The following is a 115343-nucleotide window of genomic DNA, read 5'->3' on the forward strand; positions in this document are numbered from 1 at the left end:
TTTTATGGTGATTCCTTCAATTGCTCCATTTTTATCGAGCAATTTCTGCTGAGCCATATCTTCCAGGGACTCTTCCCCGCTTGAACTGTCTGTCATTTCATTGGTCAGGAGCCCTAAATCATCTTTGTTTTCAGCAAGCCTGCTTGATTCCTTAGAAAGATCCGATTCAATGCGTTCCATCTTCTCTTTTTGGTTTTGCAGCTGGCCACGCTTGGAAGCCAGCATTACCCTCAGTTCATTCGTTTCTTCAGCAAGGCTCTCTTTTGAAGATTGTTGTGATTGCTTTTGTTCGGTCATTTCGGAAATCAGTCGGTCCAGACCTTCAATTTCCGATTTACATGATTCCAAAAGTTCTTCAAGCTCTTCAAGTCTTGCCGTTTTTTGCTGTTGTTCTTCTAAATATGAATTTTTATCCAAATCATAAAGGTGCAGCCGTTCATTCACATTTCTTTCCTGAAGCTCCACTTCACGGAGTTCCCCTTTAAGGGTTTGTTCTTGTAACCGAAGTCTCTCTCCAGTTTTTCTGGTTTGTTCAAGCGTTTGCTCTTGAACACCCACATCCACTTTGAGCTGTTTGACTTGCTTTTCAAGCTGATTCGTTTTGACTTCCATGGCAGCAAGTTTTTGTTGGAGCTCCTCCAATTCCGTTTTCCTTGAAAGCAGGGAGGTCGTTTTTTGCTTTAAGGCTCCACCAGTCATTGAACCACCTGGATTGACGATATCCCCTTCAAGTGTTACGAAGCGGAAACGGTGCTGCATCATTTTCGCCAGGTCATTTGCCCCTTTTAAATCTGTGGTGATAATCACTGTTCCTAATAGGTTTTCAGCAATCGCTGCATGCCTATCATCATATTGGATCAATGAGGAACCAGTCCCTACAAAAGCTGAATGGCTCTTCAGCATCGATAATTGGTTAGCTGATATCTCTCTTGCCTTTATGACTGATAAAGGCAAGAAAGTCGCACGCCCGTACCTATTTTTCTTCAAGAAGGAAATGGCTTCACGTGCATGCTCTTCGCGTTCCACGACAACATGCTGCATCGCTCCGCCCAAAGCCGTTTCAATGGCCGTTTCATACTCCTTTGGAACCTTTATCAATTCCGCAACTGCCCCTTCAATGCCTCGAAGGGTTTCTTTCGCTTTCAAAACCTCTTTTACACCCTGAAAGAAGCCAGCATAATCATCTTCCATTTCTTCAAGCAGTTCCTTACGCGATTTAGCCTGTTGAAGGAATTGATAGGCCTTATAAAGGGTGGTTTCTTGTTTTTGATACGTATCTTTTGCCGCATTCAATTTATTCTGCTGATTTCGGAAATAAGTGACATGCTCTTCAAGCTGCTTGGTCATATTATCCATCAGCTGTGAATATTCCATTTTTTTAGCAGTGATATCCATTCTTTCAGTTAAGAACTTTTCATTTTCCATATCAAGTTTTGCATTTTTATGTTCCTGCTGCGCAAGCTGCTGAAGCAGGTATTGTTTTTCGTTTTTGGCCGAGGCCTGCTTGTTCAACCACTCGATATAGTCACTTTTTTTCGCTTCAATCACCGCTTCGATATCACTATTGAATAGGCCTAGGCTTTTTTGTTTTTCATGTAAGGTTTCAGAAATCCCTTTCACTTCCAAGTTCAATGCATGCAGGATTTCCGTTTCCCTTTCCTTTTGCAAAGACAAACGCTCGACTGCAGCCTCACCTTCCACAATCGCTTTTTCCAGCTGTGACTTGTTTTGGGCGGCATTTTTTTTCCGTTCTTTCAAAACTTCTTTACGGCCTTCAAGCTTTTCAAGTTCTTCGCTGGCATTCAGGAGAATCTCCTGAAGGCCATTGATCGATGTCTCAAGCGTCGCAAGACTATCCCTTAGCTTTTTGAGATGCGCTTCCCTGTCCTGAAGCTGTCCTGCCATTTGCTGTTCCATTTCATTATGTTTTTCTAGTTCCTGTGATAGTTTTTCCCACTTTTCATAAAGCTCTTCAATTTCATAAACGGTTAAAGCCACTTCTATTTGCTCTAGCTCGTCTTTCTTCGCCAAAAATTCCTTGGCGAGGGAAGACTGAATTTTTAACGGCTCCACCTGCCCCTCCAATTCATGGAGGATATCATGGACACGGTTTAAGTTATCCTGTGTTTCCGTCAGCTTCGATTCCGCTTTTCGTTTTCTCGTTTTATACTTCAGGACACCGGCCGCTTCTTCAAAAATCACTCGTCTTTCTTCAGCCTTACTGCTAAGGATTTCTTCCACTTTCCCTTGGCTGATGATGGAAAACGCTTCTCTCCCAAGACCGGAATCCATGAAAAGGTCTATGATGTCTTTCAGACGGCACCCTTGATTATTAATGAAAAATTCACTTTCTCCCGATCGATATACACGTCTTGTCACACTGACTTCATGAAAGTCGATCGGCAGGGAATTGGTCTCGTTATCAAGGGTCAATGATACTTCCGCAAAATTCAACGCTTTCCTCGTGTCACTTCCCGAAAAGATGATATCTTCCATTTTTGCTCCACGCAGTGATTTCGCAGACTGCTCTCCAAGGACCCACCGGACTGCATCGGTCACATTACTTTTACCGCTTCCGTTTGGTCCAACCACTGCCGTGACACCAGGTACAAAATCTATCGAAATTTTCTCTGCGAAAGATTTAAATCCTACAACGTCCAAACGTTTGAGGAACATGACCTTTCCCCCTCTACTGTTCAACTATCTTGTTGATTTTTTTCTTTTAAAACGATCAATGCATGCTCGGCTGCATGCTGCTCCGCTTCTTTTTTGGACTTTCCTATTCCAGAGCCAAGTTCTTCCCCATTCAGTGAGACCGTCGAAACAAACTCCCGATTATGGGCCGGTCCTTTTTCCTGCAAGATCTTATATTGCAGGACACCGATGGCATCGCGCTGGATCAGCTCCTGAAGCTGGCTCTTATAATCCATCACATGAGAAAAAGCACCCTCGTCTATCTTCGGAAACACGACATTCGTCAAAAACTGCACAACTGGCTCTAATCCTTGATCAAGGTACAAAGCACCAATATAGGCTTCGAATACATCCGCAAGCATGGCAGGGCGTTCCCTTCCACCTGTCATTTCTTCCCCTTTTCCGAGTAATACATATTCCCCGTAAGAAAGGCTATTGGCAAAAGCAACAAGTGAAGGCTCACACACAATCGCTGCCCTTAGTTTGGTAAGTTCACCTTCGCTCATCATCGGATATTTTTGATATAAGTATTTAGAGATGGTCAGTTCAAGTACAGCGTCCCCCAAGAATTCAAGCCTTTCATTATCTTCATAAGGCTTACGGCGATGCTCATTCACATAAGATGAATGTGTAAAAGCTTGTTTCAATAAATTTTCATCTTTAAAATGAAAACCCAGATTTTCTTGCAACTGTTTGAATTTATTTTCCTTGATTGATGGTTTACGATTATTTCCGTTCCTACGCATCACACAAAACCCTCCACGGTTCAAAAAGCATATTTTTCCAATATATAAAAAGAAACCTGGCAGGAATTCCTGTCAAGCTTTCCTATGTAACATCATACATGATTATCCGCTTAAAGAAAACTAAAGGCAAAAGACACTGCATGCAGTCGGAGCATACCCGTGAACATGATCATTCCGTTATCTGCCGCTGAATCAAACTTCTTTAAGCAATAAGAGAAAGCCCCGTTAAAAAACGGAGCTTTTAGTCAAATGACAATTCATTACATAGTGCTTTGTATGTAATTCACAGCATCACCTACTGTGGCGATTTTTTCAGCGTCATCGTCCGAAATTTCCATATCAAACTCGTCTTCGAATTCCATGACTAGTTCAACTACATCAAGGGAATCGGCACCAAGATCTTCTTTGAAAGAAGCTTCAAGTTTTACCTCTGATTCTTCTACGTTCAAACGATCTACAACGATTTTAGTTACTCTTTCTAATACATCTGCCAATGTGTTCACCTCCCCTCAAGACATTATAAATTAATTTCGAAAAAAATCAAAGAAAACTTACATGACCATGCCGCCATCTACATGAAGAGTTTGCCCAGTCATATATTTGCTTGCATCGGAAGCAAGGAAAGACGCCACTGCAGCAATATCTTTAGGGTCACCGAAACGTGCAAGCGGAATTTGGTCCAGCATGGCTTTTTGGACATCCTCAGGCAATTCCCCAGTCATATCCGTTGAGATGAAACCTGGGGCAATCGCATTGACCGTAATGCCTCTTGATGCAAGTTCCTTTGCCGTCGTCTTAGTCAAACCGATGACACCTGCTTTAGCCGCTACATAATTAGCCTGCCCTGCATTTCCGCTTACGCCGACGATCGATGCCATATTGATGATTCTGCCGCTGCGCTGCTTCATCATTTGCCTTGTAACAGCTTTGGTGCATAGGAACACGCCTTTAAGATTCGTATTGATAACAGAATCCCATTCATCTTCTTTCATGCGCATCAATAGGTTATCACGTGTGATGCCGGCATTATTAACCAGGATATCCACTCTTTCAAATTGTTCGACGACCTCTTTGATCATGCTTGTCACCGATTCACTATTTGCAACATCGCATTGGATGGCGAATGCTTTTCGGCCCAATGCCTTGATTTCATCAACCACTTCATTCGCTTTAGCTTCACTGCCGGAATAGTTAATGGCAACGTCTGCCCCCTGCCGGGCAAGTTCCAATGCAACTTCCCTGCCAATACCTCGTGATGCTCCCGTTACAAGCGCTTTTTTACCTTCGAGGATCATGCTTGTACCCCCTTCAATGTTTCAATTGTTTTAGTTAGAGTGTCTATATCGGATACCGAATGAATTTGAACGGAACGATCAATTTTCTTTATCAATCCGCCCAACACTTTCCCTGGGCCAACCTCGATGAACGTATCCACGCCCAATTCAAGTAGATTTTTCACACTGTCCTCCCAAAGGACCGGTGAATACAGCTGTTCGATTAATTTTTCTTTTATTTCGGCAGGTGCTGTAATGGGCTTAGCCGTTACGTTTGAAATGACAGGAATTTCTGCCTGTTTGAAGCTTACTTCATCAAGGACACCCTGTAACTTTTCTGCTGCCGGTTTCATTAATTCAGAATGGAACGGTCCACTCACTTCAAGAGGAAGAGCCCGTTTAGCCCCATTTTCCTTGGCTTTTGCACTTGCAAGTTTAACCCCTTCGGAGGTGCCTGAAATGACGATTTGCCCTGGACAATTAATATTGGCCAATTGAACGGATTCACCTGTGGCCGTAATTTCAGAAGTGACTTCAGATAGAGCTTCACGGTCCATTCCCAAAATCGCAGCCATTGAGCCTTGACCATTCGGTACCGCAGCTTCCATGAATTCACCGCGTTTACGCACTGTATATACGGCATCTTCGAAAGAAATTGCACCAGATGCCACTAATGCCGTATATTCACCTAAACTGTGCCCGGCAGTATAATCGGGTTTGATTCCCGCTTCTTCCAACTCCTTGACAAAAGCATAACTCGTAGTCAATAAGGCTGGCTGTGCATTATAAGTCACAGTTAATTCTTGTTGTGTGCCATTAAAGATCAATTCCGTAAGCGGAAAATCAAGTTTTTCATCTGCTGATCGAAAAATTTGCTGAGCACGCTCTTTTTCCTGAAATAAGCCATGTCCCATTCCTATTGATTGTGATCCTTGTCCTGGAAAGACAAAAGCAATTTTACCCATCTGTTACTCCCCTGCCTCTATGATTTATTATTGTTTTTCTATTGTCTCCGCAATTGTCGATATGACGTCATTTCCAACCATATCGCGAGTCTGGCGTATAGCATTATAGACCGCATTCGCATCTGAAGAACCATGCGCCTTAATGACAGGGGCCTTCAAACCGAAGAGGCCAGCACCGCCATACTCCGAGTAATCCATTTTATTTTTTATGACTTTTAGTTCTGGCTTTACCATTGCTGCAGCCAACTTACTTTTGAGGTTGCTCATCAAGGCAGCTTTCACCATTTTGAATACGCCCATAGCAGTACCTTCAAGAGTCTTTAACACCATATTTCCCGTGAAGCCGTCCGTCACGACAACGTCCGCCGGCCCGTTTAGGAGGTCCCTTGCCTCTACGTTACCTATAAAGGATATCTCCGATGATTGCTGCAGTAATGTAAAGGCATGCTTAGTCAGTTCATTCCCTTTTTTTTCTTCTGTTCCGATATTAAGTAATCCGACACGGGGCTTTTCGATTCCCCGCACTTTTTGGGCATAAACAGACCCCATTATGGCGAATTGAAGGAGATGCTCCGGTTTCGCATCGGAGTTCGCGCCTACATCCAGTAATACAAAACCCTTGCCATCGATCGTCGGAAGGGTGGGAGCCAATGCCGGACGTTCAATGCCTTCTATCCTTCCGACCACAAACAAACCTGCAGCCATCAGCGCCCCCGTATTGCCTGAAGAAATGCATGCGTCCGCTTCTCCGTCAGCCACTTGCTGTGCAGCCAATACCATCGAAGCGCTTTTCTTGCGGCGAACCGCACGAACAGGTTCATCGGTACTTAATATTTTTTCATCAGTATGTATAACCCTTATTCGGCCATGCTTCGCTAAGTATTGGTTAATTTCGGATTCATTGCCTATCAAGGTAATTTCCACATCGGAAAAAGCCTCGACAGCTTTCATCGCTCCCAAAACCTGTGCCTTGGGAGCATTATCGCCACCCATTGCATCTATCGTTATCTTCATTTTTTTCATCCTTTACTAGCAAGTTAAGAGCGATACATTTCGAACTCGCCTTTAAAAACCAGTTCATTACCTACGTAGCTTCTAACCTCCACCACGGAACGATCGTTGGTGTGGTCCACGTTTTTAACCCTCGCTTTAGCCACCACTCTTTCATTTTCCTTTACAGAACGAGTGAATAAAATGGATGCTTTCGCAGTTAATGCCAATTCATCATTTATGACTGCCACAGCCAATGAGTTTGCTTGGGCAAAAAGGTGATGTCCCCTTGCGATTCCATTCCGCTTAAAGACATGCTCTTTATTTATATCCAAAATCGAAATTGCATTATCATCTAAATTAAGATCAATTACTTCCCCGATGATTTCATCCAAAGGCAATGCCCTGATTTCGTCACTGAATTTTTTCTCGGCCACGCTTTTAATCCGTTCACGCAGTTCCGGTATCGATAATTCAAGACGGTCAAGCCTAATGGTCTGGACGCTCACCGAATATTTTTCAGCCAGCTCCTCATCCGTTACAAAAGGATTCTGTTTAATCGTTTCGATTAATAATTGCTGGCGTTCCTTCTTATTTCTTCGCATTTGAAGGTCACCATCCGTAGTATTATGACTAGGTACTAATAGTAGTATATATATTTTAAAAACAGATTGCAAGATATTGCGTAAAATCTCACAATCTGCTATTGGTTTTTTATTCAGTTCAGTCCAGCTTTTCTCCTGTAAATACTCCCGTTCCCTCTAAATAGTCCCGCAAAGGTGCATACTCCGGGGAATGCCAAAAGCTTTGGGAGGCAATCAATTTTGCTGCATCCACCCTTGCCACTTCAAGGGTCCTGTAATCATGGACCATGTCGGCTACCTTGAATTCGGGAAGGCCGCTTTGTTTTTTACCGAAGAAGTCCCCAGGTCCACGGAGTTCCAAATCTTTTTCGGAAAGGGCAAAACCATCGTTTGTCTCAGTCATGATTTTCATCCGCTCTTTGCCGACTTCCGTTTTCGGATCAGCCAGCAGGATGCAAAAGGACTGATCGCTCCCCCGCCCAACCCTTCCGCGTAGCTGGTGCAACTGTGAAAGTCCAAAGCGCTCCGCATCATAAATGACCATTACCGTTGCATTTGGAACATTCACCCCAACCTCGACGACCGTCGTGGAAACAAGGATCTGCGCTTCATTGGCACTGAACTGCTGCATCACTTCTTCCTTTTCATCCGCAGGCAGCCGTCCATGCATAAGACCCACTTTGTACCTGTTCGCAAAGTATTGTGTCAGCATTGCATGAACATCAAGAACATTCTGTAAAGAATCGAGTTTCTCCGACTCCTCAATCAATGGACAGATGACGTAAGCCTGTCTCCCTTTCTTTAGTTCCTTTTCGACAAAGGATAAGATCCGATCAAGCATTTGGTGTTTCGCCCAATAGGTCTCTATCGCTTTACGCCCGGCAGGCATTTCATCGATCGTCGAGACGTCCATTTCCCCAAACACTGTAATTGCGAGAGTTCGCGGAATTGGTGTAGCCGTCATGAAAAGTACATCTGGATTGGTACCTTTTTCACGAAGGATGCGGCGCTGCTCCACTCCGAAACGATGTTGTTCATCCGTTATGACAAGACCTAAGTTCCGGAAATTCACTTCATCTTGAATTAATGCATGAGTTCCTATCAAAAGATCCAGCTCCCCGGATTCCAGCATTTTCAATAGTTCCTTGCGCTTTTTGCCTTTTACCGAACTTGTCAACAATGCGACCTTTACTCCACTCGGTTCCAACATGGCTTTCAGCGATTGTGTATGCTGCTCAGCCAAGATTTCCGTCGGGACCATAAGTGCACCTTGGAAACCTGCTGTAATCGTCGCCTTCAGGCATATGGCGGCAACCACCGTTTTCCCAGACCCGACATCTCCTTGAAGCAGACGGTTCATCCTGTAGGGAGACTTCATGTCATTCATTATTTCCTCGACGACCCTATTCTGAGCGTTCGTCAAAGGAAAAGGGAGGGTTTCAACAAAGGCTTCCAGCCGCTCCATGTCAAACTCCTGGCCTATTCCTTTTGACTGCTCCCGCTGTACTTTACGAAGTGCCTGCATTTTAAGTTGAAACAATAAAAATTCTTCATACACAAAACGGCGTCGGGCCTTCTTCACCTCATTGGCCGATTGAGGGAAATGCATGGTACGAAGAGCATCATTACGCGGCATCAGTTTGTATGCCGCCAATAATTGCGGGGGCAGATTTTCTTCTATCATTGTCCCATATTCAGAAAATGCATTGGAGATGAAGCGGCGGAGCCCTTTGACGGTAATGCTGCCCTTCACTGAGTACACCGGTTCGAACTCTTTCTCCCTGCTCTGATCACCAACATGGCATTCCGAGCCTGTAATGGTTTGACGATGACGATCCCACTTTCCCGTTACCGTTACGGTTTCGCCTATCGCAAGCTTCGGCTTCAGATAAGGCTGGTTAAAAAAAATGACATTTATTAAATATCTCCCAGTCAAAACTTTAATCGTGAGCCTGGACTTTTTCTTTCCGAAGTACCCTAACGTGGGTACCGTATGAACTTTGCCTTCTACAGTAACCCGTTCATCATGCTCGACCGTTTCTAAATCCCTCAACCGGTAATCTTCATAGCGATATGGGAGGTGCTCAAGGAGATCCGCGACGGTATGGATCTCCATTTCCCCCAAAGCTGCTGCCGTTTCGGCCCCAATGCCTTTTACTGCGGTAATGGGTTCGCGTAAAGTCGAGTTCACTTCTTATTTAGCGGTAAGCCAAAGATTTTCGCTTCCAACTCCCGCCCAGTCGGTGTAGCCGCTAAACCTCCTTGTGCAGTTTCCCTAAGAGCAGATGGCATCGTTTGCCCGATTTTATACATCGCATCAATTACTTCATCACACGGTATGCGGCTTGTGATGCCCGCTAAAGCCATATCTGCTGCAACCATGGCATTGGCTGCACCCATGGCATTACGCTTCACACAAGGCACCTCCACAAGCCCAGCAACAGGATCACACACAAGACCAAGCATGTTCTTTAATGTGATTGCCATCGCTTCTGCACTTTGTGCCGGTGTCCCTCCTGCCATTTCAACGATGGCTGCCGCTGCCATACCCGAAGCAGAACCGACCTCCGCCTGACAGCCCCCTGCGGCTCCAGAGATAGAAGCATTATTCGCTACTACAAAACCAAACGCCCCTGCTGTAAATAGGAACTCTATTTTCTGTTCGCGATTCGGTTTTAATTTATTTTGCAAAGCGAAAAGCGCACCAGGCACAACACCAGCAGATCCGGCAGTGGGTGTCGCACAAATCGTCCCCATGGCTGCGTTCACTTCGTTTGTTGCCACGGCTTTGCTTACCGCATCCAACAGCAGTTCACCGGATAAGGAGTTTCCGGATTTAATGTAATTCTGAAGAAGGACTGCATCCCCTCCCGTCAGGCCGGAAACGGACCGTACACCTTGAAGTCCTTTTTCAACTGCCTGTTCCATTACATCCAGGTTGACTCCCATCTGGCGGATGATTTCTTCACGGCTTTTTCCCGTTACTTCCATTTCCTGCTCTATCATCAGCGTTGAAATTTTTTTCTGCTTTGATTCAGCTAATTCTACTAATTCCGCTACATTTCGAAACATGATTTCTTCTCCTTCCTAAGTGGAAACGATTGCTCTATCAATCCACAATCCTTGCTACTTGAGTGATATTGGGGAGTGCTGTAATTTCAGCTATGACGTGATCCTCCAGGTTTTGGTCCACTTCAATCGTCATCAAGGCCATCTGCCCTTTCTCTTTTCGGGAGACTTCCATTTGGCCAATATTGATTTGATGCTTGGCTAATATGTTTGAAACATTGGCAATGGCACCAAATCGATCATCATGAACGACGAGTATGGCAGGGTTGTGCCCGGACAGCCTCAATTTAAATCCGTTCAATTCGACGATTTCGATCTTTCCCCCGCCTATCGATATTCCGACAAGTTCCAGTTCACCATCATCATCACCAACTGTTATTTTTGCTGTATTGGGATGTTCCGGTACTGCCTCTTCTTCTCGAAATGTAATTTTCATTTTCTTTTTGCGTGCTATTTCCAGCGATTCTTTGATTCTCTCATCAAATGTATCAAAATCAAGCAAGCCACCTACAATGGCTACATCCGTTCCATGGCCTTTATAGGTTTTGGCAAACGATCCGTAAAAAGAAATATGGGCCCATTTTGGTTCCCGGTCGAATAAATTCCTGGCAACCCTACCGATCCTTGCAGCTCCTGCTGTATGGGAGCTGGAGGGGCCGATCATAACAGGACCAATTATATCGAATACACTTCTAAATTTCATGATTAGCTCCTCCTTCTATTCACTTGGAGTCAGTTTAATAATAAAGCCTGATATATTGTAATTACAATTATGCTGTCCGTAATCCTTCTTTTCATAAAAATAAAGGCTCTTTTCGTAAAGATTGTTGTTTTTAAACGAAACTATTTAAGGTTGATTGGAGCGAAAGTGCGAGACTCCTGCGGGGAGCAGCGGGACAGGTGAGACCACACAGTCGTTTACGCCGAGGAGGTTCACCGCCCGCCCCGCGGAAAGCGAGCATCTGGAGGGGAAATCAACCACCCCTCACTACCTGGTAAATAGCAACAAAGTATGTGAAAACAGCCAAAATAAAACTGCATAGCCTAATGACATATGCAGTTTATTGCCTTTTATTTTTTTCGGGATCGTCCAAACATTATGACGGATAGGTTTCCCTTATTTTCATGTTCTCTACTTATTCAATTGAAAAAATGAAAGAATATAAAGGTTGTTTCCCATTATGGACTTCAACTTCAACGTCTTCGAAATTCTCATTACAAAACGCAACAAGACTTTCGACATCTTCAGCAGTGGCATCTTCACCATATAAAATGGTAAGGATTTCTGAATCTTCGTCAATCATATCGGAAAGAAGATCTTTTGCCGCTTGAGTCATGTCTTTATCCTTCACCTTGATGGTGCCTTCAGCAATTCCCATGAAGTCCCCGGTCTCGATTGCAAGACCGTCAATGTTGGTATCCCGGACAGCATAAGTAATCTGGCCCGTTTTCACATGCGAAAGGGCTTCGATCATCGCTTTTTTATTCTCTTCGGCATCAAGTGAAGGGTTGAAAGCCAACAATGCAGCCATTCCCTGTGGTACTGTTTTCGTTGGAATGACAGTCACATGATCCCCAAGTACATCTGCAGCCTGATTGGCGGCCATGATGATATTTTTATTGTTAGGCAAGATGATCACATGATCTGCATATGCCCCTTCGACAGCTTTAACGATATCTTCCGTACTAGGATTCATCGTTTGCCCGCCTTCGATGACGGACTTAGCGCCGATGCTTTTGAATAATTCGCTGATGCCAGCGCCCATCGCCACTGACACTACAGCGTACTTCTCTTTGGTGGGCGGTTTAGTTTGAAGCGGTGTATTCGTCTCACCTACAATCGCAGTATGCTGTTCACGCATATTATCGATTTTCATTTTTATTAAACTACCATATTGCTGTCCATAATTCAGACAGGTGCCAGGCTGTTCAGAGTGAATATGTACTTTGACGACTTCATCATCTGAGATGACTAGTAAAGAATCTCCGTATTCACTTAAATCATTTCTGAATTTTTCTTCATCAAATGATTGATTGGCAAGTTTTTCACTTTCCAATCGGACCATGAATTCCGTACAGTAGCCAAACACGATATCTTCCGTGTTCATATGTCCTTGTACATTCATGTGATGTTCGGCACTGATCATGTCATCCATGCTTGGACCATTAGCGGATCGGACTGGAAGGGCTTCACCTTTCAGCTCAGCAAGGAAACCTTCATATACGAACACCAACCCTTGCCCCCCGCTATCAACGACACCCACTTCTTTTAAGACTGGAAGAAGATCAGGTGTGCGTTTTAATGAAGCATTGGCCTCCGTAACGATTTCTTCCATTACCTGAATTAGGTCTATATGCTTTGCTGCTGATGAAACCGCTTGCTTGGCTGCATCTTTTGCAACCGTTAAAATGGTTCCTTCAACAGGTTTCATAACGGCTTTATAAGCTGTCTGAACCCCTGCTTCAAAAGCTTGTGCAAATTCTTCACTATTGATTTCCGATTTATGTTCAATCGCTTTAGCAAAACCGCGGAACAGTTGCGAAAGGATAACTCCCGAATTGCCGCGTGCGCCCATAAGCAAACCTCTTGAAAGCGACGCACCCACTTTTCCGATGTGTTCCTGGACGTTATTTTGCACTTCCTTCGCTCCCGAAGTCATCGATAAATTCATATTCGTTCCTGTATCTCCATCAGGAACAGGGAAAACATTCAACGCATCAACCATTTGGGCATTAGCCGCTAAATGGTTGGCACCTTGAATGATCATTTCTGCAAAGCGCTTTCCGTTCAAACTTGTAATTGACACAAAACTTTCCTCCTATACTTAAGGGTTCGTCACACGAACTCCCTGTACAAAAATGTTAACGGAATCAACAGCTAATCCTACAGTTTTGTCCAGAGTGTACTTTACCTTTGATTGCACATTATGTGCAACTTCCGAGATTTTCGTTCCATAACTTACGATAATATACATATCGATATGAACTTCTTCCTCTTCTTGACGGACAATTACACCTTTAGTAAAGTTTTCTTTTCTTAAAATTTCGGCAATGCCGTCTTTAAATTGTTTTTTGGAAGACATTCCTATAATTCCGTAGCAATCCACGGCTGCGCCGCCTGCTACAGTAGCGATAACCTCATTAGAGATATCAATTTGTCCATACTTCGTTTGTAATTCGATAGACATTTTCTTTTCCCTCCCAAAAATCAAATCAACTAAAGACATTTTACTATAATGTCTATGGTTTTAAAAGTAAATGTCTTACGGTACTCTATATAATTCAATTTTGAAGTATGTATGTCAAGGTTTTTTTCTTGAAAGTAATTAACTGAAGTATTGCATTCTAGCGGTAGGTATGATAAATTATTAAAGTATTTTACAAAGACTTAAGACGACTGCGAAAAACTTAAGCTTGTTGTAGTTAGGAGGGAATTTGACATGGCACGTAAATGTGTAATCACTGGAAGAAGAACTCGTTCTGGTAACAGCCGCTCTCACGCAATGAACGCTAGCAAGCGTACATGGGGCGCTAACCTTCAAAAAGTACGTATTTTAGTTGACGGTAAACCTAAACGTGTATACGTTTCTGCAAGAGCTCTTAAATCGGGCAAAGTAGAACGCGTATAATGTTACGGCATCCTCTTAGGATGCCTTTTTACTTGTAATGGCCGGTATTTAATGGGGATGGTTTCAAATCCTTGACCAGGTCCAGTCTGCATCAAGAAGGATGCCTTCACCCATTAATGGATGGCCGCCCTATTTTACTAAAAAATAACACCTCCCTTAATTTGAGAGGTGTCATGGAGATAAGTATCAGCCTTTTTTAAACGCTCCGAGCATAGCCCTTACCAAACTGCCCAGAACTTTTGGCAATTTAATCGTATAAAATTTCATCATGCCCCTCCTCTTTGCATCCCACAATTAAAGATGAAGTGGAATTTTTCTATTACAACATAAGCTTTTAAGCGGATATAGGATGATCGTAATTATATCCGAATCTGCTCTAAGCATGAATTTTAATCACTGCTTCTTATCACCATTAATATGCCTTTCTCAAATGAAACATTCCCAGATTCGGAAATTAGTTCATTGCTGATGCAAAGCGTCGAACCCATTTCCAAGCTTGCATCGTCCAGCGGATATTTGAAACCCGAAAGAGTAATGCCGGTGACTTCTGCGTTTACTGGGAGCAAGGACAAGTATTTCTTATCTTTCAAAGCGGTGACCTTATATGAACCTGCTGTCTTTACTGTGATTATATTTTGCCGATCGACTATGTATATATCCATATCACCATGATGAGGGAGGACACTTTCTTTTTGGAGCAGCTGGATATTCCCGAGAAAATGGTCCATTCTTCCCCCTGTTGCGCCCAGAATGTGAATTTCTCTTGGCTTTTGCCCCATTGCCCATTTAAATGCGATTTCTAAATCCGTTTCATCCTTTTCCGAGGAATATAGATTGATTTCTTCCAGCATTTGCTCAATCTTTTCGTATTCACCCTCCGAAACCGAATCAAAATCCCCAAAACCGTACTTAGGTTCGATACCTTTTTCAAGCAGAGACCATACTCCCCTGTCAACCCCGACCCAAAGATCTGTCTTCTCCTTATACCATGTCAAATCCGGCCAAAAACATTCCGGACCTCCAGCCATTATACTGATAATCATCGAAATCATCCTTTTCCATATAAAAATCATATCCAAGGTGCCTTAGTTTAATTGATAAAAAAAGCCGATCACCATCATATGAATATGATAGTGTCGGCTTATATCACTTTCCCCGAATCTTTTGAATCGCTGCGCGTCGATCTTCCTGATCATATATTGCCGAGCCGGCCACCAGGATTGTCGCCCCTTGTTCAATACATAGTTTAGCCGTTTCTTCATTTACTCCACCATCAATCTCTATCTCGAGATTTTGATTATACTTTCCTGCCATCGCCTTCACTTCGGCAATTTTCGGAAGAACGGATTTAATGAACTTTTGCCCCCCAAAACCCGGATTAACCGTCATCAACAATACCATGTCAATATCTTCGATTATAGGTTGTATCAAGGAAGCCGGAGTAGCTGGATTAAGCACCACGCCTGCCTTTACACCAAAAGATTTGATCAATTGAACCGTTCGATGCAAATGTGCGCAGGCCTCTACATGTACAGTTATATAATCAGCTCCCGCTTTCGCAAAGGACTCGATATAACGATCAGGTTGTTCGATCATTAAATGAACATCAAGCGGAAGCTTCGTTACTGGGCGGATAGCATCAACAATTAGTGAGCCTATCGTTATATTCGGCACGAAATGCCCATCCATGACATCCACATGGATCAAATCCGCTCCGCCCCTTTCCACATCAAGAATTTCTTCTCCCAATTTTGCAAAGTCAGCTGATAAAATGGATGGTGCGATTTTAACCATTTTAATACCTCGGCTTTCTATCTCTTATTTCTTCTAAGAATTGCATATAATGCTCGTATCGATAACGGGGAATTTCCCCGGAATCAACCGCTTCCTTCACTGCACATTTCGGTTCTTTATCGTGGAGACAGGCCCTGAATTTACAGTCTTCCCCATGCTTATGCATTTCCGGGAAGCAATAGGATAGCCGTTCAGCTTCCATTTCCATGAATTCAAGTGAACTGAACCCTGGAGTATCCGCGACAAGTCCAGAGCCGATATGGATCAATTCAACGTGCCGGGTCGTATGCTTCCCGCGTCCCAGGTGTGAAGAAATATCATCCGTCTTTAAAGCCAATTCCGGATTGATCGCATTCAGCAAAGACGATTTCCCAACACCGGACTGACCCGCAAATACACTGGTTTTTCCTTCTAAATACGGCACTAGTCCTTCAATCCCTCCGGCGGTAACGGAAGATGTCTCCAGTACAGTATAGCCAAGTTTCTGATAGTCCTTGATATACTGAGACAATTTCTTTTGATTTTCAGCTGTAACCAAGTCAAGTTTCGTCACGACGATAATCGGTTCGATTTCGTTATCTTCGATCAATACGAGAAATCGATCAAGCAAGGCTGGACTGAAATCAGGTTCCACTGCCGAAAAGACAAGGATTGCCTGGTCTACATTCGAGATTTGCGGACGTATCAATTCATTCTTTCGCGGTTTTATTTCGGTCACGGTCCCGTCCGTTTTATTTTCCGCTTCAAAAACAACATAATCACCAACGAGCGGGGTTACCTTATTCTTCCTGAACAGGCCCCTTCCACGGCATTGATAGACCTCTTCACCATCAAGGACATAATAAAATCCACTTAATGCTTTGATAATTTTTCCTTCGGGCATAACCACACTCCTAATTATTATATTTATTCTGGATATGAGACGGATTCGTCAATGATGACCTGATTGTCCCTCATGATTTTATATCCTGCTTTTTTATCCGGGGAAACCATTAATTCGATCGTTCTATTCGCATCTTGCAATATATAGAATGTTTCTTGAGGCTCCGTCATGCTATTGTCGATATCCTCGATGAAAATTTGTATTTTTTGTGTTTTGCCTGGCTCAACCGGATCATACTCGATTTTGACTTCCTCCGTTACACTCTTGGGCGGAATCTCTTCCTTCCCTTTTGAAATGACCACTTTCACAGTACTGCCCTTTTCCACCTTCGTAGCAGGTTCCGGTGATTGGGAAATGACAAGCCCCTCAGCTACGGAATCATCATAGATTTCTTCTTCGACATCGATCTTAATTCCGCTTTCACTGGAATAATCATCAAGGGCAGCTTTATTGAACCCCGTTAAGTTCTTCAAGCTCAACAGATCTGCCCCTTTACTGACCGTCAGCTCAAGCTCCGTTTCGGATGGTACGACCTCAGTGGCACCCGAGGGAGATTGAACTATGATCGTGCCGGGAGCACTGTCATCATATTTTTCAGTAACGCTTATGTTTTTGAATCCCATTTTTTCAAGCAGGGATTTAACATCAGAGTAATCTCGACCTTCATAGCTGGACAATGAAATCGTCTCTTTACCAACGCTTTGATAAATATCGATCACTGCACCTTCCTTGACCGTCTTACCTTCCTTAGGATTGGTTTTGATCACAAGACCAGCTTCAACCTCTTCATCTTCAATCTCGATCGTCTCTCCAATTTCCAAATCCATTTCAAGCAATTCAGTAATGGCGTCATCCAATTCTTCCCCTTTAAGGTCAGGGATCGTCACTTCCTTCGAGACAAGGAGGGGAGGTAAAACTGTGACAGATAAAACAGCAAGCAGTGCGAGAACTAAAAAGGTGGTCACCAAGATCGCAGGCATGTTCTTTAGCTTTTTACCTTTGTGTTCCGACTTGTTTTTTTGTTTTTTCTGTTTCTTTTGTTTCTTCTGTTTCTTTTTTGAATTACTCTCTGCTTCTGATTCACTTTCCTCATCGTCCGCATAAACTAACGTATTTTTTTCAGGACCCCTTATGATTGTCTCATCGATGCTTGAAAGCTGATCATCCGTTATGACGGGGATGGCTTTTGTTGCATCATGATCTTCGGGAATCGCAAAAGGAAGTTCATTTGAACGCTCCGGATTAAGCGACGTCCGTATATCATCCTCCATCGAGTCCACGCTCTCATAGCGGTAATATGAATCTTTGGCTGTTGCTTTCAAGATAATATTTTCCACACTCTGGGGTATTTCAGAATTCCAGCGTTTTGGTGAAGGAGTTTCCGATTGTAAATGTTTAAGAGCTATTGACACGGCTGATTCACCCGAAAAAGGCAATCTCCCCGTCAACAATTCAAACATGACGATGCCAAGTGAATAAATGTCCGATTTCTTATTGGCCATACCGCCTCTGGCCTGTTCCGGAGATAAATAATGAACCGAACCCAAGACTGCATTGGTCTGCGTTATGTTTGTTGCACTTAGGGCCAATGCAATGCCAAAGTCCGTAATCTTGACGGTTCCTTCTTTATCAATCAAAATGTTCTGTGGCTTGATGTCACGATGGATGATCCCATTATGATGGGCATGGGAAATCGCTGCCGTGATTTGCCTCATGATATCCAAGGCTTCATCAACTGGAATTGGATAATATTTTTGTATGTATTGCTTAAGTGTAAAACCGTCAACGTATTCCATTACAATATAATAGATGGAATCTTCTTCACCAACATCATAAATACTTACGATATTGGGATGGGCCAAACTGGTTGCCGATTGGGCTTCCCGATTGAAGCGCTTGATGAACTCTTCGTCATTATTAAAATCCATGCGAAGGATTTTCAATGCAACATCCCTATCTAAGATCATATCCCTAGCAAGGTAAACATTAGCCATACCGCCGCCGCCGACCATCTGGATCAGTTTATAACGGCCGTTGATCCTTCTGCCAATCAACATTCAATTCACCTGCTTTCACTTTCTTCAGTAAATTGAACAAGCACAAGGGTGATATTATCTTCCCCACCGTAGTGATTGGCCTTATCTATTAATGAATTCGCCTTTTCTTCAAGTGACTGTGCATTGGTTACCGTTTCTTCCAGTTCCAGTTCACTCACTTTATTCGTCAATCCGTCCGAACAAAGCAATAGTAAATCATTTTCTTCGAAGATGACCGTCATAATGTCCATTTCCACTTGCATTTCTGTCCCCAAGGCTCGTAATAAAACATTTTTCCGTGGATGGTTTTCGGCATCTTCTTTCGAAATCTGACCGGAACGGACCAATTCATTAACGAGTGAATGATCTTCCGTGACCTGCTTAAAACCACTCTCATTATACAAATAACACCGGCTGTCCCCGATGTTGGCAATGGTAGCAAACTTGTCGGTGCAAATGGCTGCAACAATGGTGGTCCCCATGCCCTTACATTCCGTATTCGCTTCTGCATGTTCAAAAAGCAACTGATTGACCGTGAAGATTTGCTGCTTAAGCCAATCTTCGGCATCATTTGCCGTTTCGATTCCGGTGGATACTTCCCAGCCCTTTTTCAGAAGGTCTATCGTCATTGCACTGGCTACATCCCCGGCACGGTGGCCGCCCATGCCATCTGCAACGATGGCAAGGCGAACGCCTTCCGAGTTCTTAAAGATTCCGCCATTATCTTCATTATGCTGGCGGACTTTTCCACGGTCTGTCTTAAATATTGCCCTCATAGGGTCACCTCGTCTCTTCTTTGCGCTCCTTGGCCCGAAGCTGGCCGCAGGCTGCGTCAATATCACTGCCTTGTTCCCTTCGGATCGTTACATTAATGCCGCGCTTCTTCAATGTTTTTTCAAACTCAAAAATCTGGTCCCGAGGTGTTCGTACATAGTTGCGTTCCGGTACATAGTTTACCGGTATTAAGTTAACATGGCATTTTATCCCTTTTATTAAAGCTGCTAATTCTTCAGCGTGCTCCACTGAATCATTTTCGCCACCGAATAGACCATATTCAAAACTTACACGGCGGCCTGTTTTTTCTGTATAGTATTTGATGGCCTCAATCAGGTCTGGAAGTTTGTAGGCCTTATTGATCGGCATCAATTTACTTCTTAATTCCGTATTCGGTGCATGAAGGGAAACAGCAAAGTTTATTTGCATGCTTTCTTCGGCAAACTTATAGATTTTAGGAATGATCCCACTTGTGGAAACGGTAATATGACGCGCCCCGATGTTCAAGCCCTTTTCATGGTTTATATTCTTCAAGAATGACATCATATTATCGTAGTTATCAAACGGTTCACCGATTCCCATGATAACGACGGAGCTAACACGCTCTTCCGACTCATCAAGTGCTTGCTGAACTTTAACGACCTGGGCAACAATTTCCCCTGATTCAAGATTCCGCTTTAAACCGCCTAGTGTCGAAGCACAGAATGTACAGCCAATTCTGCATCCTACCTGCGTTGTCACGCAAATGGAGTTTCCGTATTCATGACGCATCAGCACCGTTTCAATCGAATATCCATCTTGGAGTTCAAATAAAAACTTCATCGTTCCGTCATTGGACGTTTGCTGAATCAAAGTCTTCAAAGTTGTGAAGGTGAATTGCGACTCCAACTTATCCCGTAATGATTTCGAAAGGTTGGACATATCTTCAAAACTGGAGACACGCTTTTTATAAAGCCAGTCATATACTTGCTCGGCCCGGAATGCCTTCTCTCCATTTTGAAGAAGCCATTCTTTAATTTGGTGAAGCTCCAATGAGTAGATCGATGGTTTTTCTGGTGTCGTGTCTTTTCTTACTCTAGATGATTTAGTGATTTCTGCCATTACAGCACCTTCTTTCTAAAACTCGCAATAAAGAATCCGTCACTGCTAAAATATTGCGGAAAAACTTGCAGCGTATGACCCTCGATATATGGCTGAACGCTTTCAGGCATTCTTGTGGACAAGGTTGCATCGCTTTCAAAATCCGGATGGCTTTCCAAAAATGCTGCAGCGACTTTGTCATTTTCTTCTTTATCCACCGTACAGGTACTATATACTAACCGTCCTCCTTGCTTAACAAGCGGGGCAGCCGATTCCAATAATTGTTGTTGTATACTTGAGAGTTTCATTATATCATCTTTTGTTTTAGTATACTTTACATCAGGTTTCCGGCGCATGACTCCCAACCCGGAACATGGTGCATCGATCAGGACCCTGTCAAACCCTTCCTTATTAAAGTGCTCTTGCACTTTTCTGCTATCAAGGGCCATTGTCTTAATATTGTTTCTGAGTTTTAGGCGCTCCGCCTGCTCTTTAATTAGCTTGACCTTATGTTCATGAAGGTCTAGTGCATATACTTGTCCTGTGGTCAAGCCTTCTGCGATATGGGTCGTTTTCCCTCCAGGTGCAGCACAGCAATCGAGCACAGCATCATTTTCATTCGCACCCAATGCATGGGCAACTAGCATTGAACTCTCGTCCTGAATCGATAAATACCCCATTTTATAGCTTTCTGAATGAGCAAGATTCCCTTTATAGCTGACGATTGCTTCGGGAACGACTTCACTCGCTTCAACATCATATCCTTCTTCCGTTAATATGCTGATCAGTTCACGGCGTGAGATCTTTTTTAAATTAACACGTCCTGTCTGTAATGGCGCAGTTAAGTTGATTTCACACATTTCCTTGGTTTTTTCATAGCCAAATTGCTCTACCCAACGCTGGACCAGCCAAATAGGATGACTCACTTCTATGGAAAGCCGTTCCAGATCATTTTTAATTTCCTCTAAAGAAGGAACACCATTTCTTTGAATATTACGAAGCACACCATTGACCATCGAAGAGGTGCCCTTGTGTCCGCGCTTTTTGGAAATTTCTACGGCCTCGAAAATGATTGCATGATCGGGAACTTTATCTAAATAGACCATTTGGTAAACGGAAAGTCTAAGTAAATTGATGACCCAGCTTTGCGTTTTTTTAGGTTGTTTAATAAACGGGTTCAAAAAATAATCCAAAGTCATTTTCCTCTGGATGGTACCGTAGCTTATCTCTGTAAGCAAACCGCTGTCCACGGCGGATAACTGGTGCTTTTTAATCAAGTTGTTCAATAATAGGTTACTGTAGGATTGGTTTTTCTCTACAGATTCCAAAATATCGAGAGCGATTTCACGTACTCCCTTTTTAGTTTGCTTCATTCTGTTCTCCTAACTTCATGCCTGCTTTAATGAACGATCCGGCTCCGCGCAAGTAATCTTTCGCCGGCATTTTTTTCTTTCCTGAAGGCTGCAGTTCTGTTACTAGTATTGCCGTCTCATTGCCTGTCGAAACGATGAAACCATCATTTTGTACCTCAACGATCATGCCCGGCAAGGCTTGCTTGCCAGCTTTTAATTTCTTTACTTGCCATATTTTCATAATGGAACCGTCTAAGGTTGTATAAGCAACAGGCCAAGGATTCAAGCCGCGTACATGGTTATAGATGTCTTCCCCTGATTTCGACCAGTCGATTTTTTCCTCCGACCGTTTGATGTTAGGCGCAAAAGATGCTTTAGCATCATCTTGCTTGATTGCCTGTAACTCTTCATTTATAAGTTTTGGAAGTGTATCCGCAAGTAAATCCGACCCTACCTTGCTTAATTTATCATGCAGTGTACCAACATTGTCTTCTTCCTCTATAGTAACTTCCGCCTGAGTCAATATATCACCGGCATCCAATTTTTCTGCCATATACATGATGGTTATCCCTGTCTTTTCTTTCCCCTGTAAAATGGAATAATGAATTGGCGCCCCTCCACGCAGTTCAGGAAGCAGGGAGGCATGTACATTAATACAACCGTACTTAGGGGCATCCAACAATTCATTCGGAAGAATTTGACCGAATGCCGCCGTCACCACTAAATCAGCATTCAATGCAATGATTTTTTCAAGTTCTTCTTTTTCCCGGATTTTTTCAGGCTGATAAACGGGTATCCCATGCTTTTCGGCTTCGACTTTAACTGGCGGCGGCGTAAGCACCTTTTTGCGGCCCACTGGACGATCTGGCTGTGTGACAACAGCGATCACATCATACCCTTCATCAATGATTCTTTTCAATACCGGCACCGAAAAGTCCGGTGTACCCATAAAAATTATTTTTGTCATTCTTCTCCATACCTTTCTAACTCTTCTTCCGAAATATACCGGGAAACCTTACTTGTAAATAAGACTCCTTGCAGATGATCGATTTCGTGTAGAAGGGCCCTTGCAAGGAAATCCTCCGCTTCTATCTCGAAATAAGATCCTTTTCGGTCTTGTGCCCGGACTTTGACACGGTAAGGACGCACTACTTCACCATATAAACTCGGGAAGCTCAAGCATCCTTCAACACCTGTCTGTTCTCCTTCCAATTCCAGCACTTCCGGATTAATCAGTTCGATTGCACCTGATCCTTCCTCTATTTCAACGACGGCCACTTGCTTTTTCACGCCAACTTGAGGTGCTGCAAGTCCAACGCCATCCGCCTCCACCATCGTTTCATACATGTTATTTAACAGCTTTGCCAACTTTTTATCAAAACTTGTTACTTTATCGCATTTTTGTTGTAAAATTTTTTCAGGAAACAAAACAATCGGTAAAATAGCCAAAATTAAAGGTACCCTCCTAGATATGAAAAACAACACTTCATTATATAAAAACGCAAGCTGTTACAGCTCGCGGTAATCATCCATCTCTAAAATAATTACATCATGATCTGTGGATTTAAATCTATTGAAATCTGCAGATGATTCTGAGCGGTTTCTTTTTGGTAATGCTCTAAAAGTGTGCGTAAATGCTGATTCAGGTCCGGCTCTCGTTTGTATTTTATCAGACATTGATAGCGATATCTATTGTTGATTCGACTAATGGGCGAAGCAACCGGACCTAGCACGACAGAATCCCGATTCAATCGCGAGCCTAAATAATTGGTGATTTTCTCAGTAACACTTACCGTCTTCATTAAATCTTCATGTGAAACGGTTATAAGGACGACATAATAATATGGAGGGTAATGACTTTGCCTCCTTAGATACATCTCCCGTTCATAAAAAGCATCATAATCCTGCAGGGCAGAAAGCTCGATGCTGTAGTGCTCAGGCGTATAGGTTTGGATGACCACTTCTCCCGGAAGCTGATGACGTCCCGCCCTTCCGCTGACCTGCGTCAGCAGCTGAAATGTCTTTTCCGAAGAACGGAAATCAGGCAGATGTAGCATCGTATCGGCTGAAAGGACTCCAACAAGAGTGATATTAGGAAAATCAAGGCCCTTGGCTATCATTTGGGTGCCTAGCAATATATCCGCTTTTCCTTCACCAAAGGCATTCAGCAATCGCTCATGTGAACCCTTCTTACTCGTCGTGTCAACATCCATTCGTATGACCCTTGCTTCAGGCAGGATTTTTGCAAGCTCTTCTTCAACCTTTTGAGTTCCTGTACCAAAGAACCTTATATGTTCACTTTCACATTCAGGGCAAACAGAAGGCATTCCCTCTTCAAACCCACAATAATGGCATTTCATTATATCATTAAAGCGATGATATGTAAGTGAAATGTCACAATTAGGGCAGTTGATGACCAATCCGCAGCTTCGACACATCACAAAGGAAGAATGCCCCCTTTTATTTAGCATCAGGACAGTTTGCTCCCCCTTCTCAAGCCGGTCTTTCAGCTTGGTAAAGAGCAGCTCCGAAAACATGGAACGATTTCCCGTTCTTAGTTCTTCCCTCATATCTACAATATCCACTGCTGGCAAAGCATTTTTATTCATCCTCTGGCTAAGGGTCAATAATTTATAGACATTTTTCTTGGCTCGCGCAAAAGATTCAAGTGTAGGTGTGGCGCTGCCAAGAATAACCGGGCAACCATATGATTTTGCTCTTTCAATGGCAACATCCCTAGCATGGTACCTTGGCGTTTCTTCTTGCTTATAACTGGATTCATGCTCTTCGTCAATGATGACCAGCCCCAGGCTTTCAAAAGGAGCAAACACGGCAGAACGCGCCCCGACCACCACTTTTACTTCTTTGCGGTGAATTTTCCGCCATTCATCATATTTTTCACCTACGGATAAACCGCTATGCATGACAGCTACCTGCTCCCCAAATCGTTCCTTAAACCTCTTCACCGTCTGTGGCGTCAAGGAGATTTCAGGTACAAGCATGATGGCTTCCTTCCCTTTTTCAATGACAGAGGCAATTGCCTGTAGATACACTTCCGTCTTCCCGCTGCCGGTTACACCATATAAAAGGAAGACATCATGTTCATCATGATGTATTTTCTCTTGGATCGGCTTCAATGCAGCGGTTTGTTCAGCTGTCAGTGTAAAGGGAATGGATTTTTCGAACACACGGTTTTCATAAGGATCACGGTATACCTCTTGATCCATTTCAGCCAAGGCCCCTTTTGACACTAGGGATTTGACGGTACCGCTTGATGTGTTCATCAATTCAAGCAATTCCTTTAACGGGATGGGTTCTTGATGTTCAATAAAGTATTGAAGGAGTTCCTGTTGTTTTTTTGCATGGCTGGATATGGCTGATGCCATTTCTTTCAGTTCCATAGGGGAAAGCAAAGATTTAATGACTCGGACCGTCTTCTTGTTAAGTCGGTTTTTCACATTGTATTCGAGCTCAAGATTGCCATTTTGCATTTCCTTTTGGACCAGGGAGGCATTCTCCCCTTCAATCACGTCTTTCCAAGATAGTGAATCATTTTTCCCGAAAAGGTTTTGAATGGAGGGAGGGAGCTGGTCCTTTTTATCTTCAACGACTTTAATAACTTTTTCATACTTTGCTTTCATCGCTGCCGGAAGCATGGCCTGTAGCGCTGAAATTTTAAAACACATCGCCTCCTTGGTCAACCAGTCACCGAGCTGAAGCAATTCATCATTGATTATGGGCTCCAAATCCATTGGTTCCTTTATAAAGCGTAATTTCGCAAAGTCGCTTTTAGCTTTTAAGCCTGTGACGAACCCCTGCACCATTCTTGGACCGAATGGGACGATGACTCTCATTCCGGGCTTGATGACTTGGTTCCACTTTTCAGGGATGCGATAGTCGAATTCTCGATCCGTTTGTTTAGCAGGTACATCCACGATGACGGATGCTATATCCATAAGACATCATTCCTTTTGCTTGCGAGATACTTCTGCCAGGATGCTTTTAGCTATATCCGCTTTACTCATTTTTGGAAGTTCGGTCGCACTTCCATCTTTATCGTAAATGGTCACGATGTTCGTATCCGTTCCAAATCCTGCCCCTGCGACGGTAACATTATTGGCAACGATCATATCTGCATTCTTTTTGACCAATTTTCCTCTTGCGTATTCTTCAACGTTGTTCGTTTCAGCCGCAAAGCCCACCAAAATCTGATGCGTTTTATTTTCACCGAGTTCCTTTAGAATATCCTTTGTCCGTTCAAATTCAATCACATTTTCCCCTGGCTGCTTTTTCATCTTTCGAGCATGATAGACCTTCGGTTTATAATCCGCCACTGCAGCCGTCATGATTACGACATCACTGGCAGCGAACTGATCGAATACCGCATCATACATATCTGCTGCTGATTCCACTGGTATTACTCTGGCCTTGGGAGGTGGCGTCAAGTTCACTGGGCCGGTAATCAATGTCACCTCAGCGCCCATTTCAATTGCCGCTTCGGCTAGGGCATAGCCCATTTTGCCGCTGGAATGGTTCGTCACAAAACGAACCGGATCAATCGCTTCACGTGTCGGCCCTGCCGTAATTAAATATTTCTTTCCTTTAAGAGGCTGTTGCTGTAATTTGCGTTCATTGAAATATCGATTAAGATGTTCTACGATTGTTTCCGGTTCCTCCAATCGCCCTTTCCCTACATATCCGCAGGCCAAATACCCTTCACCCGGTTCAATGAATTGATATCCAAACGACCGAAGTGTCTCCATATTTTTCTGAACCGCTGGATGTGCGTACATGTGCACGTTCATTGCCGGCGCAACCCAAACAGGTGCTTCCGTTGCCAATAGGGTGGTCGTGATCATATCATCCGCGATTCCATTGGCTACTTTGCCAATGACATTGGCTGTAGCTGGAGCCAACAGGATGATATCAGCCCAATCAGCCAAGTCGATGTGGGCAATGACTGAAGAATCCTTCTCATCAAAAGTATCTGTGTACACATCATTTCTCGAAAGTGCTTGAAAGGTGAGCGGCGTCACGAACTTACGTGCCGATTCACTCATGATCACTTTAACATGCGCACCTTCCTGAGTTAATTTACTTGTCAGGGCAGCAGCCTTATATACAGCAATCCCGCCGGTGACACAAAGAAGTACTTTTTTATCGATAAGCATGCAAATTTCCCCTAACTATACATTCTATTCTTTCTAATTATGACGGAAAACCGAAGAAATTTCATTTGAAATGCGCAATAACCTATGGATTCCCCCAAACATTACTTTTAAAAAAATCAAAACAAACAGGCCTGACACCTTGGCCGCAGGAAGGAAGCACTTTCAAAATGTAACGCTCCTGTTTGCTTTAGGGTGTCAGGCCCGATAGGTCAAGCTCTGTGTTCTCTTAGTTTTCCTCGTAAGAATTATCGTAAGTCAATTTACCGGAATGAATTTCTTCAAGGGCACGGCCTACCGATTTATGGGAAACCGGTTTAATAAGGCAATTATCTTTAATTTGCATTTCCCTGGCGCGTTTAGCTGCCACCGATACAAGTGAGTATTTAGAATCAATTTTAAGTAATAGAGAATCAATTGATGGATATAACATGGTTTATTCCGCCTCCAACATTTTTTTATATAAAACTGCAACTCTTTCCCGACGGCAATGCTCGGCAATTACAATTGCATTAATTCTAGCACATGCTGCATCCACATGATCATTTTCAACAACATAATCGTACAGATCCATAAGTTCTATTTCTTCCTTGGCCACTTTCATCCGGCCTTTTATCGCTTCCTCCGTCTCGGTTCCGCGAGTAACGATGCGGCTTTCGAGTTCAGTCAAACTCGGAGGAGCAAGGAAAATGAAAAGTCCTTCAGGGAATTTCTCCCGGACCTGTTTAGCTCCTTGAACTTCTATTTCCAGAAATACATCTTTTCCGGAATCGATTGTTTCACGGACATAATCCACGGGCGTTCCATAATAATTACCGACGAACTCAGCATATTCCAGCAATTTGCCTTCTTCAATCAGTGCTTCGAATTCCTCGCGTTTTTTGAAGAAATAGTCCACTCCGTCCACTTCACCATGGCGAGGCAGCCTTGTCGTCATCGAAATTGAATATTCGAATGCCGTTCCTGGCTGAGAAAAAATCGCCTTCCTAACAGTTCCTTTACCAACACCGGATGGTCCGGACAAAACGATTAATAAACCTTTTTCTCTCATATTGTTTCAGTTACCCCTCTTCTACGCTGTCATCTCTATCTTGTAGCCGTGCAGCAACCGTTTCCGGTTGAACGGCAGATAAGATAACATGGTCGCTGTCTGTAATTATAACGGCCCTGGTTCTTCTGCCATATGTTGCATCTATTAAGGATCCGCGATCTCGGGCGTCTTGGATGATCCTTTTTATCGGAGCCGATTCAGGGCTCACGATGGATACGATCCGGTTCGCGGAAACGATATTCCCAAAACCAATATTAATGAGCTTAATTGACATTTTTGTCCCCCATTCATATCTATTGTCGCCTTGTTAGGTTCATCATAAACCGACTACTCGATATTTTGAACCTGTTCCTTTAATTTTTCAAGCAAACTTTTCATTTCCACCACTTCTTTCGTAATGGCCGAATCATTTGCCTTTGATCCAATCGTATTGACTTCCCTATTCATTTCCTGGACAAGGAAGTCAAGTTTCCTTCCAATTGGTTCACTATGGGTAAGGGTCCATGAAAATTGCTGTAAATGGCTATCGAGTCTGGTCAGTTCTTCATTTATATCACATTTATCAGCAAAAATGGCCGCTTCTGTCACAATACGGCTATCTTCAATCAATCCATCAGTCAACTCGGCCAGTTTGATTTCCAATCGGGCTTTATATTTTTCGACGACTGAAGGTGCATGCATTTTGACTCCTGCTACAATCTCACCAAACTTTTCAAGCTGGCGTTTCATGTCCGAGGCAAGTTCCTGACCTTCGAGATCCCGCATTTTTTTCAGATTTTCCAATGCCCCCGTGACGGCCTTCATTAAAAGGGATTCCAAATCGGCAGGAACCGCAGGTACTTCTTCCGTCATGAAAATCGATTCAAGTTGCAGCATATCCTGTAATGTAATTGAACTTTCCAGATTGTATTTTCCCTTGACTTCATCCATCAATCCCACATATTGATCAGCAAGATCCCAATCGATCTTCACCTTTTTGGAAACCAGGCTCTCACCTTCCACTGTAATGAAGAGTTCCACCCGTCCCCTTCTTATGTATTGATTCGCCTTCTTTTTCACCTTTTCTTCCAAAACCAAAAGCTGGCGCGGCATTCGAATCGTATATTCACAAAAACGATGGTTAACGGTCTTGATTTCAGCAAAAACCCTGACCTGTTCGTTTTCCGCTTCTTCTCTTCCATAGCCCGTCATACTGGTAACCATGGTTCCACATCCTATCAAAACATAATGTAGTAATTTGGCCTTTTGACATTCATTATATATTAGCTAAAGTACGGAAACATTAGCTTACAAATAAAATACCACAAAAATAAAAAGGCAATAGAGCAAGACTCTACCACCTTAAAGATTATACCATATATCACTGTGCTTTTCTTGCTAAAAAGGTTCCAGCCAGTAAAAAAGTTGGTATGGATGCCATTCCTATTACTAATAGCCAATCCCTTCCCGAAATCGGTACCGTATGAAAGATGGTTTGTAAAGGCTGCACATACATGACGGCTACCATCAATAATAGGGAGGATAGTACCGCCCCCACTAGATAAAGGTTACCGAATGGATTTCTCGAGAAGATCGAACGTTCACTTCGGCAATCGAATACATGTATAAGCTGAGCCAAGACCAAGGTAGCGAAAGCAATCGTTTGTGCATAAGCAAGATTATCCGGATTTGCACGATATACAACATAAAATGCAATCAATGTGGAAACCCCTATCAGAAAACCGCGTGAGATGATCTTCCAGCCAAGCCCCCTTCCAAACACACCTTCATTGGCATTTCTTGGATTTCTTTTCATTACATCTTCTTCTGCGGCATCCAGGCCCAATGCCATCGCGGGCAATCCGTCGGTTACAAGGTTCACGAATAAGATCTGGATTGGTATCAATGGTAAAGGCAAGGCACATAGCATCGCAAAAAACATGACCAAAATCTCCCCAACATTGGATGCAAGCAGGTAACGGATGAACTTCCTGATGTTTTCGTAAATATTCCTGCCTTCTTTAATGGCCGATTTTATTGTGGCAAAGTTATCGTCAACCAATATCAAGGAAGAAGCTTCTTTAGCAACATCAGTCCCCGTGATGCCCATGGAGATACCAATATCCGCTGATTTTATCGCAGGGGCATCATTGACACCATCCCCTGTCATCGCAACGACATGTCCTTTATTTTGCAAGGCTTTTACGATTTTCAACTTATGTTCCGGGGAAACTCGGGCAAATACCGAAACAGTTTCAACAACTTCCTCAAGTTCCCCGACTTCCATGTCCGCCAATTGCCGTCCTTCAAGTACACGGTCTTTTCCTTTTAAAATTCCAAGCTCTTTAGCAATTGCCTTTGCAGTTATCACATGGTCGCCTGTAATCATGACAGTTTTGATCCCGGCGTCCCTGCATTCCTTAACTGCCTGTTTCACCTCCGGACGCGGGGGATCGATCATGCCCTGAAGTCCCATAAAGGTCAAATTACGCTCAGCTTCGGTTTCATGCAGCAAAATCGTTCCTTTTGAAAGAGGTTTATAACCTACCGCAATCATTCTAAGTGCCTGCGAAGCAAGCCCATTCATGTCCTGTTGCACCCTTTCCTTGCTCTCCCGATTTAATATTTCCGACCTTCCTTCCCAAAGAATCGTGTCGGACTGGGCAATCAATACGTCCGGGGCACCTTTTACGATAACAAAATGATTATCTTTATCATCCTTCACTATGACACTCATCATTTTGCGGCTAGAGTCAAATGGAAACTCCTTTACTATCGTAAACCTCTTATTTAGGTGTTCCCTCGTCAATCCAGCTTTCATTGCCGCGACCAACATCGCCCCTTCTGTCGGATCACCGTCTAGAATATATTGTTTACCATTCTCCTTTAACTCAGCTTTATTACAGAGCATGCCGAATGTAATTATTTGAAGCAAGGCATTATGATTTTTCGGTGCAACTGAAACTCCATCTAAAGAAAATTCTCCGACCGGATTGTAACCAGTACCGCCGACATCCCAAGTTTTTCCTCCACTCCAAACCTTCGTCACCGTCATTTTGTTTTGTGTCAGTGTACCTGTTTTATCTGAGCAAATCACTGTTGCACAGCCAAGCGTTTCTACGGCAGGAAGCTTACGGACAATCGCTTTTTGTTTGATCATACGCTGAACACCTAAAGACAAGGCTACGGTCACAATGGCCGGCAAGCCTTCGGGAATCGCCGCAACAGCCAGAGATACCCCGGCCAAAAACATCGTATAGAGGTCATGTCCTTGAATGACACCAGTCAGGACTACGATTACAGTTAATATTAAGGCCGTGACGATCAAAATTTTGCCTAGCTGCTCCAACCTCCGTTGAAGCGGTGTTTCTTTTGTTTCCGCAGTCTGCAGGAGATCCGCAATCTTTCCCATCGCCGTATTCATTCCAGTGGCGATTACGATTCCGACTCCATTCCCTCTTGTCACCATCGTTCCCATAAACGCCATATTTTCCTGATCACCGATACCTTCAACCTCATTCATCAATGGATCAGAACATTTAACGGCCGGGAGTGACTCGCCGGTAAGTGCCGACTCTTCTATTTCAAGGCTTGAATGGTCGATGATCCGTAAATCGGCACCAATACGGTCACCGCTCGAAAACTTCAGGATATCCCCAACAACCACTTCTCTCGATGGGATTTTCATCCACTGGCCATCTCGAAGCACGTTAACTTGCGGTGCAGCCATTTCCTTTAAGGCATCCAAGGATTTTTCTGCCTTCCGTTCTTGGAAAAAACCAAGTAATCCATTCAAAAAAACAATCGCCATGATGGCAATCGCATCGATATATTCACCCAATATCCCGGAAACCAATGTCGCGGCAAGTAAAACTATGACCATGAAATCTTTGAATTGGGCGAAAAATAAAAGAATGGCTGACTGTTTTTCTCCTTCCTTCAATTCGTTAAAACCATTCTTTCGCAGCCTGTCCTTTACTACATCATCGTCCAAACCGTGTGTAACGTTTGTTTGAAGCGCTTTCTCCATTTCTTGATTATTCATTTCCCTGAACTCCATCAAGTATCACACATCCCTTTGAATAGAATGAAATAGGCTCCTGTATACATCTCAACAGGCGCTTTTTGCTTTACTCTTCCAACACCTGCCTGCTTACCGATACATAAAACAACCTGCTCTTCTTCCATGATTATTCAGACTCGTCCAAAATAATGCTATAATTAAACAGAATTGCGGAAAGAAGAACGATCCGGATAATTTTTTGAATGAACGAACTGTAATCATGATGAATGGACCAATTTTGTATTCACTATCAGGAAATAAAAATGCATCCATTCACTGTACCTGAACTGCTGCTTTCACCCAGTTGGCTAAAAAAATTGTGATTAACTAAAATGGGCAGCCATGATGCATTTATAACGCCCGGCAAAAATGAGTTCTTAGAAAATCTTATGTAAAGGAAGTAAAAATAGAATGTCATTTGATGGATTATTTACGAAAGCGATGACGGAAGAAATCGCTTCTTTATTAGAAGGTGGACGAATCAATAAGGTACATCAGCCTTATAAAAATGAAGTAATACTGGTTGTTCGTGCTGGAGGTAAGAACCATAAGCTCTTATTATCAGCCCATCCAAGCTATTCGAGGGTGCAATTGACCGAAGAAAGTTATGAAAATCCCAAAGAGGCACCCATGTTCTGCATGCTTCTTAGGAAGTACCTCGAAGGCTATACGATAGAAAACATTTATCAATATGAACTTGATAGGATGATCATTTTTGAAGTGAAGGGCCGTAATGAGCTTGGCGATGTCTCTCAAAAGCAGTTAATCATCGAAATCATGGGGCGACACAGCAACATTGTTTTAGTAGATAAAGAACGAAATATGATTTTGGACAGCATTAAGCATGTTTCACATGCCGTCAACAGTTATCGGGCGATATTGCCCGGCCAGGAATATAAGGCTCCACCCGCACAGGAAAAGAATGATCCCTTCAAGGCTACCGAGGACGATATCAGGAAGAATATTGACTTCAATGCAGGAAAGCTGGATCGACAGCTTGTTGCCCATTTTTCAGGAGTTTCACCATTAGTTGCAAAGGAAGCCGTCTACCGGGCCGGACTTGCCAACAGCACGACCCTTCCAACAGCCTTTTTAAAGATTATCCAGGAAATCTCGGAACAGAAATATGCTGCCACGATCAAACAAGATGGAAATAAAGAAGTTTTTTATATGCTTTCACTAGAGCATCTGTCTGGGAATCAACGTACGTTTTCTTCATTGAGCGAGATGCTCGACCGCTATTACTTCGGAAAGGCAGAAAGAGATCGGGTTAAGCAAAAGAGCCAGGATGTAGAACGTTTCATTACTAATGAAATCGAAAAGAACTCAAAAAAAATCGGCAAGCTCGAACGTACATTGAAAGATACGGAACGCGGTGAACAGTATCAGTTGTTCGGTGAGCTGCTTACAGCTAATCTATATCAAATGAAAAAAGGCATGAAGGAAATAGAAGTCGTCAATTATTATGATGAAGAACAAAGTATGGTCACCATCCCGCTTGACCCATTAAAAAATCCGTCAGATAATGCACAAAAGTACTTCTCAAGATACCAAAAGTCCAAAAATGCAGTCGGAGTCGTCCAAGAACAAATCGAAAAGACAAAATTGGAATTGGCCTACTTCGAAGCCTTGCATCAGCAGCTCCAATCAGCGTCACCCAGGGATATAGAGGAGATTCGGGAAGAACTTCAGGAAGAAGGTTACATTAGGCAAAAAAAGAAAAAAGGCATGAAAAAGCCTGCAAATGCAAAACCGCAGCTTGAAACATATTATGCTACGGATGGTGATCTCATTTTTGTCGGAAAGAATAATAAACAAAATGATTATTTAACGAATAAGTTTGCACGCCGTGATGAAATATGGCTTCATACCAAAGATATACCCGGCTCACATGTTGTGATTCGAAATGAATCGCCAAGTGAAAAAACGATAAAAGAGGCCGCCGTATTAGCAGCTTTCTTCAGTAAAGCAAAGCAATCGAGTTCAGTGCCCGTTGATTTCACACAGGTTCGCCATGTTAAGAAACCCAATGGTTCCAAGCCCGGGTTCGTAATCTATGACCAGCAGCAGACCGTTTATATTACACCGGATGCCGATACTGTCATACGCTTAAAGGAAGCGGTAAAGGAGTAAAAAAATAGAGGGGGCCCAGTCCTGAGTGATTGGGCCCCCTCTATTTTCATGCCGAAATCCAAGCTGTATCAGCCGGATTCTCCCGCCATTTTTTTAGCTTTTCCAATTCTTCTGCCGTGATGTACCCTTTATCATTAGCGACTTTTATCAAAGTAGAGTAGTCACTCAACGAATGGTTAATAATGCCCTCAGCTTCGAATTTTTCTTTTCCCTTTTCCAATTCGTAAGTAAAGATCGAAACGACTCCTAGAACATCACATCCAGCCTCTTTCAGCGCGTTAACAGCAGTAATCACACTTCCGCCGGTTGAAATCAAGTCTTCTACAACGACCACTTTTTGTCCTGGAACTGCGCGGCCTTCGATCTGATTGCCCTTACCGTGCTCCTTGGCTTTGGATCGAACATAGCACATCGGTGCATTTAATTTTTCACTCACCCAAGCTGCATGCGGAATGCCGGCAGTTGCTGTGCCTGCAATCAGTTCAGCATCAGGGAAATGCTGTTCAATCAAACCTTTCAATCCTTCCGCTATTTCATTGCGAACCTCTGGGTATGAAAGGGTCAAGCGATTATCACAATAAATGGGTGATTTAATTCCAGATGCCCAAGTAAAGGGGTCATTCGGCTGTAGGTACACTGCTTTTATTTCCAATAGATGTTCAGCTATCTTATTATTTAACATGATATTCCCTCCCAAGCTGCTTTCATATCCAAATACGCCCTTAATGGATCTGCCGCCCCCGTTATGGCTCTCCCTACAACGATGGCATCCGCTCCAAAATCCCTAGCTTGTTCAGGCGTGGCAATTCTCTTTTGATCATGCGTCGGTCCACCTGCACTTCGGATTCCAGGTGTGACGGTCAAGAATTCATGACCGATGCGTTCATGTATGTTCTTTACTTCATGGGTAGAACAGACGACGCCATCCAATCCTGCCTGTCTAGTAAGTTTTGCATAATGGAGGACCGAATCTTCCAGAGACCCGGCAATGTTTTGCTCAGCATTCATTTGTTCTTGTGACGTACTCGTCAGTTGGGTAACCCCAATGCATAATGGACGTTTTTTACCAGCGGACGTACCCTTATCCAGACCTTCCATGGCTGCTTCCATCATCTTTTGTCCACCTGCCGCATGTACATTGACCATGTCAGCGCCTAAAGCTGCCAATCCGGTCATGGCCATTTTAACGGTATTTGGAATATCATGAAGCTTCAAGTCCAAAAACACATCGTGGCCTTGCTCCTTTACGAAAGAAACGATTGATGGACCATTCTGATAAAATAATTCCATCCCCACTTTTACAGCCAGTTTTTCCGAATGGAACTGTTTTAGGAATGTCTCCGTTTGAAGGAGGTCAGGGAAATCAAGAGCGATTATTAGTGACTGTTTCATTTTGCTTCCAGCTCCTTCCGGTACATTCTGAAATATGGTCAAATCCCAGCTCATCCAACAATTTCGGTAATTCTTCGATGATGGTCGGGCATACAAAGGGATCCACGAAGTTCGCGGTTCCCACTGCAACAGCACTGGCACCCGCATAGAAAAATTCAATGACGTCTTCCGCCGTAGCGATGCCGCCCATTCCGATTATTGGAATAGAAACTTGCTGGCTAACCTCATAAATCATCCGGAGCGCTACAGGTTTTATTGCAGGACCAGATAATCCACCCGTTCTGTTAGAAAGGATCGGTTTGCCCGTTTTTAAATCCAATCGCATGCCGACTAATGTATTTATCATTGTCAACCCGTCGGCCCCGCCATCTTCAACTGCTTTGGCCATATCCACAATATTACTGACATTCGGTGAAAGCTTCACATAGACTGGGACGGAAGATACTTCCTTTACCGCCTTGGTTACCTCTTTGGCAACTTCCGGTACCGTACCGAAAGCTATGCCTCCTTCTTTTACATTCGGACAAGAGATATTCAATTCAAGTGCTTTCACATTCCCCGCCTTGCTTATTTCACTGGCAACTTTTACATAGTCATCTATTTGCGAACCTGCAACGTTGGCAATGATGGGAACATCATACCTACTTAGCCAGGCCAGCTCTTCACTGATGACCTTTTCCAAGCCTGGATTCTGAAGACCGATGGCGTTCAGCATTCCCGAAGAGGTTTCCGCAACACGCGGAGTCGGGTTGCCGAACCTCGGCTCAGGAGTGGTCGCTTTGATCATGATCGCCCCAAGAATATCCAAGTCGAAAAATTGACTGTATTCACGGCCGAATCCAAAGCACCCAGATGCTGGCATGACCGGGTTTTTCAAGTGTAATCCTGGTAATTCAACTGAAAGCCTGCTCATAATACCACCTCTCCTGCCCGGAATACGGGTCCATCGCTGCAAACCTTTTTATAACTGAAACCAGTTGGGTCATCCCCTGTATGACACACGCAAGCAAAGCATGCACCGATGCCGCATCCCATTCTTTCCTCAAGGGACAGGAAAAGCTTTTTCTCACGATAGCCCGATTCCAAAGCTCTTAACATTGGTGTAGGCCCGCATGAAAAGATCGTTGCAAACTCTTGCTCCAGATTGTCTATTACCGTCGTAACAAATCCTTTTGTCCCGTATGAACCATCCACCGTTGCAATATAGGTATCACCTAATTCACTGAATTCTTTTTCGTAAAAGATGGCTGACTTGGTCTGGAAGCCCAATACATGGATTACCGTAACACCTTTCGCAACCAACATTTGTGATAGTTGATACAGGGGCGGGACACCAATCCCGCCGCCAACCAATAATGCCGTTTCACCCTGTTTAGCCTCATGAACGGGAAATCCGTTGCCAAGGGGTCCAAGGATATCGACCGCTTCCGCCTCTTTACGCTGCGATAACAGTGTCGTTCCTTTACCTTCAGCCCGGTATATCATCGTGAACTGATTTTCACTCCTGTTGTAAGAAGAAATCGAAATCGGGCGTCTTAACAATGGCTCAGTGCCTTCTGTTGTCTTGACTTGGACAAACTGGCCTGGTTGATTCATCTCTGAAACCAATTCACCTTGCAGGGTAAGTTCAAAGATGGATGGTGCCAGTTCCTTATGATTTAACACCTTCATTCTTTCCTTCTTGATCATATATAGCTCACCTCACGACTTTTTTCCGTTTTTCCCATTGCTTCTGCCGAGAAGGTCATGGATTCTATCACTCTTAAAATGGCTTCTGCCGTATCAAGTGATGTTAGGCATGTCACTCCATTTTCAACCGATTCACGTCGGATTCTGAAACCATCCCGTGCCGGCTGCTTACCTTTTGTCAAAGTATTTATGACAAATTGCGCTTCCCCGTTCCGGATGACATCCAGCAGGTTTGTACCTTCTTCACCAATTTTTCCAACAATCGCAGTCGGGATTCCTGATTGCTCCAATAGGGCAGCAGTTCCGCTGGTGGCTATCAGCTTGAAGCCGATATTATGGAAACGCCTTGCTAAAAGCAGCGCTTCCTGCTTATCTTTATCCGATATCGTCAATAACACCGAACCATGCCCCTTGATCTTGAAACCGGAAGCGACCAGCCCTTTATATAAAGCTTTTTCAAGGGTGGTATCTTTCCCCATTACTTCACCAGTCGATTTCATTTCAGGTCCGAGTGAGATGTCCACACCTCTTAATTTCGCAAATGAGAAGACCGGCACTTTCACATAGACCCCCGTTTGTTCTGGCACTAACCCCGATTTGTAACCTTGGCTTTCAAGTGTGTGGCCCAAGATGACCTTCGTGGCTAAGTTAGCCATCGGCACATTCGTAATTTTACTTAAGAATGGAACGGTTCGGCTGGAACGTGGATTTACTTCAATCACATACACTTCTTCATTGCTGATGACATATTGAATGTTCAAGAGACCGATTATATTCAAGCCTTTTGCCAACCGGGTCGTATAATCAATGATTACTTCTTTTTGTTTTTCCGTTAAGTTTTGTGGCGGATAGACTGCAATCGAGTCACCTGAATGGACGCCGGCGCGCTCAATATGCTCCATGATCCCAGGGATAACGACCGTTTCGCCATCGGAAATACCATCCACTTCGATTTCCTTACCCGTTAAGTAGCGGTCTATCAGGACAGGATGATCCGGATTTATTTTCACGGCATTTTTCATGTAATGCAGCAATTCTTCTTGTTTATAGACGATTTCCATCGCTCTTCCTCCGAGGACATACGATGGCCTTACTAAAACCGGGTACCCGATATCTTCAGCGATGACGATCGCTTCATCAACCGATGTTGCAGTTTTACCCTTTGGCTGAGGAATGCCTAAATCCTGAAGTGCTTTTTCGAATTTATTGCGATTTTCCGCCCTATCCAGGTCTTCGAGTGAAGTACCTAGGATTTTCACTCCTCTTTCAACCAGACCATCTGCAAGGTTGATCGCTGTCTGTCCGCCAAACTGGACGATGACCCCTTCCGGTTTTTCCAAATCGATGACATGCATGACATCTTCAATAGTCAATGGTTCGAAATAAAGTTTGTCGGAGATACTGAAATCCGTCGAAACTGTTTCGGGATTGTTGTTGATGATGATCGCTTCATATCCCGCTTCCTTAATGGCCCATACCGAGTGTACGGTCGCATAATCAAACTCTACTCCTTGCCCGATCCGAATTGGGCCTGATCCCAGAACAATGACACTTTTCTTGTCAGTGACGATGGATTCATTCTCATCTTCGTATGTCCCATAAAAATACGGAGTTTCCGATTCGAATTCGGCAGCACATGTATCAACCATTTTGTAAACAGGGATGATTCCTTGCTGTTTCCGGTATTCATAGACATCAATTTCGGGAACTCCCCATATTTCCGCAATCGTTTTGTCAGAAAACCCTAGTTCTTTAGCCTTTTGCAATACTTCACAATCAAAAGAATGTTCTTTAAGCTGCTTTTCAAAGTCGATTATCTTTTTCAACTTATGCAAGAAGAATAAATCGATCTGGCTCCATTCGTGGATGGTTTCGATCGTTTTTCCCCTTCTTAACGCTTCGCCGATATAGAATAACCGTTCATCTCCGGCTTTTCTGATCCGTTTCTCTATCTTTCCATCCTCAAACTCGTCATTCAAATTAAGATGGAATATACCCGCTTCAAGGGAACGCACAGCTTTTAAGATCGATTCCTCGAATGTACGGCCGATTGCCATGACTTCTCCGGTCGCTTTCATTTGGGTACCGAGCCTACGGTTGGCGCTTTCGAACTTATCGAAAGGCCAGCGCGGAATTTTCGTAACGACATAGTCCAGTGCCGGTTCAAAGCTGGCATAGGTTTTGCCAGTGACAGGGTTCATCATTTCATCGAGCGTCAAACCAACGGCTATCTTTGCTGCTAGCTTTGCAATTGGATAACCAGTCGCTTTTGAAGCAAGTGCCGAAGAACGGCTGACCCTTGGGTTCACTTCAATGACATAATATTGATAGCTGTTTGGATCTAGCGCAAGCTGAACATTACATCCACCTTCAATTTTCAAGGCGCGGATAATCTTCAAAGACGTATTTCGAAGCATTTGATACTCTCTGTCACTTAATGTTTGGCTTGGTGCCGCAACGATTGAATCGCCTGTATGGACACCGACAGGATCGAAGTTTTCCATATTACAAACGACTATTGCATTATCATTGGAATCACGCATCACTTCATATTCCACTTCTTTGAAACCGGCAATGCTCTTCTCAAGCAGACATTGGTGAACCGGGCTGCTTTTCAGGCCACCTTCAACGATCTCGATAAGCTGCTCTTCGTTATCACAAATCCCACCGCCTGTTCCGCCAAGCGTGAAGGCAGGACGAACAATGACCGGGTAGCCGACTCGTTCAACGAATGTATAAGCTTCTTCCAGGTTATGAATAATGTCGCTGTCAGGCACTGGTTCCCCCAGATCGTTCATTAGCGTACGGAAAAGGTCACGGTCTTCCGCTTGTTGTATAGCCGAAAGTTTGGTCCCAAGAATTTGGACATTGCATTCTTCCAGAATTCCTGATTCGGCAAGCTCAACTGCCATGTTCAAGCCAGTCTGTCCGCCCAAGGTAGGTAACAGTGCATCCGGGCGCTCTTTACGAATGATTTTGCTGACAAATTCCAATGTGATCGGTTCGATATAAACCGCGTCAGCCATTTCAGTGTCTGTCATGATTGTCGCAGGGTTAGAGTTAATCAGGATCACTCGATAGCCTTCTTCTTTTAAGGCTATACACGCTTGGGTTCCTGCATAATCGAACTCGGCGGCCTGTCCGATGACGATCGGACCGGAACCAATTACTAGGATGCTTTTTATATCATTGCGTTTTGGCATGTTTCTTCCCCCTTGTTGGTTGCAGCTTCAATCATTTGTAAGAATTCATTGAATAAGTAGTTGGCATCTTCCGGACCTGGTGATGCTTCCGGATGATATTGTACGGTGAAAGCAGGATACTTTTTATGGCGCAGGCCTTCAATCGTATCGTCATTCAATGCTGTATGTGTCACAATAAGATCTGTACTTTCAATGGAAGTCTCTTCAACTGTATATCCATGATTTTGAGATGTGATGGATACCTTTCCGGTACGAAGGTCCCTAACCGGATGATTCGAACCTCGATGGCCGAATTTTAATTTTGCCGTATCCGCCCCGTTTGCAAGTGCGAATAATTGATGTCCTAAACAGATTCCGAATAACGGTACTTGCGTTTGGATTGTACGGATCATTTCGAGCGTCTCATGAACACTTTTCGGATCTCCAGGGCCGTTTGAAAGCATCACGCCATCCGGATGGTATTGCATCACTTCTTCGGCCGTGACGTTATAAGGTACAACCACGACATCACAGCCGCGCTTCGTCAACTCACGTAAAATCCCATGCTTCATGCCGTAGTCTACAAGAACAACCCGCGGGCCTCTGCCCGGGCTGGAATAAGGTGCTTTTGTTGAAACCTGTTTTACCTGATTAGAAGGAATCACCGTTGCCTTCAATTGGGAAACCACTTCATTTGCATCTTTATTGATATTGCAAAGCGCCCCTTTTAGTGCACCTGATTTCCTGATGATTCTTGTCAGCTTTCTCGTATCGATTCCGCTTATTCCAGGTATGTTCTTCATTTTCAGATATTCATCTAGTGATAATTGGTTTCGCCAGTTGGAAGGAAGTTCTGCTGTTTCCTTAACGACGAATCCTGCTATCGCTGGATTGATGGATTCAAAGTCATCGCGGTTTATCCCGTAGTTCCCGATTAATGGATACGTAAGTGTAACGATTTGACCGCAATACGATGGATCGGATAGAATCTCTTGGTAACCCGTCATTCCTGTGTTAAAAACGACTTCACCTATTTTTTCTACGTCCCCTCCGAATGCTTCCCCAAGGAATACTGTCCCATCTTCTAAAATTAGCTGTCTTTTCATCCTTGAACACGTCCTTTTTCCCAAGCTATTTTTCCTTCTGCAATCGTCATGACTGGCCAGCCATAACATTTCTTTTCATTAAAAGGTGTATTTTTCCCTTTTGAAGCAAACTCTTCAGCATTGATTTCTTTTTCCGTTTCCAAATCGATGAGTACGATATCCGCAATAGCACCTTCTTTTAGCTCTCCATAAGGAAGGGAGAAGCATTCAGATGGTTTGATTGTCATGAAATCGATCAATTGCTTTAATGTTATGATGCCCTTTTTAACCAATTCGGTGTAAAGCAGCGGGAAGGCCGTTTCCAATCCTACTATTCCGAAAGGAGCCAGCTGCATTCCCTGCGCCTTTTCCTCTGCCGCATGCGGGGCATGGTCTGTTGCTATAAAATCGATGGTTCCGTCAAGCAATCCTTCTATCAACGCATCCCGATCTTCACGGCCCCTTAATGGCGGGTTCATTTTATAATTCGTATCAAGTCCCGGTATATCATCTTCACACAATAATAAGTGATGCGGTGTAACTTCGGCGGTGACACGGATACCGGCGCGTTTGGCATCCCTTACCGTCCTTACCGATTCCTTCGTGGAAATATGGCAAACGTGATAATGGCAGTCCGCCGCTTCGGCAAGAAGGATATCCCGGGCGATATGTACAGCTTCACATACCGACGGAATCCCATTGATTCCCTGTTCTTTTGAGAATCTTCCTTCATGGACGGAGCCTTTATTGATTAAGCTATTGTCTTCACAATGAGCAACAATGGCCATATCTTGAGCTGCTGCCCGTTTCATCGCTTCCAGCATCATCCCGGCTTCTTGAATTCCTACGCCATCGTCCGTAAAGGCGAAAGCACCCGTCTGTTTTAGTGAAGAAAAGTCGGTCAGCTCCTTGCCAGCTTCCCTAATCGTGATGGATGCATATGGGAGTACCCTGACATGAGCCGTTTCTTCAATTTTCCTGTTAAGCGCTTCTAGGTTCTCCACTGTATCAGGAACTGGCCTAGTATTAGGCATCGCCGCTACCGTAGTGAAACCGCCTCTTGCCGCTGCAAGCGTCCCGCTTGCGATTGTTTCCTTATGTTCACCGCCCGGTTCGCGCAAATGGACATGCAGGTCAACAAGCCCAGGTGTAATCAGTAATCCTCCAGCGTCAACTACGTTACAATTTTCCGTCTCCAAGTTCTCGCCGATCTTTGTGATGACCTTGCCTTCTATCTCAATGTCCGCTTTTTTGAATGAGTTTTGATTATCTAGCAATACTCCATTTTTGATTACTGTTTTCATGGATGTTTCCCCCTTCGGTTTGTTCAAGCACATTTTTTAATACGGCCATTCTAATGAATACGCCATTTTTCATTTGTTTAAAAATTCTCGAGCGGCTGCATTCGACTAAATCACTGTCTATTTCAACACCGCGGTTTATTGGTGCAGGATGCATGATGATCGCATCCGGTTTCATATTTTTTTCACGTTGTTTAGTCAGGCCGAATCTTTCCAGGTAGTCTCCATTTGCCTGATCGTATTTATCAATATGCCTTTCATGCTGTATTCTGAGCAGCATGACCACATCCGATGTAGCTACTGCATGATCGATGTCTTCATACCTTCCTAAACTGTTTGATCTGTCAAACCATTCAGGCGGGCCCGAAAATACGACATTCGCTCCTAAACGAGTCAGTGCTTCTGCATTCGATTTCGCAACCCGACTATGCCTTACATCACCGATTATCGCAATCTTAAGACCTTTGAAACTTTTAAACTCTTGTTTAATCGTCAATAAGTCCAGTAATGATTGGGTTGGGTGATTTCCACAGCCATCCCCTGCATTGATTATTGGAATCCCGATCTTCTCATTCAATTCGTCAAAATAATTATCCTGTTCATGACGGATGATCAAGGCATTTACACCTATCGCTTCTAACGTTTTAACTGTGTCATATAAGGTTTCGCCTTTTAACACGGATGATGTACCCGCATCAAAAGGAATGACCTCAAGTCCCAATTTTCTTTCAGCCATTTCAAAGCTTGATTTTGTACGTGTACTTGGTTCAAAGAAGAGATTGGCAACTGTGGTCAGCTGCTTTGGAATCCAGCTGGTTCCGTTGGCAAAACACTCTGCCTCATGTAAAATCCTTTCAATTTCACTTATCGTCAATTCATTCATGGTCAATAATTTTTTCATCGATCCTGCTCCTCTCACATTTGTGATGCGGGGTATAAAAAACACCCCGCCATTAAGGACAGGGTGTAGGTCATAAAGATTGTGAGGACACGGATTGGTTTACACTTTTCCCCGTTCTCATTCATCTTTACAGCAACACCCTTTTAAGCCTCTCTGGACTTCTTTTAAAAGGTGATCTATTGTTTTGATGCAATATCTTATTTTCCAAATATATCTCCGGATATTTTTTCCCGGTCAGGAAGAATCAAGTTAAGAAGGATTCCGACGATGGCTGAAAGTGCCATTCCGGAAAGCGATACCGTTTCCGATAGTTGTACGAACGCTCCTCCGATTCCTAACACCAGGATGACTGAAGCTATCATCAAGTTTCTTTTTTTGTCAAAGTCGACCTTATTATCAATCAGCATCCTCAATCCACTTGAGGCGATGATACCGAAGAGCAAGATGGAAATGCCGCCCATCACAGCTGTAGGTATCGAGCTGATGACTGCTGAAATCTTACCGTTAAAGCCAAAGATGATTGCAGTCAATGCTGCCCCTCCGATGATATAGACACTGTACGCCTTCGTCATGGTCAGGACCCCAATATTTTCACCATACGAAGTCAGCGGCGGCCCACCGATGAAGGACCCAATCATGATTCCTGCGCCATCTCCTAAAATCGAGCGATGCAAGCCTGGCTTTTCCAAAAAGTTTCTGCCGACTACTTTGCTCAGTACCATCTGATGTCCGATATGTTCTGATAAAGTTACGATGGCAACCGGTACCATGATGGCAATGACTTCCCATGAGAAGGTAGGTGTATAGGTTACATACGGAAACATGAATTCAGGCATTTCCCACCATTTTGCTGCCTTAATCGGTTCATAATCTATTATTCCCGCTACAGCCGAACAGCCGTAGCCCACTATGATCCCCATTAAAATGGGAATCAAGTTGATGAATCCCTTAAAGAACACGTTGCAGATGATGGTTACCGCTAAAGTGATCAGCGCTATAATTATATAAGTGACGCTGTATTTATCTTGCGGATCATACATTGCCATGTCCACTGCCGTTCCGGCAAGGCTTAATCCGATTACGATAATCACCGGACCCACCACAACCGGAGGAAGTATATTCATTAACCAGCGCAAACCGACTTTCTGGATGATCAAAGCTACAATCCCATATATGAACCCTGCCGCAAAACAGCCGATCATGGCTGCTTCCGGACCTCCCAAAGCCTTAGCCGCGATGATTGGCGCAATGAAAGCGAAAGATGAACCGAGATAAGCTGGTATCTGACCTTTCGTTATCAGTAAGTATGAAAGTGTTCCCAACCCGCTTGAAACCAGTGCTACCGCCGGGCTTAAACCTACCAGGAATGGCACCAGCACCGTTGCACCGAACATGGCGAACAAATGCTGGATGCTTAACGTAATCCACTGTCCAGCCTTTGGCACGTCCTCGACATCCAGTACGATGTCCTTTTTCGTTTCTTCCATTTCCGTATCCCCCTCATGAAAATTCCATCAAAACTGTAAAAACCCTCTTTGCTATATACAAAGAGGGTTTCTCAGAAGGTAAATGCCTATACATAGGGCACAGCTCTTCCGATTGACTCCCCTTTGCCAGCCTCTCTGGACTGTCTTTAAAAGGGTAATATGAAATTTTCATGGTGTTTAGTTTTCTAATATAGTAACTTGATCTACTTGATCTACTTCTGTTAAAGTAACTGTAATTTTTTCAGATTGTGAAGTCGGAACGTTTTTACCGACGAAATCCGCGCGAATCGGCAATTCCCTATGTCCCCTATCCACTAATACGGCAAGCTGGATCTGCGAAGGTCTTCCCAAATCCACCAGAGCATCCATTGCCGCTCTAACGGTTCTGCCTGTGAAAAGAACATCATCCACTAAAATCACTTTCTTGTCAGTGATATTGACCGGAATGTCTGAGCCTTTTACGATGGGTTCCCCATCATTGCTCTTTTTCGAAAGGTCGTCGCGATAAAGCGTAATATCCAGTTCACCCAGCTCTATTTCCTTGCCTTCTATTTGATTGATGCGCTTTGCAAGTCGGTCAGCGAGGAAAATCCCGCGTGTACGTATCCCGATTAAGACGCAATCCTCAATCCCCTTATTTTTCTCAATGATTTCATGGGCAATCCTCGTCAAGGCTCTGCTAATGGCCTGCTCATCAAGTACTATGGCTTTCTCATTCAACACGTCGGCCACCCCGATTCTTTTTTCTGATAAGTCCATTTTAACAAAAAAATCCTCATGCCAAGAAGGCATGAGGATTTTATCGCCGTGGGCATAATTATCCCACTTTGCGTATCCGTTTCCTTCTCAGTCTCTCTGAACTGTGTTAAAGGTTCTTATTAAGTTGTTATTATAATATATCAAAAAAGTGAATTTGTCAATCCTTACTTCTACGTAATTGATTAATGAGATTTTCAAACTCCTCCGGAATCGGAGCTTCGAATTCCATATACTCATTAGTACGTGGATGAATGAAACCTAGAAGACCGGCGTGCAACGCTTGTCCATCCAATTTCAGGGTCTTTTTCGGACCATATTTCGGATCTCCCGCCAGTGGGAAGCCAATGTATTTCATATGAACACGGATTTGATGTGTCCTTCCCGTTTCAAGCTGGCATTCCACCAAAGTGAAATCTTTGAAGCGTTCGATGACACGGAAATGCGTGACGGCATTTTTGGCATTCGAATCTGTGACAGTCATGCTTTGGCGATCTTTTTTATCGCGGCCGATCGGTGCATCGATCGTTCCGAAATCATGAGGGATCACACCATGAACTACAGCTTGATACTTACGGGTAACCGTTTTGTCAACGAGCTGCTGTACCAGTTTCTCATGTGCCATATCATTTTTGGCAACCATTAATAGACCTGATGTATCTTTGTCGATCCGATGGACGATTCCAGGACGCATGACACCGTTGATTCCAGAAAGATCCTTGCAGTGAGCCATCAATCCATTTACAAGCGTGCCAGATACATGTCCCGGTGCCGGATGGACGACCATACCGCTCGGTTTATTAACTACGAGTACATCTGCATCTTCATAATAGATATCCAAATCCATTTCCTCTGCTACCGCATCCAATTCCTCAAGTTCTGGAATCGTCACTTCGATTGTATCGCCAGGAACAGCTTTGTAATTCGTCTTAATAACCGCGCCATTTACCAAAACATGATCTTCCTTGATCCATTGCTGGACCTGCGTGCGAGACCATTCCTCATTCAAAGTGGAAAGGGCCTTATCAATCCTAACTCCTTTTAGTGTTTCATCGATGCTGTATAACCTTTTATCCATTATCTTTCTCCTTAGCGTTTTTTTCTTCTAAAAACATATGAATCACGAGCAGTCCGACACCAATTGAAAGCGCAGCATCAGCAACATTAAATACCGGGAAACTGTAGCTGAAAATATAGGTATGAACGAAATCCACTACTTCCTGACGAGCAACACGATCGATGAAATTACCAATCGCACCGCCTAGCATGAGACCAAGTGCAACTCCAAGCAAAATGCTTTCCTTCGCCATTTTCTGAATATAATAGACAAGTCCAATAATGACAGCGATGGTGATGATGTAGAAAAACCACATTTGACCTTGTAGAATTCCCCATGCTGCCCCACGATTACGATGCGAGGTGATATATAGAAGGTTTTCAATAATTTCAATGCTTTCTCCGTACTCCATTTTTTTCACAATCATCCATTTTGTCAGCTGATCGAGAGCTATGACCAAAAGGGCAATCAAATAATAAAACACATTTTTTCCCCCAAACTAATCAAATCTTCACTTTTGAATTGTAGCATAAACTAGAAATAATGACTAATCCGAAAAACAGAAGTCCGCTAACTGCTCCTTAAGAATATCGGGAAGATTGGTAAAGGCAAAATTCCACGACTGGGGTTTTAGCTTTCATTCACACAAAAAAGCCGGCCCTTCATATAGGGACCGGCATTTTTGCAGGAATTATTGATTCACGTAATGTTCTTTCACAACTGTAGCACAACGCGGGCAAAGTGTTGGATGATCCTCCACTTGACCTACTTCCTTCGAAACATTCCAGCAACGTTCACACGTTTCACCTTCTGCTTTTGTAACAAGGATCGCTATATCCTCAAGTTTAACCGCTTCGGCTGGGGCACTTGCCACATCTCCAGCGATTTCAAATTCGGATACGATGAATAGCTGTTCAAAGCTTTCCTTGATGCCATCAAGCAGACTTTTCGTTTCTTCATTAACATATACCGTCACTTTAGCATTCAGTGATTTTCCGATGACCTTCTGGTTACGGGCTTCTTCCAATGCTTTCAGAACATTATCCCGGACATCCATGAACGTCGTCCATTTTGCTTCAATATCTTCAGCATCTTCAATGGAAATTTCTTCAGGCATCAATGTCAACTGTACGCTTTCTTCCGTTACACCCGGAATGAACGCCCATACTTCATCAGCTGTATGAGAGAGGATCGGTGATACCAATTTGGTCAAGCTGACCAATGATTCGTAAAGGACCGTTTGAATGGCCATACGCTCTTTCCCATTTGGTGCTTCACAATAAAGAATGTCTTTTGCATAATCAAGGTAGAACGAACTTAAATCCTGTGTACAGAAATTATTGACCATATTATAAATGGTGGCAAACTCATAATTTTCATAACTTAGCTTCGACTGTTTGATCAGTTTATTTAATTTAACCAGCATGTATCGATCGACTTCAGGCAATTCTTGAACAGCCACTTTATCGGTCTTAGGATTGAATCCATCCAGGTTCCCTAACAGGAAGCGGAATGTATTACGGATCTTGCGGTAAACTTCCGAAACTTGTTTTAAAATAGGATCGGAAACCCTGACATCCGATTGGTAATCCACCGAAGCTACCCAAAGGCGTAAGATATCTGCACCAAGTTGATTCATGACCTTCGATGGCAGTACTACGTTCCCAATCGACTTACTCATTTTACGGCCTTCGCCATCCAATGCGAACCCGTGGCTAAGTACACCTTTATATGGTGCTTTGCCTGTAACGGCAACGCTTGTTGAAAGTGATGAGTTAAACCAGCCGCGATATTGATCGGACCCTTCTAAATAAAGGTCAGCAGGGCGTTGCAAGTCGTCTCTTTCTTCAAGTACCGCTTGATGAGAAGAACCGGAATCGAACCATACGTCCATGATATCCGTTTCTTTCGTGAAGATACCATTCGGGCTGCCTTCATGTGTATAGCCTTCAGGCAGAAGATCTTTCGCTTCACGCTCAAACCAGATGTTTGAACCGTGTTCGCGGAATAGGTTTGAAATATGGTCGATGGTTTCATCCGTAATGATCGGCTCGCCATTTTCTGCATAAAACACTGGAATTGGCACGCCCCAAGCGCGTTGGCGGGAAATACACCAATCCCCACGGTCACGGACCATATTGAATAGACGCGTTTCGCCCCAAGCCGGTACCCATTTCGTTTCTTCAATCGCTTCCAGAAGTTCATTGCGGAAGTCCTTGATTGACGCGAACCATTGTGCTGTTGCACGGAAGATCGTTGGCTTCTTCGTCCGCCAGTCATGTGGATAAGAATGGGTGATGAACGTCAAGTTCAATAACGCGCCTGCTTCAGTTAATTTTTCGGTAATCGGTTTATTCGCTTGATCATAAAATAATCCGGCAAACTCCCCTGCTTCATCCGTCATGACCCCTTTTTCATCTACAGGACAAAGTACGTCCAAGCCATATTTTTGCCCAATGATAAAGTCGTCTTCACCATGGCCTGGCGCAGTATGAACACAACCCGTTCCAGCTTCAGTCGTTACGTGCTCACCTAACATCACTAAAGATTCACGGTCATAAAGAGGGTGTTTGGCAACAGCACGGTCCAACTCGCTCCCTTTTACTGTTTTTTGGATGGACGGGTTTTCCCAGCCTAATGTTTCCGTAACCGATTCAAGCAGTGCCTCAGCAATTAAGAATTTTTCATTTTCGACAGCCACTACTACATAATTTAATTGCGGATGCAATGAGATACCAAGATTAGCCGGAATCGTCCATGGAGTTGTCGTCCAGATGATGATCTTGACGCCTTCATCGATCACACCTTTGCCATCTGTGACTTCAAAAGCAACATAGATCGACGCAGAGCGTTTGTCTTGATATTCAATTTCAGCTTCGGCTAGCGCCGATTCACTTGAAGGGGACCAGTAAACAGGTTTTTTCCCTTTATAAATGTAGCCTTTTTTCGCCATTTCACCGAATACCTTGATTTGCTGTGCTTCATATTCAGGCTTCAATGTGATATAAGGATTTTCCCAATCACCACGGACCCCTATTCTCTTAAACTGCTCCCGTTGATTGTCAATCTGGCCATAAGCATACTCTTCACAAAGCTTTCTGAATTCGGCAACGCTCATTTCTTTCCGTTTCACGCCTTTTTTCGTCAATGCCGTTTCGATTGGAAGCCCATGTGTATCCCAGCCAGGTACATACGGTGCTTGAAAACCGCTCATCGATTTAAATCGGACAATGAAATCCTTTAAAACCTTATTCATTGCATGGCCCATGTGGATATCGCCGTTGGCATATGGAGGTCCATCATGCAAAATGAATAAAGGACGTCCTTCCGTTTGTTCTTGCACTTTTTTATAGATGTTCATTTCTTTCCATTTTTCTTGGATTTCCGGTTCACGCTTCGGCAAATTCCCCCGCATTGGAAATTCAGTTTTAGGCATCAATAAGGTATCTTTGTATTCCATCATAAAATCCTCCATCCGTCTTTTAAAAAAATTCATTCGAACCGATGACTTGATATCCGGCCAAAATAAAAAGCCCTCTCATCCCTAAAAAAGGGACGAGAAAGCTTTGCTTCCCGCGGTACCACCCTGGCTAGAAAGATTCACAAAAGTGAATCCAACCTCTCGAGCATTCGTAACGTGAATGAAACGCTTCATTTACTTACTGCAAAAGCAGGTTCAACTCAGAACTCAAGGGTGATCTTCAATATCTTCGCTTATTCCGGGCTTTCACCATCCCCGGTTCGCTAAAAATAAGTGTGTGAAGAATTTACTTTCCCTGTCATCGTCTAATTTCATAATGAATTGTATTGTTAAAAAATTATATGCGAAAAAAGTGTTCAAAGTCAAGGAATCGTTTAAATTTCCTCTTCCACTCTCTCATTTAATTCTATTTCAGTCGCATCCACTTCATAATCCAGAAGATGATCCCAATCGTCATTGTCCAGCAAATCCAGCTGTGCACCGACAAGCATTTTGAAACGTGTCCGGAATACTTTGGATTGCTTTTTCAAATCTTCAATATCCATCGCTATTTTCCTTGCTTTCACAAGTGACTCATTTACGATCCTGTCAGCATTTTTCTCTGCTTCCTTTATGATCAGTTTCGCTTCTTTTTGGGCATTGCGCCTTAATTCTTCGGCTGCTTCCTGTGCGACAATAATCGACTTGTTAAGTGTACCCTCAATTGTCGTAAAATGTCCCAAACGATCAAAAGTCTCGTTCAGTTTATCTTCAAGTTCCTTCTTCTCCCTCAAAATCAGTTCATAATCTTTAATGACCTGGTCGAGAAATTCATTTACTTCATCTTCATCATACCCTCGAAATACTTTGTTAAATTCCTTGTTATGTATATCTATCGGGGTTAAGGGCATTACGGCACCTCCAGAACGGTTTCTACTCTAGTATGTTAAAACTCTATATTCGACAATAAATTTATGATTCCTGCTTTTTCTTGAATTATTTTTGTCTGCCTAACGAGATTCTCCACTTATCCTTCTTGGTTTTCCCATCGATTGAAGCTATTTTACATCTGCCAAAACCTCTGATGGAAAGTGTGTCACCCTCACGGCATTCTTCCGAGACGTTTTCCGTTTGCTTGAAATTCACCTTTACTTTTCCTGACGTTATCAAGGACTGGGTTTTTTGACGGGACAAATTCAGGACGGCCGATAGTACACTGTCAAGCCTAAGAGAACTGACGGTGGTTACTTGCTCTTCCCATTTTTCCTTAACTTGAACGATATTCCCGATTGGAAGCCGTTTGATGGAAACGGAAGCATTACCTATTTTCTCCAGATTTCCAGTGAGATATGAATCCATCTCTTCGGCAGCTATAAATTGAATATCCTCTTCCGTCACTATTATATCACCAAATTTTTCACGTTTTACCCCTAGTGACATCAAGGTTCCAAGTATTTGCCTATGTTCAAGCGTTACAAATTTTTTTGGATAGGAGATATCGTATAAGGAGATATTGAAATCAGATGGTTCAGGAGAGTAATAATCAGGGTAAATGAGCACACGTTTTCGCTCTACGAAATCGCTCCCGCCATTGAATTGCAGTTTCGCTTCCGGATCATTCCCTATTAGGGAAGTAAGGATTTCCTGCTGACGCGGATCAAGAAAATCAGATAGTTTCGGAGCGTAGGAATGTTTAACCTGATCAATCCAATTCATGGCCTGGTCGATAAAATCTTTTTCCTCCGGCCTGAAATGCTGATAAATACTCATGATTGAATAAATGCTCCTTAGTTATCAAATTAATGGTCGATCATATGGAATTGATTGAACTCATTCTGCGTTGCAACTACACAGCGGAAAATGTTCCGACTGTGTAGTAATATGCATGTCAGGTTAATTGTTGATTAGCCAATTAATGTCTGTAAGTAATAAATTCCATAACCGCTGGCAAAATTAAGAACCAGCAAGGCCACAAGAGGTGAAAGATCAATCATGCCAAGTGGCGGAATGAACTTTCTGAACGGTTCCAAATAAGGTTCGCAAATTTTTTCCAAAAACTGACCGATTGATGTCTCCCTTGCATTGGGGAACCATGACATCAATATGTAAACGATTAATGCCATTGAATAAATTTCAATTAAATAATATAAACCCTGAAGCACTAGACCCATTAACCATTACCACCTCGCTTCTTCGTACTCCTCTTCGGCGGCGAAGCCGGTAATATTACCGGAAACATCGACGTTGTCCGGGGTACATAAGAATATATCTGTTCCGATTTTTTGGATATCCCCGCTGATTGCATAGACAGTCCCACTTAGAAAATCGATGATTCGCTTTCCTTGGTCATGCTGGATCCGTTGAAGGTTCACGACTACTGCGCGCCTGTTTTTCAAATGATCAGCTACCTCCTGGGCTTCTGCATAAGCACGCGGCTCCAATAATACTACTTTAGAAGATTTCTGTACGCTTTGCAAACTTACGATATTCTGATTGGTATTATTCCCTGCAGAAGCGGACTGCTGCTGTTTAGCTGACTTCACGACTTTTGGTTCAGCCTCCTCTTCTTCCACCACTTCTTCCCTGTACTCATACTCATCATCCAGCGCGAAATAAGATTTAAATTTTGATACGAACGACATCTATAGCGTACCTCCTTAAAATTATTCGCCTACAAGTGCTGTACCAATCCGGATCATTGTAGCGCCTTCCTCAATGGCAATCATGAAATCATTGGACATACCCATGGACAATTCAGTACAGGGGGCATGCTTCAACTCCAAAGCTTGTATTTCAGCCTGGATGCCTTTCAGTTTCCGGAAGCACTCCCGCAAAATCCGTTCATCATCGGTCAATGGAGCCATCGTCATCAATCCTGCAACATTCACCTTATCAAAAGCAGATAACCCTTTTATGAAATCAATAGTCGCCTCTGGATTCAGACCATGTTTTGATTCCTCACCAGATACATTCACCTGCACTAAACAGTTTATCGGATCATTAGCGCGTTTTTGAATTTCTTCTGCCAAAGAAATGCGATCCAATGAATGGATATAAGAAATTTTATCGATGACATTCTTAACTTTGCGTGTTTGCATGGAACCAATATAATGCCAGTTTGGCTTGTCCTTCAGCACTTCATATTTAGCCAATAGCCCTTCGTCACGGTTTTCGCCCAAATCAAGTATTCCCGCTTCCAATGCTTCATTCGCTCTCTCGACCGAAACATATTTCGTCACTGCGATCAACTTTATCGCTTCACGGTCCCTTCCGCTATTTTCACATGCTATATTTATTTTTCCTTCGATGTTTTTTAAATTTTCCACTACTTTCACTGTTACTCTAAATCCTCCTTCCAACCGATAAAACTCATCAATCTGCCTGTCTTCCCGTTATCACGGCGATGTGAAAAAAACAATTCATGATCACAGCTTGTACAGTATGATGTAACGTCGATCTGACTATTTGGAATTCCTGATTTTTGAAGAATCAATGCATTAAGTTGCTTAAGGTCTAACTGATATTGTCCTTCACTGATTAAATTATAGGGCTTTTCGTCATTATCTACCAGCAAATTCTGCACTAAATCCATGACATAATCATCAACTACATAGCATTTTGAACAAATCGAAGGTCCAATAACAGCAAATATCTCACTTGCTTTTATACCCTCATTCAGCCATGCCTCAACCATCTTTCGTGCAATCCCATTAACCGTGCCCTTCCAGCCAGCATGTGCCACCCCAATCATACCATGTGCCGGAGCAAGAAAGTATAAGGGCACGCAGTCTGCATAGCAAAGGGTCAATAGAACGTTTGGGTCCTTCGTATAGAATCCATCAGTCGCTTTAAAGGCTGAATCATAATCCGCAGCACCTCTCCCGCAATCGAGGCTGGTAACCTGATGGATATTCGTTTCATGTGTCTGCTCGGCCCCTATCCATTCATTAAGCGGATACATCAGCTTATCGGCTATAATCCTGCGGTTTCCCTGGACATCACCAAGTTTATCCCCGACATGAAAACCGGTATTCAATGTTTGAAAATCACCTGTACTGACTCCCCCATTTTTTGTGGTGAAGCCCGCCACGAGCTGGAGATTTTTTTGTCTCCAGCTGTCAATGAGCATATATTGGTCTTTTATTAAAACAAATGGCTCTTTCATGCTATAAACCTCTTTATTTTTAGTCTAGTGTATCATATATTTGCGCCATGCACCTTTAAAAACGTTCATCTTTCAGTTCTCCTTGAAATACTGTCTGATGTTCAACAAGTATGACATCCGCACCGATTTTTTTTATTTTGCGCCATGGAATCACAATGTCTTGTTCTCTTCCAAAAAAACCCATTAACCGGGTGCCATTTGAAACGACGATAGCCTCTATTTTCCCCGTGGCCGTATTTATTTCAAGGTCTGACATATTACCCAACTTCTTCCCATCCGCTATATTGACGATATCCTTTATTTGAAATTCTGAAATCCTGGTCACATCGCTCAGCTCCTCAAAAATTCATCATAGATGAAGGTCCTATTCCTATGTATATGACAAGATGCGCTCAAGGATGAAGATTACGATAAATAAACGTCCCCGATTCACGATCCCATCCGGAAGGGATTTTCAACAAAATAAAAAAGCCGCAATGGATAAGTAGCTATGAAGCGGGTATCGACATTTTTGCCCTGCCCGCTTCAGCTAACTTTTTCTCATGCTCAGCTTCTACTGTTGGATATTTTTATTCATTTGCTTGATTGCCGCTTTTTCCAAGCGGGAGACCTGTGCTTGTGAAATGCCGATTTCCTCGGCTACCTCCATTTGCGTCTTCCCTTGGAAAAACCGTTTGCGAAGGATCATTTTTTCCCGGTCATTCAACCGTCTCATGCCTTCATTTATGGCTATTTCATCAATCCAGGTACTATCTTTATTTTTTTCATCACTCAGTTGGTCGAGTACATAAATCGGATCCCCGCCATCATTATAAATCGGTTCAAAAAGTGAAACTGGATCTTGTATAGCATCTAGTGCAAAAACAATTTCTTCATGAGGTACTTCCAACACCTTGGCGATTTCTTCAGCTGTCGGCTCACGAAGGGTCTGGCTTATGAGCTTTTCTTTTACCTGCAAAGCTTTGTAAGCGATGTCTCTTAAAGAACGGGATACCCGAATCGGATTATTGTCACGAAGATATCTTCTGATTTCTCCAATAATCATCGGTACAGCATACGTTGAAAACTTAACATTTTGACCTAGGTCAAAGTTATCTATCGACTTCATCAACCCTATACAGCCTACCTGAAATAGATCATCTACATACTCTCCCCGATTGTTGAAGCGTTGAATGACGCTTAGAACGAGTCGAAGATTCCCGTTTACCAGTTTCTCTCTTGCTGAAATATCGCCATCTTGCAGTTCTTTAAAGAGTTTTCTCATTTCTTCATTCTTTAAAACCGGTAATTTTGATGTATCCACACCGCAGATTTCAACCTTATTACGAGACAAAATTATTCCCTCCTCACAGGAGCGCTGTACAAAAAACAGTATTTCCGCGGGAGGAAAAAATATGCACATGGCTAGAACAGAAAATCCCGATTATTTTTCAATATTACTACCGAAGTATTGATTTGATTGACATTTAAGCACTTTATTTTTTTACACCATTTTATTAAATTCTTTACGAAGCCTCTTAATAATCCGTTTTTCCAAACGCGAAATGTAAGATTGGGAAATCCCCAGCATGTCGGCAACGTCCTTTTGGGTTTTTTCTTCTCCTCCTGCAAGTCCAAAACGGAGTTCCATTATCTGTTTTTCACGTTCCGATAACTGTGTAAGTGCTTTTGTCAGCAACTTACGGTCAACGTTTGCCTCAAGGTCTTTCGTGATAATGTCATCATCCGTTCCAAGTACATCTGATAACAGTAGTTCATTTCCATCCCAATCAATATTCAGAGGTTCATCAAAAGAAACTTCAGAGCGGATTTTGTTATTTCTGCGTAAATACATCAATATTTCATTCTCGATGCATCTCGATGCATATGTAGCCAGTTTTATTTTCTTCTCAGGATTGAATGTATTCACAGCTTTGATCAAACCTATGGTGCCTATGCTGATTAAATCTTCAATGTTGATGCCTGTATTTTCGAATTTCCTGGCAATATAAACAACCAGCCTTAAATTACGTTCGATCAAGATCGAGCGTGCAGCTTCATCGCCATTTGGTAATTTATTGATCAGTATTGCCTCTTCTTCCTTTGAAAGGGGCGGCGGCAGTGCCTCACTCCCTCCTATATAAAATATTTCGTCCGTTTTCAATCCGAGCTTGAACAATAGTTTGTACCAAAAGTAAGTAAGCCGAAGAATGAATTTCTTCAAAATAATTCTCCCTTCTAATAAACGGATTATGGGTCAAATTTAAGAGTGAATCGATGGTTCAGGAGGCAGTTTGCACCGGTATGCCGGTTAACATCTTCGGGTGAACGATAGATTGATAGCTATTGTCGGGAGAGAGTTGTTGAAAGGTAAACGAAATGAGACCCTGCTTGACATGAAATTCTTTTTCTCCTTGAACGATTTTAATATAATCCGGTTTGATTGCGGTTAACAGCTGATGTTCATGACCTACGACTTTATAAGGGATGACACGCATTCTTCCCGTCCATGAATATTCGGGCTGCACTTCCTGACTAATCAGGGTATCGGGGTTTTTAAAGAGCTCTAGCATATCATTCGGAATTCCCGTTTCCTCGCCTGAAAGAGAAATGATCATTACTGGGGAACGTGTAATCGGGTCATATAGGTGATTGCCGCTATCCACCAATCCATGAAACGTTCCTTCAAAGTCAGAAATTTTAACCGAGACCGAAACCATTTGTTCATGTGTAAGCTTGGTCATTTCCATCCCTTCTAATGTTCGCTTGGAAAATTGCCATGCGAGCGGGAACCCGATCATGACGAATATCCAGCTGACAGGGTCGCCAAAACGATTGATTCCGGCATATTGACCAGGGTCCTTGGACACGATTTGGAATTCAAATAGGTAATGAAGTCCCAGAAGGATTCCTCCCGATAAAAATGTCACAAAATATAAAGTGGCCACCGATTTCACGAAAAGTTTTAGCCTATTAAACCCAAAGGTTGCCAGCACCATGACCATGGATACTAAAATCTTCATGTATACCCGGTCGGCAATTGCATAAAAAGGAGTGAATGCCAATACGATAATGAAGGAACCAATCAGTCCGCCGATGCACACCCGCCAAAGAGCTACCCTTCGTTTGAGAATGATTGCGGTCCAATATAAAAGGAGGCAGTCAAATAACCAATTCAATAACCAGATCACATCTAAATATAAAGTCAAACACCCTCCCCTCCTTATATGAACTAACCTTCCACTAGCAAAAAGTATAGCGTACCTGCCCTAAGAAAGTGTGTCACTTTTTGTACTGAAAACTTAAGAGTTTTTCAGTCATTTTTACCCTTTTTGTAGAAAATCAGCTATTGATATTTTCAATACTGTCTTAGAGACTATCCTGCTCCCTTTTACTTCTGTCGATTTATGTTATAAACGTTTAATAATTTCTCTCTCATCTTTTTACATTAATGAATGGAAGTGAGCAAAAGATGGAAGCTCCCTTCTGCCCAGGCAACATCCAGCACAATTCCGTCTAGGGATGCATTTTATTAACGACAAAAAACCGTCCCCAAATGGGAACGGCATATGACGTCGTTATTAACGGCGTCTATTACGGTTACGGAGGAAGGTTGGAATATCCAAAGCCTCATCGCCTTGATTGGCATTACGTGCAGGCTGTTCATTGACTTCTTCCCTCTTCACTTCACGCTTCACGTTAGACTGTGGCGTTTGTTGTGTCTGAGGTCTTGATTGCTGCTGCTGTCCGAGTGTTGGACGTCCAGTAGGCCGAATTGAAGCTTCAACCTCGTTAAAGCCTGTAGCAATTACCGTAACGACGATTTCATCTTTAAGGTTTTCATTGATAACAGAACCAAAAATCATGTTGACGTCTTGATCGGATGCTGTAGCCACGATATCGGCCGCTTCCTGGACTTCAAAAAGACTTAGGTTCGTACCACCGGTAATATTCATCAGTACACCTTGGGCGCCATCAATCGATGTTTCAAGCAACGGACTGGAAATGGCTTTTTTCGCCGCTTCCGCTGCACGGTTTTCCCCGGAGGAAATCCCGATTCCCATAAGAGCGGAACCTTTGTTGGACATGATCGTCTTCACATCGGCAAAGTCCAAGTTAATAAGACCTGGAACAGCAATTAAATCTGAAATCCCTTGTACACCCTGGCGAAGTACATTATCCGCTTCACGGAATGCTTCAAGCATTGGCGTGCTTTTATCGACGATTTCAAGGAGACGGTCATTCGGAATGACGATCAGTGTGTCAACCGATTCCTTCATGGATGAAATGCCGCCTTGTGCCTGTGTTGCCCGTTTTCGGCCTTCGAAAGTAAATGGACGGGTAACTACACCCACTGTAAGGGCCCCTAGATCTTTAGCAATGCCCGCTATGACAGGAGCTGCCCCCGTTCCCGTACCGCCGCCCATTCCAGCCGTTACGAATACCATATCGGCACCTTTAAGCGCTTCTTCAATCTGCTCTTTGCTTTCTTCAGCAGCTTTTTTTCCTACCTCTGGATTGGCACCTGCACCCAAACCGCGTGTAAGCTTCCCACCGATTTGCATTTTGATTTCTGCTTTTGATAGATTAAGAGCCTGTGCGTCAGTATTGACAGAAATAAACTCAACACCCTGTACACCATGCTCGATCATTCTGTTTACCGCATTGTTTCCGCCGCCGCCAACACCTATTACTTTTATCGTTGCTAATTGTTCTAGATTAGAATCAAACTCCAACATGACAATCCTCCTATTTTGACGAAATTCCCGATTCTTAATGATTGTTATTCAAAAAAGTAACCCAGGATTTTTTTGAATTTAGATTCACCTTTTTCACCTTGTTTTTTAGCCGTGTTCTCTTTATTTTTCTGAGAAACCTTCTGGCTGCGCTGGTCGTTATCTTCTTGAGCTTGTCCAGCTGCTACAGGAGTTTTATTAGCGGTGTTTTTTTGCATTCTCTCTTTCTTGCATGCGTGTTTAATCAAACCAACAGCCGTGGTGTATTGGGGTTCCCTAACACCGATGTAATTGGGTTCAGCTGTCCTTACTCGGTTTTGGAACACATATTGAGCTAGCTCCAGGACACCCGGCATCTTGACGACGCCCCCGGTCAACACGAAACCACCCGGTATATCCTGGAAGCCAAGTCTCTTCAAATCATCTTGAATCAACTCGAATATTTCGGTCACCCGCGCTTCAATGATATCCGAAAGCATTAACTGGTTGCAGGTCTGTTGCTGATCGCTGCCGATGATCGGTATTTGGAATACTTCATCTTCAGACGCGTCATCATAATAGGCATGTCCATGCTTTACTTTTATTTTCTCAGCTTCTTCCATAGTCGTCCTTAGAACGATGGAAAGGTCCTTCGTAAGTGTTTCCCCGCCTATAGGTATCACAGACGTATATTGTAAATAGCCTTGTTCGAAAATTGCCAGGGTCGTGGAACCTCCGCCAATATCGACAAGTGCCACACCAAGTTCTTTTTCATCCTTGGATAAAACAAGGGAACCTGCGGCTAAGGGCTGAAGGGCGATATCGGTTATTTCCAACCCTGCCCTTTCCACACAGCGCAGCGTATTATGTAAAATTGTCCGAAGACCTGTGATTAAAATCCCTCTCATTTCCAACCGGACACCTATCATGCCCCGTGGATCACTGATTTCATCAAGTTCATCAACTTTGTAGTGAATCGGCACCACGTCGATGATTTCCCTGTCGGATGGTATCGTTATTAACTCCGCTGCTTCCCTGACACGGAAAACGTCATGCTCGGTAATCTCTTTATTGTCACTGGATACCGCTACTACCCCATGACACGGCTGAAGCGTCACATGATTTCCACTTATGCCGACGATTACCTTTGTAATCTCCATCCCTATCATCCGTTCTGCTTGCTCTATAGCCTTTTGAATGGATTGGACGGTTTCATCTATACCGACGATCGAACCCTTTTTGAGCCCTTCTGATTTAACATTTCCTACACCGATTATATTTAATGTGTCATTGACCATTTCCCCAATGATAACTTTTACACTGGATGTACCGATGTCAAGACTTACGTATATTTCGTTGCTGTTCATTCCATGGCACCTCCTTCAGTTTTATACATGTATTAGTAGAATAACATTTTTATATCGAAGACTTATACATTATAGAATAACAGAACTGTTTACAACAACTGACGAATTTCATAGATAAGCGTTTCATTTTGTATTTCCCGAACAAAACTCGTACTTTATGAGGCATATTGTTCGCTTCTCTACGAGACTGATTTACTAAAAAAACTAGATACTGCCATAAACTATTCGTCATTTATAACTTAATTCCCTTTAAAATTATAGATTTTTTTTCTGCTTTTTCCGGGAGATGGACCATTTTTCAATCAGGATCCTTCTAATCAGGGCAATATTTTGAAAGAGCCTGACACCGAATACAAAGATTGCGGCTAAATATAAGTCTACACCAAGATGTACACCTAGAAAAGCCAAACCTGCGGCTAAAATAATATTAAAGAAGAATCCTGTTACAAATACAACTTCATCATAAAGGTTTTGCAAATGAGCCCGTATTCCCCCAAATAAGGTATCAAAAGCAGCAAGTACGGCTATGGAGAGATAATTTGAATATTCATGGGGAATATCAAAATCCACCAAAAAACCAAGGGTGATTCCAATCAACAGACCAAAAACTGAAAGCCACATCACGATTCCCCCCCATCCATAATGGGTTCCATATGTTCCACGTTAATAGCATTTTGGTAAGCCGGCAATGTCAACTTGCCGGAAGGCACCTTAATCTGCACTTCAAAATTGTCTATAAAGAAATCATCCATAAGTTCGGAACCTTCAATGCGCTGCTTCAGTTTCTTTGGATTAACGGTTATTGCCTGCATTTCGACCGGGTAATGAACCAGAGGATATCCGTCCATTTTCGGCTGCCCATTAATATCACGAATAACCGATGTTGATATATACCTTTGTCCTGAAATGGAAATTTCGTCAGCGCCATATCTATACATTTCATTAATGAGCCGAATGATCAATACTGGTGAAATATACTCGACCTTCTCACCAAGAAGGATATCAGCTTTGATAGGCTGTATAGATACGATTACCCCATTACCTCTTATTTCGGTCAAACCTGCGTCAGTCTTCAATTCGGTCAGGGTGTCACGCAAGACTTCTTCTTTACTCTCATTTTTCTTTGTTTCATAAGATGCTATTTTTCCCTCAAGCTTACTGATACCCTCTATTAATTCCGCCTGGGTCTGCTGTTCTTTCAATAAATCATTTTTCAGTTCCCACATATCCCTTGTATCGGATACGACAGGCTGATTCACCAAATTGAATTGAATAGCGAGCATGAAGCCAGCAATCAACGTAACCAAACTAAAAGAAAGCTTTTTTTTCATTTCCAGTTTCCCACCAATCTTTCATCGAATCCGGCGGTCACGATCACCCTCCAATAATTGGATCAAAAATGATATTCTTTTGCTTTTCCACTGTAAAGATAATATTCTCATTAACCAGCTGTTCCTTGATGCCACCCGGTAAATCCAGTGAAGCACCCAGGATTTCCGGGTCCCCTATCGCAGATATGATGAAGGGAGCAGGATGCTGATGGCCATCGATTGTAATCACAGGCCCATTACAGATTATGTATGAATCATGATTTAACCTTTGGCCGTTAATCGCAACAGCCTCTGCACCTGATATGTATAGTTCATTGACGACCTTGAAGACATGCTGTTCATGGACGAGGTAATTATTAACATTGGCTTCTGATTCCATATCTGTACCATCTTCAAGCGTTACCTGAAGGCCTGAGCCTTTCACTTTCACTTTTCCGAGAAACATTCGGTATTTTTCCGTTTCCTTTGCCAAATTGAAAAAAAGCTGCTTTTCCTGAGCTAGGTCTTTTTCTATTTGGGAAACATTTTCTTGCTTCTGGAGGAGTTCCTTCTGAAGTTCCCGGTTCTGCTTCTCTTGTTCGATCAGCCGCTGCCTGAGCTCATATTCCTGGTCCCAGGCTTTGTCCTTCCCTGCACCTTCACCTTCTTTGGTCAGATTGTAAGAGAAGGCAATCATGAATCCGAGAACCACGCAAACCAGGGGTAAAACCACCCGGTTGCCATTAATTTTCCTCATTGGTGTCTTCCTTTTGTTCAGCGTCTTCATATGCTTTAAAATAAGAACCCACTTCCAGATCGATGACTCCCTTTACATTTGGATCCAGCTGGCTGACTATCGATGGATAGTGAATCATTTTCTCGTATAAAGTCCGGCTTGTCGCACTTACTTCAAACCCATCGTTCATGAACATGACGATATGGTATTCATCGGTTTTTGTAGGAGCGTAATGAATTTCCGAAATGGCATTCTGAATCTCGACAGGAAGCTTGTCCAGCTCTTCTAAAAGCAACTTTAATGCTTTACCCTCTTTGAAACCAATTAAAACAGGGGCAAATACTGGAATTTCTCCTGTTGCTAACTCCTCTAAAACGGACCCGTTTTCCAAAATGGGTGCAAACTTCCCATTATTGGACAGATATGCCATCCTGTTATGTTCCGAAACCGTAATTTTAATGGAATTTGGAAATACCGGTGTCACCTTAACGCTTTTTATTTCTTGATTTTTTTTGATATTGGCTGCCGCTGTCCCTGTATCAACCTTCCAGATGCTTCGATCCTTCTTCACCTTACTCAATTTAATGATCTGATTGGAAGTAATATAACGATTCCCCTCTACCTGCACGGATTTCACATAGCTCAACGGGGATAGGAAATATAGCACACAAGCAACAAGAATGAAGAAAAGGGACAGCAAAAGAACAAGTCGCCTGTTTGCTTTGCTTTTTCTTAATTGTTTTAATTTCGGGATGCGGTCCTCAATGGAAACGATTTTTCCCTTTTCCATCCCCTTCACCTCTTCCTGAAAAAATGGATGGTTCTTGACAGTGCGAAATCAAGACAAACTCAATATTATGTTCTTAACAAACTTTAAAGGTAACACATTATATCACAATATTTGGATATAATGAATCCCGTTATTTTCTTCCGATAATTTCCACTTCTGTTTCCATTTCAACTTCAAATTTATCATATACAGTATCCTTCACATGCTGTATCAAGGCTTGAACATCCGCTGCACTTCCATTACCTGTGTTAACGATGAAGTTCCCGTGCATCGGAGAAATCTGAGCTCCGCCAATAGAATGTCCCTTCAGGCCTGCATTCTCGACCAATTTACCAGCATGGTGTGGAAGTGGATTCCTAAATATGCTCCCGGCACATGGAAGATTATATGGCTGGGTATCTTTACGATAATTCTTGTTATTTTGCATTCTTTCAACGATTTCGGTTTTATCCCCCTCTGTCAATTGAAAAATTGCTTCCAGTACGATACCAGGTCTTTTCTTCTGAAGCAGAGAAGTTCGATAAGAAAACTCCATTTCCTCTTTCGAAAGCCAAGCTAGAGTTCCATCTTCAAAAAGAACATGTGCCTGCTTGAGGATTTCACTCATATCGGAACCATGTGCACCAGCGTTCATATAGACCGCTCCGCCGACGGAACCAGGAATCCCACTGGCAAATTCCAATCCTGCATATCCTTTTTTACTGATTTGTACGGAGAGGCTGACAAGTGATACCCCAGCTCCTGCTTTGATCTCCGTCCCATTTATCTCGAGATGATCAAGTCCTCTACCCAATTTAAGCACGGCACCTTCAATTCCGCCATCACTGACCAGCAGGTTCGAGCCCCTGCCGATCACCCTCCACGGCATCCCATTTTCTTTGATGACCTGCAACGTTTTTTCTATATTTTCAATGGATGACGGCATGATGAATAAATCAGCCGGCCCCCCAATTTTCATAGTTGTATGATTTGCAAGCGGTTCCTGTTCAAGAACTTTGCCGATTTTCATTTCAGTTAATTGCTTTATCACATTATCCATGATAAACCTCCTTGTTGTTCCAAAATTCCAAGTTATAATTTTCATTTCCTCTTCCATGAGGTCACTTATATTACAAGATTAATAACGCCTTTTTAGCAGAAAAATGAACAGAAGCAAGCCCCAGTACGGCCTAACCCTCTTATACTATAGTCTAAACAAAGACGTATTGCCAATATTTATTGTGGATTCCCCAACATTCATACATGGTAATATTTAAGCGGCATTTCATTTATTTCTAAATTTCGGCAATCCCCCCCAAAAAATCGTTTTTCCTGGAAGGGTTTTCAACGAAAAAAAAAGGGGAGCCCTGCGTTTAACAGGACTTCCCTTTTGCCAAACCACATTTTTTACTTATTTCAGAACCTCGAATATCGACTAATATTCAGGAGCACCCCAATCGCCATCAGCATGAGCGTCAGCGATGAACCGCCATAACTTAAGAGGGGCAAGGTGATACCCGTAACCGGCATAAGTCCCGTTACCACTCCTATATTGATCATCACTTGAATGGCTACCATCGCAATGATTCCCACCGCTACAAGGCTCCCGTATAAATCAGGGGCACCAAGTGCGATACGAATGCCCCGCCAAAGCATTAGCGCAAATAATAAAATGACAAGAGATCCCCCGATGAAGCCAAGTTCCTCGGAAAGTATGGCAAAAATGAAATCAGTCTGCGGTTCGGGTAAATAGAAAAACTTTTGGCGGCTTTGCCCGAGCCCCAATCCGAACAATCCCCCTGGCCCGATTGCATAAAACGATTGAATCATCTGAAATCCACTGCCCAAAGGGTCTTCCCATGGATCCAGAAAAGACGTGATCCTTTTTATCCGGTAAGGCGCTGACAAAATCAGACCGATAAAACCTACTACCCCAATTAGCCCCAAGCCGACAAAATGACTGATTCTTGCCCCGGAAATAAAAATCATGACAATGCACGTTCCAACCATTACCGTTCCCGTTCCAAGGTCTGGCTGTAACATGATCAAACCAAATGCCAAAAACACTAAACCCAAGGATGGAAGCATCCCTTTTTTAAAGGAGGTGATCAGCTTTTGCCGTTCTGATAAAAACTTAGCTAAAAAAGCGATCATCGCCAGCTTCATGAACTCAGAGGGTTGGACCGAAAAAGCACCTACACCAATCCAGCTCCTCGAACCATTTCTCGCCATCCCTATACCTGGTACAAGCACAGCCAGTAACATAATGAAACAAATGATGATAAGGATTTTGGCCCATGTCCTCCACGTCCAGTAATCCACATTCATGATGAAAAACATGGCTATGACACCGACGCAGGCAAAAAGCAACTGCCTTTTAGCAAAATAAAACGAATCATCAAATTTATATGTTGCCCAAATGGCACTCGCGCTGTAAACCATGATTAATCCAACAGTCAAAAGACTTAAGGTGACGATAATGAGAATGAGATCAGGATTCGATTTTTTTAATGGCACGGACATCCACCTCTAGGAAGTTTTTAGCCTACGAATATAAACATCAGTGCTGATTGCTTGTTCAGCACTTTAGTCAAAAAAAAAGCGATAACGGCTCATTATCGCTTTTTTTCATGGTGTCAACGTAGAAGCAGGTTCACTTCTCTCTGCGAAAGCTCTTACTTAAGTTTATGCACGGCCTCCATAAACATGTCTCCTCTTTGCTCAAAAGTTTTATATTGATCCCAGCTTGCACAAGCCGGGGAGAGAAGAATACAGTCGCCTTCATTTGATAATTCAAATGCAGCCGGTACGGCCTTTTCTACATTATCGACACGTTTTATATTCGCTATTCCTATTTCTTTGGCTACCCGTTCAATTTTTTCCGCCGTTTCGCCAAAAGTTATCACGGCTTTGACATTTTTCATCGCCGGTTTCAACTCATCAAATTCATTTCCGCGATCCAGACCGCCTGCCAATAAGATGACCGGTTCCGTAAAGGATGTTAACGCTTTGGACGCTGCAAGAATGTTCGTCGCTTTCGAATCATTATAAAATTTACGGTTATCGATCGTTGCCACGAACTGCAGACGGTGCTCCACACCATAAAATGTTTTCAATACAGTCTGAATGGCTTCATTAGCTACACCCTTAAGCTTGGCCGCTGAGATGGCGGCGAGTACATTTTCCAAATTATGCTTCCCGGGAAGGGCTATCTCTGAAACTTCAATGATTTTTTCCCCTCGGAAACAGGCGGCACCATCTTCCACATAGGCTCCATTCTCATGTTTCACTTCAGCTGAAAATGGTACAAGTTGTGCCTTGGTCTCTTTCGCCATGGATAAAACAAGATCTTGATCTGCATTATAAATCATGAAATCTGATGCTATTTGATTTTTCGTGATGGCAGCTTTTGCTTCGACATATTCCTGTTTGGAACTGTGATAATCCAAATGTGCATCATATAAATTTGTCACGATTGAGATTTCAGGACGAAATTCGTCTATTCCCATTAACTGAAACGATGATAATTCTATGACGATCGAGTCATCTGGTTTTGCATGTTCAGCAACACCAGATGCCACTGTCCCGATATTACCGGCAATCAGCGGGGATTTTTCACCGGACTTCAACATTTCGTATATCAATGTTGTCGTGGTCGTTTTCCCATTTGTACCAGTGATTCCTATGAAAGGTGCTTCACTTATCTGGTAGGCCAGTTCAACTTCCGTGATAACAGGAATCCCTTTTTCCAATGCCCCTTTTACGATAGGGTTCCGATAGGGGATTCCCGGATTTTTCACGATCAGCTCGAACCCCTCATCCAGAAGCTCGATTGGATGACTGCCGCAGATGACTTTGATACCCTGTTCAAGAAGTCCTTGCGCCTCAGGATTTTCCGATAATGGCTTCATGTCATTAACCGTCACGAAAGCACCTAATTTATGTAGAAGCGAAGCTGCCATCACTCCGCTTTTTGCCAAACCCAATACTAATATCTTTTTCTCTGAATACTTTGCAGTCTCTTTCAATTATATCCACACCTCTAAATAGATTCCGAGTACCGCACACAGCAGCCCCACTGTCCAGAAAGTGACGACGACACGCCATTCCGACCAGCCGGAAAGCTCATAATGGTGGTGAAGCGGACTCATTTTAAATATACGTTTACCAGTCGTTTTAAAAGATCCTACCTGAAGGATGACCGAGAGCGTTTCAATGACGAAGACTCCGCCAATGATTACCAGGAGGATTTCAAGCTTCGTTAACAAGGCGATGGTTGCGATCGCTCCCCCAAGGGCCAAGGAACCCGTATCCCCCATGAAAACCTTTGCCGGGTGTGCATTGAATACCAAAAATCCGAGTACTGCACCGACAACCGCCACCGAAAAAATGGCGACATCATATTGTGACTGACTCCAGGCCAAAATGGCAAAAGCACCAAAGGCAATGGCTGATGTCCCTGAGACAAGTCCATCAAGCCCATCCGTCAAATTGACGGCATTCGAAAAGCCTACCAGCCAGAATATAACGATGAACAGATAAAACCAGCCAAAATCAAAAGCAAAGTCAGTGCCTGGAATCGTCAATTCAGGATTAAAACGGTCTGTCTGCTTGAATACGAAGTAAAAGATGACCGAAATCACAATTTGTCCAAGCAGTTTTTGCTTGGAAGTCAGTCCCAGGTTACGCTTCATGACCACTTTGATGAAATCATCAAGGAAACCTAATAAACCAAAACCTAAAGTAACGAATAATAATAAATACGTTTCGGTTGAAGGTGCCGAAAATTTCAAAGTCATGACTAGTGTAGCGATGGTAACAGATAATAATATGACCAAACCGCCCATGGTGGGTGTTCCCGTTTTTTTCAAATGCGATTGCGGGCCTTCTTCCCTAATACTTTGCCCGAATTTCAATCTTCTTAAAAACGGGATGAAAATCGGCGAAAGAAGAACGGTTACTAAAAACGCCACCAAAATCGTATAAAAAATCACTTGTTCCAACATTCCTTATTCCCTCATTCCTAACACAATTCAAATATTAAATTCTGCTTGATGTCTTTTCCTATTTTGTTGCAGGGCAATTTCAGCGTTGGTTCAAACTGAACCCAAACGACTTTGAATCGCCTTTTCCGCTTCCTCACGGTCATCGAAGTGAAGCACTTCGTCACCGACCAATTGATAGGTTTCATGTCCTTTTCCAGCAATTAATATAACGTCGCCCTCTTCCGCCTTGGAAACTGCGTAAGCTATCGCCTGCCTGCGGTCTTCAATAACCGTATATTCTTTGCCTGCTACACCAGCTTCCATATCCCGGAGAATCTGGGCAGCATTTTCACTGCGTGGATTATCCGAAGTGAAGATCGGGTCAGTCGCCAAGCTGCATGCAATTTGCGCCATGATTGGACGCTTTGTCTTGTCTCGGTCCCCGCCGCAGCCCACTATCACGTAAATTTTCTTTTTAGCAAACTCACCAACAGTCTTCAGAACATTTTCCAAACTGTCCGGAGTATGGGCATAGTCAACAATGACCGGGAAGTCCTGATTCGCTGAAATGAGCTCAAAACGGCCTGCAACACCTTTTATATCCTCGATGGATCTAATTGTCTCATCCAGATCGTTACCGGCACACAAAGCAGCAGAGATGGCAGAGAGTACATTATAAACACTGAATTTACCAATTAGCTTCAGCTGAATGTATCGCTCTTCTTTACCTGCTGTCAAGGTGAACGATGTGCCATTTGCATTAATTTTTATATCTTTGGCCCTGATATCCGCTTCATTGTCTATGCCGTATGTAACGACTGTAGCGGCAGTCGCCTTAATGAAATCGGCAGTTGCCTCATCATCAGCATTAAGCACAGCATATTTAGGGCGATTTTCTATGTAAGCATTGCCAAGCTGTGAGAAAAATAAGGATTTTGCCTGCCTGTATCTGTCCATGGTTTTATGAAAATCCAAATGATCCTGTGTGAGATTCGTAAAGACGGCAATATCATAATCACAGCCATGGACGCGCCCAAGCTCAAGTGCATGCGATGAAACCTCCATAATGGCCGTGGAGACGGATGCTTCGGCCATTTCATGAAAAGCCTTCTGCAGTGTAACGCTATCTGGCGTCGTATTCTTGGTTTCATATACCGTATCGGCGATTTTTGTATACATCGTGCCAATCAAGCCTGTTTTTTCATGTCGATCCTCGAAAATCTTTTCCAATAAGTGACTGGTCGTCGTCTTTCCATTCGTTCCTGTAATTCCGATCAAGCGCATCTTTTGAGTCGGATGGCCATAAAATGCATCGGCAAGAACCGCCATCGCCCTGCTCGAATCCCTGACTACGATCACGGGAACATCGAGGTCAAGCGGCCTTTCGGCAATGACTGCTGCAGCTCCATGCTCTACAGCAAGTTGGGCAAAATCATGACCATCGACTGTATAACCTTTTATACAAACAAATAAACTTCCGTCTATGACTTTACGGTTATCATTTTCAATGGAGGTGATTTCAGGATTTTCTCCTTCATACGTAAATAAGGAGTGTAAATAAGATAGTAATTTGTGAAGCTTCATTTTTCCATCCCTCTCAACTTAATTTGAGGATTCATTATATGTGATTAGCCTTGGCTTGTCGAGAAACCAATTTCAATTATACGGGGTTATCCCGACTCCGTAAACAAAGCGGCTGATGAATCTTCAGCCGCTTTAACTATTCATATATTATATTATACTTATTCTGTATTTTCGCCAAGATAAATTCTTATTGTAGAGCCTTGTTTTACTTTAACACCTGGATCTGGGGCTTGATTTATGACTTTATCCCCATTTCCGGCAATATCAAGCTTAAGGTCGATGAGCTGGGTTTGCAACTCTTTTTTGCTGAGACCCACGACGTCTGGTACCTCGACCATGACGGGATCCGTCCAGACCGTCTCCTTCTCAATCTGGTTTTTCCTTGGCTTGACGCCCATGGCCCTAAGTGAATCCTCCATGATATTCCCAACGATCGGTGCAGCAACGACCCCGCCGAATTGTACCGTTCCTTTCGGATTATCCACAGCTATATAAACGACGATTTGCGGATCATCCGCTGGAGCGACACCAATGAATGAGAGAATATAATTATTTTCAAGGTATCTGCCATTTTCAGCTTTTTGGGCTGTACCCGTTTTCCCGCCGACGCGGTACGACTCCACGAATGCTCCTTTGCCGCTTCCTTGGGCGACAACGGATTCAAGCGCTTCCCGGACTTTCTTCGAGGTTGCTTCTGAAATCACCTTTTTCTTCGCCTGAGGGGTCTTTCGCATCAGCACTTCCCCATTTTTTGGATTCACGAGTTCCTTCGCGATATATGGTGTATACAAAGTCCCGCCATTCACGGCTGCCGATACCGCTGTCACCTGCTGAATGGGCGTTACGGCTACACCTTGTCCAAACGCAGTAGTTGCCTGCTCTACCGGACCCACTCGATCCATGTTGAACATGATTCCTTTTCCTTCTCCGGTTAAATCAATTCCCGTCTTTTGCCCAAAACCGAAATCATTTATATATTTAAACAGCTTGTCTTTACCAAGCCGGTTCCCTAATTCTACAAAACCCGGGTTACATGAATTCTCGACCACTTCAAGAAAAGTTTGATCCCCATGCCCTCCGCTTTTCCAGCAATGCAGCGTTGATCCTGACACTTCCACATGTCCGGAATCATAAAAATGTTCCTTTTGTAAGTCGACCTTCCCTTCCTCAAGCGCCGCAGCAAGCGTGATGATCTTAAAAGTCGATCCTGGTTCATATATACTCCAAACTGGTAAATTACGATTATACACTTCCGAGGGGACATTTTGAAAATTGGCAGGGTCGAAGGTTGGCCTGCTGGACATTGCCAATATTTCCCCAGTGTTCGGGTCCATTGCAATGGCAATTATACCATCAGGATCATATGTCGCCTCCGCATTATCGAGCTCCCTCTCCACAATTGTCTGGATTTTGCTATCGATGGTCAGCTTCAAATTATCACCATCAACAGGGGGCTTATAGTCATCGGCCATATTCTCAAGCCTTTTCCCTTTCGCATCGGAGTAAAATTTAACGAATCCTTTTTCCCCGCTTAGTTCCTTATCATAAGACAATTCAATACCCATCAACCCTTGATTGTCAGAGCCTGTAAAGCCAAGAACATGTGAAAGGTATTCACCAAATGGGTAATGGCGCTTTGAATCTTCAGCGATGTATACGCCCTTTATCCCCAATGCTTTAATTTCCTTCGCCTTTTCGTGAGATATCTTTCTGCCTTCCGGAATTCTGACGCTCATCGCCTGTTTCGTTAACCATTGATAAGCCTTTTCCTTTGTCATATCCAATATTGAAGCAAGCTGTTCCGCCGTCTCCCCAGGATTCTCAATCTGTCTAGGTATGACATAGACTGTTGGCGCAGATATATTCGTTGCCAGCTCGACACCATTCCTATCAAGGATTTCTCCTCGTTTGGCTTCAAAAGGAATATTCCTGCTCCAGGAATCTTTAGCCAGCCCCGTCAACTTATCCCCTAGATAAAACTGTACAATTCCCAATCGGATATCAATGATAAAAAAAACAACGATACCGATCGCCAATGCGATTGCCAGCCGTTTTCGGACAGTAACATTCGAAACACGCAAAAACAGGCACCTCCATTTCATACATGCTTCAATATATGCTTGTCTACTCGATGCTAGACTAGAAACTTTGAAAGAAACAAAGAGGGAATCCATTTGGATCCCCTCTTTATCTTCACTCTGTTTTCTCTTTTGTCGGTATATCTTCACCAGCCCCATCAGGCTGGGATAATTCAATATTGAAGGTTTCCCCTTCATTTACCTTTTTACCGGCCTTAAGACTCTGTTTACTCACGTATCCAGTACCTTCGGTTTTCAGATCCAGTTTTGCAACCTTAGCCAATTTCATGACATCGCGCAAGGACCATCCCTTCATGTCAGGGACTTTCATTTCGCCTTCCGTCCTGAGGATTATCTTTTCACCTTGTAAGAGTACACTCCCCGCTTTCGGGGATTGGTCGAGCACTTTACGTCCACTTCCGATCATACTTACATCATAACCAAGTTCCTTCAGTTCTGAAACAGCTGAACTCTCGGTTTGATTCGTATAGTCTTTGATTTTATTTGCTTTTTGTTTTTTAACTTCAGAAGGTTTTATGTTTAGATATTGCAGGCTATTTTGCATGACAGGATTGAATATCTCTGACAATGGATCAGCCCCAACATAAGATACACCTAACTTGGGCTGCTTGACCGCCACATACATGACCAACTGCGGATCATCTTTTGGAGCCATCCCTAAAAAGGAGAACACATAGTTATTTTTCCCTTCTAAATATCTGCCTGTCGGACCCGCAATTTGTGCAGTACCGGTTTTCCCCGCTACTTGATATCCATCAATAGCATATTTTTTCCCAGTTCCTTTTTTCGCGGTAATTACCGTTTCCAAATAATCACGTACTTGTTTTGCAGTTTCTGCCGAAATCGGTTGCCCTGTCACTTTCGGCTTGGTCGTTTTCAAAATTTTTCCGGTATCCTGATCGGAAATGCTTTTTATCACGTACGGCCGCATCATTTTTCCGTCATTGGCTATTGCGGATGCAGCTTGGATTTGTTGAATCGGTGTAACGGTCGAACCCTGTCCAAAGGAGGTAGTCACTTTTTCAAGCTTATACTTGTATTGAATTTTTCCGGTTATCTCGTTTGGCAGGTCAATTCCCGTTTTTTTATCAAATCCGAACTTAGTCAAATACTCACGGAACGTATCGGCTCCTATTTTATCCATTGCAAGTGTGGCAAAAGCGACGTTCGAGGAACGTTGTACCCCTTCCAGAAAGGTCATGCTCTTTCCTCTTTCGATTCCGCTATGATCCCCGATTTTCCCCGATCCGGCTTTATAGGTTCCTGCAACAAAGCTTTCATTCGGATTAAAGACCCCTTCCTCAACAGCCGCGGCAAGGGTGAATGTTTTCATGGTTGAACCCGGTTCGAAGGTTTCTTCAATTGCCAGGTTACGCCATGTATCCGTTAGCCCGACTTTCGTTGTCGGATGGAAGGTAGGCCTTTGCCCCATCGCCACTATCTCCCCCGTTTTGGGATTGGAGACAATCGCTATGATTTGTTCGGGATCGTATTTTTCCTGCACTTTGCTCATCGAGTCTTCCAGGAACGTTTGTATTTTCTTGTCGATCGTAAGCATGACATCATTGCCATTATCCGGAGCAACAACCTTTTCCTCCGTATCCGGCAAGAGGAAGCCCCATCTATCACTGTCATATGTCAGCTCCCCGTTCGTTTCCTGCAATTCTTTATTGAGGTACTTTTCAATGCCGAACTTACCAGCCATTTCTTCCGTTTCTTCATCCTTTTCTACATAGCCAATCAGATGGGAGGCGAAAATTCCATTAGGATAAAAACGTTTATTCGTACTTCCGAATGTAATTCCCGGCAGTTCCAATTTTTCTATTTCCTGCTTGACGACCTGAGTCAAATCCTTGCCAGCACTGCCAAATTCCACCTGGTATGCCTTTTTTTTCGTAAGTCTTTCATAGATGTCCTGTTCATCCATGTCGATATATTTAGCAAGCTTTTTCGCGGTCATCTCCGGATCCTTAACATGCTCCGGCTCCTTTTCACTAAGTACAGCCCTTAAGATATAGGAGGGAGTATCCTCGGCGATGACTTCACCTTTTGTATCGAGTATGCTTCCCCTTTTTGCTTCTAGGACCTGTTTTTTTTCATATTTCTTGTCGATTTTCGAGGCCAATACCTCCCCGCCTGCTGTACCTGTCACCTGAATATACAAAAAGCGGCAGACTAAAACAAAAAAGAGCAGGCCGAATAAGAAGAATAATCCGGCTGCCCCATGCTTCATATTTTTTTGTTTCTGCATTATCACTGCACACCCTTCACATTATTCTCATTTAGCTTGAACCCAAGCGCTGCAGCTTTTTTCCAAATTCGTTCGTATGTACTTAGTTCAGCAACCTGCACTTCCAAATCATCATTCACTTTACCCTGCTTTTCAATCGTCGTTTCCACTAGCTGAATCTCTTTATTCGTTTCATAGATGGCAGCTTGATTTGAGACTATTTTCACTCCCATGAAGGTAACCATGATAGCAAGGGCACATAGTAAGAAAACTTCACCAATGGATATCTTCGCTTTACGGATGACCACTGTTTGCTGTGCCTGTTGCTGCTGTTGGTCTTCATATTGCTGTTCTTGTACTTTTTTGGCTATGGAACTCATTCATGTTCCCCCTCACTGATTTTTTTCTGTAATCATTGCTTTTCGGCGATTCTTAGCTTAGCCGACCGGGAACGATTATTCCCTTCCAATTCTTCTTCTGAAGGTAAAATCGGTTTTCTCGTAATTATTTTCATGGTTGGCTTGAATTCATCCGGGATAACTGGAAGTCCAGGCGGAAGATCCGGCATGCTACTGGCCTTTTTAAATACCGTTTTACAAATTCTATCTTCAAGCGAATGGAATGTAATGACAGATATTCTTCCCTCTTTATCCAAAAGCGATATGGCTTGCTCCAGGGAATCTTCAAAGACACCAAGTTCATCATTCACAGCGATCCTTATTGCTTGGAACACTCGTTTCGCAGGGTGTCCGCCTTTACGCCTTGCCGGGGCCGGTATCCCATCCTTAATTAATTCCACAAGTTCGAATGTCGTTTCAATCGGTTTTATTTCACGTGCCGCTTCAATTTTCCTGGCAATTTGTTTCGAAAACTTTTCTTCTCCATATTGGAAGAAAATTCTCAGCAAATCATGGAATGACCAAGTATTCACGACATCATAGGCAGAAATGGCAGCACTTTGGTCCATCCTCATATCCAAAGGTGCATCATGGTTATAGCTGAAACCACGCTCCGGTGTATCCAATTGCGGGGATGACACACCTAAATCATAAAGGATCCCGTCCACTTTCTCGATTCCCCGGGCATTCAACTCTTCTTTTAAGTATTTAAAATTATTAGGAACAAGAACAATACGTTCGCCATAGCTTTCCAATTTTTCCTTAGCATTCCGAATCGCCGTTTCGTCCTGATCAAAAGCATAAAGCCTGCCCTTGTCAGAGAGCTGTGAAAGTAAGTATTCGCTGTGACCGGCTCCTCCTAAAGTACAATCCACATAAATTCCATCAGGTTTGATGTTCAATCCATCAACCGTCTCTTTTAATAACACTGTTGTATGTTGAAACATGCTAGACATCCTTCCAATCGGTTATTGAGTGACTCTATTTCTGAGGGCAGCCTTAAATATCAAAGCCAATCATATTTTCTGCTATCTCAGCGAAAGAATCCTCCGAAGCTGAAAAATAGTTTTCCCAAAGGGATTTGCTCCAAATCTCAATACGATTGGTAACACCAAGAATTACACATTCTTTTTCCAATTGGCCATATGAAGTAAGCGGCGTGGGGATATTAATTCGCCCTTGTTTATCAATTTCGCATTCTGTAGCTGCAGAAAAGAAAAAACGGGTAAAGGCTCGGGCATCTTTTTTTGTTAAAGGCAGGGCTTTCAGCTTTTCTTCTAGCAGCTTCCACTCTTCCATAGGGTAACCAAATAAACATTGATCGAGTCCGCGGGTAAGGACAAATTGCTCCCCGAGATCTTCCCTGAATTTCACCGGGACTATCAAACGGCCCTTTATATCGATGTTATGATGGTACTCTCCCATGAACATACCCACTACCCCCACATTCTAATCTCAATGTACCACATTCCCCCACCTTTCTCCACTTGTTTTTACTTTCTCCTTCCAAGTAAAAATTACCTTCTTTTCTTATTAAGTTTATTTAGCCAAATTATTCAAAGAAACGTGCATTTCCCTCGAATGCACTCAAACTAAGACGCAGGCCCACCATTACTGTCGAAGCCCCGCCTGACAAGTACTCAGGAAACAGAAAAAAAGACAGGCTTTAGCACCTGTCTTTTTTCACATTTCAATCCCTCCATCAGGATTGGTTTGTGGCAACCGTATTCAATATGATCTATCCGCCACTTTCCCCCAAAACGGATGGTTTTTCTAAATGAAAATCAATTTATGCTGATTATTGAAGCGATAGTCCAGTTTCATCATATCCCTTACGAGCTCTGGCCCATATTGATTCAAGTAATAAAACACATTCCAAATCCTCTCCTGGGGTGATTCGAGAGGGTACAGCGAATTTGCTATCCGATCATATTTTTTCAAGATGACCGAATGTCGTTCCTTTGTACGGTCACCGATTTTGCCATACATGAAATTCAATTGCTTTTGAATGAATTCAATGTTCTTGTTCAACATCGGCTCGAGTCCCCTATCCAAAGAGACAGCGTGGACAAAAAGCTTTTCATGGTTCTCTTCAAGCTGTGATTTCAGCGTCCCGAACAGGGTGTCAATCGTTTCATCTTTAACGGAAGCAAGGTAACTTTCCACAGCATTAGCAGTTCCTTCAGTCAGAACAGTTTCCAAACTGAGTTCCATTTCTTCAAGGTCGCTTTGGATACTCCGCTCCACCAGCGTGATATTCAACCTAGGAATGATTGGCGGCATCTTCATGGAAAACAACTCAAACACCTTTTTTAATTCTGCCCAATAGGCTATTTCCCCTGGCCCAGAAACGAATGCCAATACAGGGAAAAGCATTTCCTGCATGAGCGGGCGTGTAATGACATTGTTGCTTAATCGTTCTGGATGATTTCTGGCTATCAGCAAGAGTTCATCCCCGGTAAATGATACCTCACCGTTTTTTCCGCTGAAACCGCCTTCTACACGTTCGAGTAAACATCGATCTTTTTTTTCTGGATCATAATAAAATAAATTAGCGGCGCGTTTATCCATTTCAATCATTTTTGCATACCCTTTCGCATGCATGAATGATTGCTGTTCCTCGACCACTTCAGCAATCCGTCCACTTTCAATGACCATCGATTCAAAGTATGCCTTCTCAATTCGCCTTAAATCCGGATCTCCGGCATCGACTAGTAAAAGGCCATATTCTTTGAACCATTCATGAATCAGCTCGGCGAAGAAATCGACGAAGGTATTCGATCTCTTAATGGTTTCCTTCATATCAATCAGGAGTTTGTTCGTAAATTCCGTTTCTCCATAAGTTTCAATGATTTCCTCAAGCCACTTCTCTGCCTTTTCCGTTTCCAGCTCCACATCAGAAACCATTGTTTTATATGGCTGGTAGGAAGGATAGGTTTTTTTATCGGGTTTTCCGTTTTTCATAACATAAACATGATTGACCTCAGCCAAATCATGATCTTCTCCAGCTATCCAAAAAACCGGAATGACTGGCTGCCCCAGTTTTTTTTCCTGTTCTTCCGCAAGCTTGATGATCGATATCACTTTATGAATGGTATACAGCGGCCCTGATAATAACCCTGCCTGCTGTCCTCCAATCACAACAACGGAATCATCCCTGCGCAGCCTTCCAATATTACCCTTAACTGCCTCACTGAATGAAAGACGAGACATGTATTGTTGTATGTAATCCGACAATTCATCACGTGAAAAAGAGCGGTTCATCAATTCTTCATATCTATTGTGATAAATGTCAGGCTTAGACAAGTCATAGTGAAAATAATCCTCCGTTTCAAGACGGTTTTGTAAATAGTCCGATGCAAAACGGTTTAAAGATGGTAACGCGAGATCTTTCATCTCCATTTCTGTTCTCCCTTTCTCTGCAACTACAATTCTTTTTAGAGTATAACATTCCGGTTTAAGAAAACAAAAGAAGTTGCCCAGCAGCAGAAAATTGATGCGATGTTCTATGTTATGTAGTCAATATCTTCGTAATACTTGTAATTATTCCAATGGAAAACAATAGAAGGTAAGCCACGAAAAAAAAGGCGAAGTTCACTCTCCAAAAACCCTTTAATACCTTATGGAAAATGATTTCTTCTTTTACCTTGTAATGGACAAGAACCACCACGAATGCGTTGATGAGCATGATGAGCATGATCACCCAAATAATTTGCATATCCCAGATCGTAATGATCAAATAATGGACGGATAATACGAACAGCATCGTACTCATGTCCATTGCAAATTGAACGGAGCGCCGATGGTTTCCAGTGAATTGTTTGGCACCTATAAAAAAAAGTATATACCCTACGAAAGGCAAGGTAATAAATATCGCGGCAAGGCTTGAAACTACGTACGGCACATCCTCATCCCCCCTGAGACTCTTTTCCTTTGACCATCTTATATAGAGAAGACGTCAGGCAATCACTTTTCCCTTTACTCTTTGCCTCCGAGAGGATATGACCCAAAATGGCATCAATTTCCGTTTTACGGCCATTTTCTAAATCTTTTAGCATGGAAGATCGATTTTCCGCAGTTGCGATGCAAACGGCTTTCACATGTTCAAATGACTCATCCTTATTTTGAACTTCCAAAATACCGGAGATTTCTTCAAAAAGTTCTTGAAATAATTGGTAGTGAAAAGAGTTAGTGATTAAACCGCCATTTTCCACACCAAGTATCGCCGTTAATGGATTTATCACCGCATTGACGACAAGCTTATCCATCAGCATCGAGTGAAAATCTTCACTCTTCGTAAAAGGAAAATGATCGATCCTTTCATTCACTAGCGATAGTTGCTCAAGTTCCCCGCTAAAGGAAGCGATCCTTGTCATGCCAAGTCCTGTATGCTCCACGGTATTCCCGTCATGTTTCAATGCTCCATGCTCCACTACCCCCACATATATGGTCGGGGATTGAAGCTGCTTTAAATAAGAAATATGTCCATAGCCATTCTGCAAGAATAGCAATGGAACCTGAAAATCTTTGATCCTAGGCAGTATTTGCGGCAGGTGATATTGCTTGACGGCCACTATAAGAAGATCCACATCCGATATCCCTTCATCCAGCCCCTTGGAAATGATGCCCGTCTGCAGTCGGCTTTCACCATCCGCAATAAGACGGATTCCATCACGTTGGATGATGGACGCCTGATCCGCAGTATGGGTATAGAGAGTCACATTATGCTTTTCACTTAAACGGGACGCAAACAGCAGCCCTATGGCCCCTCCGCCAATGATTCCAATTCTCATGATAACCTTCCTTACTTTTTGAAATATATTTACTATTTTATCACATTATCTTTTTTAGCCTGCACGAATTTTCCCATCGTTGGAAAACACAGCCAATCCGATTGAATGAAACGATGGAACTTCCATTAACGATGGCTCGTCATAAAATACCAATGGAAAGAATGATTAATACGCCATTGAAGATATAATATTTTCTTCTTTAAGTGTTAATTTAATGGTATATTAGATACGAAAAGCTTAGCCATTTTGAAGACTTTACAGGAACAAAAGATAACTCCAAACTCACCCCAAAAGAAATTGAAGGGAAAAGGGCGGGGAATAAAAGGCTATAAGCATTTAGTAAGCTAGGATAAGTCGATGATGTCATACTAGATTTAACCTAAGTTGAAATTCCACATGGCAAAGATCAGTGGGATGACTTTCAGGGTACTATCGGAAGAGGTTTATCAGAATTAAGGGGGAGCTTTTTTATGGAATACAAGGTTGAACGATTACTTGTAAATTTTAAAACGCTTGAGGAATTCAAAAAATTCAAAGAATACGGGATACAGGAACTGTCCATGCTAGATGATTTAGAAGGTAACATCATTGAAAATGACAGCCAATCACCTTTTTACGGAATCTTTTATGGCGATAAACTTGTAGCTCGAATGAGCCTTTATAAAAGAAGCGCTAAATTCGACCAGTATTTTGACAATTCCAGGGATTTCCTTGTTCTTTGGAAACTTGAAGTCCTGCCTAACTATCAGAAAAAAGGTTATGGAAGAGCTTTGGTCGAATTCGCCAAAAGCCTGAACATGCCTATCAAAACTAACCCAAGAGTCCATTCACAAGACTTTTGGAAAAAGATGGGTTTTTCTGCCGTTTCCTATGATTTGGACAGGGACCTCGGAGAAAACCCGCTGATTTGGAGCCCATTTGACGTACAAGATAAGAAAGAAATAGATACACAAGAATAATGAAGCATCAAGAAAATGCGGGCGGATTTTCCCACCCGCATTTTTTATTTATTGACTCTTTCCAAATTACCATTCTTATCCATTTGGAAACTCACCTTCGGATTCGCCTTTTCGTCCTCCTGGACACTAAGTTTTCTTGCGCGCTCCATGATCTGCATTAACGCACGATAATCTTCCTCAACAGCTTTCAGGTTTTCCTTAAGCAGGACATTCTCTTCCAGTAATCGGACATTTTCCCGTTCAAGAAATAGGGAACGCTCAGAAATCCGTTCTTTTTCCTTATTATCAAGCTGAAAGAATTCATCCATTTTGGTTAAATATAATATAACTTCCTGAAGGGTAATAGATTCTTTATCTTCATGCTCGGGCGTTATTTCTTCAATCGTGACATTTTCGACCGTTGCAATCGAAACCCTTTCCACTTCAGGATTATTGACTACCTGTTCTTTCCTTTGTTTTTTCGCCAGCTCTATCCCTGATTTATATTGCTTCCTAACAAATGAATTCCAACGGAACCCACAAGCAGCAGATGTCCTCGATAACTGTTTCCCCACTTCTTCAAACGCCTTTAATTGTGTACTGCCTTCCCGTATATGCCTCAGTACCACTTCAGCCAACAACAGATCCTCATCATGAGTCCATGCATCTTGTCTCGCAATCGTCATCTCTCTACCTCCTTAGCAAGTTTTAATTCATAATATGCACATGCTAGGAAAGATAGAAGATATATAGAGCGTGTAATATTTATTTTTTCTTATTTAGAAAACGCTCGACTGCAGCATGATGCTCATCACTCGCCCACAGTTTGGAACATTCCCGGATTTCCGCATCCATTCTTCCTTTAAGCCCGCCATCCTGCCATTTATGTACCAGCAATCGTTTATAGGCCATCAATACCCCTGTCTCATGGCGAAGAAAATCTTCCGCAAACCATTCCCATCCATCCGTACCTTCTCCGACTATCTCATCTACGAAACCAAGTTCCTTCGCTTCCTCAGCTTTATGTATTTTTGCATCCAATAATAGCTTTAGCGCTTTTTGCTCTGGTATTTTTTCAAGTAAAAGCGAAGCTCCGCCCCAGCCAGTCGTTATTCCTAGGGTACCTTGTACAAACCCTAGCCTAGCTTCCCTCTTTGCTAACCTGAAATCACAAGCTGTCGCTATTTCGCATCCGCCGCCGAAAGCACTTCCATTGATTAGCGCTATTGTCGGTTTTGGGAATACTGCTAGTTTATACAGAATTTCACCCATTTTAGATAACATAGCAAAGGCCTCTTCTTCTGTATGCAAATCCTGAAATTCCCTTAGATCCCCGCCTGAACAGAACGCCTCAGAGCCCGCCCCGGTCAGGACCAGCAACTTAACTTCATCATCGCATGCAGCTTCCGATAATATCGACTCAAGGTCGTCCATCAGCTGATAATTCACGGCATTCCTTTTCTCCGGCCTATTAAATAGGAGCTTCATGAAACCGCTTTTACCCTTTTCAACTTCAATCACCTGATCCATGTAAACACCTTCTCCAAAATCATCGGCAAACGCGAATGATTCAAAATATTCTGCCAAATACATTTGTAAAAAAAGCACAGAGAGAAATCCCTGCGCTTTGATTAGCGTGTTGCATCAAGAGAGCTGAGCTCTCAAGTAGGTCAAGAAATTATTTTGCGACAACTTCTTTTCCTTTATATGTTCCACATTCTTTACAAACGTGATGTGAAAGAGTCATTCCACCACAGCTCGGGCATTCTACCATACCAGGTACTTGAAGCTTGAAGTGTGTACGACGTTTTCTTTTTACAGTTTTCGACGTTCTTCTAAAAGGTACAGCCATTATTCCCACCTCCTTAAAAAATATAAAAAAGCTGGAAAAATCGGATTAACGATTTTTCGTTCCAATCAAGATTCTTTATTGTTGTCAAAAAAGTCGGCAAGCTTTGCAAATCTCGGATCAACCTTATGCTCATTTTCCTCTTCGGAAATAACAGCCCAGTCTTTCCCAGATTGAGGAGCAGCTTCATTCGAATCGACATCCTCACAAAAAACCTGCATCGGAATTTCTAGCAATAAATTTTCTTTAATTACCGGTATTAGGTCTACAACGTCGCCTTCCACAACAGTGACATCATCTCCGTAGAAATCTGTGCCATCTGCCTTTAAAAGAAAGGTTTCCTTTGTATCAATATCAATCGGATATTTAACGTCTACCAGTGTACGGGAGCAAGGTAATGTTAATTCACCTGAAAGATGCAAGTGAAAAGTAATCTCGGTCGAGCTGATATCAGCTCTTCCTTCTACTCTGATCGGAGAAACATCGCGAATTTGCGGGTCTCTTTCTCTAATGTCCAAGACATCCACCAGTTCATCAAACCGTAAATCTTTGTCCCGAATTTTTTGAAGTTGACTAATCGTCCATTTCAAATGAAATCACCTCAAGGCAACAAAAATAATTATAGCTTTCAATTATAAGTTTGTCAATATTTTTTCTTTACACTATAATGTAGTCATCCTAACTGATTGTCTAAGTTTAATGAATCATTTCTAACAAAAAATCCAGACGATTACTTATAGTAATTTTACTTGAAATACTATTTTAGCACTAAGTTGATAAAATACAAAGTTTTTCTCTGAGGTGAACGAATGAAAGCTTGCGGTTTAGTAGTCGAATATAACCCTTTTCACAATGGACATGTTTTACATGCAAGAGAAAGTAGAGAAAAAACAGGGGCAGATGTCGTTGTCGCTGTTATGAGCGGGCCCTTCTTACAGCGTGGGGAGCCCGCTATCGTCAGCAAGTGGACACGCGCCGAAATGGCCTTGAATGGCGGCATTGATCTTGTCATTGAGCTGCCATATGCTTTCGCGACACAGAAGGCTGAAATATTTGCAAAAGGATCTATTGCTCTTTTGGAATCGCTAGGCTGTGACTCTTTTTGCTTCGGAAGCGAGGATGGCAAAATTGAACCATTCATCATCGCCCACAGAATCCTTTCGGAAAATTCCGCTGCATTCGATGCCGCAATCAAATCGGCCATGGATGCCGGTAATAGTTATCCGTCAAGTGCTGCCCAGGCTTATCGTTCGATCATCCATGGTGATGCGGCATTGGATTTGACGAAGCCGAATAATATCCTTGGAAAAGAATATGTAAGTGCTGCCCTTTCAAACGGCTACTCCATTCGCCCTTATACGATTCAAAGGGTCGCTGCAGGGTACCATGAAACAAAGTTGTCCAAAGACCCTATTGCCAGCGCAACGGGGATACGTAAAGCCATCCATGAACACCAGGAATTACATTCTGTTTCCAGTTATATTCCTCAAGCGACGATGAGTGGCCTTGAGCAATATTTAACGCGCTACCATGCCTTGCATGACTGGGAAATGTATTGGTCCATGTTGAAATACCGTATCCTTTCTTCCTCTTTAACCGAATTGGCAGGAATATACGAAGTTGAGGAAGGCATAGAGCACCGAATGAAGGAGATGGCCAAACAATCTTCGAGCTTTTCTGGATTCATGGCAGCGCTGAAGACAAAACGCTACACATGGACACGGCTGCAGCGGATGTGTGTCCATATATTGACGCATACATTCAAGGAACAGGTAATTCATAATGACCAACCGGCCTATATCAGACTTCTTGGCATGAATGGCCGGGGGCAAGAATATCTTCGTTCTGTAAAAAAAGGCTTGCCCCTCCCTCTCATCTCTAAACTTTCTTCCTATCGGAAGCAGGACATCGATTCGGACTTGCGAGCAGCACAGGTGTATGCCCTGGGCTTGCCCGAGCCGCATCAAGCTGCATTGATGAAACGTGAATATGAATCTCCCATCATTTTCAAATGAAGAAGGATTCAAGCTTGGCCGTTTCATCCTTAAGTGTAAAAAGCTAATCATGAAAAAAGCGCAGACAGTAGATTACTGCCTGCGCTTTTTTTCATTTTCCTTTTCCATTTAGCTTCGTTAAATAGGCTACTGCATCTTCAAAGTTGTCAACCGGCACGATCTTCATGTCAGTGTCAATATCCTTTGCTGCAATGAGTGCATCTTCATAATTCGAACCCGCTGCTCCGTTTTCATTCGGGGCAAAGAATATTTCGGCTCCAGACTTATCGGCTGCAACAATTTTCTGTTGGATTCCGCCAATTGGACCGACTGTCCCATCATCAGACATCGTGCCCGTACCCGCTATGTCATATCCACTTGTAAGATCGCCTTTCGTTAATTGATTATAAATTTCCAACGAAAACATTAAACCAGCCGAAGGACCGCCTATATGTTCTGAATCTATGGCAATCGCCGGTTTTGTGTTCACTCTTCGATTGTCATCCAGCGAAATGCCGATTCCTACTCTATTTGGATCATTTTTAAAAGGCTGCAATGAAAGAACAGCCGTTTTCTCCGTCTCTTCCCGCTTATAAACTATTTTAACTTCATCTCCGGCCTTCTTTCCGTTAATATAATCCATGAATTCCTGTGCAGACTTGAATTTAACATCATCAACTTGAATAATTTGATCGCCCGCTTTCAGCTCTTTTGCTGCCGGCATTCCTTTTAGCACGTCCAAAACATATACACCCAGGTACTCGTATTCGACTTCTTTCCCTGCTTTTTCATATGCGATCTTAATGGCATTATTTTTAGAACCATCCATTAAGTGGAGCTGCCTGATATTATATTCTTCATCTGTTTCATCTTCGCTTCTGATGGAGGCTTCCGGATAAAGCTCCTGATATTTGCTCCACTTCGCCATCATGTAGGAATATATATTAGCCCGGCCCATCCTTACAGTGGTTAACATAAAGCTTCCTTTTGCTTCATCTCCCCCGGATACCTCAATGATTGGCTCCAATTCTTTAGCCATTCCTGGTTTCGATACATAAAAAGGTAGGGAATAAAGGGCTGATGCTATGAGAAGTATAGCCACCACCAGGAAAGTGCGTACATACGTTTTACGGCTCATCTTCAAAGGACTCCTTCCAAGTAACAATGCTCTGCTTAATTTGATCAATCTTACCTCTTGCTGCTTCTTCTCCAATACTAATTATTTCCTGTACGTTTGTAAATGATTTCGAGCTGTATTTCTCAACCCTGGGGCGTATCATGACGTCTGAAGCAAACTCCCTGCTTTTAACCAGCTCCATTTGCAGGATATCGAGGCTTTGCATGATGACGTCATATATGGAGTTTATCTCCATATCCTGTTTCACGTGAGCTACATCCACACCAATTATGATGTCTGCTCCCATATCCTTCACAACTGAAACAGGAACCCTGTCAACTACGCCGCCATCAACAAGCAGTCTGTTTCCGATTCTTTCGGGAATGAAAATCCCGGGAATGGAGATGCTTGCCCTTACTGCCGGTGCGATGGGACCTTCCTGAAAAATGACCTTTTCCCCCGTTTTTATATCAGTGGCTACCACCGCCACAGGAATATCAAGTTCTTCAAATTTCTTGCCATATGTAAATACCCTGATTAAATCCTTTGTCCGCTTACCCGAAATGAAGCCCATCTTAGGTATGGTGAAGTCCAAATAATACTTCCGCTTAAATGCACGGGACAACTTATACAGCCTCTCGATATCCGACCCCGCTCCATAAAAGGCTGCAACCATTGCTCCCATGCTGCTTCCAGCAATCATATCTATCGGAATGCCTTCTTGCTGCAATACCTTTATCACGCCAATATGTGCAAACCCCCTAGCTCCTCCTGACCCAAGTGCAAGCCCGACTTTTGGTTTCGACAAAGATATCCCTCCCGCTTTAACTAGTTCAAAATATTGAAATAACACTCATTCAAAGTTATGGTCTTAAACGGATTTATAGAAGCATATTATTTATATTGACAGTGAAACAAGCATGGCAGATATATTCCATTGAGCGGATCATCCCTCTTTACATGTCGGTACAATCCTTATTCCATCATGCGCTTACTTTTCGAGAAAAAGAAGTTCATATTTTATTATATACGAAACGAACTGCCCTTATTTAGTAACCTTCAAGAGGAGGCTGAATTTTGCTAAAATCAAAATCTAAAACAGTACTGTTAGCTACCTCCGTCACGATGATGGCAGTTGGCTTGATCATCTTCCCCCAAGAATCCTTTGAAGCTTCCAAAGGCGGACTGAATATTTGGTGGACAATTGTTTTCCCTTCGCTTCTGCCTTTCTTGATTTTCTCGGAGTTATTAATCAGTTTTGGGGTTGTCAGGTTCATTGGTGTCATGCTTGAACCATTTATGCGTCCCCTATTCCGTGTACCAGGAGTGGGAGGTTTCGTTTGGGCGATGGGACTTGCATCAGGGTTTCCAGCCGGGGCGAAATTCACTGTAAGGCTTCGTCAAGAAGAACAATTGACCCGCATTGAAGCTGAAAGACTCGTTTGTTTTACTAATTCATCCAATCCATTGTTCCTATTCGTTGCCGTTGCCGTTGGTTTTTTCCACAACCCTCATTTAGGGATCATCCTTGCCCTTTCCCACTACCTAGGAAATATTTGTGTAGGCATCATCATGCGTTTTTACCGTTGGAAAGAAGAAAAATCCCATGCAAAAGAACTGACCAAGCTCCCCTCCATAAGACAAGCCTTTGGTCAAATGCATCGTACCAGAATAAAAGAAACAAGGCCATTTGGCAGTTTACTTGGAGATGCGGTACTCTCATCCATCCAAACCCTATTGATGATCGGGGGGTTCATCATTCTCTTTTCTGTGGTGAACAAGCTTTTATTTCATATGAACATCACCGGATTGCTAGCATCTGGGGTCGGAGGAATTCTACATATTTTTAATTTCCCGGACTCCTTAAGCCTTCCCTTCATATCAGGCATGTTTGAAATGACTCTAGGTTCAAAATTAACCAGCACGGTCGAAGAGGCGACACTCTTTCAGCAAACCGTGATGACAAGTTTCATCTTAGCTTTCAACGGGTTCAGCATCCAAGCGCAAGTTGCCAGCATCATTGCAGCAACGGACATTCGTTTCACTCCCTTTTTTCTGGCCAGGATTGCACATGGCCTTCTTGCATCCATTATCACCATCCTGCTTTGGGAACCATTCTATAAAGGCAAAATGTACAGCGGCAGCCCGATAAACGCATTCCCGGTCAGCGGATCCGGTGAACACGCGAATTCCCTATATCAAAGCATGCTTGATATAGGTCCCATTCTAACACTCGTGTTTTTGATCCTATACATCATCATATTTACCAAAAGGCTATTCAAAGGCCTTTCGTAAACCAAAAAAGAGCATTGCCCGTTGGCAATGCTCTTTTTTCTATCCTTTCAGTTCCTCGTATTTTTTGGCCAGAGCTTTCTGGACGACACTTGGCACTAGTTCAGAAATATCCCCACCATACTTCGCTACCTCTTTCACGATACTTGAACTCAAGAAAGAATATTGATTTTTCGTCATGATAAAGAATGACTCTATTTTATTGTTAAGGAATCGGTTCATCGAAGTTCCCTGCATTTCATATTCAAAGTCAGAAGTCGCCCTCAATCCCCTGATGATGGCATTCGCGGAAACGCTTTCAGCATAGTCGACCGTCAATCCCTGATAGAAATCCACTTTAACATTCGGCATATGGGCAGTCGCTTCAGTAATCAGTTCCAGTCTCTCTTCCACTGTAAAAAGAGAATTTTTCGCTGAATTGTTCACGATGACGACATATACCTCATCAAAAACATTCGCTCCCCTTTGAATGATATCAAGATGACCAAATGTTATTGGATCAAAACTCCCCGGACAAATCGCTATTTTGGACATTCATAGTTCCCCCTGTTCGTGTACGTTTCCCCATTGATAAATCGTAACGGCAATGACGCCATAAACTTCTTTTCTCTTAACGGTAAAGTCACCAACTTTTTCTGGCAAAGTAACATCATGGCCATGCTCACAAACAATGTATCCCATATCGTTCAGCAATCGGTATTTATGTATTTCTTCAAGAATCTCGACTAGCTTTTGTTTCTTATAAGGTGGATCAAGAAAAATCAATTCAAAAGTCATTTCCCTTTTCACCAAAGCCTTTAATGCACGTTCTGAATCATTTTTATAAACTTCTGCACGGTCTGAAAACTTGCATAGTTCCAAATTAGCCTTAACCGTTTGATTTGCTTTAAAATCCCGGTCGACAAATATGGCTTTATCCATGCCTCTGCTTAACGCTTCAATTCCCAGTCCACCGCTTCCGGCAAACAAGTCGAGGACCAGCCCTCCTTCGAAATAAGGACCAATCATGTTAAAAATGGATTCCTTGACTTTATCAGTAGTCGGCCGGGTTCCTGTACCCGGTACAGCCTTAAGTGGTCTTCCTTTGCAAATTCCGGAAACGACCCTCATCATTCTCACCACATTTTATGACAAATTTCTGTTACTTTCCTATCCTAACATATTAGAAAAAGCTAGCCAATATTTAAACCCATTTGCCTTCATTTCCATGATGAAAAGAACATATCATTTCGTACCATGGATAGAAGATATCCATTCTTTTTATAAATCTTTTACATCATGAATAATAAAATGGTTTTTGGCAATAATGTGAATAACAACATTCCTTTTTAGGTGTTGTTGCCAACCGCGGAGAAGGCTTACGTTTCCCCATAAGTTCTTCCTCCGGTTTCTCCTCTCCCTTTGCCTTCTGGTCCTTAGTTAGACATAGAAGGACCCTGCATATTTTTGCAGGGCTTTTTTTTATTGATAAACCACTTATTCCAAATTTCCTTTGTCATCATTCGTCAATGAAGTTGTCCTTCTCTTTTATGAGGGATAATGATAAAGTAATGAATAATAAGTTAGTTAGGAGAGGTTTAATTGATTCAACGTTTTATTGAAATTGGACAAGGATATTCCGATATATATGAGTTGCTGGAAGTAGGCCGCAATCAGAAACATCGAGTTGCAAGGCTATTGGCCATGCATACTACTATAAATGATAAAAAGGTAACGTCATTGGTCATCGTCATGGAGCCCACAGATCCCGGGAAATTCCAGCCGCTTTACATTTGCCGTGAAGGTATCCCTAACCCACATGCCACCAAAAACAAACGCTATGAGCTTTTTGAGAACTTGGCTGAGGAACTGGATAGGCCAATTATTGAAATCGAAGTGAAACCTTCGGTGCTCTTTGCAGAAATCGAGTTGTACTACCAGCACTTAATCGGCATTTTGCGAATGAATAGATATCTGCCGCCATTAGGTTGAAAGATGTTGCTGCCCTGAAAATGAAAAAGCTGACTCCGCATGAGTCAGCTTTTTTCAAATTCCCATTTTATAATCATATTCTTTCGCTTTATCCGGTTTGGAGTTTTCGTACTCCACCTTCAAAAAAGGCTTGTAAGAAAGGTCCACCTTTTTAACGAACGAATAATTATTCAGTTTTTCCACAAGTGGTTCCACTTCATCCATATTCGTATAAAGCACGACATATTTCAACTTTTTTGAAACATAATGGATATTTCCAAATTTCCTAAGCATTTTGGCTTGTTTCAATGTATGTAAATAGACGATGATTCCCTGTCTCGCTCCAAGCATATCAATAACTCCCTTTTATAAAGGTTTTAACTAAGTGTAGCATAGCAGAATCTTTACTTTCAACCAAGAAAAAAAGATTATAAACAAAATTCTCTCACTATTATGAATATACACACTGTGAAGGGAGCCAAACAAACGATGGATTTAAACCAAATTTGGCATCAATTTATTGTGCATCTATTAGATAATGATGAAATTACCCAAGCTTCGATAAAAAAGTTCACAGGAATCCCCTTTATATATATCCATTATCATCCGGCACCAAATGATGATGGTAAGCTTTCTCTCTTAATAAAAAAAGCCGCAAGCCTTTCAATGCGTGGCAAGCAGCTTCATTGTGAAACCATTTTCGTACGGCAGGAAGAACATTTATATGTATTCCGGCATCGTTTTTATGTGCCGCAGAAAAAGATGTTTTGCTGCGGCAACCTTTGTCCGGATTGTATTTTATATCGCAGTTAATCGCTTTTTGCCACGTAACCGAAATATGTAAGATGATAGTTCATGCATCGGTTCATGACCATGTCTCGGCGAGGTTCCAAACATGACACAGCCACCGAACTCCATAGTAATGTCGAATTTCGATGGCTGCATGTTATATACCGGCCTGAATGGTCCCAATCTGGCCATTACCTTAAGCAGAGCACCCGCAACTTCCCCCGGTTCCGCAACTTCCCGTCGAACATCCGCCGGATGAAACAAAAAATGGATTCCCAGCCGGGGTTTTGACCTGTTCAGAAACAGCTCGGCCAATTCTTCCGCTTATTTCATCAAGAACGGATTGCAATTCTGTCTCCGCCAGCTTAAACCTTGCAACGGCAGGATGCATATCCATGTCTCGTTTAGCTTGCCTCGTTTCTAAATTGATGCGTTTATAATCCGGGTGATATTTACCGAACCTTTGAACATCTTCAAATAGATCCTTGAGCGAAGTAAACTTGGAAATAATCCCCTGGGCCTCTTTGTCTTTTTGTAATTTATATAAACTAAGGAGATATTCTTCTCCTATTTCAGAATGAAGGATCATTTCAGCTAATCCATCAGCCTGATGTAAAATGTCGATGATTTCCATAGTAGCAAGCATTAACAAGCTCACCTCCACAACCATTTTACCATTTCTCTCTTTTAGATGCTAATGGTTTGATTAAATCGAGGAAGTGATATGTACCTCAATCTCTTTTTGCAGCCCTGTTTTTTCACCTGCACCGTTCAAAATCTCCAGCTTTATTTTATGCATGCCATTCGGGACATCCTTTACGATAAATGCTGCCGTTTTCATATCGACTTTCTTTTGATTATCAATAAATACGGACACAGTTGCCAATTGTTCAGGATTTGATTCAGAAAAACCATAGTTTTTCAAGTAGCACTCAACATAGACGGAGTTGCCTTTTACAAATGTTTTTACCCGAAAGTCCTCATCTGAGTTTTGGATGCTCGATACAGTGGTGGCAGCCTCTAGTGTAGAAACACCTTGTATGGCTACTCCTGAGTTTTCAGGTTCAGGTATTTTCTTGCCACAACCCGTCGCTGCCATCAACACTGTTAGAGCCAATATCAACTTTCTCATTCCATCGTCCCCCTTTTGCCTTTATTGTTCGCCAAAAGGAGTAATTTACTCTTACTTTCTTCATTCACTTGGAGCATTCATCGCTTGAAACATATGAAGCATCATTGAGGCAACCTGAACGCTTTCCGAAAATTTAGAGACCCGATGTGGAATCGACTTCTCAAAATAATATTTAGCTTCGGTTTCAAACACATCCACTTCATGTGGATTACGCATTAATCTTTTGTACCATGCAGGCTGAACCCTCAAATAATTTCGCATATCTTCGTTTGTTTGAATGAATTCATATATATTCTGGCGCATGAAAAACCCTCCTTAATCTTTGGTGAATAAAAAAGGGTTAGCTCTCTGCTCTTTTTCTTTTGGGGGAGGACTGGTATCACCTGATTTATTCCCTTGGAAAGCAGATAGCACTCCTTGGATTGCACCGATGGCCTGATTGGCATTCGTAATATATTGTTGAATCTGCCCCATATCCATGTTTTTAACGGCATTCATTAACGAACCGATCAACTCAGTGCTTTGGTCTCCCTTTTCAACCGGCAGTGATTGAGATCCTGTATTCTCTTTAGGCTCACCCACACTGCCGTCAGCCTGCCAGCGTGGATGATCTTCTCCGAGTAAATACCACTCTTCAAAAAGTTCCTGCCATGTTGCTTGTTTGCTTCTCACTTCATTCACTAAATGAGGATGTTCCTTTACAAACTCCCGAAATCCATCCACGGAGGGCCGCTTTCTTTTTGCCATTACTCTCACCTCACACTTAGACATCGCCTATTGCACCATATGCTAAAGGTAGATAAAAAGTGCATAAATTCCATTACTAATGGAATGGGGCGTGACTGCGGAATCCAAGTTCGTTATGTAAAAACCTCCATTGGCAAACGATCCTCATCGAGGGGAATGCAAATGGTTGGGACCTTTTAAAATATGATCCACAACAAGAAAACGGACCCAAATCGGGTCCATTTCAGACTGTAGTCAAACTCGATGAAAAACGAGTTTGTCTACATTTTTTTTGCTTGTACAAATTTGGACGTTGATTGGAACGTAGGGCACTCGCTTTCCGCGGGCGATCCGCCCTCGGCCCACTTGCGCCTGTGGGTCTCCCCTTGGACTCGCTATTCCCGCAGGAGTCTCGCACACCCGCTCCAGTCAACTAGGTTTAAAAACTTGGATAGAACTCCTTTTGCCTACAGTCTTTTTTATTTTAATATAGATCTATTAAAACTTGAGGTGATGAGGATGGTTACGAAACATCATTCTATTCAACGAGAACAACTTGAAATGATTACTTTAGATCAACTGGTGCCGGCGAACCATTTGGTTCGTAAATGGAGGCTTCCATTGACTTCACTTTCATTTATGACTTGGTGAAAGATATGTATTCAGAGGTAGGACTCGCAGTATTGAACCAGTTATTTTAGTTAAACTGACATTCATTCAATATACCTTCGTTATTCGTTCCATGCGTAAAGGGATTGAAGAAACTGAAACAACTATGGCAGGCAGCAGACACAGCAACGTTTTGTATTGGGAACGATTGTAACAACTGCTAATACACATGACAGTCATATTTTGAAGCTACTTGTTGAGCTAGGATTGAGAAAGTTAGAAAACGAGAAGCTGTTGCCGCAGATGCAGCTTATAAAGCACCAGCGATTACAAGCTACCTATTTAACAAAGTAATCACACCTGCTTTACCCTATACACTTCCTCAAACAAAAGAAGGATTCTTTATGTTTCGATGAACACTTTGATTGTTACCTTTGCTCTTTGTGCAAAACTTTAAAGTCCTCAACAACAAATAAAGAGGTCTATCGCGAGTACAAATCGCCAAAACAAATTTGTGCAACATACTCATATTTATCACGGTACAGAAAGCAAGGACCATCAAAAGGTAGTGACACGACATATCTGGCAAGCATTTGTGGAAGAAGCAGATCATTGCTTCATCATCAAGGTATAAAACCTATATACGCGAAACGCAAAGAAACGATTGAGCGTATATTCTCAGATGCAAAAGAAAAGCATGTTATGCGTTGGACTACTTTAAGGGGACTTAAAAAATTGTCGATGCAAGCCAATGCTTACTTTCGCTGCCATTAATTTAAAGAAGATGGCCACGTGGACATGGCAAGGTCCTAAAATGGCATAACATAGTGGTTCTAAGAGCTCAAATCTCTTAACCTTTGGTCAAATTTCAAAGGGAATATTAAAGGTTCGGAATTTTTTAATTCCGACCCCCTTGTCAACAAACTGAAACGGACCCAAACCGGGTCCGTTTTTTTATCTCTTTATGAAATTCTGGGTGTAATACTTTTTATATACACCGACGCCCAGACCTGTAAATTCCTCGTTCAGCATCGCATCCCGATGTCCTTTGCTATTTAGCCAACCTTCCATGACAGCAGCAGCATCCACATAATGGGCTGCTATATTTTCACCGGCCGCCCTGTATTTCACATGACCTGCATCAAGACGATTTTCCAAATCCCCCTTTGTTTCAGAAACATGGGTTCCTTCAGGGGTATCCTTCATTTCCCGGCTATGAAGGTAAGCAACCTCCGCAGTAGCGGCATCCCATTCTAAAGGCTTCAAATCAAATCTGCTGCGCATGATATTCGTAATATCGAATATTTGCTGCTCATTTCCATCATCCACTTTCGCCATGTCCTCATCTGAAAGGTCCTTAACTTTCACAAGTTCACCATGATAGGTCAACTCATACGGCTTTTGTTTCAATAGGGCGGAATCATTCAAGAATCGGATGCTTGAAACAGTACCAGTGAACTTATCCAAATAAAGCTGAACATTAATATTCCCTAAATCAATTAACGGCCTCATGTTCATATCTTCCTCCGACAATTCAAAACGATAGGAACTGTGACCAACTTCAATATCAACAGTAGGTTCCACATATAAACTGGAATAGATGGCATCAATCGATTGTCCAATTTTAAAAGGAGCGACATTGACCTCATCACCAATTCCATAAGCAGATACCACTTTTTCATTTTCAACGGCTAATTGGAAATAATTATTATAGTCCTTTTTATAAACCCACCATTCATATCCATAGGCAGACAAATCAATTCGATCCGGCTTACCGTATTCCCTTTCTATCTCTTTTGCATTTTTCCCGATCGTTACTGCCAGACCTTCTGTCACTTCAGTAACCCCTTCCTTTTCAGAGGAAGTGCTTCTTTCATTTATATGTCCATTGGGGTTAACACCTTTGTTACCATCAATAAGGGGGTTCCCTTCATCTTCATCGCCGATATTAAGATAAATACCGATTACGAAAAAAATAATGATTAACACCAACACCTTACCTAAACTGCGCAGAGGAACACTCCCTCTCTCTATCTAATTTATGTATCCAATGCAAAAACCTTTCTTTCCTGATTATATCACTGTTCAATCATATTTTTCTAATTTACGTTAGACTGCCCCTTCATTAAATTTATTTTAAAAATGGAACTTTTGTGAATGATTAAAATACCATGGTTGAGTTCATTGCAACTTCCACCATTTCGTACTATTATAAAATATAGGATAAAATGGTATATTATAAACATACTTGGAGATTTTTAATATATTCATGTACATAATATTTTCCCGGTATGTCATTTTAATTCTCAATAGTAAACATAGGAGGTACTACTCGTGAAATTTGAAAGCTTTGGAATCGAAAACATCACAGCCGACTTAAACCGATTAGATGACCTAATGCCGCAATATGGTTTAATACGAGCAGAACAATGGGATTACGAAAGAGTAAGTTACGATCGTAAGTTCGAATTAAAAGAAGGCACGTTTTACCTGAGAATACTTGGCTATGCTACAGAGGGCGATGTTGGCGCTCACAGGGCCGTCATCAAATTAATGGTTCCTCTATTAGGAAAACACTATTATCCACACGGAGTTGAATATGGTGAAGGAGAGGATTTTCCTGCATCACTAGTTAAACAAAGTGAAAAAATCCTCGCTCAAATCAAAGAAGAACTTACACAATTCAACGGCCTATAAAAGCCGTCAGCGAAAAGTGGTACAAAGAGAGAGGATCATGTGTGATGCTCTCTTTTTTGTATCCAATACAAAAGCCTGATGCTTTTTTTGCACCAGGCTTTTTTGTCATTTTAAAATCCTAGGATTGCCTTTATTAAAGATGTTGTTTCGCCGCCATGATAAATCACATAAAGCAGGATGTAAACAGCTACTCCAGTAATCCCAGTGAAAAACCAAATGATGCTTGTCGCCGGCCCGATTTTTTTATGAATGGCGAATTTACCTTTAAACCCAGTGGTAAGCATGATGATCCCCAAAACAGCTCCAGTTGTTGCAAGCGTTATATGGAAAACCAAAAAAATCGTATAATAAATTTTTATGTCATCGGGTCCGCCAAACGACGTACTACCAATGAAGACCGTCCGAGAAAGATATATAGTGAAAAAGATCACCGCAAAAATCGCAGCTGCCATCATGGTTTTTTTATGGGTCTCGATTTTGCGCTGTTTAATTTGATACCAGCCTATTGCAACAGTGATGGCACTTAATACAATGAAGGCTGTACTTATCGTTGGAAGGATTGGTAAAGACATATGAAATGTAGTCCTCTCTATATTTATTAATCAACTACCATTTTATAAGAGGCAATCATAAAATTCAATAAAATCAAGGATTATTAACAGAATGCTCACTTTTATAGAATACCCAGGTCAAATTACTGGCTATTTGCTTTAATTCAAAAATCAGGTAAAGTCAGATAAAAGACTTGTCCGCCCCAAGACAAGTCTTTTATCGTACAATTATTCTGCAGTCTGAAAATCCGAAGGTATAGGATCGATATCATTTTGGCCGCCATTCTCCTTTTTGAACCAAGCAAAGAAAATGACACCCAATACATAGCCTAATACGATTTCTTGAATCACTTTCATCAGAACCCCGCCAAGCTGTTGATCCTCAAGCAATGGCAGTCCATTGAACATTTCCGGACCACTGAGCGTTAAACCGGATAGTGCGGAAGCCGGAACGCAAAGTTCCATGGCACTGGCCCAAGATTCCGCATTGGTGAATGTATCATACATCGGATCATTAGCAAATATGATTAAAGCACAGGCAGGAGTCATTAGAATGCCACTGCCGAATATATAAGCTACTTTTTTTACACCTGATAGACTTTCACGTTCGGGCAGTTGATTGACAAGCGGGAACCACATCAAAACGGCAGTCGTAAATAAAAGGACCGTGTATCCGGCATGAATCCACATCCCCGTTTTGATAAAGTCGAATACTAACGGGATATGGTACAACGAAAAAAGAACGTTAAATAATAAAAGGGCGATAAGAGGTCTCGTGAAAAACTGAAATAACGGCTTCACTCCCCTTGAATTTATGAGTGTTCTCATAAGCCAATCTGGAATCGCAATGATAAATAATGGCGGAATCACGAGATAGAGCAGTGCCATTTGAAACATGTGGGCACTGAACATGATATGGCTCAATAAATCCAGCGGCGATCCTTTTACCACATAAAGAAGGAACATGGCTATTAAAAAATAAGTTGCCTGTTTGACGGAAAGCGATGAGCTGCCCGGAAACTTCCCCCTTTTTTTTGTCACCAGCCAAAAATAGCCAACGGTAATAAGTACGAGGGCGGCAAAATAATAAGGACTCCACAAAGCGCGAAATCCAAAAATATCAATAGACAAAAAAATCACCTCGTTCATGAACTTTTTCTTACTATCCATTATACCTAAAATGAAACATTGTAACAAATATAGATAAACTTGGATGATAATCACCACATAAAGAAAAACCGGCTATCATTCAATAGCCGATTTTCTTTATGGTTTATATCCAAACAATCGTAAGGAACACAAGGACCGTTATCAAGCCCACTGCAAGGCCGGAAAACAAGAACAATGCAATGGTGCCATGCCCTTTATGCTTCATGTGCATGAAATAATACAATTGGAAAATCACTTGTACAACTGCCAGCAGCAAAATGACCGGTTTAATGAACCAATGTGAAAAACCCTCAATTCCTACTGCAGCAAAAGCAAGTAATGTAAAGAAAATCATAAGTGTAAATGATATTACTTGGTGTTTCATCTCTTCAGCATTTTTCTTACGGCGATATTTTAAATCGACATTCGGGTTCGCTGAATTTGATTGTTCATTCGCCATCAGTTATCCCACCATTCCCATTAAGTATACGACAGTAAAGATAAACACCCAGACTACGTCAATGAAATGCCAATATAGACTCGCAACATAAAATTTAGGAGCGTTATATAAATTCAAGCCTCTTCTTGCATTACGAACCATTAGAGATATGATCCAAACCAAACCGAAAGCAACGTGTCCTCCATGAAAACCAACTAACGTATAGAACGCGGAGCCAAATGCACTGCTCGTAAAGGTATGATGGAATTCATGAACATAGTGATTAAATTCATAAATCTCAAGACCTAGAAAAGCGAAACCAAGTGCAACCGTAATTACAAGCCATGCTTGCATTTGTTTAAAATGGTTATTTTTCATATGGTACATCGCATACACACTGGTTAATGAACTGGTCAATAACAGCATGGTTGCTACAAATGTCAGTGGTAATTCGAACAAGTCTTTAGCTAAGGCTGCATCACCATTTGGAACTTTATCCTTCAATGCAAGGTAAGTTGCAAAAAGTGAGGCGAATAGTACCGTCTCTCCACCAAGAAACAACCAGAATCCCAAATACTTATTTTTACCTTCTAAAGTCGCTTTCTCGGGAGAAGCAGGCCAAGTGGCATCCGTGAATCTTTCATCTGTTTGCATTATGCCTTACCTCCCTTGTCTTTATCGTCCATAAGTTCTTCTTTATGAATGTGGTATCCATGATCGTCTTTAACGGAACGGATAAACATTGAAGCGAATGTGATCAAAAGTCCAACAATCATTATAGGCAGGGTCCATGTCTTATCATCCATATTATATAAAGCTCCGAATGCGGCAACAAATAAACCCAAGGCAATCGTTAAAGGAAGTATAGATGAATTCGGCATATGGATATCCCCCAGTGGTTCTGCAGGAGTCATTTCCTTTTTCCCTTCCATTTTTTCAACCCAGTAAGGATCTAATCCGCGGACAAGCGGAAGTTGTTTGAAATTATAAAACGGCGGTGGTGATGGAATGGCCCATTCAAGCGTACGGCCGTCTCCCCATGGATCATTGCCGACTTTCTCATTCTTAACAGATGTAATGATGATATTGATGACCATAACCAATACCCCAAATGCCATTAAGAAGGCACCGACTGTACTGATCATATTACCTGTATTGAGACCTTGATCGTCCAAGAATGTAAATACGCGACGAGGCATCCCCATTAAACCTAAGAAATGTTGGATGAAGAATGTTAAATGGAAACCGATCAAGAACGTCCAAAATGTGATTTGTCCCAATTTCTCGCTTAACATAGTTCCAAACATTTTCGGCCAATAGAAATTGATTCCAGCCAGTAAGCCCAATACAACCCCACCGACGATTACATAGTGGAAATGGGCAACAACGAAATAACTATCATGGTATTGATAATCAGCAGGTGCTGATGCGAGCATGATACCTGTCACCCCACCCATGGTAAATGTTGGGATAAAGGCAACTGCATAAAGCATCGGTACCGTGAACTTGACGCTTCCTCCCCACATCGTAAAGATCCAGTTGAATATCTTAATACCTGTCGGTACTGCGATAGCCATCGTGGCCACGGCAAAGATTGCATTCGCGATCGGACCTAAACCAGTGGTAAACATGTGATGCGCCCAAACCATGAAACCTAAGAAACCGATTAAAACGGTTGCAAATACCATCGATGAATATCCGAATAATCTTTTTCTTGAGAAGGTAGCGAAAATCTCGGAAAAAATACCGAAAGCAGGAAGAATTAGGATATATACCTCCGGATGACCGAATATCCAGAATAAATGCTCCCAAATGATTGTATTCCCGCCAGCTGCTACATCAAAGAAATTCGAGCCGAACATCCTGTCGAACATCATTAACACCAATCCTACCGTAAGCGGGGGAAAAGCGAATAATATCAATGCGGAAACAACGAAAGTTGACCATGTAAACAGCGGCATACGCATATATGTCATACCAGGCGTACGCATATTAATAATGGTTACAAGGAAATTGATCCCCGCAATTAATGTTCCCAATCCTGATATCTGTAATCCCAGGACGTAAAAATCAATACCATGGCCTTCGGAGTGCAGGGAAAGTGATGCATATGATGTCCAGCCCGCATCAGGAGCCCCTCCTAAAAACCATGAAAGATTCAGAAAGACTCCTCCAAAGAAAAACAGCCAAAAACCTAACGAATTCAAAAATGGGAACGCAACATCACGTGCCCCTATCTGTAAGGGTACGACCGCATTCATTACAGCAAACACCAACGGCATGGCTGCCAAAAATATCATAGTCGTACCGTGCATGGTCAATATTTCATTATAAAATCCGGCACTTACGAAGTCATTATTTGGGATTGCAAGCTGGATACGGATAAACATCGCTTCCAAACCGCCGATTACAAAGAATAACCCGCCTGAGATAAGATATAAAATGGCGATCTTCTTATGGTCTACCGTCGTCAGATAATCCCAAAGCGTAGCGCCAAATCCTTTTTTATTAGCGTACGTACTCACGATTTAACCTCCTTAATCAATGTTCTATTTGTCTTCCACCTTAAGCTCTAATAGATAAGCTGCCAGTGCATTAATATCTGAATCCGAAAGTTCACCGTAAGTACCGGTCATCGTGTTGCCCGGTTTATACTTCTCAGGATCCTTGATCCATTTCTTCACATTCTCTTCCGTATGATCCAATACGCCAGCCACTTTTTGACGCTCACCGAATGTAGCCAGATTCGGAGCCTGACGAGCAGCTTCAGGCCTGCTGTCATTTGGTGTCACCGCATGGCAGCCTATACAACTTTGATTAAAGACATCTTCACCCTGTTTGGCTAGATCGCCTTCAACGACAGGTTCCTTCGAGGCTTTCATATCTTTAGTCCATGCTTCAAAATCGCTTTTAGACTTCGTTATGACCTTAAAATCCATCAAAGCATGTGAAGGACCGCAAAGCTCAGCACATTTTCCGTAGAATACGTTGTTCGAATCTTCTGCCTTTTCACCGTCGAATTCTAAGAAAAACTGATTGACCCCTTCTGTATTTGTATCCATCTTTCCTCCGACGGACGGTACCCAGAATGAGTGCTTAACATCTGAAGCAGTTAGATTGAAGTACACTTTTCGATCTGTCGGCACAACCAAATCCTGACTTGTTACGACGCCAAGGTCTGGATATTCAAACTCCCACCAATAAAGGTTTGCCCTAACATTCACGACAAGTGCATCCTTCGTTTTTCCATCCTTATCTTTCTTATCCATTGCCTTTGTGTCGGCTAAGTCAAAAGTCGTGACGACGGTTGGAACAGCCAGAACAATTAAAAGAAGGATAGGAATAACAGTCCAGATAATTTCGAGTTTATGACTTCCTTCAATTTGTTTCGGTATTGTTTCGTCGCCTTCCTTCCGACGGAAGCGTAGTAAAACTACAACGAACAAAATAATCACAACAATAATAACCAGTACCATGATTAGTGTACTCAATATCAGTAAGTCATACTGAGATTGCGCAACATCGCCAGCTGGCTTCAGCGCGGATAGAAATGGTTCGCCGCAGCCCGAAAGGACAAGTCCTACAATTCCCAGCAGAGCAATTAGGCGCCATTTGTGCAGCCTTTTTTTCATAGCTTCAGAAACCCCTCTTTCGTCAAAATTTTCTCACAAAAATAAAAATGGGCGCAATTGCGAATATTCTCTCTATGTCAATTTCTAAAAAGAAAGAATCCCTAATCTAAGGAATTACTAAGTTGATTCATGTAACCGCTCTTATGTATGCCCCTGTTGGTTCCGTTAATATGTATGAATGGCGGTCAGTGCTTTATTTATTAGTAAACTGGAGCCTGTAAAAGAACAGGCCGCCAGTTTATTTAAACCAAAACTAGATCAGTGTGACAATAACCATCGCTACAAATAAAATGGTCATATAATTTAAAGAATATACAAACATGGATGTTGCCCATTTAACATCGTCTTTCTTTTTATACCCCTTAATTCCCAAAATAAGCCAACCTGTACTCAATAATGCAGCAAGAATAACTAGCGGTGTTCCTAATGGAGTTAAAAAGAAAGGAATGAACATTAAACAGATGATCCATAGCATAATCGATCTTTTTGCAGCCTTGAACCCTTTTACGACCGGAAGCATAGGTACTCCAGCTGCACGATATTCTTCGACACGCCTCATTGCAAGTGCATAAAAATGAGGAGGCTGCCATAAGAACATGATCGCGAACAGGACCCAGGCGATCTTATCAAGGCCCGGGTCGACCGCAGCCCACCCGATAAGCGGAGGCACCGCTCCAGATATACTGCCTATTATCGTATTCGAGACAAATCTACGTTTGAAAACCATAGTATATAAAACAACATAGGCGAAGACGCCGAATGCTCCCAGTATGGCAGTTGTCATATTAGTCAATGCAAGTAAAATCAGCCCTGCAGCAATTAAGCCGAAACTTAACGCCAATACCTTTGAAGGCTGTACTTTCCCGGTTACCGTTGGACGGTTTTTCGTTCTTTCCATTAAATGATCGATATCACGGTCATAATAATTATTGAAACTGCAAGATCCCGCCATTATGAGCGCCGAACCTGCAAGTGTATAAAACACTACATCTAGATTGCTTAAGAAGCTAAGCCCCGAAAAATGAAGAGCTAACCACACGCCGGTAAAAGCTGTAATTATATTTGAATTGACGATCCCCACTTTTATAAGTGCGAGAAAATCCTTCCAAGCTGTTGTTTCAGGTATATCCGATTGAAGGGCGGCTTTACTGTCCTCCATGACAGCTTCTGACAAACCCCTTGTTTCTGACATTTGTTTTCCTCCTTTAAATCATTCAGCACAACGCAAATGCAAAAAAAATACTTACATATGCTATAGAACATTATTTCATACTTTTTGATATTTGTAACCAAGGAAGCGTAAACAAAAAGTAAATTATTTACCAATGACTGTCGTCAATGGAATCCATCGAGAGCTATCATTCTTAATATCATGCTTAATAACAGTAAAATTTAGTAAAATCATTTCTTCAATATATTAAAACACATTTTTGGAAGCTTTTGTGAAAATTTTTCGGATATTTTTGACCAATTTGTGTCTCAATAATTTACTGCTCTTGTAAGATGTTCATCAAGAACATGAATAGTATGCTATTATCATCATCCCCTAGGCTCTATCCCTATTTTGCTCCTACTTGAAGGTTTACACTCCCTTTATTTCTATCAAAGTCTTTTGTAACTTTCAACTATTTCAGGCATTTTAATTAATAGTTATAATATTAACTGAACTTGTAAAATCATTCTATTTTGTGTAATATCGAGGAAGTTCGACAAATATTATGAAAAATCTTATGCTATTATTAATTTTATGGAACAATCCTAATTTGCTACAGAGAAAAAGGTGGGACTACTAGTGAAATCGTCTCTTAAATGGTTTGCTGTTTTAACAACGATTGTAATGCTTTTCATCTTACTTGGCGGCGCTTTAGTCACGAAGACGGATTCCGGCATGGGATGCGGCAGGTCCTGGCCATTGTGTAATGGCCAATTGATCCCGGACAAAATCACGATTGAATTGGTCATTGAACTTTCCCATCGTCTCGTTTCAGGTGCTGGAGGATTCTTGGTTTTAATTTTATCGTATATGTCTTGGAAAAAAATCGGCCATATCCGTGAAGCACGTTTCTTATCCGTCCTTTCTTTTGGTTTTCTGTTACTACAAGGGTTAATCGGGGCCGCTGCCGTCATTTGGTCACAATCCGATTTTGTCCTTGCCCTTCATTTCGGCATATCGCTCATTTCCTTTGCTGCCGTCTTTTTACTGACATTGTTGATTTTTGAAGTAGACAAGAAGTTCGAAGCCGAAAAACTTATAGTTGACAAACGAATGAAATTCCATATCATTGGCGTATTGATTTTTTGTCTCGTAGTAGTATATACAGGTGCTCTTGTAAGGCATACAGAATCAAGTCTTATCTGTAAGGATTGGCCTTTATGTGTAAATGACAGCCTTGCACTCCCCTCTAACCTTTATGAATGGATTCAGATGGGACACCGTGCAATCGCAGGCGCCATTTTCATTTGGGTATCTTATGTAGCTTATATCGCAAAAAAACATTACAAAAATCAAAAAGTGTTATATGGCGGTTGGATGGCTGCATTCATTCTCGTATTTTTACAGGTTACCGCTGGAGCCTTCATCATTTTCTCAAGGCAAAACTTATATATCGCATTGACACACGCATTATTCATTGCCTGCTTTTTTGGTGTAATGAGCTATTTGATGCTATTGACATCAAGAAGCAAAAAAAATGCACTGGCCAAGCAAAAAAGAAACTCCACGCACACAGTCAAAGGACAGGATGAAAAGGACATAACACCAACAGTACCCGCCCGTTAATTTCTGATTGTTCAATCAATAATATAATAGGACAAAACAAAAACCACCATTCCCCAGGGAATGGTGGTTTTTGTTTTGTCTTAAGATACCGTGGATTGCCTTGAAAGAGGGTGTAGGGCAGCTTGAAACCTCAAGCATACCCCATATACCCTAAATCATTCAAAAGGTCACAGTCAGCGATATTACTTAGTTATTTCAATCAATAAGTCCCCAGTACTGATCGCTTCTCCATCTTTTACATAAATATCTTTGATGGTCCCGGAGAATGGTGCTTGCACGGTGGTTTCCATTTTCATCGCTTCCGTAATGATCAGGTGATCACCCTGCTTGACCTGATCTCCTTTCTCGACCACTACACGAATTACCGTACCTGGCATTGTCGCACCGATTTGTTCTTTATTTTTTGGATCAGCTTTTACTTTTGATACAACGGAAGATTTAATGTTTTCATCCTTGATGATCACTTCACGTGATTGACCATTCAACTCAAAATACACAACCCGTGTTCCATCAGCCAATGGCTGGCCGATTGAAACCAATTTTACGATAAGCGTTTTACCCTTTTCGATTTCAACTTCGATTTCTTCCCCTAGCCTCATACCATATAAGAAAGTCGCGGTATCGAGGTTGGAAACATCTCCAAACAGCTCAATCGTTTTATTGTAGTCCAGGAATACTTTTGGATATAGGGCATATGCAAGCACATCGAAATCAGTGACTGCCCGTCCCAATTCCTTGAATAATTCTTCTTTAAGTGCTGCAAAGTCCACTTCTTCCAATAACTCACCCGGTCTTACTGTTATAGGTTTCTTGCCTTTCAGGATAACTTCCTGAAGCTCTTTAGGGAATCCCCCAACTGGCTGACCTAGATAGCCTTCGAATAACTCTATGACTGAATCAGGAAAATCGATGGATTTACCTTTTGTCAGAACATCCTCTTCAGACAGGTTATTTTGTACCATGAATAAAGCCATGTCCCCAACAACTTTGGATGAAGGAGTCACTTTAACGATATCGCCGAACATTACATTGACGCGCTGATACATCTCTTTCACTTCATGCCAGCGGTCTCCCAGCCCAACTGCTTTGGCTTGCTGCTGCAGATTACTATATTGACCGCCTGGCATTTCGTGTTTGTAAACCTCGGTATGAGGTGCATTCATTCCGCTTTCGAAGTCATGATAGAATTTCCTGACCTCACCCCAGTATTCTCCTAAACGCTCTAGTGAATCGACTTCCAACTTAGGCTGTCTGCTTGAACCCTCCAATGCATAATGAAGTGTTTGTACACTTGGCTGCGAAGTCAGTCCAGCTAAAGAACCAATCGCCGTATCAACGATATCCACACCGGCTTCAATCGCTTTAGAATACATGTAAATTCCATTTCCGCTTGTATCATGAGTATGCAGATGAATCGGAAGGGATGTCGATTCTTTCAGTTCCGAGACAAGGCGGTAAGCAGCATCAGGCTTCAAGAGCCCGGCCATATCCTTGATCGCTAAAATATGGGCACCGGCTTTTTCCAATTCCACCGCCATATTTTTATAATAGTCGATATTATACTTGCTGCGTGATGGATCATTCAAGTCCCCTGTATAACAAATGGCAGCTTCTGCAATTTTGCCGGATTGACGTACTGCATCAATAGCCAATTCCATCCCTTTAACCCAGTTTAAACTATCGAAGATACGGAAAACATCAACGCCTGCATCCGCTGATTTCTCTACGAATTCACGAATGACATTATCAGGATAATTTTTATAACCAACTGCATTTGAAGCCCTTAAAAGCATTTGTAATAGGACATTCGGTGCTTTTTTCCTGAAACTTAACAGCCTGTCCCACGGATCTTCTTTCAAGAAACGATAGGCGACATCGAAAGTTGCCCCGCCCCACATTTCCATTGAAAATAAATCAGGAAGCAGTTTTGCTGTAGGTTCTGCGATATCAAGGATATCTTTCGACCTGATTCTCGTCGCCAGTAAAGATTGATGTGCATCACGGAAAGTCGTATCGGTGATCAATACCTCTTTCTGTTCTTTGATCCAATTGACCAGTCCCTCTGCTCCTTGCTCTTCAAGTATATTTTTTGTACCCGAGATAAGCGGCAGGCCACCAACATTAGGAATCGGTGCTGGATCAAAAACAGGTTTTTTCTTTTTCTCGACTCCCGGGAATCCATTCACGGTCACATTTCCGATATATGAAAGCATTTTTGTCCCACGGTCTTTTCTAATTGGGAAGCTAAATAATTCCGGTGTTGAATCAATGAATGATGTATCATATTCCCCATTTATGAATTTTTCATGTTTTACAACATTTTCAAGGAAGGGGATATTTGTTTTAATACCACGAATCCTGAATTCCTTAAGGTTACGAACCATTTTGGAAGCTGCCTGCTCAAATGAAAGCGCATGAGTAGAAAGTTTAACGAGAAGGGAATCATAATATGGTGTGATGACCGCACCTTGGAACCCATTCCCTGCGTCCAGACGGACACCGAATCCCCCACCGGAACGGTACACCATCATTTTCCCGGTATCAGGCATGAAATTATTCAATGGATCCTCGGTCGTCACCCTTGATTGAATCGCATATCCATGAGTTTTAATTCCTGCTTGTTCGGGGATTCCGATCTTTTTGCCATGGAGCTCATGCCCTTCAGCTACCATGATTTGAGATTGAACGATATCAATGCCCGTAATCATTTCAGTGATCGTATGCTCAACCTGTACCCGTGGATTGACTTCAATAAAGTAAAACTCGCCATTTGCGACAAGGAACTCGACCGTACCAGCGTTTACATAATCAATATTTTTAGCCAACTTGACGGCTGCTTCACAAATCCTTTCCCTTAAATCTTCGGAAAGGGAGACGGAAGGTGCCACTTCCACAACTTTTTGATGCCGTCTCTGAACGGAACAGTCACGCTCATATAAATGGACGATATTCCCATGAGTATCAGCCAAAATCTGAACTTCGATATGCTTCGGATTTTGTATGAATCTCTCTACATAGACTTCATCATTACCAAAAGCTGCTTTAGCTTCTGATTTTGCGCGATCATAAGCCTCTTCAACTTCTTCGATTTTTCCGACAATTCGCATTCCGCGTCCGCCGCCGCCTAATGAGGCTTTTATAATGATTGGAAAACCGTATCGTTCACCAAATTCCTTGACTTCTTCAACACTGGTCACCGGTCCATCGCTACCAGGGATAACCGGAATATCCGCCAGTTCAGCTTGTGTTCTAGCTTTTACTTTGTCACCAAACATATCTAGGTGTCTTGATTCTGGTCCGATGAAGATTATGCCCTCTTCCTCACAACGTTTCGCAAATTCAATATTTTCTGAAAGGAAACCATAACCGGGATGAATCGCATCGACGCCACTCATTTTGGCAATCGCAATTATGCCTTCAATATCGAGGTATGCATCAATCGGCTTTTTGCCTTCCCCGACCAAATATGCCTCATCCGCTTTATATCTGTGATAAGAACCATAATCTTCCTTTGAATAGATTGCAACTGTGTGAATGTCTAATTCCGTACAAGCTCGAAAAATCCTTATCGCTATTTCCCCGCGATTTGCCGCAAGTACTTTTTCTATACGTTTCCCCATTGCTACCACCCTAATCAATATGTATTTTTATTGAATATATAGAAAAAAAGCGTGAAAGATTTCCACAACTTTTTATTCATGAATTGATTTCCCAATTAAGGAGTCCAATCTGTTTAGGCTCATTTTATCGCTGATGTAATTATTTCGATATATTTTATATTTTCGTTTTTCACATCTGATAAAGACAAAAAAAGAGCCATATATCCTTAACAAATTAAAATTTAGCTATAATAATATATTATCAATTTGATTTAACATTCAATTAATATAACAATAATACTAAAATTAACTGAATACAATAAAAAAATAAAAAATTACATATATTCGTATAAAAAAACAGGGAATTAGATCTGACTCCCCTACTATCGATCCATTATTGATCAAAGCCATATGACCGGAAAATCCCACAGGGAATATTTTTTTAAAAATCGGAAGATGACCATTGAACTTAGAAAAAATTCAAAAGAATGAGAAAACTAAAATTGAGCTTCGTGAACTAATTAGTATGTCACTATTAGATATAGTATAACATTATTCATTAATTGTATATATAAATAAAAAACTCAAACAATCATCGAGATTTGTTTGAGTTAGTATGTTTTATCTATTATTTTTTTAACGATGCTTCATGCAAAACTGACAATTCCTGTTCAAGGGTTTCCAAAAGGGATTTACCCTCGGTCTCCTCTACCAAACCTAAGCGTACGGCAAAATCGATTTCTCGTGATAGGCCGAACATTTGCGTATCAAGTACCTCTTCATATAAAGGACATTGAGGCATAGTGAGATTTTCCATTTGAACTTTTATCAGTTTTAGAATCTTGTCAGCATCTGCTTTTAATAAAGCATAAGCTTTTTCTCGATGATTGACAAGCATATCAGATGCCATGTTAAATCCCCCCGCTCAGAGCGATTAAATCTTATCTCTAAATTCTACCTTTAGTTTTGTGAAAAAGCAAGGACATTGACGAACAATTTGCCATTGAGGTATCACGATCACCTCTCAAATGGATATACCCAGCCATGGAATTTGTTCACCATCTTGAAGATGTGACATTTCTATTATAATTGATTATAATCATTAAAGAGCAACAGAAAGGAATGAGATATTTGGAACCCATCGTATTTATAAATGGAAAAGTGAAATATCCTATTACGCTAGATCCTGGAGTATGGATTTTTGATGACCGTAAAGTTGAAATCGATACATATTTCCACGCTGAAAGAGTCCAAGTCAATGAATTAGAAGAATATACGATTGCCGCCTCGAAACATTGGCAAAAAGAAATACAGGAAGGCGCAATAATGCCACCCACAATAAAAACGGAACGAAAGTTCGAGAAGCAAAGATTGCTGGAAGGGACTTTCGGCATCCCTTTTGAACCGTTTTTAAAAAACGCCGAACCTGAAAATGGGGTGACCGAAGTCATCGTTACAACCGATGATGAGGAGCTTACATTCCCGTTGGCAACGGCACTTGAATTTTTCCTGGGCTTTTCCAAGGATGGAAAGCCGCTTAAAATATCCGAAGGCGGCCCCCTGGAAATTTATTTCGGAGACGCTTCCAACATCAATGATCCGATAAAAAATGTACGGTCTTTCACCGTTAAATAAGACTTCGTTCATCCTTGCCAAAAACTTTGGCAATCGGCAAGGGAAATCCCTTGCCGATTGCATTATAAAAGTGTAGCTGCCAATTGTGCCAATCCCGATCTTTCCCCTTTTATCAATTTAACATGGCCGGCTATACGCTCGGTCTTGAATTTTTCCACAACATAGGTCAAACCATTATTATATTCATCTAAATAAGGATGATCTATTTGCTCCGGGTCCCCCATCAAGACAATTTTGCTCCGTTCCCCGACCCTCGTCAAGATTGTCTTGACCTCATGTTTCGTTAAGTTCTGCGCTTCATCGATGATGATGAACTGATCCGGTATGCTCCTTCCCCTGATATAGGTGAGGGCTTCAACTTCGATCGAACTCATTCCTGCTAAAATCGCATCCAATTCCCCAGGTTTTTTCGTATTGAACAGAAATTGGAGATTATCAAAAATAGGCTGCATCCATGGTCTTAATTTTTCTTCTTTTTCCCCAGGCAGATAACCAATATCTTTACCGACCGGAACAATTGGCCTGGCAACCAAAAGTTTCTTATATTGTGACAAATCTTCAGTTTGCATCAATCCTGTAGCCAATGCCAATAAAGTCTTGCCTGTCCCCGCCTTACCAATGAGCGTCACAAGCTGGATATCCGAACGAAGCAACAAATCAAGGGCCATGGTCTGCTGGACATTTCTCGGTTTAATTCCCCAAATATGCTCCCCTTCATACATCAATTTCTTGACTAGCCTGCAGTTCTCATCCACTATCCCAATCGCCGAAGCTGAACTGCCCAGCGTGTCCTTCATCAACAGGAATTGATTTGGGTAATATGCATCTTTTGTCAGTTCTTCCAGTGAAAGAAAACTTTTTTCATAAAACTTATTCAGGTTATCAATCGATACATACACTTCTTTGTGCCCAGCGTATATATGATCCAGTTCTACAACGCGATCATTTAAAAAATCCTCTGCCTCTAGACCGATGGCGTCAGCTTTAACCCTGACGAGAGTATCTTTGCTAACCAGAATGACCGTTTTTCCATCTTCCTTCGTCTCTTCTTCCAAAGATAAATTTTTCGCGACTGCCAATATCCTGTTATCATTCGTTTTCTCAACAAAAATTTCCTGAAGTTTGTGAAATGAACGGTGGTTGAGTTCAATCCTTATGCTGCCTCCATTATGAAGCGGAATGCTCTGATGCAGCTTTCCTTTTTCACGAAAACTATCGATCAATTTCGATACTTGCCTGGCATTCCTTCCGATTTCATCCATATACCTTTTTTTTGAATCCAATTCTTCTAATACGACTGCTGGAATGACAACTTCATTATCTTCGAATGAATAAATCGAATACGGATCCTGCAACAGGACATTCGTATCTAAAACATAGATTTTTTTCCCCAATATGACGCCTCCTGCCTGCTCTATAGGATATGTCTTACCATTTACTACACTCAGCAGTTATGTAGCGGACGAGACTGTTGATAAAATATATGTTCCTTTGCATAAAGATAGAAGAACATTTACAGACTATAAAGAAAACTTCCAGCAAAGAATCCCATCCCCAACATTGATTACACCATGTTTCACTGCATGTAATAATGGCAACAGACTTGGTCGGTGGCGGACAGGCTGGAACCAAAGAACATTTAAGGAGGTTGTACATTGCAAAAAATCATATTGTCGCTCGCGGCTGTTCTGTTGATGTCAGGTTGCGCAACGGATAATAAAAATGAAGTGTCTGAAAATAATGCGCAAAACAATATAACGAAAGTCAATAATACGACCATTAAGGAAGCAGACAGGAATACAGGTCAGCAAACTGCGGAAAGACTCACCGGTTTGGCTAAGTCCATTCCAGAGGTGAACGATGCCACCGCAGTCGTACTTGGCAAATTCGCCATCGTCGGAATAGATATCGACCAAGATATTGAGCGTTCACAGGTTGGAACGATAAAGTACTCAGTCGGAGAAACTTTAAAACATGATCCTGACGGTGCTAATGCCATCATCGTCGCTGACCCGGATTTAAATGAGCGGATCAGGGAGGTAGCCAAAGATATTAAAGACGGCAAACCGGTAACCGGGATACTAAATGAACTCGCTGACATCACAAGCAGAGTCATCCCGGAGGTTCCTGGTGATATTTTAACCCCAACGCCATCTAAGAACATCGAAAAGGAAAAAAATAAACTTGATGATGATACGGAAAGAAAAGAACTCGATAAAGAGCAAAATGATCAATCCAATCATTTTAAAGAATGAATTTACCCGACCCGAAATGAATCTTCGGGTCTTTTTCATACCCAACAATCAACGTTCAACTGTTAGTTTCACTTTATCCTCGTTTTACCATAAAAATATTGGTATACTTAAAAGCATATTCAAATTGAAGTGAGGTTCAACTAATATGAAGGTTAAATGTGTAATATGCGATCAAATTGAATCTATACCTGACGATAGCCCAGAAGCGAAGAAACTTCGAAACCGTCCTATACATACCTATATGTGCAATACATGCAACCAACGCATAGAAGAGCGTACGAACGAACGGATTGCTACCGGTAACTTCCGTCTTTATCGGACGATCAAAAATGAAGATGAGTGGTAGAACATTTCATAAAGTTACTCTAATTGGCCTGATCAATGGACTTCTGCTTGGATGGATAATGAAGTGGGTCGAAATGCTATCCGGTAAACAAGTGTATAAGCTTTTATTGAATGTGGATTTCCTCCCCCTAATGGGAGCGGTTTCCTGGAGTGAGGAATCATTATTCTTTTTCCACCTCCTTTTCTCACTGGCAATTACGTATAGTTACGTTTATTTTCTACATCCTTTGAAAGTTTTCAGGAAATGGAACAAATACGCACTTGCTTTTATCACGATCATTCCCGCCATCATGCTTTACTTCCCATTATCGGCGCTGTCAAAAACAGAAGTTGTCCTTCCTTCTGATTTGACAGCTTTCTTTTTGTGGACAATCTTACATCTTTTTTATGGACTTTCCCTCCCTAAAGCAATATAAAAAAGAACCGTGCGTAAATCGCACGGTTCTTTTTATCATTACTCGATATTTTTATACTTTTCTGGCTCTAACTGAATTTGGTCTAACATGATATCAATCAATTCAATCGGATAACGCTGCTTTTTCATTTCGTCTCCCAAAAGGTACTCGACGAAATAAAAAGGTTCTGTTTTTGTAACGGAATCGATTATCACCTGATGATCGTCTTTCAGCATCTGCATGAAAAACATTTCTGTATCGCGTGCAGCTGAATCATCAGGCCTTGCATCACAGACAACTTTGATCGTCAACCAATTGTATAAAGCATCCTGTAATGATTTCATCATCTTAAGCCTGTTCTTCTTTTCTCGAATTATGAAGACGGATCCTATAAATCCCCAGAACAAGCGAAGCGATGACTAATGCCTCCCCCATAGGGAGAAACACCGCAAAGAAAGAAAGAAGGGTACATCCAAGTGCCATTACCACATAAATGACCACATTTTTTAGCAATGGTAACTTTTTGGCAAAACCTAACTGATAGACAAGGATGCATAATCCAAAGACCGTCAAATATAAATACCACATTCCTGCTTCAGGATTTTCATCCACTCTGTACAATGCTGCAAAAAATGATAATCGCTCTTGGATATCCAATCTTTTCTCCTCCTCTTGCTATTTATTTTTCTTCAATAGCAACTTTTTTTCTTTTAGCTGCTCTTTCACGCTCGTTTTTATCTAGAATTTTTTTACGAAGGCGGATTGAATCCGGAGTTACTTCACAGTACTCGTCATCGTTCAAGTATTCCAGAGCTTCTTCAAGGGACATGATTCTTGGTTTTTTCATGGAAGAAGTTTGGTCTTTATTTGCTGAACGCATATTGGTCATTTGTTTCGCTTTAACGATATTAACAGTCAAATCGCTATCACGGTTATGTTCCCCGACGATCATGCCTTCATAAATATCCGTACCTGGCTCAACGAAAATAACACCGCGGTCTTCTACTTGCATAATACCGTATTGTGTAGTTTTTCCTGATTCCATGGATACAAGCACACCTTGGCGTCTTCCGCCGACTTGACCTTGTGCCATTGGTTGATAGCTGTCAAATGAATGGTTCATGATACCATATCCGCGTGTAATCGTTAAGAACTCAGTTGAATAGCCAATAAGTCCGCGAGCTGGGATCGTGAACAGTAAACGAACTTGACCGCTACCGCTGTTGATCATATCCAATAATTCACCTTTACGGGCTCCCATTGATTCCATGATCGAACCAGTGTGCTCCTCAGGTACATCGATTTGTACACGTTCAACCGGCTCACAACGGACACCATCAATCAAACGAACGATAACTTCCGGTTTAGAAACTTGCAGTTCATAACCTTCACGTCTCATGTTTTCGATCAGGATGGAAAGGTGAAGCTCCCCACGACCTGAAACAATCCAGACATCCGGAGAATCAGTATTTTCGACTCTTAAGCTGACATCAGTCTGCAATTGGTTTCTCAAACGCTCTTCAATTTTACGAGCTGTAACGAATTTACCTTCACGGCCTGCGAATGGGCTGTTATTTACAAGGAAAGTCATTTGTAATGTTGGCTCGTCAATACGCAGGATAGGTAGAGCTTCAGGGTGCTCGGTCGGACAAACCGTTTCCCCTACGTTAATATCCTCCATACCAGAAACGGCAATTAAATCACCGGCAACGGCTTCTTGGATTTCAACTTTCTTCAAACCAATATAACCAAAGATTTTAGTTACACGGAATTGTTTAACCTTTCCATCAAGTTTCATTAATGAAACTTGTTGACCTACATGCATTTTACCGCGGAATACACGGCCAACGCCAATACGTCCTACATAATCATTATAGTCAAGTAAAGCCACTTGGAATTGAAGCGGTTCATCTGAGTTATCAATTGGTGCAGGGATCGTTTCGACGATTGTTTCGAAAAGTGGGGTCATGTCTTCTTCTTGTTTAGCAGGATCTGAATCCAAGCTCGCAGTACCAGCGATACCTGAAGTGAAGACAACTGGGAAGTCTAATTGTTCTTCTTCAGCTCCTAGTTCGATGAATAAGTCAATTACTTCATCGACCACTTCATTTGGACGTGCAGAATCTTTATCGATTTTGTTCACGACAACGATTGGCGTGATCTTTTGTTCCAATGCTTTTTTCAACACGAAGCGAGTTTGCGGCATACAGCCTTCATATGCATCAACAACAAGAAGAACGCCATCGACCATTTTCATGATCCGTTCCACTTCACCACCAAAGTCGGCATGACCAGGTGTATCCAAAATATTGATTCTTGTATCTTGGTATTGAACTGCTGTATTTTTCGCAAGAATCGTAATTCCGCGTTCTTTTTCAATCGCATTAGAATCCATCGCACGTTCTTCCACATGTTCATTTTCACGGAAAGTACCAGATTGCTTTAGCAACTGATCCACTAACGTCGTTTTACCATGGTCAACGTGAGCAATGATGGCTATATTACGAATATTTTCTCTTAATTTCAAAAAATTCACTCCTAAAAAAGTTTGTGTAAAACGTATCACTAGTATTAACTTACATATTATATCACAAACATACTAGAAACAAATACAGAAATTATGTACAATAGATATATTAGGGGTGATATTAATGAACATTAAATGGAATTTCTTAATATTAGCTGTATTGGCAACATCAAGCATTGGCTCCATTGGCATCTTCATTGCTGAAAAAAGCTTGATTGGAATATTGGCTGCAATCGTTAT

Annotated in this window: 115 protein-coding genes (2 of these 115 cut by a window edge); 16 read left to right on the plus strand and 99 right to left on the minus strand. The window is 42.3% G+C overall.

Annotated features, from left to right (window positions below):
- From smc to ACFX4H_RS07295, 12 genes are all read right to left on the minus strand, one after another.
- A protein-coding gene (gene smc, locus ACFX4H_RS07240) for a chromosome segregation protein SMC (protein WP_377434842.1) crosses the window boundary here: on the minus strand, positions 1-2676 show its 5' portion. The gene continues 888 nt to the left of window position 1, outside the view; 2676 of the gene's 3564 nt are visible here — the first part of the coding sequence; it begins with the start codon at positions 2674-2676; its stop codon lies off the left edge, out of view.
- Positions 2677-2696: 20 nt separating this feature from the next.
- On the minus strand, positions 2697-3440 hold the full coding sequence (gene rnc / locus ACFX4H_RS07245) for a ribonuclease III (RefSeq protein WP_034313726.1): 744 nt from the start codon (positions 3438-3440) through the stop codon (positions 2697-2699).
- Between the two features lie 260 nt (positions 3441-3700).
- Positions 3701-3934 carry an acyl carrier protein gene (locus ACFX4H_RS07250; RefSeq protein WP_034313729.1) on the minus strand — a complete coding sequence of 78 codons (234 nt, stop codon included), beginning with the start codon at positions 3932-3934 and terminating at the stop codon, positions 3701-3703.
- Positions 3935-3991: 57 nt separating this feature from the next.
- Complete coding sequence (gene fabG, locus ACFX4H_RS07255; protein ID WP_034313733.1) at positions 3992-4735, minus strand: 3-oxoacyl-[acyl-carrier-protein] reductase; 744 nt, start codon at positions 4733-4735, stop codon at positions 3992-3994.
- On the minus strand, positions 4732-5679 hold the full coding sequence (gene fabD, locus ACFX4H_RS07260) for an ACP S-malonyltransferase (protein WP_034313737.1): 948 nt from the start codon (positions 5677-5679) through the stop codon (positions 4732-4734). The genes fabG and fabD overlap by 4 nt, the downstream gene beginning before the upstream one ends.
- Positions 5680-5706: 27 nt before the next feature.
- Positions 5707-6693 (minus strand): phosphate acyltransferase PlsX, encoded by a 987-nt coding sequence (plsX, locus tag ACFX4H_RS07265; protein WP_034313740.1) that lies wholly within the window; start codon positions 6691-6693, stop codon positions 5707-5709.
- Positions 6694-6716: 23 nt separating this feature from the next.
- The gene (fapR, locus tag ACFX4H_RS07270; protein WP_034313744.1) at positions 6717-7274 is read right to left on the minus strand and encodes a transcription factor FapR; all 558 of its coding nucleotides are present in this window, start codon (positions 7272-7274) and stop codon (positions 6717-6719) included.
- 118 nt (positions 7275-7392) lie between these two features.
- Positions 7393-9444: an ATP-dependent DNA helicase RecG gene (gene recG / locus ACFX4H_RS07275; RefSeq protein WP_377434844.1), complete on the minus strand. Its 2052-nt coding sequence runs from the start codon at positions 9442-9444 to the stop codon at positions 7393-7395.
- The gene (gene sdaAA, locus ACFX4H_RS07280; RefSeq protein ID WP_063576897.1) at positions 9441-10325 is read right to left on the minus strand and encodes an L-serine ammonia-lyase, iron-sulfur-dependent, subunit alpha; all 885 of its coding nucleotides are present in this window, start codon (positions 10323-10325) and stop codon (positions 9441-9443) included. Before sdaAA ends, recG begins: the two co-directional genes overlap by 4 nt.
- Positions 10326-10362: 37 nt before the next feature.
- A complete protein-coding gene (gene sdaAB / locus ACFX4H_RS07285; RefSeq protein WP_034313754.1) occupies positions 10363-11025 on the minus strand; it encodes an L-serine ammonia-lyase, iron-sulfur-dependent subunit beta in 663 nt (220 codons plus the stop codon).
- Positions 11026-11458: 433 nt separating this feature from the next.
- Positions 11459-13129 (minus strand): DAK2 domain-containing protein, encoded by a 1671-nt coding sequence (locus ACFX4H_RS07290; protein WP_034313758.1) that lies wholly within the window; start codon positions 13127-13129, stop codon positions 11459-11461.
- A gap of 18 nt (positions 13130-13147) precedes the next feature.
- On the minus strand, positions 13148-13510 hold the full coding sequence (locus ACFX4H_RS07295) for an Asp23/Gls24 family envelope stress response protein (protein WP_034313762.1): 363 nt from the start codon (positions 13508-13510) through the stop codon (positions 13148-13150).
- Positions 13511-13762: 252 nt separating this feature from the next.
- Here ACFX4H_RS07295 and rpmB point away from each other — a divergent pair, with 252 nt between their 5' ends.
- Complete coding sequence (rpmB, locus tag ACFX4H_RS07300; RefSeq protein WP_034313767.1) at positions 13763-13951, plus strand: 50S ribosomal protein L28; 189 nt, start codon at positions 13763-13765, stop codon at positions 13949-13951.
- A 186-nt stretch (positions 13952-14137) separates the two neighbouring features.
- Here rpmB and spoVM read toward each other — a convergent pair whose 3' ends face one another.
- The 18 genes from spoVM to ACFX4H_RS07390 form a co-directional block, all read right to left on the minus strand.
- Positions 14138-14218, minus strand: a complete 81-nt coding sequence (gene spoVM, locus ACFX4H_RS07305) for a stage V sporulation protein SpoVM (protein WP_034313769.1) — start codon at positions 14216-14218, stop codon at positions 14138-14140.
- Positions 14219-14340: 122 nt separating this feature from the next.
- Positions 14341-14994 carry a thiamine diphosphokinase gene (locus ACFX4H_RS07310; protein ID WP_096338239.1) on the minus strand — a complete coding sequence of 218 codons (654 nt, stop codon included), beginning with the start codon at positions 14992-14994 and terminating at the stop codon, positions 14341-14343.
- 103 nt (positions 14995-15097) lie between these two features.
- Entirely contained in the window at positions 15098-15745 is a 648-nt protein-coding gene (gene rpe, locus ACFX4H_RS07315; RefSeq protein ID WP_034313775.1) for a ribulose-phosphate 3-epimerase, read from the minus strand.
- Position 15746: 1 nt separating this feature from the next.
- A complete protein-coding gene (gene rsgA, locus ACFX4H_RS07320) occupies positions 15747-16628 on the minus strand; it encodes a ribosome small subunit-dependent GTPase A (RefSeq protein WP_241637046.1) in 882 nt (293 codons plus the stop codon).
- A gap of 23 nt (positions 16629-16651) precedes the next feature.
- Positions 16652-18685 carry a Stk1 family PASTA domain-containing Ser/Thr kinase gene (pknB, locus tag ACFX4H_RS07325; RefSeq protein ID WP_377434846.1) on the minus strand — a complete coding sequence of 678 codons (2034 nt, stop codon included), beginning with the start codon at positions 18683-18685 and terminating at the stop codon, positions 16652-16654.
- 5 nt (positions 18686-18690) lie between these two features.
- Positions 18691-19440, minus strand: coding sequence for a Stp1/IreP family PP2C-type Ser/Thr phosphatase (locus ACFX4H_RS07330; protein WP_034313784.1), 750 nt, complete (start codon positions 19438-19440; stop codon positions 18691-18693).
- 4 nt (positions 19441-19444) lie between these two features.
- On the minus strand, positions 19445-20539 hold the full coding sequence (gene rlmN / locus ACFX4H_RS07335; RefSeq protein WP_034313788.1) for a dual-specificity RNA methyltransferase RlmN: 1095 nt from the start codon (positions 20537-20539) through the stop codon (positions 19445-19447).
- Entirely contained in the window at positions 20539-21891 is a 1353-nt protein-coding gene (rsmB, locus tag ACFX4H_RS07340) for a 16S rRNA (cytosine(967)-C(5))-methyltransferase RsmB (RefSeq protein ID WP_057278424.1), read from the minus strand. Before rsmB ends, rlmN begins: the two co-directional genes overlap by 1 nt.
- Positions 21878-22837 (minus strand): methionyl-tRNA formyltransferase, encoded by a 960-nt coding sequence (gene fmt / locus ACFX4H_RS07345; protein WP_377434848.1) that lies wholly within the window; start codon positions 22835-22837, stop codon positions 21878-21880. The genes rsmB and fmt overlap by 14 nt, the downstream gene beginning before the upstream one ends.
- Positions 22834-23319, minus strand: coding sequence for a peptide deformylase (gene def, locus ACFX4H_RS07350; protein WP_034313798.1), 486 nt, complete (start codon positions 23317-23319; stop codon positions 22834-22836). Before def ends, fmt begins: the two co-directional genes overlap by 4 nt.
- A 95-nt stretch (positions 23320-23414) precedes the next feature.
- Positions 23415-25826, minus strand: a complete 2412-nt coding sequence (gene priA, locus ACFX4H_RS07355; protein ID WP_057278427.1) for a primosomal protein N' — start codon at positions 25824-25826, stop codon at positions 23415-23417.
- Between the two features lie 6 nt (positions 25827-25832).
- The gene (gene coaBC / locus ACFX4H_RS07360) at positions 25833-27041 is read right to left on the minus strand and encodes a bifunctional phosphopantothenoylcysteine decarboxylase/phosphopantothenate--cysteine ligase CoaBC (protein WP_241637049.1); all 1209 of its coding nucleotides are present in this window, start codon (positions 27039-27041) and stop codon (positions 25833-25835) included.
- A gap of 226 nt (positions 27042-27267) precedes the next feature.
- On the minus strand, positions 27268-27471 hold the full coding sequence (rpoZ, locus tag ACFX4H_RS07365; protein WP_034313807.1) for a DNA-directed RNA polymerase subunit omega: 204 nt from the start codon (positions 27469-27471) through the stop codon (positions 27268-27270).
- 3 nt (positions 27472-27474) lie between these two features.
- Positions 27475-28089, minus strand: coding sequence for a guanylate kinase (gmk, locus tag ACFX4H_RS07370; protein ID WP_034313809.1), 615 nt, complete (start codon positions 28087-28089; stop codon positions 27475-27477).
- Between the two features lie 10 nt (positions 28090-28099).
- On the minus strand, positions 28100-28363 hold the full coding sequence (gene remA / locus ACFX4H_RS07375; RefSeq protein WP_034313813.1) for an extracellular matrix/biofilm regulator RemA: 264 nt from the start codon (positions 28361-28363) through the stop codon (positions 28100-28102).
- A 53-nt stretch (positions 28364-28416) separates the two neighbouring features.
- Positions 28417-29292, minus strand: a complete 876-nt coding sequence (locus ACFX4H_RS07380) for a YicC/YloC family endoribonuclease (RefSeq protein ID WP_034313816.1) — start codon at positions 29290-29292, stop codon at positions 28417-28419.
- Positions 29293-29449: 157 nt separating this feature from the next.
- Entirely contained in the window at positions 29450-32128 is a 2679-nt protein-coding gene (locus ACFX4H_RS07385; RefSeq protein WP_377435281.1) for a calcium-translocating P-type ATPase, SERCA-type, read from the minus strand.
- The gene (locus tag ACFX4H_RS07390) at positions 32128-32256 is read right to left on the minus strand and encodes a hypothetical protein (protein WP_262869245.1); all 129 of its coding nucleotides are present in this window, start codon (positions 32254-32256) and stop codon (positions 32128-32130) included. The genes ACFX4H_RS07385 and ACFX4H_RS07390 overlap by 1 nt, the downstream gene beginning before the upstream one ends.
- A gap of 286 nt (positions 32257-32542) precedes the next feature.
- Between ACFX4H_RS07390 and ACFX4H_RS07395 the strand changes: the two genes are divergently transcribed.
- The gene (locus tag ACFX4H_RS07395; protein ID WP_377434849.1) at positions 32543-34264 is read left to right on the plus strand and encodes an Rqc2 family fibronectin-binding protein; all 1722 of its coding nucleotides are present in this window, start codon (positions 32543-32545) and stop codon (positions 34262-34264) included.
- Between the two features lie 46 nt (positions 34265-34310).
- Here the strand turns inward: ACFX4H_RS07395 and pyrE are convergent, their stop codons facing one another.
- The 42 genes from pyrE to ACFX4H_RS07605 all read right to left on the minus strand — a co-directional run bounded on the left by pyrE (position 34311) and on the right by ACFX4H_RS07605 (position 79704).
- Positions 34311-34946, minus strand: a complete 636-nt coding sequence (gene pyrE, locus ACFX4H_RS07400; protein ID WP_054396935.1) for an orotate phosphoribosyltransferase — start codon at positions 34944-34946, stop codon at positions 34311-34313.
- The gene (gene pyrF, locus ACFX4H_RS07405) at positions 34940-35656 is read right to left on the minus strand and encodes an orotidine-5'-phosphate decarboxylase (RefSeq protein ID WP_241637052.1); all 717 of its coding nucleotides are present in this window, start codon (positions 35654-35656) and stop codon (positions 34940-34942) included. Before pyrF ends, pyrE begins: the two co-directional genes overlap by 7 nt.
- Positions 35628-36569: a dihydroorotate dehydrogenase gene (locus ACFX4H_RS07410; RefSeq protein ID WP_063591681.1), complete on the minus strand. Its 942-nt coding sequence runs from the start codon at positions 36567-36569 to the stop codon at positions 35628-35630. Before ACFX4H_RS07410 ends, pyrF begins: the two co-directional genes overlap by 29 nt.
- Complete coding sequence (locus ACFX4H_RS07415) at positions 36566-37345, minus strand: dihydroorotate dehydrogenase electron transfer subunit (protein ID WP_063591682.1); 780 nt, start codon at positions 37343-37345, stop codon at positions 36566-36568. The genes ACFX4H_RS07410 and ACFX4H_RS07415 overlap by 4 nt, the downstream gene beginning before the upstream one ends.
- Positions 37342-40548, minus strand: a complete 3207-nt coding sequence (carB, locus tag ACFX4H_RS07420; protein WP_057278431.1) for a carbamoyl-phosphate synthase large subunit — start codon at positions 40546-40548, stop codon at positions 37342-37344. The genes ACFX4H_RS07415 and carB overlap by 4 nt, the downstream gene beginning before the upstream one ends.
- Positions 40527-41633 carry a carbamoyl phosphate synthase small subunit gene (locus tag ACFX4H_RS07425; protein WP_063591683.1) on the minus strand — a complete coding sequence of 369 codons (1107 nt, stop codon included), beginning with the start codon at positions 41631-41633 and terminating at the stop codon, positions 40527-40529. The genes carB and ACFX4H_RS07425 overlap by 22 nt, the downstream gene beginning before the upstream one ends.
- Complete coding sequence (locus tag ACFX4H_RS07430; protein ID WP_377434850.1) at positions 41630-42916, minus strand: dihydroorotase; 1287 nt, start codon at positions 42914-42916, stop codon at positions 41630-41632. The genes ACFX4H_RS07425 and ACFX4H_RS07430 overlap by 4 nt, the downstream gene beginning before the upstream one ends.
- Complete coding sequence (locus ACFX4H_RS07435; protein WP_063591684.1) at positions 42879-43814, minus strand: aspartate carbamoyltransferase catalytic subunit; 936 nt, start codon at positions 43812-43814, stop codon at positions 42879-42881. Before ACFX4H_RS07435 ends, ACFX4H_RS07430 begins: the two co-directional genes overlap by 38 nt.
- 197 nt (positions 43815-44011) lie before the next feature.
- Positions 44012-45301, minus strand: a complete 1290-nt coding sequence (locus tag ACFX4H_RS07440) for a solute carrier family 23 protein (protein WP_241637055.1) — start codon at positions 45299-45301, stop codon at positions 44012-44014.
- Between the two features lie 177 nt (positions 45302-45478).
- Positions 45479-46060, minus strand: coding sequence for a bifunctional pyr operon transcriptional regulator/uracil phosphoribosyltransferase PyrR (pyrR, locus tag ACFX4H_RS07445; RefSeq protein WP_057278480.1), 582 nt, complete (start codon positions 46058-46060; stop codon positions 45479-45481).
- Between the two features lie 157 nt (positions 46061-46217).
- Positions 46218-47135: an RluA family pseudouridine synthase gene (locus tag ACFX4H_RS07450; RefSeq protein WP_034313849.1), complete on the minus strand. Its 918-nt coding sequence runs from the start codon at positions 47133-47135 to the stop codon at positions 46218-46220.
- Positions 47128-47598 carry a signal peptidase II gene (gene lspA, locus ACFX4H_RS07455; RefSeq protein WP_034313851.1) on the minus strand — a complete coding sequence of 157 codons (471 nt, stop codon included), beginning with the start codon at positions 47596-47598 and terminating at the stop codon, positions 47128-47130. Before lspA ends, ACFX4H_RS07450 begins: the two co-directional genes overlap by 8 nt.
- A gap of 207 nt (positions 47599-47805) precedes the next feature.
- Positions 47806-50574 (minus strand): isoleucine--tRNA ligase, encoded by a 2769-nt coding sequence (gene ileS / locus ACFX4H_RS07460; protein ID WP_249597874.1) that lies wholly within the window; start codon positions 50572-50574, stop codon positions 47806-47808.
- Between the two features lie 395 nt (positions 50575-50969).
- On the minus strand, positions 50970-51485 hold the full coding sequence (locus ACFX4H_RS07465) for a DivIVA domain-containing protein (RefSeq protein ID WP_034313857.1): 516 nt from the start codon (positions 51483-51485) through the stop codon (positions 50970-50972).
- Between the two features lie 85 nt (positions 51486-51570).
- Positions 51571-52344: a YlmH family RNA-binding protein gene (locus ACFX4H_RS07470; RefSeq protein WP_057278437.1), complete on the minus strand. Its 774-nt coding sequence runs from the start codon at positions 52342-52344 to the stop codon at positions 51571-51573.
- 134 nt (positions 52345-52478) lie between these two features.
- Positions 52479-52745 carry a YggT family protein gene (locus ACFX4H_RS07475; RefSeq protein ID WP_034313862.1) on the minus strand — a complete coding sequence of 89 codons (267 nt, stop codon included), beginning with the start codon at positions 52743-52745 and terminating at the stop codon, positions 52479-52481.
- A gap of 6 nt (positions 52746-52751) precedes the next feature.
- Complete coding sequence (locus ACFX4H_RS07480; protein WP_057278438.1) at positions 52752-53216, minus strand: cell division protein SepF; 465 nt, start codon at positions 53214-53216, stop codon at positions 52752-52754.
- A gap of 21 nt (positions 53217-53237) precedes the next feature.
- Positions 53238-53909, minus strand: a complete 672-nt coding sequence (locus ACFX4H_RS07485; protein WP_249597839.1) for a YggS family pyridoxal phosphate-dependent enzyme — start codon at positions 53907-53909, stop codon at positions 53238-53240.
- 2 nt (positions 53910-53911) lie between these two features.
- The gene (gene pgeF / locus ACFX4H_RS07490) at positions 53912-54739 is read right to left on the minus strand and encodes a peptidoglycan editing factor PgeF (protein ID WP_241637058.1); all 828 of its coding nucleotides are present in this window, start codon (positions 54737-54739) and stop codon (positions 53912-53914) included.
- 55 nt (positions 54740-54794) lie between these two features.
- Positions 54795-55064: a YlmC/YmxH family sporulation protein gene (locus ACFX4H_RS07495; RefSeq protein ID WP_034313870.1), complete on the minus strand. Its 270-nt coding sequence runs from the start codon at positions 55062-55064 to the stop codon at positions 54795-54797.
- Between the two features lie 228 nt (positions 55065-55292).
- Entirely contained in the window at positions 55293-56072 is a 780-nt protein-coding gene (gene sigG, locus ACFX4H_RS07500; protein ID WP_034313871.1) for an RNA polymerase sporulation sigma factor SigG, read from the minus strand.
- Positions 56073-56222: 150 nt separating this feature from the next.
- Positions 56223-56942 (minus strand): RNA polymerase sporulation sigma factor SigE, encoded by a 720-nt coding sequence (gene sigE / locus ACFX4H_RS07505; RefSeq protein ID WP_034313874.1) that lies wholly within the window; start codon positions 56940-56942, stop codon positions 56223-56225.
- Positions 56943-57000: 58 nt separating this feature from the next.
- Positions 57001-57927, minus strand: coding sequence for a sigma-E processing peptidase SpoIIGA (gene spoIIGA / locus ACFX4H_RS07510; RefSeq protein WP_249597840.1), 927 nt, complete (start codon positions 57925-57927; stop codon positions 57001-57003).
- Between the two features lie 372 nt (positions 57928-58299).
- Positions 58300-59457 carry a cell division protein FtsZ gene (gene ftsZ, locus ACFX4H_RS07515; RefSeq protein WP_034313879.1) on the minus strand — a complete coding sequence of 386 codons (1158 nt, stop codon included), beginning with the start codon at positions 59455-59457 and terminating at the stop codon, positions 58300-58302.
- Between the two features lie 44 nt (positions 59458-59501).
- On the minus strand, positions 59502-60800 hold the full coding sequence (gene ftsA / locus ACFX4H_RS07520) for a cell division protein FtsA (protein WP_057278442.1): 1299 nt from the start codon (positions 60798-60800) through the stop codon (positions 59502-59504).
- Between the two features lie 255 nt (positions 60801-61055).
- Complete coding sequence (locus ACFX4H_RS07525) at positions 61056-61421, minus strand: small basic family protein (protein ID WP_034313884.1); 366 nt, start codon at positions 61419-61421, stop codon at positions 61056-61058.
- Positions 61421-62131 carry a DUF881 domain-containing protein gene (locus ACFX4H_RS07530; RefSeq protein WP_052137467.1) on the minus strand — a complete coding sequence of 237 codons (711 nt, stop codon included), beginning with the start codon at positions 62129-62131 and terminating at the stop codon, positions 61421-61423. Before ACFX4H_RS07530 ends, ACFX4H_RS07525 begins: the two co-directional genes overlap by 1 nt.
- Positions 62132-62174: 43 nt before the next feature.
- The gene (locus ACFX4H_RS07535; RefSeq protein ID WP_063591690.1) at positions 62175-62867 is read right to left on the minus strand and encodes a DUF881 domain-containing protein; all 693 of its coding nucleotides are present in this window, start codon (positions 62865-62867) and stop codon (positions 62175-62177) included.
- Entirely contained in the window at positions 62854-63636 is a 783-nt protein-coding gene (locus tag ACFX4H_RS07540) for a cell division protein FtsQ/DivIB (protein WP_249597842.1), read from the minus strand. Before ACFX4H_RS07540 ends, ACFX4H_RS07535 begins: the two co-directional genes overlap by 14 nt.
- Before the next feature lie 130 nt (positions 63637-63766).
- Positions 63767-64675 (minus strand): UDP-N-acetylmuramate dehydrogenase, encoded by a 909-nt coding sequence (gene murB / locus ACFX4H_RS07545; RefSeq protein WP_377434852.1) that lies wholly within the window; start codon positions 64673-64675, stop codon positions 63767-63769.
- A gap of 356 nt (positions 64676-65031) precedes the next feature.
- On the minus strand, positions 65032-66132 hold the full coding sequence (gene spoVE, locus ACFX4H_RS07550; protein ID WP_377434853.1) for a stage V sporulation protein E: 1101 nt from the start codon (positions 66130-66132) through the stop codon (positions 65032-65034).
- 158 nt (positions 66133-66290) lie between these two features.
- On the minus strand, positions 66291-67643 hold the full coding sequence (murD, locus tag ACFX4H_RS07555) for a UDP-N-acetylmuramoyl-L-alanine--D-glutamate ligase (protein ID WP_063576913.1): 1353 nt from the start codon (positions 67641-67643) through the stop codon (positions 66291-66293).
- Complete coding sequence (gene mraY, locus ACFX4H_RS07560) at positions 67644-68621, minus strand: phospho-N-acetylmuramoyl-pentapeptide-transferase (RefSeq protein WP_034313901.1); 978 nt, start codon at positions 68619-68621, stop codon at positions 67644-67646.
- Positions 68622-68711: 90 nt separating this feature from the next.
- A complete protein-coding gene (locus ACFX4H_RS07565; protein ID WP_034313903.1) occupies positions 68712-70184 on the minus strand; it encodes a UDP-N-acetylmuramoyl-L-alanyl-D-glutamate--2,6-diaminopimelate ligase in 1473 nt (490 codons plus the stop codon).
- Positions 70185-70342: 158 nt separating this feature from the next.
- On the minus strand, positions 70343-72265 hold the full coding sequence (locus ACFX4H_RS07570) for a stage V sporulation protein D (protein ID WP_034313905.1): 1923 nt from the start codon (positions 72263-72265) through the stop codon (positions 70343-70345).
- A gap of 112 nt (positions 72266-72377) precedes the next feature.
- Entirely contained in the window at positions 72378-74534 is a 2157-nt protein-coding gene (locus ACFX4H_RS07575) for a penicillin-binding protein (RefSeq protein WP_377434854.1), read from the minus strand.
- A gap of 2 nt (positions 74535-74536) precedes the next feature.
- Complete coding sequence (ftsL, locus tag ACFX4H_RS07580) at positions 74537-74893, minus strand: cell division protein FtsL (RefSeq protein WP_063596317.1); 357 nt, start codon at positions 74891-74893, stop codon at positions 74537-74539.
- Between the two features lie 32 nt (positions 74894-74925).
- Positions 74926-75858, minus strand: coding sequence for a 16S rRNA (cytosine(1402)-N(4))-methyltransferase RsmH (rsmH, locus tag ACFX4H_RS07585; protein ID WP_034313911.1), 933 nt, complete (start codon positions 75856-75858; stop codon positions 74926-74928).
- A 52-nt stretch (positions 75859-75910) separates the two neighbouring features.
- On the minus strand, positions 75911-76342 hold the full coding sequence (mraZ, locus tag ACFX4H_RS07590) for a division/cell wall cluster transcriptional repressor MraZ (RefSeq protein ID WP_377434856.1): 432 nt from the start codon (positions 76340-76342) through the stop codon (positions 75911-75913).
- 342 nt (positions 76343-76684) lie between these two features.
- On the minus strand, positions 76685-78313 hold the full coding sequence (gene bshC, locus ACFX4H_RS07595) for a bacillithiol biosynthesis cysteine-adding enzyme BshC (protein WP_377434858.1): 1629 nt from the start codon (positions 78311-78313) through the stop codon (positions 76685-76687).
- A gap of 109 nt (positions 78314-78422) precedes the next feature.
- Positions 78423-78815, minus strand: a complete 393-nt coding sequence (locus tag ACFX4H_RS07600) for a DUF3397 domain-containing protein (RefSeq protein ID WP_377434860.1) — start codon at positions 78813-78815, stop codon at positions 78423-78425.
- A gap of 4 nt (positions 78816-78819) precedes the next feature.
- On the minus strand, positions 78820-79704 hold the full coding sequence (locus ACFX4H_RS07605) for a 2-dehydropantoate 2-reductase (RefSeq protein ID WP_323601973.1): 885 nt from the start codon (positions 79702-79704) through the stop codon (positions 78820-78822).
- 470 nt (positions 79705-80174) lie between these two features.
- Between ACFX4H_RS07605 and ACFX4H_RS07610 the strand changes: the two genes are divergently transcribed.
- A complete protein-coding gene (locus ACFX4H_RS07610; RefSeq protein ID WP_034313924.1) occupies positions 80175-80663 on the plus strand; it encodes an N-acetyltransferase in 489 nt (162 codons plus the stop codon).
- Positions 80664-80707: 44 nt separating this feature from the next.
- Here ACFX4H_RS07610 and ACFX4H_RS07615 read toward each other — a convergent pair whose 3' ends face one another.
- From ACFX4H_RS07615 to ACFX4H_RS07630, 4 genes are all read right to left on the minus strand, one after another.
- A complete protein-coding gene (locus ACFX4H_RS07615; RefSeq protein ID WP_241637066.1) occupies positions 80708-81328 on the minus strand; it encodes an RsfA family transcriptional regulator in 621 nt (206 codons plus the stop codon).
- 79 nt (positions 81329-81407) lie between these two features.
- Positions 81408-82250 carry an enoyl-CoA hydratase/isomerase family protein gene (locus ACFX4H_RS07620; RefSeq protein ID WP_312008984.1) on the minus strand — a complete coding sequence of 281 codons (843 nt, stop codon included), beginning with the start codon at positions 82248-82250 and terminating at the stop codon, positions 81408-81410.
- A 70-nt stretch (positions 82251-82320) separates the two neighbouring features.
- Positions 82321-82494, minus strand: coding sequence for a 50S ribosomal protein L32 (rpmF, locus tag ACFX4H_RS07625; RefSeq protein WP_034313929.1), 174 nt, complete (start codon positions 82492-82494; stop codon positions 82321-82323).
- Positions 82495-82559: 65 nt separating this feature from the next.
- Positions 82560-83081: a YceD family protein gene (locus ACFX4H_RS07630; protein WP_034313932.1), complete on the minus strand. Its 522-nt coding sequence runs from the start codon at positions 83079-83081 to the stop codon at positions 82560-82562.
- 219 nt (positions 83082-83300) lie between these two features.
- Between ACFX4H_RS07630 and ACFX4H_RS07635 the strand changes: the two genes are divergently transcribed.
- Positions 83301-84506, plus strand: a complete 1206-nt coding sequence (locus tag ACFX4H_RS07635) for a nucleotidyltransferase (RefSeq protein WP_063591697.1) — start codon at positions 83301-83303, stop codon at positions 84504-84506.
- A gap of 91 nt (positions 84507-84597) precedes the next feature.
- Here the strand turns inward: ACFX4H_RS07635 and ACFX4H_RS07640 are convergent, their stop codons facing one another.
- Positions 84598-85623, minus strand: a complete 1026-nt coding sequence (locus tag ACFX4H_RS07640) for a SepM family pheromone-processing serine protease (RefSeq protein WP_241637067.1) — start codon at positions 85621-85623, stop codon at positions 84598-84600.
- Positions 85613-86410 (minus strand): patatin-like phospholipase family protein, encoded by a 798-nt coding sequence (locus tag ACFX4H_RS07645; RefSeq protein WP_034313939.1) that lies wholly within the window; start codon positions 86408-86410, stop codon positions 85613-85615. The genes ACFX4H_RS07640 and ACFX4H_RS07645 overlap by 11 nt, the downstream gene beginning before the upstream one ends.
- Before the next feature lie 269 nt (positions 86411-86679).
- Here ACFX4H_RS07645 and ylbJ point away from each other — a divergent pair, with 269 nt between their 5' ends.
- Positions 86680-87897 carry a sporulation integral membrane protein YlbJ gene (gene ylbJ / locus ACFX4H_RS07650; RefSeq protein ID WP_241637068.1) on the plus strand — a complete coding sequence of 406 codons (1218 nt, stop codon included), beginning with the start codon at positions 86680-86682 and terminating at the stop codon, positions 87895-87897.
- Positions 87898-87936: 39 nt separating this feature from the next.
- Here the strand turns inward: ylbJ and coaD are convergent, their stop codons facing one another.
- A complete protein-coding gene (gene coaD / locus ACFX4H_RS07655; protein ID WP_034313942.1) occupies positions 87937-88428 on the minus strand; it encodes a pantetheine-phosphate adenylyltransferase in 492 nt (163 codons plus the stop codon).
- Positions 88429-89004: a 16S rRNA (guanine(966)-N(2))-methyltransferase RsmD gene (rsmD, locus tag ACFX4H_RS07660; protein WP_034313946.1), complete on the minus strand. Its 576-nt coding sequence runs from the start codon at positions 89002-89004 to the stop codon at positions 88429-88431. It lies immediately after the preceding gene.
- A 471-nt stretch (positions 89005-89475) separates the two neighbouring features.
- Here rsmD and ACFX4H_RS07665 point away from each other — a divergent pair, with 471 nt between their 5' ends.
- Complete coding sequence (locus ACFX4H_RS07665) at positions 89476-89865, plus strand: DUF7147 family protein (RefSeq protein WP_034313948.1); 390 nt, start codon at positions 89476-89478, stop codon at positions 89863-89865.
- A gap of 54 nt (positions 89866-89919) precedes the next feature.
- Here the strand turns inward: ACFX4H_RS07665 and ACFX4H_RS07670 are convergent, their stop codons facing one another.
- A complete protein-coding gene (locus tag ACFX4H_RS07670) occupies positions 89920-90195 on the minus strand; it encodes a YlbG family protein (RefSeq protein WP_034313951.1) in 276 nt (91 codons plus the stop codon).
- Positions 90196-90333: 138 nt separating this feature from the next.
- On the opposite strand from ACFX4H_RS07670, the gene ACFX4H_RS07675 reads away from it, so the two are divergent.
- Positions 90334-90657: a hypothetical protein gene (locus ACFX4H_RS07675; protein WP_034313954.1), complete on the plus strand. Its 324-nt coding sequence runs from the start codon at positions 90334-90336 to the stop codon at positions 90655-90657.
- Between the two features lie 172 nt (positions 90658-90829).
- On the opposite strand, the gene ACFX4H_RS07680 is transcribed toward ACFX4H_RS07675, so the two are convergent.
- Genes ACFX4H_RS07680 through ACFX4H_RS07695 form a run of 4 tightly spaced genes read right to left on the minus strand, consistent with a single transcriptional unit; the run spans position 90830 to position 92512 of the window.
- On the minus strand, positions 90830-91279 hold the full coding sequence (locus ACFX4H_RS07680; protein ID WP_034313957.1) for a YlbF/YmcA family competence regulator: 450 nt from the start codon (positions 91277-91279) through the stop codon (positions 90830-90832).
- 60 nt (positions 91280-91339) lie between these two features.
- Complete coding sequence (locus ACFX4H_RS07685; RefSeq protein WP_052137469.1) at positions 91340-91765, minus strand: hypothetical protein; 426 nt, start codon at positions 91763-91765, stop codon at positions 91340-91342.
- Between the two features lie 60 nt (positions 91766-91825).
- Positions 91826-92068 (minus strand): YlbE-like family protein, encoded by a 243-nt coding sequence (locus tag ACFX4H_RS07690; protein WP_034313959.1) that lies wholly within the window; start codon positions 92066-92068, stop codon positions 91826-91828.
- A gap of 12 nt (positions 92069-92080) precedes the next feature.
- On the minus strand, positions 92081-92512 hold the full coding sequence (locus ACFX4H_RS07695) for a YlbD family protein (RefSeq protein WP_249597848.1): 432 nt from the start codon (positions 92510-92512) through the stop codon (positions 92081-92083).
- Positions 92513-93197: 685 nt separating this feature from the next.
- On the opposite strand from ACFX4H_RS07695, the gene ACFX4H_RS26825 reads away from it, so the two are divergent.
- Together ACFX4H_RS26825 and ACFX4H_RS07700 are read left to right on the plus strand one after the other, a co-directional pair.
- Positions 93198-93314, plus strand: coding sequence for a hypothetical protein (locus tag ACFX4H_RS26825; protein ID WP_483878186.1), 117 nt, complete (start codon positions 93198-93200; stop codon positions 93312-93314).
- A 227-nt stretch (positions 93315-93541) separates the two neighbouring features.
- Positions 93542-93874, plus strand: coding sequence for a transposase (locus tag ACFX4H_RS07700; protein ID WP_377434863.1), 333 nt, complete (start codon positions 93542-93544; stop codon positions 93872-93874).
- Positions 93875-94054: 180 nt separating this feature from the next.
- On the opposite strand, the gene ACFX4H_RS07705 is transcribed toward ACFX4H_RS07700, so the two are convergent.
- On the minus strand, positions 94055-95089 hold the full coding sequence (locus tag ACFX4H_RS07705; protein WP_237752149.1) for a CAP domain-containing protein: 1035 nt from the start codon (positions 95087-95089) through the stop codon (positions 94055-94057).
- A gap of 345 nt (positions 95090-95434) precedes the next feature.
- On the opposite strand from ACFX4H_RS07705, the gene ACFX4H_RS07710 reads away from it, so the two are divergent.
- The gene (locus ACFX4H_RS07710; protein ID WP_034313973.1) at positions 95435-95797 is read left to right on the plus strand and encodes a YugN family protein; all 363 of its coding nucleotides are present in this window, start codon (positions 95435-95437) and stop codon (positions 95795-95797) included.
- A 110-nt stretch (positions 95798-95907) separates the two neighbouring features.
- Here the strand turns inward: ACFX4H_RS07710 and ACFX4H_RS07715 are convergent, their stop codons facing one another.
- The 7 genes from ACFX4H_RS07715 to cyoE form a co-directional block, all read right to left on the minus strand.
- A complete protein-coding gene (locus ACFX4H_RS07715; RefSeq protein WP_034313975.1) occupies positions 95908-96369 on the minus strand; it encodes a DUF420 domain-containing protein in 462 nt (153 codons plus the stop codon).
- A gap of 207 nt (positions 96370-96576) precedes the next feature.
- Entirely contained in the window at positions 96577-97479 is a 903-nt protein-coding gene (ctaG, locus tag ACFX4H_RS07720; protein WP_377434864.1) for a cytochrome c oxidase assembly factor CtaG, read from the minus strand.
- A 142-nt stretch (positions 97480-97621) separates the two neighbouring features.
- Positions 97622-97957 (minus strand): cytochrome c oxidase subunit IVB, encoded by a 336-nt coding sequence (ctaF, locus tag ACFX4H_RS07725; protein ID WP_034313978.1) that lies wholly within the window; start codon positions 97955-97957, stop codon positions 97622-97624.
- A gap of 3 nt (positions 97958-97960) precedes the next feature.
- Entirely contained in the window at positions 97961-98590 is a 630-nt protein-coding gene (locus ACFX4H_RS07730) for a cytochrome (ubi)quinol oxidase subunit III (protein ID WP_048684533.1), read from the minus strand.
- A complete protein-coding gene (ctaD, locus tag ACFX4H_RS07735) occupies positions 98590-100461 on the minus strand; it encodes a cytochrome c oxidase subunit I (protein ID WP_054396968.1) in 1872 nt (623 codons plus the stop codon). Before ctaD ends, ACFX4H_RS07730 begins: the two co-directional genes overlap by 1 nt.
- 24 nt (positions 100462-100485) lie before the next feature.
- A complete protein-coding gene (coxB, locus tag ACFX4H_RS07740; RefSeq protein ID WP_127777005.1) occupies positions 100486-101568 on the minus strand; it encodes a cytochrome c oxidase subunit II in 1083 nt (360 codons plus the stop codon).
- A 253-nt stretch (positions 101569-101821) separates the two neighbouring features.
- Entirely contained in the window at positions 101822-102760 is a 939-nt protein-coding gene (cyoE, locus tag ACFX4H_RS07745; protein WP_034313989.1) for a heme o synthase, read from the minus strand.
- Between the two features lie 600 nt (positions 102761-103360).
- Between cyoE and ACFX4H_RS07750 the strand changes: the two genes are divergently transcribed.
- Positions 103361-104347 carry a COX15/CtaA family protein gene (locus ACFX4H_RS07750; RefSeq protein ID WP_034313992.1) on the plus strand — a complete coding sequence of 329 codons (987 nt, stop codon included), beginning with the start codon at positions 103361-103363 and terminating at the stop codon, positions 104345-104347.
- Positions 104348-104529: 182 nt separating this feature from the next.
- On the opposite strand, the gene pyc is transcribed toward ACFX4H_RS07750, so the two are convergent.
- Positions 104530-107967, minus strand: coding sequence for a pyruvate carboxylase (gene pyc / locus ACFX4H_RS07755; protein ID WP_034313994.1), 3438 nt, complete (start codon positions 107965-107967; stop codon positions 104530-104532).
- A 607-nt stretch (positions 107968-108574) separates the two neighbouring features.
- Positions 108575-108856: an Fpa/YlaN family protein gene (locus tag ACFX4H_RS07760; protein ID WP_034313996.1), complete on the minus strand. Its 282-nt coding sequence runs from the start codon at positions 108854-108856 to the stop codon at positions 108575-108577.
- A 221-nt stretch (positions 108857-109077) separates the two neighbouring features.
- Between ACFX4H_RS07760 and ACFX4H_RS07765 the strand changes: the two genes are divergently transcribed.
- A complete protein-coding gene (locus tag ACFX4H_RS07765; RefSeq protein WP_034313999.1) occupies positions 109078-109581 on the plus strand; it encodes a hypothetical protein in 504 nt (167 codons plus the stop codon).
- Positions 109582-109643: 62 nt separating this feature from the next.
- Here the strand turns inward: ACFX4H_RS07765 and ACFX4H_RS07770 are convergent, their stop codons facing one another.
- A complete protein-coding gene (locus ACFX4H_RS07770; protein ID WP_034314003.1) occupies positions 109644-110975 on the minus strand; it encodes a PhoH family protein in 1332 nt (443 codons plus the stop codon).
- Between the two features lie 261 nt (positions 110976-111236).
- Here ACFX4H_RS07770 and ACFX4H_RS07775 point away from each other — a divergent pair, with 261 nt between their 5' ends.
- The 3 genes from ACFX4H_RS07775 (at position 111237) to ACFX4H_RS07785 (ending at position 112597) form a co-directional block, all read left to right on the plus strand.
- The gene (locus tag ACFX4H_RS07775) at positions 111237-111836 is read left to right on the plus strand and encodes a YhcN/YlaJ family sporulation lipoprotein (protein ID WP_034314005.1); all 600 of its coding nucleotides are present in this window, start codon (positions 111237-111239) and stop codon (positions 111834-111836) included.
- Positions 111837-111981: 145 nt separating this feature from the next.
- Positions 111982-112182, plus strand: coding sequence for a YlaI family protein (locus tag ACFX4H_RS07780; RefSeq protein ID WP_072272690.1), 201 nt, complete (start codon positions 111982-111984; stop codon positions 112180-112182).
- Complete coding sequence (locus ACFX4H_RS07785; RefSeq protein WP_052137470.1) at positions 112166-112597, plus strand: hypothetical protein; 432 nt, start codon at positions 112166-112168, stop codon at positions 112595-112597. The genes ACFX4H_RS07780 and ACFX4H_RS07785 overlap by 17 nt, the downstream gene beginning before the upstream one ends.
- Positions 112598-112635: 38 nt before the next feature.
- Here the strand turns inward: ACFX4H_RS07785 and ACFX4H_RS07790 are convergent, their stop codons facing one another.
- The 3 genes from ACFX4H_RS07790 to typA are packed head-to-tail and all read right to left on the minus strand — an operon-like array spanning position 112636 to position 115103.
- Complete coding sequence (locus ACFX4H_RS07790; protein WP_034315418.1) at positions 112636-112920, minus strand: hypothetical protein; 285 nt, start codon at positions 112918-112920, stop codon at positions 112636-112638.
- A gap of 4 nt (positions 112921-112924) precedes the next feature.
- The gene (locus ACFX4H_RS07795) at positions 112925-113233 is read right to left on the minus strand and encodes a YlaH-like family protein (RefSeq protein ID WP_034314008.1); all 309 of its coding nucleotides are present in this window, start codon (positions 113231-113233) and stop codon (positions 112925-112927) included.
- 22 nt (positions 113234-113255) lie between these two features.
- On the minus strand, positions 113256-115103 hold the full coding sequence (gene typA / locus ACFX4H_RS07800; RefSeq protein ID WP_034314011.1) for a translational GTPase TypA: 1848 nt from the start codon (positions 115101-115103) through the stop codon (positions 113256-113258).
- Positions 115104-115227: 124 nt separating this feature from the next.
- Between typA and ACFX4H_RS07805 the strand changes: the two genes are divergently transcribed.
- Positions 115228-115343, plus strand: partial view of a YlaF family protein gene (locus tag ACFX4H_RS07805; RefSeq protein WP_034314013.1) — the 5' portion only. Its footprint extends 67 nt past the window's final position; the window shows 116 of its 183 coding nt (coding positions 1-116); its start codon is at positions 115228-115230; its stop codon lies beyond the right edge, outside the window.

This window comes from Peribacillus sp. YIM B13477 (assembly GCF_042787955.1).
Classification (GTDB): Bacteria; Bacillota; Bacilli; order Bacillales; family DSM-1321; genus Peribacillus; species Peribacillus frigoritolerans.

Coding starts and splice junctions, on each gene's coding strand:
- mraY (WP_034313901.1), bottom strand. CDS start 68,621: ATGTTGGAACAAGTGATTTTTTATACGATTTTGGTGGCGTTTTTAGTA.
- ACFX4H_RS07465 (WP_034313857.1), bottom strand. CDS start 51,485: ATGCCCTTAACCCCGATAGATATACATAACAAGGAATTTAACAAAGTA.
- ACFX4H_RS07535 (WP_063591690.1), bottom strand. CDS start 62,867: ATGAGGAAAATTAATGGCAACCGGGTGGTTTTACCCCTGGTTTGCGTG.
- pknB (WP_377434846.1), bottom strand. CDS start 18,685: ATGTTGATTGGCAGAAGGATCAACGGCCGTTATAAACTGATCCAGATG.
- remA (WP_034313813.1), bottom strand. CDS start 28,363: ATGTCAATTAAGCTCATTAATATTGGTTTTGGGAATATCGTTTCCGCG.
- ACFX4H_RS07695 (WP_249597848.1), bottom strand. CDS start 92,512: ATGGCAAAAAGAAAGCGGCCCTCCGTGGATGGATTTCGGGAGTTTGTA.
- sdaAB (WP_034313754.1), bottom strand. CDS start 11,025: ATGAAATTTAGAAGTGTATTCGATATAATTGGTCCTGTTATGATCGGC.
- fabG (WP_034313733.1), bottom strand. CDS start 4,735: ATGATCCTCGAAGGTAAAAAAGCGCTTGTAACGGGAGCATCACGAGGT.
- carB (WP_057278431.1), bottom strand. CDS start 40,548: ATGCCAAAACGCAATGATATAAAAAGCATCCTAGTAATTGGTTCCGGT.
- fmt (WP_377434848.1), bottom strand. CDS start 22,837: ATGACAAAAATAATTTTTATGGGTACACCGGACTTTTCGGTGCCGGTA.
- ACFX4H_RS07525 (WP_034313884.1), bottom strand. CDS start 61,421: ATGTGGCTTTCAGTTTTTGGTCTGTTGATTGGAATCACCCTTGGTTTT.
- rpmF (WP_034313929.1), bottom strand. CDS start 82,494: ATGGCTGTACCTTTTAGAAGAACGTCGAAAACTGTAAAAAGAAAACGT.
- rsmH (WP_034313911.1), bottom strand. CDS start 75,858: ATGTTTCAACATACAACAGTGTTATTAAAAGAGACGGTTGATGGATTG.
- rnc (WP_034313726.1), bottom strand. CDS start 3,440: ATGCGTAGGAACGGAAATAATCGTAAACCATCAATCAAGGAAAATAAA.
- rsgA (WP_241637046.1), bottom strand. CDS start 16,628: ATGCCCGAAGGAAAAATTATCAAAGCATTAAGTGGATTTTATTATGTC.
- ftsZ (WP_034313879.1), bottom strand. CDS start 59,457: ATGTTGGAGTTTGATTCTAATCTAGAACAATTAGCAACGATAAAAGTA.
- ACFX4H_RS07430 (WP_377434850.1), bottom strand. CDS start 42,916: ATGAAAACAGTAATCAAAAATGGAGTATTGCTAGATAATCAAAACTCA.
- ACFX4H_RS07395 (WP_377434849.1), top strand. CDS start 32,543: ATGTCATTTGATGGATTATTTACGAAAGCGATGACGGAAGAAATCGCT.
- ftsA (WP_057278442.1), bottom strand. CDS start 60,800: ATGAACAGCAACGAAATATACGTAAGTCTTGACATCGGTACATCCAGT.
- fabD (WP_034313737.1), bottom strand. CDS start 5,679: ATGGGTAAAATTGCTTTTGTCTTTCCAGGACAAGGATCACAATCAATA.
- ACFX4H_RS07415 (WP_063591682.1), bottom strand. CDS start 37,345: ATGATCAAGAAGGAAAGAATGAAGGTGTTAAATCATAAGGAACTGGCA.
- ACFX4H_RS07790 (WP_034315418.1), bottom strand. CDS start 112,920: ATGAAATCATTACAGGATGCTTTATACAATTGGTTGACGATCAAAGTT.
- pyrR (WP_057278480.1), bottom strand. CDS start 46,060: ATGGACTTATCAGAAAAAAGAATCGGGGTGGCCGACGTGTTGAATGAG.
- ACFX4H_RS07295 (WP_034313762.1), bottom strand. CDS start 13,510: ATGTCTATCGAATTACAAACGAAGTATGGACAAATTGATATCTCTAAT.
- ACFX4H_RS07605 (WP_323601973.1), bottom strand. CDS start 79,704: ATGAGAATTGGAATCATTGGCGGAGGGGCCATAGGGCTGCTGTTTGCG.
- fapR (WP_034313744.1), bottom strand. CDS start 7,274: ATGCGAAGAAATAAGAAGGAACGCCAGCAATTATTAATCGAAACGATT.
- coxB (WP_127777005.1), bottom strand. CDS start 101,568: ATGAAAAAAAGGCTGCACAAATGGCGCCTAATTGCTCTGCTGGGAATT.
- ACFX4H_RS07480 (WP_057278438.1), bottom strand. CDS start 53,216: ATGTCGTTCGTATCAAAATTTAAATCTTATTTCGCGCTGGATGATGAG.
- plsX (WP_034313740.1), bottom strand. CDS start 6,693: ATGAAGATAACGATAGATGCAATGGGTGGCGATAATGCTCCCAAGGCA.
- coaD (WP_034313942.1), bottom strand. CDS start 88,428: ATGTCCAAAATAGCGATTTGTCCGGGGAGTTTTGATCCAATAACATTT.
- ACFX4H_RS07715 (WP_034313975.1), bottom strand. CDS start 96,369: ATGTCTTTACCAATCCTTCCAACGATAAGTACAGCCTTCATTGTATTA.
- ACFX4H_RS07530 (WP_052137467.1), bottom strand. CDS start 62,131: ATGAAAAAAAAGCTTTCTTTTAGTTTGGTTACGTTGATTGCTGGCTTC.
- pyc (WP_034313994.1), bottom strand. CDS start 107,967: ATGGGGAAACGTATAGAAAAAGTACTTGCGGCAAATCGCGGGGAAATA.
- ACFX4H_RS07310 (WP_096338239.1), bottom strand. CDS start 14,994: ATGATTATCAGTATAATGGCTGGAGGTCCGGAATGTTTTTGGCCGGAT.
- ACFX4H_RS07575 (WP_377434854.1), bottom strand. CDS start 74,534: ATGCAGAAACAAAAAAATATGAAGCATGGGGCAGCCGGATTATTCTTC.
- rpoZ (WP_034313807.1), bottom strand. CDS start 27,471: ATGTTATATCCATCAATTGATTCTCTATTACTTAAAATTGATTCTAAA.
- rpmB (WP_034313767.1), top strand. CDS start 13,763: ATGGCACGTAAATGTGTAATCACTGGAAGAAGAACTCGTTCTGGTAAC.
- pgeF (WP_241637058.1), bottom strand. CDS start 54,739: ATGAAAGAGCCATTTGTTTTAATAAAAGACCAATATATGCTCATTGAC.
- ACFX4H_RS07690 (WP_034313959.1), bottom strand. CDS start 92,068: ATGCGCCAGAATATATATGAATTCATTCAAACAAACGAAGATATGCGA.
- rsmB (WP_057278424.1), bottom strand. CDS start 21,891: ATGAAGCAAACTAAAAAGGGAGTACGTGAAATCGCTCTCGATATTTTG.
- pyrE (WP_054396935.1), bottom strand. CDS start 34,946: ATGTTAAATAATAAGATAGCTGAACATCTATTGGAAATAAAAGCAGTG.
- ACFX4H_RS07410 (WP_063591681.1), bottom strand. CDS start 36,569: ATGAGCAGGCTTTCAGTTGAATTACCAGGATTACACTTGAAAAACCCG.
- sdaAA (WP_063576897.1), bottom strand. CDS start 10,325: ATGTTTCGAAATGTAGCGGAATTAGTAGAATTAGCTGAATCAAAGCAG.
- ctaF (WP_034313978.1), bottom strand. CDS start 97,957: ATGGCGAATGAACAATCAAATTCAGCGAACCCGAATGTCGATTTAAAA.
- coaBC (WP_241637049.1), bottom strand. CDS start 27,041: ATGCTTATCGATAAAAAAGTACTTCTTTGTGTCACCGGCGGGATTGCT.
- ACFX4H_RS07680 (WP_034313957.1), bottom strand. CDS start 91,279: ATGCTTGCTACTATGGAAATCATCGACATTTTACATCAGGCTGATGGA.
- gmk (WP_034313809.1), bottom strand. CDS start 28,089: ATGAGAGAAAAAGGTTTATTAATCGTTTTGTCCGGACCATCCGGTGTT.
- ACFX4H_RS07785 (WP_052137470.1), top strand. CDS start 112,166: ATGAAGATGAGTGGTAGAACATTTCATAAAGTTACTCTAATTGGCCTG.
- rlmN (WP_034313788.1), bottom strand. CDS start 20,539: ATGGCAGAAATCACTAAATCATCTAGAGTAAGAAAAGACACGACACCA.
- ACFX4H_RS07615 (WP_241637066.1), bottom strand. CDS start 81,328: ATGACGATTGCGAGACAAGATGCATGGACTCATGATGAGGATCTGTTG.
- ACFX4H_RS07385 (WP_377435281.1), bottom strand. CDS start 32,128: ATGGAGTTCAGGGAAATGAATAATCAAGAAATGGAGAAAGCGCTTCAA.
- ACFX4H_RS07685 (WP_052137469.1), bottom strand. CDS start 91,765: ATGAGAAAGTTGATATTGGCTCTAACAGTGTTGATGGCAGCGACGGGT.
- ACFX4H_RS07425 (WP_063591683.1), bottom strand. CDS start 41,633: ATGAAAAGACAGCTAATTTTAGAAGATGGGACAGTATTCCTTGGGGAA.
- spoVM (WP_034313769.1), bottom strand. CDS start 14,218: ATGAAATTTTATACGATTAAATTGCCAAAAGTTCTGGGCAGTTTGGTA.
- ACFX4H_RS07440 (WP_241637055.1), bottom strand. CDS start 45,301: ATGGAAGAAACGAAAAAGGACATCGTACTGGATGTCGAGGACGTGCCA.
- ftsL (WP_063596317.1), bottom strand. CDS start 74,893: ATGAGTTCCATAGCCAAAAAAGTACAAGAACAGCAATATGAAGACCAA.
- ACFX4H_RS07635 (WP_063591697.1), top strand. CDS start 83,301: ATGAAAGCTTGCGGTTTAGTAGTCGAATATAACCCTTTTCACAATGGA.
- ileS (WP_249597874.1), bottom strand. CDS start 50,574: ATGGAATACAAAGATACCTTATTGATGCCTAAAACTGAATTTCCAATG.
- mraZ (WP_377434856.1), bottom strand. CDS start 76,342: ATGTTCATGGGAGAGTACCATCATAACATCGATATAAAGGGCCGTTTG.
- ACFX4H_RS07540 (WP_249597842.1), bottom strand. CDS start 63,636: ATGGAAAAGGGAAAAATCGTTTCCATTGAGGACCGCATCCCGAAATTA.
- pyrF (WP_241637052.1), bottom strand. CDS start 35,656: ATGAAACAGTCACTAATAATCGCTCTTGATTTCCCTGACCTCCTTCAA.
- ACFX4H_RS07670 (WP_034313951.1), bottom strand. CDS start 90,195: ATGCTTGGAGCGAGACAGGGAATCATCGTCTATTTACATACATTGAAA.
- ACFX4H_RS07640 (WP_241637067.1), bottom strand. CDS start 85,623: ATGAGCCGTAAAACGTATGTACGCACTTTCCTGGTGGTGGCTATACTT.
- ACFX4H_RS07675 (WP_034313954.1), top strand. CDS start 90,334: ATGGATTTAAACCAAATTTGGCATCAATTTATTGTGCATCTATTAGAT.
- priA (WP_057278427.1), bottom strand. CDS start 25,826: ATGGATATAGCATCCGTCATCGTGGATGTACCTGCTAAACAAACGGAT.
- ACFX4H_RS07380 (WP_034313816.1), bottom strand. CDS start 29,292: ATGGTTACCAGTATGACGGGCTATGGAAGAGAAGAAGCGGAAAACGAA.
- ACFX4H_RS07780 (WP_072272690.1), top strand. CDS start 111,982: ATGAAGGTTAAATGTGTAATATGCGATCAAATTGAATCTATACCTGAC.
- ACFX4H_RS07475 (WP_034313862.1), bottom strand. CDS start 52,745: ATGGGTCTAGTGCTTCAGGGTTTATATTATTTAATTGAAATTTATTCA.
- ACFX4H_RS07390 (WP_262869245.1), bottom strand. CDS start 32,256: ATGGAAGAAGAGCAGGTTGTTTTATGTATCGGTAAGCAGGCAGGTGTT.
- rpe (WP_034313775.1), bottom strand. CDS start 15,745: ATGGTTAAAATCGCACCATCCATTTTATCAGCTGACTTTGCAAAATTG.
- cyoE (WP_034313989.1), bottom strand. CDS start 102,760: ATGTCAGAAACAAGGGGTTTGTCAGAAGCTGTCATGGAGGACAGTAAA.
- ACFX4H_RS07450 (WP_034313849.1), bottom strand. CDS start 47,135: ATGGATAAAAGGTTATACAGCATCGATGAAACACTAAAAGGAGTTAGG.
- bshC (WP_377434858.1), bottom strand. CDS start 78,313: ATGGAGATGAAAGATCTCGCGTTACCATCTTTAAACCGTTTTGCATCG.
- ACFX4H_RS07760 (WP_034313996.1), bottom strand. CDS start 108,856: ATGGCATCTGATATGCTTGTCAATCATCGAGAAAAAGCTTATGCTTTA.
- murB (WP_377434852.1), bottom strand. CDS start 64,675: ATGGATAATGTGATAAAGCAATTAACTGAAATGAAAATCGGCAAAGTT.
- ACFX4H_RS07435 (WP_063591684.1), bottom strand. CDS start 43,814: ATGAAAAAATTATTGACCATGAATGAATTGACGATAAGTGAAATTGAA.
- rsmD (WP_034313946.1), bottom strand. CDS start 89,004: ATGAGGGTCGTTTCCGGAATTTGCAAAGGAAGACCACTTAAGGCTGTA.
- ACFX4H_RS07330 (WP_034313784.1), bottom strand. CDS start 19,440: ATGAGGGCAATATTTAAGACAGACCGTGGAAAAGTCCGCCAGCATAAT.
- ACFX4H_RS07610 (WP_034313924.1), top strand. CDS start 80,175: ATGGAATACAAGGTTGAACGATTACTTGTAAATTTTAAAACGCTTGAG.
- ACFX4H_RS07565 (WP_034313903.1), bottom strand. CDS start 70,184: ATGAAGCTTCACAAATTACTATCTTATTTACACTCCTTATTTACGTAT.
- ACFX4H_RS07470 (WP_057278437.1), bottom strand. CDS start 52,344: ATGAGTATTTATCAGCATTTCAGGCCGGAGGAAAAAGATTTTATCGAC.
- ACFX4H_RS07730 (WP_048684533.1), bottom strand. CDS start 98,590: ATGCAAACAGATGAAAGATTCACGGATGCCACTTGGCCTGCTTCTCCC.